Here is a 115,343-nt window from a genome sequence, read left to right as displayed (position 1 = left end):
ATCATTTTGCGCATTTGTTATTTGTGAGCTTGATGCATTACGATCAATAAAATAACCAAACAAACCTGTCCCTGCTAAACTACCTGACTGATAGTAGAATAAGCTAGGTTGAACGAATGATAATATAATCTTGTTAAAATTTGCGCCTTGATCTGTAATTTCATCTGCTAAAATTTGTAGCCTATCTAATGAAGCCCATTTAGAACCATTATCACTATCACCTAAATAATAAGCTGTCACTAATGGCTGTTTTGCCTCATTCAACTCAGCAGCAGTTACTGCATTTGCAGCACTTATCCCACCAAATAAAGTAGCAGCTAACGCGACACTAAGCTTTTTTAATTTCATAAAACCCTCTCTTTGTGATTTTGTATCTTAAACTAATTATAAGTATTTTATTTATTCCTATTTCTAGCTGAATTTTATATTAAATAATTAAATTTAAGTAGCAATTATACAGCAGAATATTAAATATTTATAAATATATATTAATTTAAAATTAAGCAAATTGTCAAGAGAATATTATTTATTATTTGGTTCCAAATATCTTATCGCCAGCGTCTCCTAATCCTGGAATAATATATTTCTTTTCATTTAAATGACTATCTATAGAAGCTGTATACAATTCAACATCTGGGTGAGCTCTTTCCAAGGCTTGTATCCCTTCTGGTGCCGAAACTAAAGTTATTATTTTTATGCTTCTTGAACCTGCTTTTTTAAGTAAATCTATTGTTGCAATCATAGATCCTCCTGTTGCTAGCATAGGATCAACTATCAAAGCCGTTCTTTGATCAAGCTTGTCACATAGTTTTGAAAAATATGGCACCGGCTCAGCTGTTTCTTCATTACGATACATACCTACCATACTTACTTTAGCTGCAGGGATATGCTCAAACACTCCATCCATCATACCCAACCCAGCTCTTAAAATAGGCACTACTGTAAGTTTTTTACCTTTGATCTGTTTTATCTTAATTTCATCACCATTCCAGCCAATAATTTTAGTATCCTCAAGCTCAAAACTTTCAGAAACCTCGTAGGTTAACAAACTAGCTATCTCTTGTGTAAGCCTTCTAAATTCTTGCGTGCTTATGTTTTTAGCTCGCATAAGTCCAATTTTATGCTGAACCATTGGATGCTTAACTTCTACAATTTTCATCTCAGATTTCTTCTTAAAAAATTTTTTTACTATAAGAATTTTAGCAAATCTATATATAAATCAGTAGATTATGCTATTAATCCTTTAGACAAATTGTTTTTTTCTCTTCATAATGTATTGTGAGAAATGAGAAAAAAATGAGAAATTATGAGAAGCCTAGCTAATATATCAGAGGCTAATATATATGACTCTGTAAATTATATATCCTCTACAACAGATCAAGATTCATCCGCTCTAATAGCATTAGAAGCTAATGACTATCTTATTAAGTCTAATAATAAAGATTTTAATTTGATCAAAACTCAACTTAAAAATACAAAGAGTTTATACCAGAATAACCTTATTTCTGATTTGGATTATAAAAAATACAAAAACTATTACGAAATAGTTAGGCTGAAAAAAAGAATTAATGATTATAATGAGTATTTTTCATCAAACTATAAAGATACGGAGAAAATATCTATTGCAATAGATGAAATAAAAAAATCTTGTCAGAATAAAACTATACTCAAACTGCCTTACAAATATCTTAAAAAAATCACAATTCTCATAAATACATTGCAAAATGTTATAGAAAGATCATCAGACATACAAAAATCTAAGCTTTTATATAAGCTTAACAAGCTTGTAAACAATCATCTTTCTAAAGCTATTGCTTACAATGATATTTTACAAAAGCAAAGTATAACAGTTAATATAAGTCCAATAAATTCTGATTTTACTTTAAAGAATATTGATTTTTCTTCCACTGAAAACAAAAAAATATTTAATGAAAAAAAACTAACTTTAAAAAATTTACATATTCAAAACTTAAAAATAAAAGAATCTTTATATGGACTGGAAGGAGCAATACATTTCCAACTAGTCTATCCAAATAATCACCCTGATTTTGAATTTCTATTGAATGCTAGCCAACCTATTTTATTAGATATAGAAATACAAGATACTTTTAATTTTCTAAAAAAAGGTTCTAAAACTGATCGACATGAAAGACTAACTCGTTTTGTTGTAATAGGAAATGTAACCGATCTTGTAGATATTAAAGAAAAATATGAATTTAGCATCTTTTCCTTCAACGGAGATAAGACAACAACAAATATTAAAGAATTTAAAATAGAGTTTAATGATCCTTTAAAATCATTATGGAGCCTACATAAACCTACATATGTGGATGTTAAAAAAACTCTAGATGATGTAATTAAAGATAATTTCTTTTTTGAAAAACTAATCACTTTAGATACAAATAAAAGTGAAAATTTAAAAAATAGATTACCGCAGATATTTGTATCTACAATAAATAGAAACTTTTATGACTTTTTTATCGAACAATTACAAATTAATAAATGTGCAATCAAATACTTCTGTGATAAAAAAACTGGAAAAATAACTTACTATATTGTTGATAAAATTGATGATTCACTTAAAAAAAGTATAGCTAACACAGATGAAGAGTTAGAGCAAAAACTCTCTTCTTATGATATAAATAGCTTCAAAAATCAAAAACTTCTTCAACAAGAACTTATTTTCTATATAAAACAAAATGGAATTACTCCTGATATTACTTTAAATGGCAATAGAAAAGTTACCAAATCTAATAATAACTCTTCCAAACCCTTTTCATCAGTATATGAAGATATTATAAATCCTACATTTTATCATCAACATGAAGAACCTGATGAAAATAAAGAACAAGATTATTCTTATGCTCTTAAACTTAGTACAAAGAACACCCTTCCTTTTATTGATAGCGATATTAGCTTATCTAGCCTTCAAGCTGACGATCATATGCTTGGATCAAAGAATCTTAAAAATTTTTATATAAGTGAACGAACTATTGAACTTAAGAGAAGCCAATACTCTACCCAAAAACTCTATGAAGATTTAAATGATTTTCACTATAAATCTGATTCAGATTCAGACACTTATGAGAAAATTATCTTTTGTAGCTATCCTAGCCTAACTCACCAAGAGTCTATAGCATATAACCTATTAGACTATAAGGAATTGAGAGCTGATTACCCTTATTTCAGACCTTTTGAATCACTAAATATAATTGGTAAAGTTACCATTGGTGATAATGTTAATAAAGATTCAAAAAAAGCTTATAAGTTTTTCAAAAACTTTAAATCTGAGGAAAGCTCTTTTTCAGAGTTTCAAGAAAATAGTGAAAAAGGCACACCAACGATATTTAATAGTAAACTTCAATTATTTTATGCAATAGAAATACCTAAAGAAATATTAGGTCCAAAATGCTCTGAAAAGCCTATTTTATATATGCCATCTAAAATAAATGTAAATTCAGCAAACAACCAATTTATGCCTTTACGGAATGACGATATAGTTATAACCCAACTTCAGTCAATAAGCTCCTGTGAAATTACTCAAATAATCTCTAATACTGCAATATCTACAGATAAAGCACAAAAACAACTATTGCAGAGGCAATTGCTAGGAGCAAAAGAAAATTGTGAGATCGCATACACACAAGCTAGTGATGATGAAACTTACTCTGTCACTCAATTAAATGAAAAAAATGAAAGTTCTTTTTTTATAAATAATAAAAATGGAATTTTCTTAAAATATAAAGCAAAAGGAAACTAATATGAACTTTATAATAGAATACCCATTAATTACTCTATTAATAATACTTATATTTGTAGTAGGACTGTTCTTTGCTATAGCCTTTTTAAAGAAGATAATGTCTCGTCCTAAAAAACAACAATCTATTTCTACCAACATAATAAAAACGGCTAGAAAACTTATAAAAAGAAATGGTATAAAAAATAAATTAAGTGGATTATACATATTTTATGGAGATTTTTCCTCAGCAAAAGATTATTTCAATAAACTTAACCCTAATGCAAAGATCTTAAACTATAACGATTTTACTTATATCGCTATTGATAGAACAAAAACCACTGTATTAGTAAATCATGACAATATATCTAATATAAGCAAACTAAAAAGTAAACTTAACCTTCAATACTTTAAACTTAATGTATGTTTCAATATATCAGGTCATAATTATTACGAAGAGAATCATCTAAAAGAGATTTGTAAGATATTCCCAAGACAAGAGTTTAAAACTTTAGTTATATCCTTTTATAGTAATGAATCATTAGAAAGTATTGACTCTTTTAATCAAGCCATAGGTAAAGATAACACCTTTAAACTAACTAAAGATCCTAATATAGATAATAAAGCTATTAAAAATCTTGCTTCAAGAGTTCTCAACAACAAAGATATAACTACTAAAAAATATTTCAATATAGTGACTCTTAATAATATTGGGAAAACTATCTCAAATATATATCCAGAACTAAAAGCTGTTGACAAAGAGGTTTATTTATATTTTGACTTAAATAAACCAAACAGTGTTGCTATTAAAACAAGCATCAGTATTATGAAATCTCCAAAATCTATAATTATAAACTTGATTTCATTAGCTTTTGCTTCTGTTTTTGTTATAAACATATTGCAAGAGTTCGATTTAAAACAAAGAACAACTTTTAAAGATTCTCAAGAAGCCTCGAACCAAGACCTAACCTCTCTATCAGAGAAATTTAAAGATAAAGTAGATGATAATATTTTATTAAGTAGTATTTATCCTAAAAATATAAAATATCACTACATTAATCAACAATATGCTGACATTGCTTTAACACGTATTATTACAAAGCATTTTAATGAAACCACTGATTTATCAACCATTACTGCTTACTTAATATTTTTTGAGTATATGGATAATAATTATATCAACTCTAATACTGAAAATATTATTAAAGTAATTAGCAGCATAACCTCAATGTCAAAAGAGCAGCTAATGGCTGTGATACAATATACTAGCCCGTCTGTTAAGCAAGAAGTAATAAATAATGTCTTACAAAGAGTTGACAAACTATATGATAGCGGGCAGATCCAAATAGATCCAAGATCAAAAGATTATTTAAGCACCAAAGGCTTTAATATAGAGTACTTAGGAATATCAGATACACAAAGAACAAAGTTTATAAATCAAATTTACACAAGATATTTATATAGATGTACAATTGACAGTATTATTCCAGAGATGTCAAAAAACTTTGTTCTCCCTACAGTGGTGAGTAATGTATTCTCCACTTATCAAGAGAATTACAATGTATCCTCAAAAAGCTTATGCAACTCCACATTCATTGATTCAATGACAAAAAACATATCAATTGTTTTTGAAGAAAGTGAATCTAGTGAAAAATTCACAAGCTTTAACTCCATGTTAAAAAGCATTATTCACATAGTATCATCACTAGAAAAAAATAGTGCTAACGTTAAATCTGAAAATAAGCAAGCCTCACATAAAATAACGGTATCACTAATAAATTATGTGTTAAATAACATAGTAAATTCAACCTATAACAACCAAGAAATTCCTTTGACTGATCCTGTCGAAAAAGAATTATATATGAGGTTTGCCCCTAACTTTTATAATAAAGAAATATCAATCTCACCTATTTATTCAAAAGAATATGTAAGAGATAATATTATTACTTTAAATAAAAAGTTTGATCAATTATTAACTGATTTAAAAGACAACTATAATATTAACCCAGATTTTATAGCTTCAATATATAAGAACTCTGTTCATCATTATGAAAAAAATTATATACAAGCTTACAATAATATAATTGACAATCTAAATGCTGATGATAATTCTGAGCAACAAGTAAATAATAAAGAAACTTTAAACCTTTATTTATCAGTTATGACATCAAAAGATTCTTCTTTTAATAATCTGATAAAGTTTTACCATGATAATACTGATTTAATACCAGACAAAGAAGATATTAAAGCTGGTAAAAGTAGTAAAAAAGACAAAGATGGTAAGGAAACAATATATAGTAAACTTACAGATTACTTTAAAGATAAAAATAAGGAAAATAAATTTCCTTTATATTCGAATATAGATAAATATTTTAAAAACAATAATACTTATCTTAATTCCAAAGCTTATGAAGACTATAAGCAAATATTTAGCCAACTTGGAGGCCTTATTAAAGAGCAAGGTTATACAAAAACTTATGAAGAAATAAATAAAGGTTATAAACCTCTTGAAAAAGTATACTCCGAGTTATCATCTATCAATAACACTGATAATAACAATCTGTATCGACTATTAAAGACTCATTTAGATGTTGCAGTTAAAGCGATAAAAAAAGTAACTATAAATGATGCTATTACTAATCTAGATAATACAATAAGCTTGGAATATGACTTCATAAATGATCAGTTTCCTTTAAATTATGGTAGTAACAAAATTATATCAAGTGAGACTCTAACTAAACAATTGGATAGTTATGGGTATATCTATACACAAATGAAAACTTATTTAGAACCTTTACTTACTTATAATAAAGATACTGATCAGTGGGATAGCATAGATTTAACCTCCCCTAAGCAAAGAGGCTATGTAGAAAAATTCAACAAAGTTTATAAATTAAATAAAATTTTATGGGATGAGAAAGGTAATCCAAAACCTATAGACTTCAAATTAACACCAATATCAAATGAAGCAAATGACTATACTTTCTTTAGTCTAATTTTAGATAAGGAAAGTTTTGTAAACTCATTAAATATAGACTATTCAAATGGTATAAAACTGCCATATAAATGGAACTCAAATGAACCTACAACATTGATTATAAAACTTAAAAATGGCAGTACCATTCAAAAGAGTTATACAGGAAATTGGTCAATACTCAAAGCTATAAAAGATGCTAAATGTAATGATCAAAATGTATGTACATGGACTCTCCAGCATAAAGGAACTAACTATTCTATAAGTTTCAAAATAGAGTCTGAACTTCTCAACGCACTAAACTGGCAAGAAAAGGAGATATCTTAGTATGAAATATCTATCAAAAATACTCTTAGTAATAATTACAATGACTGGATTAGGAGGCTGTGCAAGTAGTGGATTATATATTGATAACAATATTCCCAAATCTAAAATTGTATTAGAAGAACAACCTGATCAGAACACGTTCTATGCTGATACTTATGAATCAGTGAGCCAAAGAATATATGATACAAATGTAAAAGTTATAAATCTTCAAGAAGGAGAAAATGATTTTCCTCTAAATAAAGATTCTAAAGAATATGCTGTGTATTTTATATTACCAATAACTGACGCTACTAAACTAGAAAACTGGAAGTTCTTAATAGATCCTAATGATAGTAATGAATTTACTATAGATAATGGAAATGTAACTAAAGATTAATAAGGAGATGTTATGTCGAAAGCAGACCATCTTTTTAACCTAGAAGATAAAGGGTTATATATAGATATAAAAGACGAAGATAAAGGCTGCTCGACCAAACTAGAGTCAGACGGCAAAATGACTACAAAAGTTACTGACACTATCGAATCAACAGCAGATAAACAAATTCTAGCAAATGTTAAAGATTCTAAAATGTCTATAACAGAAAAAGAAATAGTCTTAGCAACTAAGAATGCTAGTATCATGCTAACAAATGACAAAATTATCCTAAAAATAGGCAACTCAACTATAACTATGCAAGACTCTAGCATTTCTATTGAATCCACAACTATAAATGTAAAAAGCTCTGCTGGAATCAATATAGAAGCTGGTCAAGATGTAGGAGTTAAGGGTTTAAATAATAATATTAAAGCTAGTGTAGCAACCAATGTAGAAGGTACAACAGTTAATATAAAGGGTAATGCTACAGCTAGTATTAAAGGAAGCGCAGCTACTATGGTGGGTTAATAATGTATAATAAATTACCAAAGAATCTAGAAAACTTATATATAAATATATCTCTTTATTATAAGCAAGAGTCTGGATTTGTATTGGGTAAATTAAATGACAATATTAATTATATAGATTCATTTTGTGCAAAAAAAATTACTAGAAAAATTGATATCTATAACCTTGTATTTATTATAGAAGAAATAAGGTATTCAACAAATTATCTATTATCTTCTGAAGCAATTGTATTTAACAAATTAATTGAAGATAGTTTAGCTAAAATTGAAGCTATTAAAAATTATGACGACCTATATGAATCTTTAAAAATCTTGAAAATTCAACTATCTAAATACAAAATCATTCTAGGCAATGACTTCTCTAAAAAACTTAACGACCTAGAAAATAAAAGTCCAAAAGAAATAATTTCTGACTTGAAATCACGTATTCCTCTTAATAAGACTCTTCAGCTAAAGAACGAAGATATATTAATTGATTTATATATAAAAGCTTTTAAACATCCTGAAAGCCAACAATTAATTCAGAAATATAAAGATTTTTTTTCTGAACTTAAGAGTTTTACTAAAACACAACAAAATGTGAGCAAGCTTATACCATTAAATAAAAATCCAATTTTAAGCTTATTACGACTTGCTTATTTTATTAAGAATGGTGCTAATATAAGCAAGCCAATTTCTAGTACTGACTCTTTATTACTAAAAGCTTTTTTATCCTATGAACAAGATTTATTAAATTTAGAGTTATTAAATAACTATTTAAATCTAACGACTTCAGATATATATCTTAAAGATCTTTTTAATGAAAATAATGATTTTATAAAAGAACTTAAGGATACTATAGATTTTGGCATATTCTCCTCCTCACAGTACTTTTCAGACTTTAAAATAAGTAATATATTTTTCCCTGAAAATAATATAGCTCAAAATGATAAATTGAATAACTTAGATGAGCTTATAAGTAGAACGCATGAGCTACCAAATTTACTTTTAGATATAGATACTCTTTACAAAAAATTAAATACTCAAAATGAAATATATCATAATTGCTTCATTGAGATAGAAAATGAAAGTAATATAGAGAAGCTACTTAAAAACTCTCCTGCAAAAATATTAAGTGATATTGCAAACAAATATTTTTCTCTTCTATTAGATATAGCAACAAGCATAAACATTGCTCTTGCTAAAAAGGACTTTAAATTACTCGAACCCTTTATTCGATTTGAAGATATTTTTAGAAATATATGCCAAGAAGTTTCTGTCAACTCATCTTTAAATAGCAATAATACCCTTAGATACTATATATCATCAATAAATAAGACTACCCCTCAAATTAATCAAAATCATAGTACATTATTAAGAAAAGAAGATAACTTAGTAGAGGAACTATCAAATAATATTATCTCTGATGATATATATAAAATGGAGCTCTTCTTAGCAAAAGCAAATAGCTTCCAAACCTATAAAAAAATAGCTACTAAAGAGCGACAATCTAATAAAGAAAAACTTGATATTGAAAAAAGTCTAAAAACTATAGATAAAGATATAAATAATAACAAAATAGAAAGCGCTAATACTACTGCAAAAAGGCTAACCAACTACCTATTAAAGAATGCTTATTATAATGTGCCTAAATTAATATCAATACGAAACTTACCACCCTCTTCAAATAAGGTTTTTTCAGTAATGCAGAATATATCTAACGATAATGCTGTAATTAGAAATCTTATAGATAAACAAGATTTATATTGGAGTACATAAATGCTAGACACAAACCTTTTAGAAAACTCATTACAAAAACTAAATGGATTACAACAAAATTGGGGGAGTATTAAGGGCTCTGTAGATAGCTTAATTTCTGAATTAAATAATATAAAAAGCTTTTTATCTCCAACTAAGCTTAACATTTCAAGTAGTGCATCTACATTAACTCCTAGCATGACAGCTATGATAAAATGCTCTTTTAGTCTAGCACCTGGAACTTATTTAAGTATTAGAGTTAAAACTCTAGCCGGGAACTTACCAGGATCAAATATAACAGACTCAAAACTTGGTGTTAATATACTGCCTTTTGCTGGTTGCTCAAACCCAGCAAATCCAACTATGAATCCTTTTATGTTTCCTTGGGTATGTATCCCTAACCTCACCCCTTTTATTCCTACAAACCCAACTACGCTATTAGAGAATGCGCCCATAACAACTATAAATAGTAAAGCAATGTGCACATTTGCACCTGGTGGCATAGTTAACTTTATAAATGGTGGACAAATAAATGCTAAAACATCATGAGAAAAATATGATCAATAACTCAGCTGAAAAAGATTTAACTACAACTGAGGCTATTATACTTAAAAAAGCTTTTGATAGAATTGGCGAGGAAATAAAAGAAGATTTTGATAATAGAATATCTGACTATAGTAATAGCTTACTCTTTAAATATTATAGTAGCTTTTACTACTTCCTGCCTAAACTATATTTATTAGAGATAAAAGACAAAGGACATAATGGATATTATATTTCGCCACAAGAGTATTTTTTTATAGAAGATAAAAGAAATGCTAAAACTCTAACTTATACTACAAAATCAGAAACAGTCATTGCTCCTATAAGCAAAATTAAAACTATAAAAAATAATGATATTATAAATGTTTCACTAACTTTTGAGAATCATTTCGAATATGACTATCTAACTCTCTGGCTAGATCCTAACTTATGTGATGAAAACCCTTTTTTTGCCGTATATTTATTCAATCAAATTCTACAAAGTAATAAAAATGATGCTTTTGCTAGAATACAATTTACAAATGATACTTATACAACTAAAGATATAACAATTGAAGCTGTAAACTTAGAATTAAAGCCTACTGAAAATATTATATTAAATTTACATGCTCCTAGCTGCATATATGGATTTAATGTAAAAATAAAAGATCTTTTTAAATATAAATCTAATACTGTAGAGAAGATAGATCTTAGTTTCAAGATCTTAACTGATAACTATAATCAAGAAAAAATTTCATCTTTATTCAAAGTGAACTTAATACCTATATTCAATAGCTTTTATGACTACTCTCATGCTACATTTGCTGCCATGAATTTATCTGAAAGCAAATTAAGACATCCCGAAATAGATGATGCTTATGCAACAGATGTAATATCAATATATGAAAACAATAAGCCTTGTGATTTCAATGGCTATTACTTTGGTGGACAAAATGAATATTATTTTAACTGTAATAAACAAGCTCTTAACTATAATATAGTCTTTCCTCAGCTTGATAGAAATCTTTATGAAACCAAGATTCATACTTACTCAGCATGGTCTCAATTGACTAAAGTTTCAGATCTTATAGAGATCAATTCAAACGCTATTACATCAATAAATTGTAAAATATCTCCTTTAATCATAAGAAATGAGATTCAGAATTATAATCAAAATGCTTATTCAATATATAATATGATAGATATGCTAGTATCTGGCAATATCTACACGAAAACAACTTTTGTAGCTATCGCAAGGCTTTTAAAAACTCATGATCATTATATATCATTATTAGTCGACTTATTACAAGACTTACACTTAGATACTCTAACCAATGAACTAATATTAACACCAAGTAAGAGGTATAACGATGAACATAAATACTTTCTACAATACTTTACTGAAATCATATGCAAATTCATTAATCAAAACACTTTTAGCTTTGTAAGAAAAGTTATATTAAACACAGCAGGTAGGTAATAAAAATGTCAGATTTAAAAGAAATAGAAATCATCCTAGAAATCATTAAGAAAACAGAAGGTGTTATTAATAGTGAGAGTTATGATAATGAGCAAATTGCTTATTATAGAAATGATGTAAGAAAGAATGTTTTTTTCTTACAAGAAGAACTAATGGAAAAATACAGCGATATTATATCCAAATATATAATATTTCCAGTTCTTGCCTATGTAGATGAGAAAATGATGTTAATCCGTGAAAAATCAAATAGAAATATCCAATGGGAACTTCTCCATTTGGAGTATTATGGAAGAAAAGACGGTGGAGAGTACGTTTTTGAAATAATAGATAATATTATCTCAGATAATATATATCCTGAAACATGTTACCAAGTTATGTCTTTAATACTACATAGCGAGTTTTATGGCCAGTATTATGACAATCCTTATAATCATGATTTTCTTTCATATAAGAAAGATGTGGATAAATTCTTAAAGGATTTTACAAATAATAATTCTCTTATTTTTATTGATAGCTCATCTAATAAAAATATACCAACACACAAAAGGAACAAAAATTTTCTAAAATATTTTTTAAGAATAGGAATCCCTTTAAGTTTATTTGGTATAAGTATGTTGGTATTTTTAAACTGATTATTTTTGGAGGCACTTTATGAGTGAACTTATAGATATCCTAAAAAATTCTTCTATAGATGCTGTAGAAAAAATAAATCCCGTGAGCAATCTACAGCTCTATGCTAAATATGAAAATGCTGAGTACCAGGCTTTCTTGACAAAATTAATTGAAAATGTTGAAGACTCAAACAATATAGATATCTATAGTTTGTTTATAGCATTAAACTCAGAAATATGTCTAAATCTAGATAATCTTAACTCTATCCCAGACATTATAAACAAATATCTTATTTTTCTAGAGAATAACTTTGAAAATATCTCCCCTAAAGATAGCTCTCAAAAAAATGAATTATCTGAAAAAGGGATTAATTTATTCATTTCAGTAATAAATAGTAACCTTTCTGAGATATCTAATAACTTAGAGGTATCAAACTCCTTTATAGAATTAGTTATCAAAGATATAGAAAGCCTAATAAGTTTTTTTGAAAGTAACTCGATTAAATACAATAAAACACTAAAGCAACAGCTTATTAGTACTTTAAAAAAAATTGAAGCTTCTATAGTAGCAGATACCTTTGAAGAGGATAACGATAAAACTATAGAGCTATCTAAACAGAAAAATCTGAGAAATAAAATGGATAGTAAGAGACAACTTAATTCGTCACAAAATCAAAACTTCCGTTCTCATAAATGGTTAACATTAATAGAAAAAATTGAGGTTTTAAAAGAACTAATAGAAAATGAGAGGATATTTGAGACATCTATAGTTTATGATGATATCCAAAATCTACTAGTAAATTTTGATCCAAAAGAGTATTTCCCAGAGATATTTTTTCCTCTTTATAAGAAGATAGCTCCTCATATTAAGGATATACACAAAAATATAGACCTTTACTCTAGTAGCATTCAATGGAGCATTGCTAAAAAAATGTACAATATTGATTATAATGAATTCTTAGAAAATTATGAAAAAATGCCTGAAAATAAACTTATCAATACTCCATCTGCAGAAAGTCATTTTTATGGTACATCATCAGAAGCACAAGATTACTCTAAAGAAGAAAATAGAATCTTAAGTGATGAGGAAGCCTATAAAAAAGATATTGGTATAAATAATAAACCTTCATCTGATAATAAAGAGCACTCGCTTAAACAATCTAATGAAAAATATCTAGATAATAATGAAAATAATATTGATGAAGATAGTTATTCTTACGACGATGAAGGTTATAATAGTGAGGAAGATTTAAACAAGTTATTTGATTTTTAGTAACGCATGTACAAAGAGCCTATAAATTTAGATCAACTAAAAAAAGTTATAGAAAAAATTTCTATAAATAACTTATTGCATATACTTATTTATCATAGAATTGATGTAAAAGATATAAAGCTGATTCCTATATTAAAAAATAGTGTACCAGATTCTACTATATTAGGGATCTCATCAAATCGTGAAAGAATATATATAAAAATAAATGTATTTAAAATAAATATATTTTCTCCATTGGAAAGTAAATATCAACAATATATAAAAAATGGAAATACACAAGCTATAAATACTTTAGAATATGGTATACAAGCTTTACTTTATAGGTATGTTTTTGGTACTAAAAGCTTTCAATATCTTTTACAACAAAATGTATACAAAAAGATACCTCCTCTCTCTACTGTAAATGGCATTATAAATAGTTTATATAAACTATTTGCTGAAGACTTCTGCACTATTATTAACTATGAAAAGAAATTTATTAATATTAAAAGAGAAGTTGCTACAGTAGGTCCAGGTAATATAGGTAGTATTTTCTTAGGTGGCTTCATACCCTCATTTATTTACTTGATAAAAGTGAATATTATTTTCCTTAATCAGAATAGTAAAAATAAAAATATTTTAAACCTAGAAGCAACGATAAAGAATTTTCATAAAAATATAAAGAATGATTTCATAGATATAATCCTTGTAGCTTCAATAGAGATGCCTAAAGAAGATATAATTTATCTTGGAGATTATAAGCTAACACTTTTTTAGGTGAATGCAATAAAGAACTCAAAATTTTGACTCTCAAGGAAGGCAGAGAATACGGCACTTCGGTCTGCTAAAACAAAATCCCACTCTGATCCTTTTTTAATCTCATATAGAGTATCTAAATTATTAAGACTTATAGCAAAGTTAGTCATAGAAGTATCCACTTCTTCAAGCTTAAGTCCTGATAGAGAAAGAGTAACAATACTCTTATTTCTACTAATACTTGTTATTCTAATAACATTTTTGTTATCAAATCTCGCATTATTAGGCGCATCATGTTTTCTCTTAATAACAAAATAATGTCTTTTTGCCACAAAAAATTCATCAGGAAAGTCTTCACAAATATACTTCTGACCTTGCAAATGAAACTGTACAAAATTACTAATCTTTTTATGTTTACATATGTCAAAAAGTTTTTCTATTAATAATCTAAACTTACTAATTGGTTTATAAAAATCATATATAATATGTTGAATATTCTCTGCTCCGTCATCAGTACTAACCTGCATCAAACTATAAATATCATGAATAATATTAAAAATATGTAAAGGATTTACATTTATCCTGTTTATTTCAGAAAAACGTAATTCCCTATCTAGCCTGGTTATTAGAAAACTTAAATATATCGAAGCATACGGTCTAGATATTGAAAAAACGAATTTATTAAAAGCTTTTAATTCAGCCACTAATCTATTCATATTTAAAAAAAGATCATCCATTAAATAATGATCTAATGATAATAATGGAAAATCATAATCTACAGCTTCTAATTGACCATTATTAGACTTAAACAATGCTATTTGAATACTATATTTTACATTATAATCACGTTCTACAGATAGAGACAAATGATTAATTATATATTTATTACCTTCTTTTTCCTTAACTTTTTCACTAATATTTAAAAAAAGAGGAATTGCGGCAGCTAGCTCCTCATCTTTAACTTGAACAGATAAAGGATATGTTTTATCAAATAAAACTAAGCTTTTATCCTCTATGTAAAGCTTTAGCTCCTTAACAAGAATTAGCCCTGAACTTAGGCTCTCCATATCTAAATCGAAGCTAACTATACCCTGCCGAAGATTAGATGGGAGAAAGTTTGCATATGCAGCCTTCTCAGCGAGTGTAGTATCAGATTTATCTAAAACTTTACTATCTAATCTTAGACCGTCTTCCCAATACAATCTTTCTAGGAACATTTTAGAATCCTTACTAACTAATAACTTAAGCAGATGCTGCAATATAACCTATTTTAGCTACACCTTTATCTGTACTAGCAGCGCTACATACAGGTAAACTTCCCTTATCAGTTGTAAGTCCATCAATAGATATAATATGATATCTCATACCATCTTTAGAAACACCCATAAGCTCTGTTGGCTCTATACTAATACTAAAAGCATCAGCACTTATTGGATATAATTCAAGGTTAGATAGATCTATCACAATGCCCCACTTTTCATCTGTTTTATACTCTTGCTTTTTGTTAGAGCTTCCCAACTTAATGTTCATATCAGTAGCTCCAGCTTTTAAAATATCAGAAACTTTTTCCTGTATTTTTACTCGCGTACTAGAGTTTATTAAAGTTCCTAAAACAATACTTATAGTTGGATTTATAGAACCCGGAGTAATAGTTAAAGATATTACACTAGCTGCGGCCGTAGCATCATCAGCTTTAGTAACATCATCACCACCCTCAATAGCTACTATTTTTTTATCTATTTTTTCTCCTGCAATCTCTAATGAGTCAACAAATATTCTAGGATCAGGATGCGAGCCTATGCAAGCTGTTGTCCCAGTTCTCACTGATATTGTTTGACCACTTGTTACAGTTTGTCTTGATATTATCTCACTCATGATTATCTCTCCTCATTTATTTACTATGATGCAGCTTGACCAAATAATTCTGGCTCAAGCCTTGTGTCTATAGTCATTGTAGTATCCATTCCTTCAAACTGAATATGAGGAATAACATTTACCTTACATGAATACCAACCTGGCTTACCAGGTATTGGTTTAACTTCTATAGACACATTTCTAAACGGATATCTAGACATCTCTAATGGAGTTGGTTGATATACCGTTGTTACGAACTCTGATATCCAATCAGAGAGTATCCCTTGAATTTCTTCTGCACCAACAACACTACCAATCTTATCCCTAATAACACATTTAATAAAATGTGAAATTCTTGATATACATAAGGTATAAGAAAGATTTGCTATTAACCTTGAATTTGCAGAATCAAAATCATCTACAAACTCTTCAACCTTCTTAGTTGAGTTTATGCTAAAAAAGCAGGCATTATTTGTCCCTTTTTCACCAACAAATGGAATAAGTCCTATATTTGCTAAAGAAAGCTCCATATAGTCTGCAAATAATACATTTAAAGGAGCTTTTGTTTCTAGAACACCTTTATTATCATAAACACAAGAAGTTAAGTTTCTGACATACCCTCCACTTTCAACTCCTCTTATAAACTGAAACCATCTTGTTTTATCATATGATCTCATCATATTTTTGACTGCGTGTATAGATGAAGGCCCCCATAAATAGCTATTGTTGTCTTTATAATCAACAAATTCATTAAAACCATTCATAAGCTTTGATTGTACTGGATTATTCTCAGGATTATATGGTTGACGAAGCATAAAATCACCGACTGTTAAACCTATATAGGCTGCCACATCTAAGTTTCTGGAGTCATTCCATTCTTTATATTTAGGGTGCTCTAGAAGAGTCTCGAAACTTTTTATTTGAGTTATCTCAGATATATCTTCAACTCCAAAGAAAGATTTATCAACAGATGCTATAAATGGTGCATGAGAATTTTTTGCTACCATTCCCATTCCTGTTAACCATGTAATATCATCTGTAGAGTTATTAAAATCATAAAGTCCTAATATGACTCCATATGGTTCTCCACCATATTGATCAAACTCAGAAACATAAACTTTTTTGAAAAAATCACTACTAGAAATATCATAAAGATTTCTCTCAAAATCATACTGGAGCTCTTCTTTCTTTACATCAAGGATACTGACTTCAACCATATCATAGTCACCCTGACACACTTCTTGAACTTGGAGCCATTCTTTCTCTAAGGCTTTAAACTCATCATTTGAAATTATAGCATTCACCTGTAAATCTATTAGTTTATCTATAATTGAAATAACTTTTTGTACATATTTTTGATTATAGTTATTAATATCTTGATTATTCGCTAATACTAGCGAAAGAGCCATTAAGTTTCTGGCATTGTAATTTTCTGATAACGAAAGCACCTTTGAAGCATCATCAGAAACATTAAAATCAATATTTTGGAGAACAGTACTAACCTCTCCAAAACTCCCAAAATTACTTAAAAGCTCTTCTGTAAGGCTTAAATTATTATCTGACATAGTATTCTCCTCTTATCTCTTACTTGTCCTACTTATATTATTCTTCTATATTTTCAGATACTTCAGTCTCCTCATCTTTAGAATCTTTTATAGCATAATTTGCTAATGCTGGAATTTTCTTTTTTAAAGCATCTAGCTCTTCTTTATTAGAAAAAACATTATCTATAACTCTTTTTAAATTTCTATTATTATCAATATCTTTAGCAAAAGAAGTTAAAATTTCTTTCATTTCTAGTAAAGCTTTAATTTCTGGAACTTTTCTTGCTACAGCATCTGGTTTAAAATCTTTAAGACCTTGTAACTTATAATTGACTTTTAAATTGCTAGGCTGCTTAGATACAAAATTAGGAACTTCAAAATCAAAAGAAACATTCATATCTGCGAGAGTTCTATCTACTCCATTCTTGACTCTTCTGACTTCTCTATCTGCCAATTCCTTTTTAGCATCATCAGATCTTCCTTTTGATAAGTCGCCAACTACCAATACTCTGTATGGAAGCTCTTTTTTCTTTAGAACTCCATCAACATTAGTTTCATAATTGATCATTAACCTAGAATTAGGGATTTTATTTTTAGCCATCTCTTTTCTCCTCTTATTATTTCTTATCTATATCTCATCTCTCAATAGTCAATTTAACTCAATAGTTAATACAAAACAATGCTATTTATAGCATTGTTTTGTATAACTTTAATTAAACCCAAATCATTGGTCTATATTTTTTATTCAAACCATCAATATCTATACTTTTAGCTGGTATAGTAGCTAAAATACTAAAACCTTGGGAGCTACGAATTTCTTCATGCTCAAAACCTAGGTTTAATGCCACCTTTGCTTCGACTATATTATTTATTTTCTTAATGTAATCATCTTTGCTTAAATTACTATAAGAATATAAATTTTCCTCATCTTTATTAATATCAACAGAAACATCATTACTTATAGGATCATAAGCTAAACCTATATTAAACCCAGTTTTATCTGTATTAGTAGAGTTCTCCTGTTTTAATATCCTGAAACCTTTAAACAGCCTGTCTAAATCCTGCTCATTCAAAGAAATTGTGTTGTTATAGATATTTTGTAAAACTTTTTCTGTATTAGCCTCCCTTTCTATACTTGATATCTCACTAACTTTACCATTACTATCTCTAATTTGTGATGTCTTTATTTGAAGTCGCATCTGCTGTTCAGACATATTAACAATATCTAGAGAGTAATCAAAAGTTGATTCAAAAACGATTCCTGTCACTCCACTTTTTTCAACGGTATAACATATGTCTTTCAACAAATCTTTATTATCGTTGACTAATGTAAAGAAGATATCTGAAGGAATACATATAGAAGAACAAAGTCTTTGAACTTCTACAAAACTATCCATAAAGTTCAACATATTCACTAAAGCAGAAAGAAGCTCTGGATTATCATCAATTTTAGAAACAAGCTTCGCATATGGATCAACTAAAGATCTTAAAATTAATTTCACCATGTTCAAGTGACTTTCAGAAACATCATGAGAACCTACCCTTCCATTTCTATCCTTTGCCATTCTTCGCAACAACCTATAAAAGCCTCTAATCAAATTATCTACAGATTTAATTATCTTAGATAATTTAGTGACTGTTTCCGATGCTGATGAATCATCTTCCATTGTAAAGTTTATTACTAGACCAGTAAAATAAGCATACTCCTGAGAAAGTTCATAATCAAAACCTGGCAATCTCTCTTTCAACCAGCCTGTGAAGTTGAAGCTACTGCCACTAGAAAACAATTTTTTAACAGAAGAGCTACTCTCCCACTTAGCTTCTTTATTCAATAAAACTAGATTATCTAATAATTTCTTCTGACACTCCATTATTGGAGCTATAAATGATTTTATAAAGTCCTCTTCGTTTTCAACTCCCATAATTTCAATATATTGCTGAATAGAAAGCTTAGTAAAATATTCTTCAAAAGTTATTTTGTATTTATTTTTTTGTTTTGAGAATTTTGCTAACTCTTCTAAAGGCGATACTCCTATTCTTGAAACTCGAGAATCAAAAGCATACATTCTATTAAAACCTGCCAAACTAACGGTTGAACCAAGAGATACTGAAGAAGCATTTTTATTTTCGACTAACATTTCTCCACCAGCTTTGTTACAAAGGATATTTATAGAGGTATAACTAATATTAGATTCAGGACTTATAACTGTTAGAGTATTTTCTAAATTTTCTATAATTGCTTTTGCTTTTCCAGCATTTTCTTCCTGATTCAAAAATTCTCTAGCATTATTCTTAGCTGATTCATCTGTCATCATCTTGCATAACTGAAATAATATTGGTAGATCGCCATCACTACCAAACTCTACTATTTGAGTGGCTGAAATTTGATTATTGAAATCTTCTTTTTTCAATGTTTGAGAATAGTTAATTAAGGTATCTTGAACATAAAAAGAGTCAGGATTACTATATTTTTCGATTTTATCAAAACTCGGATTATATTGCTCTCTACTTGTTGATAAAACAGCCTCAGATGCTTTTTTCTTAAGACTAGAGGTTGATGAAATAACATCCTTTAGTTTTGACCTAAGTTCATTTAAATCACCTTCTGTAGTTCCTCCTAGAGAAGCCAATGACGAATTCTGTGATAACAAATTAAGAATGTCATTTGAATCAACATTTGTAAGATTACTCCCTATGCCTTTAAGCTTATATGTTTCATTAAGCGCATTAACAACAGAATCAAACACACTATTTTTATCATATAAGCCTGACAATATATTTTGAGCTCCTCCAAATGCACTTGTTCCGCTAGATTTTGTTAACTCAAAGTCTTTTTGCGCAGCATTTGCGACGTTCTCCATCATTGATCCTGCTTTACCTTTAGCATATTTACCAAAATCAACGTAATCTTTTGTCAAATCTGTAAATGTTGAGCTAACATCATCTTTAAAATTTATATTTTCTCCTGTAAATGCTTTTTGTGCCGTCCTTTCTAAAAGACCTGATTTATATTTTATTGCACCCTTTAGCTCATCTCTTTTAGCCATAGAGTAGCCCATTCCAGACCCAATATCACGAGAAAAAGTTGTACGACTATCATCTAACATTTTTTTAGTCATCGGAATACAAATTCTCATTGTCCTTAGCTTTGAAGCAGATTGCTTAGAATATAAGCCAAATCTTGCTTTAATTTCCATATCACTAAATTCAGATAAATTAGGAATTTTAAAAGGAGATTTGAAGCTGTCTCCAACATTCTTCTTAACTATACTATCTACCTGATTTCTAAACTTATTTACAGCTCCCTTAGCATCTGAAAAACCAATGAGGTTTTCAGCTAATATTTTTCCTTTTATTTCGCCAGACAATAAATCAAAACTTGCTGTATTAGTTGAAGTTTTTATCTGAATTAAGGGATTCTCATAGTCTCTAGAACTTGGTGAAAGAGTCATTAAACCTTCACCATTCTTATCTATGCCAAGACTATGTTTTTTATAATTACTTTTAGAATAACCAGATAAAGCACTTCTACCAAAATATATTTGCTCTATCTCTGGATAAGTATATTCTCTAATAAGATCTAATCCATCACTAGTCATTGGCACTAAGTATCTATACGAACCATCAGGAGTATTAAGGACAAAACCTAGCTCATTCAATAGCTTATAATCTTCTTTAAATTTTGGTGTATATAAAAAACTTTTAGCTTCGCGAGAGCCTTTAGCTGTAACAATCTTAAGATTAACATTTCCTCTAAAATTATCTAAAAGCTCTAAAGATTTTGAATCCAAAAAATTAAGCTTATCTAGCTTTGCCCCAACATCGACATCATAGCTAAATAAAGCTGAAGAAGCTTTTCCACTCATTCTTAAATATAAAGGAATAAAAGCCGTTACATTTTTACTGCCTGCATCATATAAGGGCAAATTAGACCAAATATTTATACAAGAACTACCTAAAAAACTTTTTTCTCCTGCTGCTAATAATTTTGCTGAAACTGATGCATTTTCTGTATTAGCTGAAGCTGTTATTTTAGCATTAAACTTAAACTTAGGAAGAGAAGTCAGCTGAGCAATATTCCCGCCTCCCAACATTTGATTCACACTAGATTTTATAAAGAAATTATAAACTTCTGTATCTGTTATACTACTCCATAGCTTGACACGAGAAGGATCTTTATAAAAAGCAAAATCTCTATCCTTTATTCGAGTAAGAATACTTCTTTGCTTATGAGAATCTTTAAGAAATTTATCAAAATACCTCTTTCTTTCTATAGAGTATGTATTTGCCATAACATCTATAGTTTTGAGTTTTTGAGCAATGATAATTTCATCCTCAAAAAACATATGTCTTTCAACATCGTTATAAAACCATGCTTTTATAAAATCAAAAAAGCCTCCATCAACCTTTTCTTTTTTTAGATCATCAGTGTCATACAATAGATCATCTATATCTTGCCCCATATTTCTTACCTCATAATTTCTCTTCTCTCCCTTTTTACTATCACATATATTTTTTAGAATTCAACATATTCCACGATTTTTTTTTAAAAAAAAGCAACTTTTTCTACCTACAAAAAATAAATACCTGTTATTTAAAAATAGATAATTCGCAATATAAAGTATTTTTCAACACCTATAATTTGAATATACTGATAAGTGATAAGAAATGGAGGAAAACAATATGATAGATAATAAACAAGAGATATATGACATAATAAACTTTAGCTCAATAGACAGCGTAAAAGAGTCAATAGAAAAAGGAATTGATGATTTTCTAGACTTTTTTCAGATACAAAAAAATAAAAATGTAGCCAGCTTGAAAGCTAGTGGAGCTTTATTAAGAGCTAAAGCCTCACTTAGCTTTACACAAGAGCAAAGTGATGTACATACAAACTATCTAGGATCAGATGAATTTAATGAAGCTACTAAACTCAAAGCCCAACTAAAAAGGACGATAGCAGAGAAAGATCTTGAATCTGACAATACCAAAGCTATCCAAGCTATTGGACTTGAACACTTCTTAAGCGATCTAGGAAGAAATTTGGTAGATGTTGGCAACTCTCAAGGAATAGGAAAAAAAGAATCCATAGGTCGCCTTAATACTGTTTATGCTTCAATAACTCTTTCTATATTTCATAACTCGTGTGTAATAGTAAACCCAGCCCCTTTAAGCAATCAAGTAACAGGGCCAAGTCACTCAGAACCTAGAACTATTACTCTAAATAGAGATAATACTTTCTATAACCTACTAGACTTACTAGGGCTTTACTTTAAACCTAACACAAAAAATAGTGAAGTACTAAAAAAGCTATACTTAATAATAGGCTATGGATTAATGGAGATCAATAATTATAAAAAACCTGGAAGCTCAAAAGATATATTTTTAAAAGAAAATAACACTATAAATTTTAAAGAACTATCTACTACAGATAGGTTAGCAGCCCTTATATTTGAGAATGGACTATTAACAAACACTAATACTTTCGATAGTTTTTTCTCAAAAGAAGAAGTAGAAAATTTTAATAAAATTGCTGCGGCAGTTAAAGATATCAACACTCAAGAAAACGTGCAAAACAAACCACTTTCTCAAGAGGTTACTAAAAACATCGAGACTACCTATTCTGAACTTATCGACCTATATGATAAAATTGATAAAATAACAGATGCTGTCAATGCATATATATTAAAATATAAAGAAAATACTGAAAATCCTTCTGCATCTAAAAATGCTCGTGAATACGCTGGTGAAGTAGCTAAAGATTATGCTACAGGAGTTGCATCTACTGCCGCGACTAGTGCTCTCAAAGCTGCTATTACTACTTGCACGTTAGGTACGGTTACAGCCGCATTCCCTCCTGCAACTATTGCAAGTTTATCTATAGGTATAGCTAAAAAAGCTTTAGAAAAACTTACCGAAAGTAAATCATATGGTATTTTTAATAGACATGGGGTTACCGGTCAAACAAGAGCTTTCTTTATACAACATTACTTAGCTAACCTTATCCATTTTTTTAAAAACCAATATCGTTATATCTTTTATGAGCTTGAAAAAGAGATAGATGTAAATACAGGCATGAGTATAAAAGATCATCGAAATAGTACTCCAAATTTTAGTAAGCAGCCATCAGGGTTATTTTCAAGAAGGTCTCTAAATCCAGTATCTATAGAGAGGCGAATAGAAGAATTATGTAATTTTCTAAAAAGAACTAAAAAGGATTTTATTGATGGTTACCGAAATGCTAGTACTAGTTTTCTTCCAAAAAGAGATAAAGAAGCTGGGGAACTATATTTTTATCTAACAATGTATGCTGATCCAACAGATAAGGAACTTCGTCCGAATTACGAGTTTATTAATGAGTGGAAAAGTCAAAAATTGAGGAGAACTAAGAAGATAATATAAGTGCAGGCTATGGTTGATAACCATCTATACTCTACTCATATACAAAAAAGTATTCAGATCTATTTGATATAAAATCAACTTTTATATACCAATATATTTTCTAAAACTGCTATATAAATAATTCTATTACTTTTTCTCTAAAATATACTAAATAAGGTATGAGAAAAAATGGGGAAAATTAAAATGCCAAAAATATCTGAATATATCCGTTTTACGTCAACTGAAAATATAAAAGACGCTATTCTTAAAGGCATAAGCTCTTTTATAAGCTTGTATGAAATACAAAATAATAAAAATAGAGTTAGTTCTACTCTCGGAAATTCTGCTATAAACATTAAGACAGCTTTTAAAAAGATAGGTGGATCAACTAGAGAGCATGTTGAAATAAATGAAATATCAGATTCTGAAGTAGAAAAAGCAAACAGGATAAGAGCGAGCCTTAAAAGGTGTGTAGATGTCTCAAACTTAGAAGATGGAGTGGCTCCTGTGGGACCAAGTCTCGATAGTTTCCTCGCTGAGTTAGGTGAGAAAATTTTAGAAGTTGAAGGAAGAAAATATAACATAAAAGACTTTACTAAAAGTAAACTAAGCAGTGGATATATCACTTCTCCATATGCTTTTATAACCCTTTCTGTGTTTCATAATGCATGCATCGTCTTAGACTATAGTAATAATATAGAAATTAATAATATAAAAAGTAATAACCCTTCTCGTGAAATAATGCTTTATAAAATTGATGACCTACTTCAGTTTTATCTAACTCCAAATACTAAACATAAATCAGTTATGAATGATTTATATTTTTTAATTGGTAGTGCTTTAAGAGAAATACAAATAAACAAAGAAGGTATTCTTCTACCTCAAGATAATGAAATCGATAGCTTAGCACTAGAAAACCTTACTCCAGCAGATAAAGTCGCTGCTGTTATGTGCTCACATAATTTGTTTGCTAATGATAAAACTATAGCCAAACTATTTAGTAGTCAAGAGAGAAAAAAATATAACAAAATATACAACCTAATAGAAATACAAAAAGAAAAAGATTTTGAAGATCAGAAAATAAAAATCTCACCTGAAACTGCTAAAACAGTAGAAAGAACATATAAGACAACTAAAGTTTTTCTTGATAATGTAAAAGCTATTGCTGATGCAATTGAAGCCTATAATATTAAATATGATGAAAATACTAAGAATCCTCATGCTGGATGGGCCACAGCAACTATGGCTAGAGATCAATATTATCAATTTGATACAGGTATTGGTAGAACAATCTTAAATAATGACTTAACCAATGCAATGGGAGGTACCGCCGCAACTGGAACATTGGCTGCACTACAAGTTGCATTCCCACCATCTTTAGTAACTGCACTTTCTGCAAATATTGTTAATAAACTAATAGCAATCTCATTTCAAACAAATGGATATGGTGTCATACATCGCCATGGTGTTACAGGACAAATAAGGTCTTTTTTACTTAAGACCTATTTAACTTATGTTACTGTTTTTATTAAAAATCACTATAGTTATATTTTCAAAATTAAACTAGAGAAACATAGAGCGCTATACTCTTCAAAAGTTCTAGCTGATGAAGATGTAAAAAAACTTACTACAGAATTTGAAAAAGCTAATAACAGCTTTATTCATGCAGAATCTGATCTTTTAAAAGCTTATATGGGAAATAAAGCTGAATATAACGAGGAAGAGTATAAAAAACTAAAAAGATTTTTAGAAGAAAATCCTGATGCCATGAGGCACAAAGAAGAATTTCAAAAATATGCAAATAGTTTAAATAAAAAGAATGAACTAAGAAATGAACTATCTACAAAAGAAAAAGCTTCCCAAAGTGCTACAGCGACATTTAATAGCTCGGATGCAATAATTTCTAGTTTAAGTAACTTTATTATTAAAGTGGAAACTAATGTATTATCAAAATATGAGAAAGCTTTAAAGGTTCTTCCAAACAAGAAAGAAAAAGGAAGTCTATATTTTTATTTAAAAATGTTTGCTTGTGCTAGTGGACAATATGATAAAGGTAATGGTGCCATTTTAAAATACCAAAAAAATGTAAATGCCATGAATGATTGGAGCAAAAGTAAATTAAAAACCATAGTAAAACATTAATTGTAAGAATACCAATTATTAACTGTCATAAACATCTTTTTTAACAATAAGTCTTATTCTAATTTCTTATTGCCTCCCTACTCCAAGATGGTTGTTTTTTGAACTTTTAGTCAATAAAAGCAAAGTATTAAGATCAACCTTTTATTACCTAAAATATTAAAAAACAGGTATTCAAATATACGCCATATAAACATTCTTTCCTGATATCTAGCTTTTAGTATACTTCCAGTTGAGAGAAATAAGAAAAAAGGAGAAGAAATGCCAAATGAAAAATTAGCAAACTTAGTCTTTACATCTATAAGTGATATAAAAGATGCTATTGATGATGGGGTAGATTCTTTCTTAGAGCTATATAATATACAACATAATAAAAATATTGTAAGTGAAGCCCTAAGCAATAGAGTTATAGATGGCCATGTAAGAACAAACCATTTATCAAATAGGAAATTTAAATTGATCTGTAAGATAAAATCTTATACTAAAGTGCTTGATGAAAGTTTCGAAGATTATGATAAAAATAATAATGTTATGGAGGAACAGAATAAAGCTAGTTTTAGGAAATTTCTTAAAAAAAAACTAGGTCCCGCTATCTATTCTCTTAGTAGAAAAGAAAGTAAAGATGGATATATAACATCACCTCTTGCATTTATTGCTTTATCAATCTTTCACAATGCTTGTATCATAAAAAATTATGAAGACATAGATAAAGTTTACAATACCTTCTCATCAGGAACTAAAATTTCATTGAGAGATGGTTCTATTGGCTATGATATGAGTAAACTGCTTACATTTTATTTAACCCCAGATACTAGACAAATAGAAGTGCTTCAACCATTATATGAAAATGTTGGAAAAGCTCTGGCAGAGCTTTCTATTCAAGACAATGCTTCTCAACAAAATAATGTTCCTCGAAATGTTTTAAAAGAAGATGATAAGTTTCATAATTTTGAAATAGACATAGATAAGATAACTTCACAAGATAAAATGAATGCTTTTCTATATCAAAAACATAAAAAAGAACTAGATCACCAATATATATCCTTATTTAAAGATAGTGAAATTAAAAAATTTGAATCAACTCTTAATACTCTAAAGCTAGCTAAAGATTATGAGAATAAATCTAGCAAAATAGTAATAGACAGAATAAATACTAGCGATATTGGAATTTCCTATAACAATGTAACAATATTTTTAGAGAATTTAAAAAAAATAACTCAAGCTCTTGAAGCTTATATCCACAAATATGAAAAAAATACTGGCAATCTTCATGCTGGTAGAGCAATTAATAAATTTTCTAGGGAGCAAGTCTTCGGATTGGGTCTTGGCGCTCTAAAGATGGAATATGTAAATCCTCTTTTTGAAAATGTGATGGGTGGATCAAAGCCTAAAGACTTGACTTATCAGCAGTTGCAAGCAGCCTTTCCCCCAGCACTATTAGGAGGTATGGTCGCAAATATTGTTACTAAGTTAATTGAATTATCACTAGAATCCAAAGGTTATGGCGTAGTGAATCGACATGGAGTTACTGGACAAATAAGAGCATGCCTTTTAAAAAATTATTTAAAGCTCATATCTGTTTTTATACAAAATCACTACAACTATATTTTTAAACTAATTAGAGACGAAGGAGATGGTAACCAAAGAGTTAAAAAGCCTTACAAAAATATACAAGAAGATAGTAAAAAAAATATTTCAGCTAATAGAAAACTAAATGGTCTTAAAAATGAGGCTCAAACAAAAAACCTACCTGTATCACATGATCTTACTAACAATAAACAAGCTTTAATGAGTTTGGACAACCAAATAGCTTATCAAGAAATGCCAAATGCTAATACACTCTCATCAAGTGAGCTTGACACAAAACGTGAACAATACACCCTACTTAAAAATATAATTGCAGAGCAAGAAAAGATAGATGAATCATATTCAAACAGTATAAGACACACTAAAATAATAGCCTTTACTAATTTTATTAATAAAGTTGCGCAGACTGACTTTATGTCTGCTTATCGTTGTGGCTTTCACGCAATTCCTAAGGGAAGTAACTTTGGGCGTGACAAGAGTGGAAGTCTTAAAAATTATTTACAAATGTATGCTGACCCTAGGACAGGCTCTGATACTAGACTAAAAACCAATCATGATGAAATACTTAAATTAGGAGATAAAAAGTTAAAAAAAATGTGATATTATATTAAGTTTCTTTCTTATTTATAGCTAAAAATAATTAACCTGCCCTAAAATCACATTTTCTCTAGCTCCAGTTGCTGATGGAATATTATTATAAATTTTATGAAGCGTTTCATTACCTAGTACAGCAAAAGCTATAGCTTCTTTGGCATCACTACTTTCACCAATATCTTCAAATATTTTGACCTTTGCTGATGATTTATTTCTCATATGATTTATAAGAAACTTATTATAAGCCCCTCCTCCAGTAAATATTATCTCATCAAGTTTATATTTACCTTCAACAAAGTTTTTATATGCTTCTAGAATTGTTTCTGCTGTAAAGATAGTTAAAGTATGTACGATATCATATCTATCACTATTCTTATATTTCTCTAAAATAGAGTCTGTATATTCTACCCCAAAAAGCTCTCTACCTGTCGACTTTGGTGGTAATCTTTTAAAATATGAATTTACTAAAAGCTCTTCTAACATTGTTGAGATAATCTTACCTTTTGCTGCTATATTTCCATCTTCATCAAATGGTTTTCCGAATAAAACTTCTACAGCTCTATTTATCATCATATTACCAGGACCAGTATCAAACGCTATAATATCATTGACACCGCTACCTTTGGGAATAACTGTAGTATTAGCAATTCCACCTATATTATGTAAAGCTCTAGTCTTATTTTCATCTCTATATAGTAAGTAATCTACATAAGGCACTAATGGTGCGCCATCACCACCAGCAGCAATATCTCCACATCTAAAATTAGAAACTACTGTAGTTTTACATTCATAAGCGATGGTTGCCGCATCTCCTAACTGTAAAGAAGACTTAACAAAATTACCTTCATTTTTATTTTGATGATAAATAGTCTGTCCATGATTTGCTATAAAGCTAAGCTCATTTAATTTAACATTAGCCTCTTTACACATTTGCTTTACAGCACTAGCATATTCTTTACCAAGCTTAAAATTTAAACTACACAATAACTTTGAATTACTTTTTGAAATATCTAAAGCTTCTTTTATATCTTCTAATACACTTTCAGAATATTTATATGTCTTAAAACTTACTAATTTTACATTCGTATCTGTAGAAGATCCTTTTATTTTACATAGCGCAACATCTATACCATCTAAAGAAGTTCCAGACATTAATCCTATACAATATTTATAATCATTCATAAATAAAAGATATTTAGCAAAGTTAAGATAAGTATATCTCAAGAAAGGTAGAAGAACGAAGAAGTAGACACTTATTTTATACTAATATATACATCCGTAACTTTAGGATCTTCGATATTTTGATAAACTTCATAACTCGGACTTCCTTTATTATATTTATAAATGGCTGCTTTACCATAGCATCTAGCCATTCCATATTTCCAAGCATTTCCTAAAAATTTCCAATCCCCAATATGTCTAATTTTCAAAGCTTTTATAACAGGGCTTTCACCCTTATAAATATCTTCTACTACTTGTATACTCTCACAACCATTAAAACTAACTGCAGTTGTAAAGTTAAACTCCATAGTTTTCATACTCATCGAATGATAGATACTAAAAAATTTTGCATTCTCTAAATTCTTCTCTCCAACAAATTCTTTAAGTTTTTCAAAATTCCTAGTCATTTCACCGGGTAAATATTTAAGTAAACAATTTTCTGTTTTTATACCAATAAAACTTTGTCCACCAAATTCAGCCGTTCCTGAATTCTCTATTTGAGAGTTCACTTTACCAATCTCAATTAAGGCCTTTAACATTTTCAGTCCCCTATCAAGATCACTTATAATCATATTCATGAAGATTTTCTTAAAAAATATTAAGAAAATTGGCATTTCTGTTTTCATATGCCAAAAAACTCTTATTGCATTAGGTTCTGGATGAAACGTAATCCATGATTTTGCTCTAGATTTAAATGGTTTAAAAAACCTAAGATCATAATAAAAAGCATGATCAACTTTTTCAGTCAGCTCAATTTCTCCTTCACCTACATATTTACTAGACCAAGTCATCACACTACCTAGCTCTTTACCATCTTTACTAATATGATTCTCAGTATTTTCATCAAGTATCTTCCAAGGTGAAAATTCTTTCCATTTATTAAAGTCTCCTATAATCTTCTTAACATCTTCTAATTCAGCATTTATATCTATAGATGTATTCACATTAACTGTAAACTTTAAAAAACTCATATTGCGCTCCTATAGTGTTAAAAAAAATTAATAAAAATCAGTCCTGAAATTCCATTTTTTATTTAAAAAATAACCTCTTAATAAAAGGATTACACAAATAACACAAAACAATGTATAAAAATGTAAAAAAGTCGCATCTGATGGTATTATTTTTGCTTCATCCAAATTTATTGTAACTAATAATAAACTTCCTATTGCCAAAAATAAAAACGATACCCTATAAAGTAAGGCTGCTAAGACCAGTCCATACATACATACAATATCATTAGCTACAAATAAGCTAGATAATGTAGCATTAGCTTCAAAATTAGCTTTAGTAAAATCAAAGTCGACTAAGCCAAGAATACTATAAGCAATGAAAATAACTAACAATATAAAAACAGCATCTCTAAAATAAGCATATTTCCTATTTTCTGAACTATTAATAGTATCAACTGTCTTTTCGAACATTACATATCCAAAAATAGCTATACATAGATACAGTATATTTATAGTTATTGCATAAGTATTATACCCTTCTGGCACAACTGAAGATCCTATATTTATAACCTCTCTTATGAGAGGTGCCATATAAGCTATTACTAAGCATATCCATGCTATTTTCTTTCTATTTGTTAAAAGTAGAATAAAAAATAGTGTAAATAAATTCTCAATTATAAAAGGTAAATATATAAAAGATGTTCGTATCACTTTAATGCTCCAGAAACTTCTTCTCACTACTAATCATTAGTCATTTTTATATCTAAATGCTTAATATATGCACGTGTCATAATAAAAATAATAGCTATTGTGAAACACATACTTATAGCAGTAACTCCCATATACACGCCATTAAAGATCTTATGATTCACTAATGCACTATAATAAAAATCTGAGAAACATCCAAATGCAAATAATAAAAAGCCTTCTAGTCTCTTAAGCATGAAAAGTACTAAACTTGCCATATCTATTAAAACAAATATCACACCTAGCTTCATATTGCTCCACATAAAGCTTAAAGCCATTGGGTGCATCAAATAGTTATATAATAAAAATATAAAGGAAGAGGCAATAAATACACCTACTAGAAAAAGCCAACTGCTTTGTTTAGGTTTGTAATCAACTTTAACATAAAGAATAAAAGCTATTATATTTAAAACAAGGTAGAAACCTATATCGCTTACCACCCCAAAAATATTTACCATGCCGATTTGATTATATTGAAAAGCTGAAGCTACAATAATATATCTAATATTCCCTATTAAATAAAAAAACCAAGCGGATGCTCGAAAATTACTTATTTTTAAAGCAAATAGGACTAAAAAAAGTCCTGAAATTAAATTTGATATTAGAAATAGTTTATATGTAAGCATATGAATAAATTATTAAAAATCATTAAAGAAATATTAATTTATCTAAAAAATAAAGTATACCTTTATAGTATCTTTTCTTAAAAAATTTTATAAGGTTTCTATTTATTAGACTTTTTATTTATTAGACTTTTTAGCTCTTCATTATAATAAGTTCAAAATTTATAACTGAGTTCTTAAGGTGAGTACTTATAACAAAAGCACTTAAACTTATCTAAAATATTCTTAACAATCTGAGATTCCGCTAAATATAAAGCAAAGATTATTAATACCATCGCTACTAACTGTAATTTAGTTAAAAATTCTCCTAAGAATATCATTGAAAATATTAATGCAAAGACTGGCTCAGATAATTCCATCAGCTGAGCTTTATTTGATGATATATATTCTAATGCCTTAGTTGTAAAATAAAACCCTAAGATAGTAGGAAAGATTGCTAATATTAAGATATCTGCCAAACCACTACTACTTGGTATCATAGGATCTGAATAAAGTAAGAATGGTATCATCAGAAATAAAGAACCAAACAATAATAGTAGGCACAAGAATGGAACAGTTGCTTTCATTTTAAAGAATCTAGATAAAACTAAATATCCTCCATAACCAACTCCACTCATAAAAGCTATCATACAGCCTTGAATACTAACCTCTCCACCAATATCAGTTAGAAGAAATATTCCTATAAGAGCTAGAATAAGACCCCCTATGCTGGTAATGCCTAACTTATCTTTTAACAAAATTGCACTAAGAATTGCTGAAGTTATTACCGAACCTACCATCAATAAAAGAACCACTTCCGAAACCTTCATATATTGATAAGCGCAAGTCTCAAAGAAATATAATACAAACAAACCTAAAAAAGCGCATATTGCTATAGGTACTGGATTTCTAAGTAACTCTCTAAACTCTCTTCTCATTTTAGCATTTGACATACATATGAAATACAAAATGAAAAAAGCAACTACACATTTATAAAATGAAGCCTGATAATAATCAAAATCCATTTGAAACAAATTTTTTACAAAAACACCTACAGAACCATTAACTATTGAAGCTGAAATTGCAAAAAAGCTACCTATTATCGCCTTTCTGCCTCGCAAAATTCCTCCTATATTTACTCTAGAATTAGTGAACCATCCACTAATCTATAAATTTTATCCATTTTCTTAGCAAGATCTTCATCATGAGTAACTACTACAAAACTAGTCTTATACTCCTCACTTAATTCTTGCATTAATCTAAAAATATTTTCTGATCTTGTTGAGTCTAAATTACCAGTAGGCTCATCTGCCAATATACAATTTGGCTTTGTAACCAAAGCTCTAGCAATTGCCACTCTCTGCCTTTCACCACCAGAAAGTTCAGACGGCTTATGATTTTCTCTCTTCTCAAGACCCACTTTTTCTAAAATTTCTTTTGCTAATTTTAGCGCATCAGATTTTTTGTATCTTTTAGTTATTGCTAGTGGAATCATTACATTTTCTAAAGCCGTAAATTCAGGCAATAAATGATGTAACTGATAAATGAATCCTAAATGCTCATTTCTCATCTTTGCCCTTTTATTTGGAGATAGATTATCAAACCTTTTATCCATCAAAAAGACTTCTCCAGAAGTTGCCTTATCTAATCCACCAAGTACATTCAGTAAAGTAGTTTTACCAGACCCAGACAAACCTAAAATAGCAACCTTTTCACCTTCATTAATATCTAAATTAATATCTTTTAATATTGAGATATTATTTTTAAATTCAGAATAATCCTTACTAACGTTTTTACAACTAATAACCACTTTACTCATATCTTAAAGCCTCCACAGGTTGTACTCTAGAAGCACTCCACGCAGGATAAAGTGTCGCAAAGAAACTTAAAATAACAGATGCAATCATCACTTTTAAAACATCCGACCACATTAGAGTCGAAGGGATATAATCAATCATATAAACACTTGCACTAATTAATTGTTGTCCAAGCACTTTTTGAATAAAGTTAACGATCTCGGTCGCATAAGTAGCTAACCCAATGCCTAGAACAACGCCTATCAAAGTTCCAATAAGACCTATAATAAATCCTTGGTAAATAAATACAGCTAATATCTGTTTAGATGACATTCCCATAGTTCTTAAAATAGCTATATCACTTCTTTTATCTGTAACTACCATTACCAATGAAGACAATAAATTAAATACCGCCACCATAATGATTAAAAGTAAAATGAAAAACATCATAGTTTTTTCCATTTTTAAAGCATCAAAGAAAGATCTATTTTCATCTGTCCAATCTTTTGCCATATAATACGGTGAAAGTAAGCTAGTATTTAAAGCATATTTTAATGAAGGAGCATCATAAACATTCTTCATAGTTAACTGTAAACTAGTTACTTTATCTCCCATTTGGAAAAGTTTCTGAGCATTTTGAAGATTTATAAATGCATAATATGCATCGTACTGATAGCTAACTGAGAAAATACCTGTAACAGTAAACTGTTTTATCCGTGGCATCATCCCAGCTGGAGTTAGATTAACCTGTGGAACAATTAGAGTGACTTTATCACCCACTATTACACCCAAACTATCAGCTAAAGCTTTACCAAGGACAACGTTATAGCCTTCATTTTTATCTAATGAATCTAAACTGCCATGGATAATATTATCAGCTATTGGTAAAACTTTAGCTTCCTCCTTTGGTGATATCCCTTGGATCTGTACAAATGCTGTTGTACTCCCTCTTTCATTAGATGTTAAAAGACCTTGAGAACTAATAAGAGGCGCGGCTGCTGTAACCTGATCAGTTTTCTTTTCTATATCCTTAGCTAAGTTTTCCCAATTATTTAATTTTCCACCTACTTCATAAACTTTTACAGGAGGAACCATCATTAAAATTTTACTTTTAATTTGATCATCAAAACCATTCATAACTGACATAACAGTAATGAGAACAGCTACTCCCAGTGATATTCCTAAAAAGGAGATTGCAGAAATAATAGAGATAAATCTATTTCTCTTTTTTGCACGAATATATCGCAAACCTATAAATAAAGGTAAATTTCTAAACATTAGTTGAATATAAATCATAAAGATGACTAGTATGATAACATATGAAAAAATTAAAAACAGTTTAAAGACTTTTTAAACTTTGTTGAAAAGTGCTGACAATTACTTACTTTCACCTAGCGAATGCTAGACTATCATCAGCGTTAACCCGTTTCACTTCTGAGTTCGGAATGGGATCAGGTGGTTCCAGGTTGCTATTATTGTCAGCAGCTGTAATGATACTCTTATAAGAGAGGATGTCAACTGTTGTTTCTTTAAAAAGAAATTTTTATACCTTGTTCTATATTTTGACGAATATTGTTAACAAATTCATAGATAGAAAATTTTTGACCCAATGTATCAAAAGTTGCTTCAACATCATCACAATCAACTTTTATTTCTAAAAGCTTACTGCCACAGTTCTGATTTTTATTTATATTCACTTTCAATGTCTGTAAAGATTTCTGTAACTGATTGGTATCAACCTCAGAGCTTCTAATCTCCAACTTAACTTTAGAAAAGCTTTGATCAACATATTGTTTTATAGGCAAAACCTTATCAACGTTTAACTTATTTCTATCACGTTGAATATCACGACTAATTTTGCCCTCTACTACTACAATGTCATCAACATTTATATTATCTTTAACTGATGCAAAGATATCCTCACTAATCAGACAGTCCGCTCTATCAAACTCATCATCTATATTAAGAATATAAAGAATTCTACCCTGCTTAGTTTTTCTTCTAATAGCAGGAGTTATCATACTCGCAATGATCCTGACAGAGTTACCATCCATGCTTGGATGTTGGATTTTCTCAAGATTGCTAAAGCTCACATACTTACGCCAATGATTTTCCTCATCAATAATATGACCCGAAAAATACATCCCTAAAGCTTTTTTCTCATTGATTAAGAGTTCTTTCAGATCCCACTCTTGTTGTAGACACTCTTTTTCTAAATCTTTATCAGTATTATGCTCTTGCTCTGTGAACCCAAACAAATCATCCTGCCCAGCTTCTGTCATATCATTCACATAACTAGCATTTTTAATAGCCGTTTGGATTGAGTTAAAAGCTGTAGCCCTATTTGTAGATATTGATTTAACTGCTCCTGCGAAACATAATGCTTCTAGTGACTTTTTATTGACTTTTCTTATATCTACTCTACGACACAAATCAAAAATAGAACGGAATTTTCCATCTTTTTCACGCTCATTAAGAATACTTTTTATTGCTTCTGTACCAAGACCTTTTATCACACCAAGACCCAAGAGAATCCGACCCTGACCAACAGCTTTACAATCATAAGAGCTTCTATTTATATCTGGCGACTCTACAGCTATACCCATATCTTTACAGTCAAGAATAAACTTAACTATCTGATCAGTATTGCCCATATCCCCAGACATGAGTGATGCCATGTACTCATCAGGATAACGAGCTTTTAGCCATGCAGTTTGATAAGCAATCAGAGCATATGCCGCAGCATGAGATTTGTTAAAACCATACCCAGCAAACGCTTCCATCTGGTCAAATATTTCATCAGCAAGACCTGCTTCGATATTATGATACTTTTCAGCACCCTCTTTAAAGATCTTTCTTTGTTGCTCCATCTCTTCAGGTTTCTTTTTACCCATTGCTCGACGAAGCAAATCTGCTGCACCCAATGTGTAGCCAGCTAATATCTGAGCCATTTGCATTACCTGCTCTTGATAAACTGGTATACCGTAAGTTTCTTGTAAAACTTCTTCTAAAAGAGGATGTAAATATATTGTCTGCTTTCTACCATGCTTTCTATCTACGAAAGTAGGAATATTCTCCATAGGACCTGGTCGATACAAAGCAACTAAGGCGATAATTTCCTCAAAATTACTTGTTCTTAGATCTTTGACAATCTCTCTCATGCCTTGTGATTCAAGCTGAAATATTCCTGTAGTATTTCCTTTCTGTAAAAGCTCAAATGTCTTTTTATCATCTAGCGGAATATCTGAAATATCTAAAGGCTTCTCATCTTTAGACTTTTTAGCATTAATACTTTTTACAGTATTATTAATAACCGTTAAGTTTTTTAAGCCTAAAAAGTCAAACTTAACAAGACCAACATCTTCAACGTCGCCTTTGTCAAACTGAGTAACTATATCGCCATCTTTATCTTCACAATAAATTGGTGCAAAATCAGAAATAACTGTAGGTGATATCACGATACCTGCAGCATGTTTACCTAGGCTTCGTGGCAATCCTTCAAGTTTCTGAGCCTTTTCTACTACTTCAGCAACATCCTCATCTATTTGCATTTCCTCATACAAAGGCTCTCCTTCATGAAGAATCTTTTTAAATGTAGTACCAGGAGTTTCTGGAATGAGTTTAGCTATCCTATCTCCAAAACCAAAACTCTGTCCCAGAACACGCACTACATCTCGGACAACACCTTTTGCAGCCATTGTTCCATAAGTAATGATTTGTCCTACGCTTTCTTTACCGTATTTCTGCTCAACGTATTTAATAACCCGATCTCTTCCCTCTATACAGAAATCAATATCAAAATCTGGCATTGATACCCTTTCAGGATTCAGAAATCTCTCAAAAAGCAGCCCATAAGGTAGCGGATCTAAATCTGTAATAAGAAGTGAATATGCAACAAGTGAACCAGCACCAGAACCACGTCCTGGACCTACTGGAATATCATTTTCTTTTGCCCAACGTATAAAATCTTCAACTATCAAGAAATAGCCAGGAAAGCCCATATCACAAATTATATCGATCTCCATTTGCAATCTAACTTTATATTTCTCAATGGTTTTCTCTTTATTTTCTCCAGACAAGCCTTCCGTGATTTTCTCAAGTCTTTTCCCTAAACCTTTATAACTTATGTCTGAAAAATACTCTCTTTCAGTCATACCATCTGGTATACCAACAGTTGGTAGACAAGGTTTTCCTAATTCAAAAGTTACATTACATCTCCTAGCAATAGCCAAAGTATTTTCAACCACCACAGGTACAGCACTAAAATTTTTATGCATTTCTTCAGATGATTTTAGATACTGCTCTCTAGTAAACTTTGAAACTCTTCTTTCATCTAAGATAGTTGTTTTCTCGTTAATACAAGCTCTTATTTCATGGATATCATAATCTTCTTGCTCCATAAAAACCGTGCAGTTAGTTGCTACAACTATTAACTGATGTTTACTTGCAAGCTCTAAAATCCCTGAGTTATACAAAGACTCATTTTCAAAACCTAATTTATGAATTTCTAAAACAAAATTATCTTTGCCAAAAATATCTAAATAACTTTGTAAAACCTCTTCGATCTTAGATTCTTGTTGTTGCAAAATAGCTTTACCAAGCTCTCCACTTATCCCACCAGATAAACATATAATCTCCGATAAATTATGCTCACTTAACCACTCTTTAGGAATAACTGGAATACCAGATACCCCTCTTTCAGCTTTTTGATAAGCAGCTGAGATTAGCTTTACAATATTTTGATAACCGATATTTGTTTCTGCTAAAAGGACTAAGTCACTAACACCAAACTCGGTATCAACTTTTAGCTCGACACCAAATATAGGTTTAACCCCTGTTTTTAAAGCTTCTTTATAAAACTTAACAGCAGAAAAAAGATTACAAACATCTGTCAATGCTAATGCAACAATGTCTTTCTCTTTAGCAGCATTAAAAAGATCAGAAATTCTAACAGTACTATCGACTACAGAATAGCCTGTATGAACTCTAAGATGAGAAATCATAAATTAGAAATTTTTTAATTATAAAAATATTCTTAAATCTTACTATAATTTAGCTACAAAATCATATATCTAAAAATGATTAAAACAAGAAAAAACTCTTTTAAAGAATTACCGTCTTATTATTATGAACAAAGACTCTATCTTTTAATAATAGTTCTAAGGCATTTGCTAATACTATCTTTTCAACGTTTCTTCCAGCGTCTCTCATTTCTTTCCAGGAATAAGTATGATTTATACGTACAACATCTTGATAAATAATTGGCCCCTCATCCAAATCATTTGTAACCAAGTGACCTGTAGCACCTATTATTTTAACACCTCTCTCATAAGCCTGCTTATAAGGATTTGCACCAACAAAGGCAGGCAAAAATGAATGATGAATATTTAATATTTTATTAGTAAATTTTTCTATAAATGCTGGGCTTAACACTCTCATATATTTAGCTAAAACTATAATGTCAAAATCATATCTACTAATAGTCTCTAAAATAAGCTTTTCATGCTCACCTCTGTCAAGACCTTGATGGGAAATAAATTCAAATGGGATATTAAACTTAGTTACCAAATCACCCAAGCTATCATAATTAGATATAACAGCAGTAATATTTGCATTAAGTAACCCTTCAGCATTTCTTATTAACAAATCTCCTAAGCAATGTAATTCTATAGTAGCTAATATAATTATATTTTTTTTAGTACTTGGATTTATTTGTACAATTGATTCTTGTGGCAAAACCTCTTTAACGTCTGCTTTTAATTTTTGCTCATCAAATTCACCACTAAATGCTGTATACATAAAGAACTTTCGATGTTCTTTATCAACATATTCAGAGTTCATTTCAATATTTAGATTATGATCAAAAAGGATCTTAGAGACTTTGAAAACAAGACCCTTATGATCTGTAGTTTCTATTAAAATTCTGTAATATTGCATAATTAATCCTTATAACGTCATTAAAAAGTAATAAGGTATTATCTAAAATTTAGAATATTTTCTGCTTTAAAACAATTTTTTGAGGGATTTATTTTAGAAAAATATTTCATAAAGCTATTATTGTTTACCACTCCAAACAATATCAAGCTCTTTTGCAGCTTTAACATCATCTAGGCGACGAACTGGTAAATTATAAGGAGCATTTTTTAAATACTCTGGATCTTTTGCAGCAATATCTCTTATCTCAATCATTGCTTGTATAAATTTCTCCATACTATCTATATTTTCTGTCTCCGTTGGTTCAATCAGCAAACATTCTGGCACTAATAATGGGAAATACATAGTTGGTGCATGCACACCTCTATCTATTAAGCACTTAGCAAAATCAGTCGCTGTAACTCCATATTTTTGTAACTCTGGTTTTAGAGTAATTATAAACTCGTGAGAAGCTCTTCTTTCTGGATAAGCTAGAGTAAAGCCTTCTTCTCTAAGTCTAGCCATCATATAGTTTGCATTTAGAGTAGCCATTTCAGATGCTCTAGATAAGCCATCTCCACCTAGTAAAGCTGCATAAACATATGCTCTTATCAAAACCCCAACATTTCCACCAAATGCCGAAAGTTTTCCTATTGTTTCTGGGACATCTTTATCTTCTAGCCATACATATTTATTTTCTTTTTTTCCAACTACAGGAATTGGTAAAAACTTCTTAAGCTTGTCATTCACAGCAACTGGTCCAGCTCCTGGTCCACCGCCACCATGAGGTGTCGCAAAAGTTTTATGCAAATTCATGTGAAGGACATCAAACCCCATATCACCAGGTCTTACTTTACCCATAATCGCATTAAGATTCGCACCATCATAGTATAAAAGTCCACCAGCTTTATGAACCATATTAGCTATAGTTTTTATTTCTCTCTCAAAAACTCCAACTGTTGATGGATTAGTTAGCATAATACCTGCTGTCTTAGGACCAAGAACTTTCTCTAAAGCTTCTATATCAATGTCACCACATTTTTTTGTAGGTATTTCAATCACCTTAAGCCCACAAACTTTAGCAGTTGCTGGGTTTGTACCATGAGCAGCATCTGGAACTATAATCTCATCACGCTCATAGTCACCTCTAGAATGATGATACGCTTTAATCATAGCAACTCCAGCGAACTCTCCTTGAGCTCCAGCCATAGGTGCTAATGATACGCCAGTCATACCAGTTAAATTTTTGATAACCTCTTGCAAATCGTATAGACAAGCTAATACACCTTGAGAATTCTCAACACTTCCATATGGATGTTTATTTAAAAACTCTGATAAAGAAGCAAACTTATGCGCAGCTCTAGGGTTATACTTCATAGTACAAGAACCTAGAGGATAGAAATTTGTATCTATACAAAAATTTTTACGAGACAACTGTGTATAGTGTCTAACCACATCTAGCTCTGCTTGTTCTGGCAATAATGGAGCCTTGCTTCTCAACATATCCTTAGGAATATCTGAAACATCACCTCTTTTATTTGGCATTAACGGTTTGGAGTTTATTCCTATAATCCTTTCAAAAATAACCATTCTCAATCTCCTAAACCTTAGCTAAAACTTCTTTCGCTGCTTGTACATACGTATCATGATCACTTTCATCATGTATTTCCGTAGAGCAAATCATTATGGAATTTTTTAATTCTGGATCATATTCACTTAAATAGTAGCCAGCCTCTATATTTTTGTCTGCCATTTGCTTAACAAACTCTCGCGCGTCTATAGGCAAATCTAAAACCACTTCATTAAAAAAAGGATTATTAAATCTAATATTAATACCTTTTATCTCAGCTAACTTATGTGCAAGATTCTTAGTATTTTCATGAGATTTACTAGCTACTCTATATAAACCCTCAGGACCAAGCAAGCTCATATATATAGTCGCTGCTGTTACCATTAAACCTTGATTCGTACATATATTAGATGTAGCTTTTGCTCTTCTGATATGTTGCTCTCTTGCTTGTAATGTTAAGCAAAATCCCTCTTTACCATTCATATCTGTAGTTCGTCCAACGATTCTGCCAGGCATTTGTCTAACATGACTCATCTTACAAGCCATAAAACCAAAATATGGACCTCCTGAAGATAGAGGAATACCTAAAGGTTGACCCTCACCACATACGATATCTGCTCCATTATCACCCCATTCACCAGGTGATTTTAATATAGCTAAAGACATAGGATTTGTTACAGCTATCACTAAAGCATCTCTACTATGAGCCCAATTTGTTAGAGCATCAACATTTAGAATTTGTCCCAAGAAATTTGGACTTTGGATAACTATAGCAGCATAATTATCATTATATTTATCTAGGGTTTCTAAATCTGTCTTACCTTTTTCAGAATCTAGTTTTACAATATCTATTTCAACTTCCTGATGTTTTGTAACAGATTTTAAAACATCAACATAAGCTGGATGTAGAGCATCTACTACTAAAATTTTTAAAGATTTAGCTTTTTTATTAGACCTTATAGCCATCAAAACAGACTCAGCTAAAGCAGTCGCTCCATCATACATTGAAGCATTTGATGCCTCCATACCTGTCAAAGAAGCTATCATTGTCTGATATTCATATATCAATTGAAGATTTCCTTGAGATGCTTCGGCCTGATATGGTGTGTACGCTGTATAATACTCACCTCTACTAACAACATCCCATATAGCTGAAGGGATATAATGGTGATATGCTCCTGCTCCAATAAAGTTTATCATCTCTTTATTTTTAGAGGTTCTATCTTTCATTATTCTAGCAAGCTTAATCTCGCTAATTCCATCTGGAATATTTTTCAAAGAATCAATTCTTAATGCGTCTGGAATTTCATCAAAAAGAGCCTCAACTGAATTAACTCCAATGATATTAAGCATTTTATTTATTTGTTCATCTGTATGTGGAATAAATGACATAAGCTCTCCTAATTAAGGCTTAAATTATTTGGAATTTTAAAGATAAAATTTATTTATTATTCTTCAATACATGCTGAATATTCTTCAGCACTAAGTAAACCTTCAACTTCTGCTTGATCTGATATTTTTAGCTTAAATAACCAGCCACTTTCAAAAGGAGATTTATTAATTTGCTCTGGGCTATCAACCAAATCTTCATTAACTTCTAACACTTCTCCACCTACCGGAGCATAAACATCAGAAGCCGCTTTTACTGATTCAACAACACAAGCATCATCACCCATCTCTAAAGTATCGCCTACCTCAGGTAGTTCAACATACACCAAGTCACCTAAAAGAGATTGTGCATATTCTGTAATTCCAACAGTTGCTACATCACCCTCTACTTTTACCCACTCGTGTGTTTTTACGTACTTTAAATTATTAGGGATATTTTCCATAGTTTTAGTCTCCTAAATATACTTACTAAGTTAAATTAATGATTTTCCATTCTTTACGAATTTTGGTTTGACAATCTCTACAGGCAAGTGTTTGTCTCTTATAACAACCTGGGGATTACTAGCATCTTTCGGAACATACGCTAAAGCAATAGAGTACTTAAGTGTAGGGGAAAAGCTTCCACTTGTTATAAACCCAACTTCACCATTATCAAATACTATTTGCTGACCAGCTCTTAAAATACCTTTAGATTTAAGCACAATACCAACCCATTTAGTATCTACACCTTCTGCTTTTCTTTTAAGAACAGCTGATTTACCAATAAAATCTCTATTTTCATCTTTTAAATCAACACTCCAACCCAAACCTCTATCTAGTGGAGAGGTCGAAGTGTCCATATCTGAGCCATAAAGATGCATACCAGCCTCTAGCCTAAGGGTATCTCTAGCTCCTAATCCACAAGAGTTAGCTCCATTTGCAACTAAATCATTCCAAAATGATACAGCTTCATCTCGTGGCACAGCTATCTCAAAGCCATCTTCACCAGTATACCCGGTTCTTGCAAACATCCATTCATCATGGAATAAAAAGTTAAATGGATTTAGAGACAAAACTCTCTCTGATACAGCTTTATCTAAAGTTTTTGATAAAACTTCAGAAGCTTTTGGACCCTGTACTGCAATAATTGCTAAATTTTCTTTAGGTGTGATTTCAACATCATAGCCACTTGAATTTTGCTTAATCCACTCAAAATCACTAGCTCTATTACCTGCATTTATAACCAATCTAAAAAAATTATCATTAATTTTATAAACTATAAGATCATCAACAATACCGCCATCTGCATTTAGCATACAGCCATATTGAGCTTCATTAGCTTGTACTTTATTTATATCATTTGCTAATAGGTATCTTAAAAAATCAGAGGTATCATTTCCCATAATATCTAAAGCGAGCATATGTGATACATCAAATATCCCACAAGCTTCTCTTACTGAGTTATGTTCTGCTATTTGTGATCCGTAGCTAATTGGCATTTCCCAACCTGAGAAATCGACCATTTTAGCACCACTTGAAACATGAGTATCATGAAGAACAGTTTTAAGCATAGTTTAGAAAAAAGTAAAGTGCTTATATGAAAGAATTTATATAATAGAGACTTAATTTGCAATCGCTTTTTTAGCGCAACTGCGAATTAAAAGGATTAACCATATAAACTGATTTTTTCCATTTTTTGATCAATGTTTGTCTCAGAATCTCTTAAAGAAACAAAGAGTCTTAAGTAAATAACAGATAGTATAACTACAAAAAGATGATCATATGGGAAAGGAACAATACTAGCCTTAGCCGCGTATGAGATTAATGATAATAATCCTAAATAGCTAATAAATATAAAGGCATCTATTTTTGCTCTCCCATATTCTTTAACCATTGAGAACTGATAAATTATCAATAAAATCAAAGATAGTACAAATAAACCTACTAAATTAGTTAGTCCTGACCAGTAAACAAATAATGTACATCCAATAAATCCTAAATACCCAAATAGTGAATATGCTTTCAATCTAAATTTTCTTTCATCATTAGGTTTATTTATTCTAAAAATCATTAATGTCACAGGGCCAGCCATACACGTAATCATCAAAAGACTAGATAAAAAGTTTACAAGCTCTGCCCAAGTAGGAGTTGGAACTAAGAATAATAAGGCTACAAAGAAATTAATCCATAAAGCAACTATTGGAACATCATTCTTATTTAACTTCTGTAGCTTTTTCCAAGAAAATACCAAACCTACAGTTTGCAATATTCTTGCTGTTACAGCTGTGAAAACATTAGCTGTACCAAGTGGAGAAATAACAGCATCTATAAAAAGAATCATAAATAAATAGTTTAAACCTAGCATACTTAATATACCAAGTAACGGAGCTGTTGCGTCAAATACAGCTCTATAATCTCCAGACATACAAAACATATATATCATTGTTAATAATAAATACATTGTTAAGCCCACTAAAACAGGTACTATTACGGACAATGGTAATGCAATATGTGGCTTTTTAGCCTCTGCTGCCAAAATTAAACCATTCTGAAATCCCGAAAAAGCAAATGCCATACCTGTAGAAGTAATAACAAACAAGATATTACTCATATTAAAAGGTGTACTGTTATAATTTGCAGTTAAATTATCAACCTTTCCATAAAGAGCTATTACAAATATTGCTATAGATAGTGGTAGTATGATTTTTATAATACTAACACCAACATTAGCATTAGCTACTCTTTTTACATGAGATGCATTAAACATCGTTAGAAATACCATTATCAAAAATGATAATACTAGTCCATGTAAAGAAAGTGTCACTTCACCAGCATTATTATTTACTAAGCTAGGAAACCAGAATGCTATATATTGAGTTGCTCCCTGTGCTTCAATCGGTAAGTAAACCACATAACTTAACCAACCTAACATCAACATTACAAATCCTAAACTCTTAGAATGAGTAATATCAAAGAATCTCATAAATCCGCCTCTGATAGGCAAAAATGTAACAATCTCAGCAAAAGTAAAAGCCACAAAAAGAATTAGTACTGCTGCAATAACCCAAGAAAGAATCGCCCAAACACCAGCTCCTTGAAATGCATAATAGGGAGAAAATAGCCAACCAGTTCCAACCATTCCTCCTGTAGACATTAATACTAAGTGAAATGGTGATAGAGATTTTTTCGTTGTTTGCTCCTTCATAATATCCTCTTAAAATTATCAAAACTATTTATATATAACCACATATCAAATAGAAATACTAATCTTATAGTATTATATTAATTCAATATTTTTCATAAGTTCTTTATAGTTTTATTGATACTATACAAAAAGTTTAATACAAGTTAATATGCTTATAAGCCCATTCAAGTTTAATGAAATTTCATGCTTCTAATTGCAATATGCTTTATATTAACAGGGATACTTGTAGGGTTATTATCTGGACTCTTTGGACTTGGTGGAGGACTAACAGTAGTTCCTGTTATGATGATTTTTTTAGCTATCTATGAGCCAACATATTCAGCTAATTTTATGCACATAGCTATAGCAACCTCTCTTTTTGTAATGATTTTCACATCTATAATTAGTACATATTCACACCATAAAGCTAAAAACATAGTCTGGAAAATTGTTTTACCATTAAAGGTTGGTGTTATAATTGGAACAATATTCGGCGCAATTGCTGCAACTTTCTTATCTAGTAAAATCTTAAAAATATTTTTTATATTTTTTCTTATATTCACTATACTCAAATGGGCATATAAACTTTTCACTCACAAAAACACTAGTAATATAATAGAATTTGAAGAGCCTAAGAAAATATTAGCTGGAATATATGGATTTATAACAGGCAGTATTGCTGTTCTTCTTGGTATTGGCTCTAGCGTTATGATTGTACCTTTTCTTAAACATCGTAATTTTACAATATCACAAGCTGCAGCAATCGCATCAGCCATAACACCATTCATAGCTCTTTTTGGAGCAATCACTTATATTATTACAGGATATAACAATGTAAATATTCCTTCATATTGTTTTGGTTTCGTATATATGCCAGCCGCTATAGGATTAATATTAGGAGCTTTTATTGGAGCGCCTCTAGGAACATTACTATCAACAAAAATGCCGCACAAGATACAAAATGTAATTTATCTTGGATTCTTAGTTTTAATCTTATTGATAATGATCTCTTAAAAGAAAAGTATTTCAAACAATTCAAAAACTTAAATATATGATATAATCAGCATTCTATTTTGCTCTTGCTAAAGTTCCTAATATGCTACACAAGCTAAAACTTTCAAGTATATTTTTACTTCTAAGCTTACCTTTAGCAACATATAGTTTTGATACAATTACAGGTAATTATTTAAATATAAATAATTTAGATGATGTAACTAAAAACACATTTAAACCTACTCCATATATAAATATAAATGGTGGATGGGGGCAACAAACTAATATGCCTAATGGTGGTGGAACTTTCCTTGCTAATATTGGTTACAGATTTGTTGAATCTTTTGCATTAGAGTTTGGCTACCAAACCTTTATTATTGATGCATATAACACAACTCAAGTTAATAATTACTTCTCAGGAGCAGGAAAATTTTATTATAAAATCAATAATTATGTAACAGCTGCTGTGGCTACAAGTGTTGGTATAAGTTACACAAATGTTAACAACATTAGCAACCAACAAAACGCCCCTGCAAGCTACTTAAGCACAAATAATCAAATAGGTGGTTTTGTAGCTTTTCCAGTGGGATTAATGTTCCCAATAAAATATGTCGATAATTTAAGTTTAAAAGTAGATTATATATATGCTTTATCTTTTAGTGGCGCATCACAAAACTTTGTTACTTCTGGACTACAATATGCATTTTAACTATTAGCTATTTTCTAAAACTTTGTTCTTTAGATAGCTCAACATCTAAGAAATCACTAAGCTTATATTTATCATTCTTAAATACAAAATTATTATAAGTAATCATATATACCAATATTTTACGAATATAGTAGCGTGTTTCTTTATAAGGGACATTCTCTATCCACTGAGGTGCAGGTAGCTTCTTATCAGTTAACCATTTAGCTACATTACCAGGGCCTGCATTATACGCAGCTAGACCTAAAATCACATTCTTATCAAACAATGTATCTAAGAAATATAAATTAGCAGCTCCTAAATTAATATTATTATATGGGTTAAATATTAATTCATCCATTCCTGCATTTTTATCACCTTTCAATTTGACTCTATATTTTTTAGTGATAAATTCAGCTGTTGGAATAGTCAACTGCATTAAGCCTTTAGCACCTGCCCAAGATCCTGCATCAACGTCAAATAAAGACTCTTTTCTCATTACAGAATATATTAGAGCCTTATCAACCCCATATTTTTTAGATGCTGCATTAACATCTGATTCAAAAGCTGCTGGAAAAAGCAAAGGAATATTAGAGTAATCACCCAATACTGCCATATTGAATATTGCCGCATAATACATTTTATTAGACTCCGCCACTTGAGCTAAGTCTTCGATTTTTGATCTTTCTCCTGCCTTAAGCTTATTTCTAATAGACGACTTCCATACATTAGAAGAATCTTTATATTGATCTATTTGGAAAAGATCTATCGATTGTTGAATTGCGTCTTCTTTTGCCAACTCTTTCAAGTCTTGTTTAGAAAGCTTCTTAGGTTGAACATGACCAAAATTATAAGGTTTACCTAACTCATCTGAGGCTAAGAATGAATAATAATCTAACTTCTCTTTTGTAAGATCTTCAAAAATTGGTTTAGCTTTAGACTCCTGCCCAGTTTTTTTATAACTATATGCCAACCAATATTTCCAAGCCTCATCAGATTTTAAGTTATCTGGAAGCTCTGCGTATGTTTTAATGAACCCTGAATAATTATCATTATATAATTCGATTCTTAAGATCCATTCCCAAGCAACATCATTCAAATATTTAGGATCAACTCTTTTTAGCCACTGTTTAGCTGCTGGTGATTGAGAGTGAGCAAAGCTAACAGCTATCATTGAAATGCTTTCATGCTTAACTTTTGTATTAAGTAATTGCTTATTATTCAAACTATCCCAAAGCTTTGCATATTCCTCATCATCTTTTTTAACCAAGCCCTTAGATATATCTAAGAAAACATCATTAAAACGTCTATATTTATGATACTTAGCTATGAAATTATCTAAGGTTGAAGGTTTTTTAGAAGCCTCTTGCCATGCTGAAATATAGTTAACATAATCGTCATTATTTTTTACATATTGTTTTAATAGCCATAGGGCATCACTAAATTTACCAGCAAACGCCAAAGTATAAGCTTTTGTAACTACATAATCCTTATTCTTATCAGCTGAATCATCCCAATATTTTTGTATAACATTACATGCTTTAGGTAAATAAATTCTATCCTGCCATAATTTACCAAAATCATTTAGTGCCGTTTCTTTGTTCCCTAATTCATACTCAGATTGATACTTCCAACACTTACCAGAAACGCCTAGATTTCCATCATAATATTTATTAAATAAATCCCATTGATTGCTCTCTGCATAATATTCAGCTAGTTTTTCTGATAATGGAGATATCCAATATTGATCTTTATATTTAGTATAAAAGTCTTGTATCGTATCTTGACTAAATAGTTTAGGATCACTAGCAATTTCTTTATATTTTAAATATGGATAAAGATCAGTATTTTTAAGTCTAGCTTTTATTGGATAATACGCATCATAATTCTTTTCATCTAGCAGTTTCAAAGCTTTTTTATATAATTCTGCTTGATTATCCGTAAGCGCATTAGCAAAACTTAAACTCGAAACAACAAATGCTCCAACTAATAGTACTCTTTTAAAAAACATAATCTTAAAAATAAAGTATTTTGATAAAATCTTAACATATAGGCGAACTTCTTTACTATTTTTTTATAGATAAAAAGACCCCTCTACTTTAGAATAAGAACAAAAGAAACTTTAAGAGTTTACTTATAATTCATGAAAAAACATGTAATCATAATCTTTAGCATTTGCTACATCAGCATACTTTTATCTTATTCTATATTTAAGAAAAATCGAAACGATCAGTTTGAAATTAATCAAAATCTACCAAAAATAACTAAAGAGATACAAATTAATGAAGTTGCCACACTGAGCAAATACCAATATAATCACGCTTCTTCAATCGCAACACTAGACAATAAACTTTTTGTAACTTGGTATAGTGGTTCTAAAGAGACTGCACCCGATACAGATATAGTCTTAGCCACAGCGAAGAAAGTAAATAGCAAATGGCAGTTTTCTAAGCCTAAAATAATAATGGATAGAGAGTCCTATCAGTCTATTTCAAAAAAATATATTCATCATTTAGGGAATCCTAGCATACTATCTCAAGGAAATAGATTATGGCTTTTTTTCACAACGTCTACTGGAGGTTGGGTAACTTCTTCTTTAAATGTAATTTATTCAGATAATGATGGAAAAACATGGAGCAAGCCTAAAATCGTTCTAACCTCGCCGGTTTTTAACTATAGTACTCTTACTCGTGGAGCTAGTATAAACTTAAATAATGGCAACTTCGGATTACCTGTTTATAAAGAGTTTAATAATCTTACTGGTAGATGGCTAATTTTTGATAAAAATGGGCAGCTTATAGACATTTCTGAAATGACTACTAATGGAGTAACTCTACAGCCCACAGTCGTTCCCATATCAAATACTCATGCTCTTGCTTTTTATAGAGAAATGAGGAGCAACAAAAAGAAAATTTATTTTAATGAAAGTTTTGATGGTGGAGCAAACTGGTCAGAAGGAAGCTTCACAGAACTTAACAATCCAGATGCTGGTATTGCGGCTATAAAAATAAATAATGGAATATTATTGGCATATAATGACTCTACTGAGAATAGGCAAAACCTTAGTCTTGCATATAAAAGTAATGATTCTGAAAAGTGGGAAAATATATATACATTCGAAAATAAAGAAAAATATGATCTTTCATATCCGTTTCTAATCACTAATAACAATAATATATTCATGACATTCTCTACAGGAGCTCCTGGAAAACTCAAAATCAAGGTGGTTGAAATCAAAGGAGAAAACATAAATGCTTAATTATTACGGCCTTTTAGCTACAAACTTATTCATAATTTATTTGATCACACGAACTTTAGGCTTCTTACCTAAAAAAGTTTTAACTATTTCAATTTTTATTTTATTTTTACTATTTAATACTATAAATGTTGAAAGTAATGTTGATATTGCTGAAATTGTTTTCGGTTTCATTGGATACCTTAGTATATCTTCCAGTTTATTATTGTTTATACTAATTTTTAACAAACTTCATAATACTAACAAAACGACTTTTACCTACACAAGTATCGCTTTCTTAATCATATTAATTATGTTTTATGTATCCTTCTTTATAAACTCATATACTTTATATGATATTGGTTTCACCCCACATATTATTCTATTTTTTATATTTGCATATGGTTTAATTTTATTAAAAGTATCTAAAAACTTTATATTGTTTAATTGTATTATTTTAATGGCTTGTGTAATCAGCTTTACAGAACTACTTCAATTAAACATTTGGAACTATTTAGTTGATCCATGTCTTCTTATAATTTGTATTATAGAGTTAGTTAGAAGTTTAGTAATAAGATTTAGAAATAGACAAAATAATTCAATAATTAAAACTTTTTAATCATCGACATAACAAAATTAGCTGATTTATCTGCTGCTTCTTTTGCAAAAATATCAAAGTTTTCTGGAGCTGTTCCATCTGCCGTATCAGAAATACTTCTTAATATTAAGCAGGGAACTCCAAACTCATTACATACTTGATTAACGCTACCACCTTCCATCTCTAAAGCTTTTGCTCCAAACTCTTTAGTAATAAATGTCTTTCTTTCAGCACTATGTATAAACTGATCTCCAGTTGCAATAATGCCTGTATGAAAATTAATATCTCGTTCTTGGGCTATTTCCTGAGCTTTAGCTAATAAATCTTTTGAAGTATGAATAGTAACATCTGCACCTGGAATCTTTCCATATGGATAACCAAAAGCTGTAATATCAACATCATGTTGGACAGTAGCCGTTGCAGCAATCACATCTCCAATTTCCAGATCACCTAATCCTCCAGCAACTCCTGTAAATAATAAAACTTCTGCGTTAAACTTCTCTATCATTACAGTTGCTGTGAGCGCAGAAAAAACCTTACCTATTTTACTATGTGCAATAACTAAATCATGGCCTTTATATTCAGCCAAATAGTATTTATTATTTGCATATTCTACAACTTCATATTCATCAAAATATTTAAGTAATGGTTTTATTTCTATTTCCATTGCTCCAAGTACTGCTATTCTCATTGCTTCTCCTCAACAACTACTTTATTTATATTTCTAAAACCTTTAGGAAGAAGTAATCCTCCTCCACTAGTTTTATCAGTAAAATACTCTTCAAAATTTTTATTATTAATTCTCATAAACCTTTTTCCAGAATTAAGTACGACTTCTTCTTTATCAGAATCAAATAAACAAACAAATTTAACTTTTTCTTTCTTATCTACTTTAATTACGCTTTTACCTTTTCCTTTTTTCATTATGGCAAAGCTAGCATAATCTCTTACAGCAACACGTCCTTCACTTGTTACAAAAACAGCTTTTTGGTTTATATCGCTATAATTTACTAAACTAAACGAATCATCTACATCAAATATATTTTTTCCTGTACTCTTCGTTGATATTAAGTCATCTCCAGGAACAATAAATCCTTTACCACTTAAACTTGTTAAAAGAAATTGTGATTTAGATGATGCAAAACCAATCCCTACTATCTCATCTGCTTTATCCAATGGAATATATGTAGTTATATGCTCACCATAACCCCTTGCTGATGGAAATTTATCAACATACATTGAATATGATTTACCAAATTTAGTGAAAAATACAGCTTTTACGTTGCTATAACCTGTAGCTGAAAGCTTAAATGAATCTTCTGGCTTATAGCTTAAGCTTGAGACATCTAAATTATCTCCTTTAGCACATCTTACCCAACCAGCTTTTGATAAAACAACTGTGATTTTTTCAGAAGGCATAATATCTTTTTCTTCTAAGGCTTCTGACTTTTCAACTTCTATTATCTTAGATCTTCTAGAATCTCCAAATTCTTGGAGGATTTCTTTAAGTTCTTTTTTCATCAAATTTCTAAATTTAATATCACTATTTAGATATCCTTCGAGTGTTTCTTTTTCCTTTTCTAACTCTTTTTGCTCTTTATTTATTTCAATTTCTTCTATTTTAGCAAGCTTTCTTAACCTGATATTTAAAATTGCTTCTGCTTGGATTTCTGATAATTTAAATCTATTTTGAAGCTCTATACTTGGCTCATCAAAGTTTCTAATAATGGATATAACTTCATCAATATTAAGGAAAGCTATCAATAAACCCTCCAAAATATGAAGTCTATCATCAACTTTAGATAAACTTTCTTCTAATCTTCTTCTAAGAGTAATTCTTCTATACTCTAACCATTCTTGTAATATTTCTAACAAATTTTTAACTCTAGGTCTATTATCTAAACCAATCATATTCATATTAACTCTAAAGCTTTTCTCAAGATCTGTAGTCGCCAAAAGGTGCCCAATAAGTTTTTGCATATTCTTCTTTACAGTTCCAGAATATAAAACTATCTTTACGGGTTCTTTATCATCTGATTCATCTTGGATATTCTTTATCCATGTGATTTTTTGCGCCTTTAACTGATTCGCTATTTGCTCCATTACACTAGAGCTTGAAACCTGATGTGGTAACTTAGTTATTATAATATTTCCATGATTATCAAAATGATATACCGCTTGTTGCTTAATTGAGCCACTTCCTGTTGCATATATCTCTTTAATCTCTTCTCTTGAGTTTATAATATTTGCCCCACCTGGATAATCTGGAGCTTCAACCAATTCTAAAACATCCTCCAAATTTGCTTTGGGATTCGATATTACATATAAACAAGCATTTAAAATTTCAGATATATTATGAGGAGGAATATAAGTAGACATCCCAACTGCAATACCCATAGCTCCATTTAGCAAAATATTTGGTACCTGTGCTGGTAAAAGCTTAGGCTCTTCTAATGTTCCATCAAAATTTTTAACCCAATCTACCGTACCCTTCTTAAGCTCGTCTAATAGCAATATTGCATATTTAGAAAGCCTAGATTCCGTGTATCTCATTGCAGCAAATGACTTAGGATCATCTATAGAGCCCCAGTTACCTTGACCATCAATAAATGGATATCTATATGAAAAATCTTGTGCCATTAAAACCATCGCTTCATAACAAGCACTATCTCCATGAGGATGATATTTACCCAAAACATCACCGACTGTACGAGCTGACTTTTTATATTTTGATAAATGGCTAAGTCCAATTTCTGACATTGCAAAAATTATCCGTCTCTGAACTGGTTTCAAACCATCAGATATATGTGGTAATGCCCTGTCTAAGATTACATACATTGAATAATTCAAATAGGCCTGTTCAGAGAATTCTCCAACCGTTTGTTGTTCTTCCAAACTAGATAATAGATCCATGAAAGTATTTTATAATGATAGATATATTTAGGCTAAATTATAACTTAACTGAATTAATGATTCTATAAACTTATTGAGAGCTATTTTGTAGTTGGTGATATTCCATAGTTTCAAGTTCTTTAGAAAGCACAAATTTATTTCGTTTTAGAAAATTTAATGTTTTAAATATATTTGCAAACCCTGATAAAACCCATGTTTTTGTTGCATAGTCATAAGTAGTTTTAGCCTGTAGATATTTACTAGTCCCTCTTCTACATTCTTGAGTTAAATAATCAGTAGCTGGAAACTTTATTATAATATGTCCCCTTTTATCATATACAGCGACTTTTGCATAATTTGATAGAGACATCAATTGCTCTCTTGGAGATTTAAAATCATCCCATGACAATACATTTTTACCAATAGAATCTTTTTCAAAACTTTTTACTGATTTAGCCTGAAAATCTTGCTTAAGTTGATAGCTCTCATCTTTAAGTCCATTAAACTTTTCTAAAAGCTCATTATATCTTTTATTTAAAGTCAATATTGAGACTTCTAAACTATCATTTTTACTCAATAACGCTGCAGTCTTATCTTTATATTTTCTTGTAGCTTTATTTATCTCTTCTTGTATAAGGTCATTTAAGTCATTTCTTAAGGAAAATATAAAACTACTATCTTTGATTTGATATTTTTCTAACTTTTCACTCAAAAGTGCTAAGATCTCATCTTTAACTGGTTTAACTACTGATAACTCATTCTCTTCTAAAGCTTTCTGCTTAGCTAAGCCTTGACTCTCTTTGAATAAAGATATTTTTTCAACTAAATCAATAATTGAAACTTCTTTACCAATTAGCTTTCTAACTTTATCAACTGTAATCTCTTCTCTTTGTGATTTTAATAATTCACACTTTTCATTAACAATTGATTGAGCTATCTTTTCAGCCATACTAAACCTTTTCTTCTTCTCTTAACGTAAGAACCTCATAACCATCTTTAGTTACTAGGATAGTATGCTCCCATTGAGCAGATAAAGATCTATCTTTCGTTACAGCTGTCCATCCATCTTTTAAAATAGATACAGCTTTCTTTCCTGTATTTATCATAGGTTCAATTGTAAAAATCATACCTTCTTTTATTTCCGCACCAGTACCAGCTTCTCCCGAATGCATCACATGAGGAGCTTCATGAAAATCTTTACCTATACCGTGCCCACAAAAAGCTTCAACAATAGAGTAACCAAATTGTTTAGCATATTTTTCTATAACTGCACCAATATCTCCAAAATGAGCACCTGGTTTCACGACTTCTATACCTTTCCACAAACACTCATGTGTAACTTTAACAAGCTTCTCTGCCATTATTGATGTTTCACCAATAATAAACATTTTACTTGTATCGCCATGATAACCATCTTTTTTAACTGTGACATCTATATTTAAAATATCGCCTTTCTTTAATTTTTTTTCTGAAGGTATTCCATGACAAACCACGTGGTTAATAGATGTACAAATAGATTTTGGAAAACCATGATAATTTAATGGTGCTGGATAAGCATCTTGTTTAGTTACAATATAATCATGACAAATATTATCAAGCTCTTCTGTAGTCACACCTTCTTTAACATATGGTGTTATCATCTCTAAAACTTCAGCAGCTAGCTTTCCTGCAATACGCATTTTTTCAATTTCTTCAGGAGTCTTTATGATTATTTCACTCATTATAATTAATCCAAAAATTATTCTTCTAAAATTACTTAGGACACATTATAAACCATAGCTTATTCAATAGATAGTTGTTGTAAAAAGCTACTATAATATTAAAATTTTTAGCAACACCAAGAAAGAAAATACTTTAATGAAAATAAAACAAGCTCAAATAGAAGTTAAAAATATTTTAGGAGAAATAGAACATCCTCGATTAGCTAGTTTCATTGCTCTAACTGAAGAGGTTGGTGAAGTTGCGAATGAAATAATGAAAAAAGAAATTTATGAAGAAAAGACTGACATAACTGATCTTAAAAATGAAATCACTGATGTTTTTCTATGTCTGTTAAAATGGTAATACTAACCAGCTTACAACTACGACGAATACTTAGTTTCTTATTCTTAACAATGCTTTTTGCCATCTGTTTTCTATCGGATGGCTTTAACACTTTTTTGTCATCAATCCCTTGAGAATGTCATGATCTAGTTGTAGATCAGCATACCTACGCTTCAGACGATTATTTTCAGCTTCTAGTTCTTTAACTTTAGTAAGCATTGATACATCCATGCCACCATATTTTGAACGCCACTTGTAAAATGTACCGTTGCTAATTCCATACTCTCGACAGATATCAACAACTGGCACTCCTTGTTCTGATGACTTTAATATCTTAACTATTTGTGATTCTGTAAATCTGCTTCTTTTCATAAAATAATGCTCCTTTATGTGTAGTCTAATATCTCTACTTTTAAATAACACTATTTTTAGGGGGCATTACCGAATTAGCTAATGTTTATGATATAGATCTTGAACAAGAATTTACAAATAAGCTTAAAAATATAGAGGCTAGAGCTAAAGAATGGAAAAGCATTAAAGAATTGCTACAAACTAAAAGAGATAAATTAAATTAATTTATAGATAAATATCTATCTTTTTATTTCTTTTTTGATTATCATCTACTGCGTGAGGATTTGAAAATAACGAAAGTTAAATTTCTTAATGTCTTTAGAAAGCAATTTCAGCTTTAGTCTTTAAGCAAATCATTCCTATCCTACCGGACAATCGAATTGTTGTCTGAATAAAGTTAAATAAATAAATAGTGAGTAAATAATAATGAGTAAATTACAAGGAACAGTAAAATTCTTCAATAATCAAAAAGGATTTGGATTTATCAGCCCTAGCAATGGTGGCAAAGATGTATTTATACATATATCAAAATTAGACAAAGTTGGCGGTACTTTAAGTGAAGGTCAAAAAGTGTCTTTTGAAACTAAAGAAGGCATGAAAGGTCCTGAAGCTATTAATGTTGAGGCTTTATAATGCCTAGTATTAGAGTTGATGATCGCAAACCTTTTGATTTAACTTTAAGAAAGTTTAAACATGCTTGTGAAAAAGCAGGTATAAGACAAGAGTTAAGAGAAAGACAGCATTACGTCAAACCTACAGAAAAGAGAAAAATTGCTAAAAGGCTTGCTGTAAAAAGAGCAAAAATTGCTACTAGAAATGCTTTCTTATCTAAATACTAATAGTTAAATTTTCTTATAATCTTTATTCCTAAAAATAACTCTGAATATTATTTAGAATTGTTTCTATCTATAAATCAATACAAATTATGAAATTAGCTATCTGATTTAGCTAAGTCTTTGATTTATTATTTTAACCATTTATCTCTATCTAATTGATAAAGAAATTTTCCTTTTTCATTAGATTCTACTTTTATAGCGCCTAGCTTTTCAACTGCCTTTTGAGATCTATAATTATACTCCCAAACATCAAAATACACTCTCTCTAAATACTCAAAAGCATAATCGAGCATAAGCTTTTTTATTATTCTATTAATCTTAGAGCCCCAATATTCTGTCGAAATAAAAGTATAACCTATCTTCACAGATTGATCTTTTGGATCATATCTATAGAATCTTGTTGATCCTATTATTTGATTCTTTTTAAGGTCAATTATTACGAAGCACCCTTCTTTATTTGCTAATCCAATATCAAAATATTTCTGGAACACATCAAGCTTCCACCTCTCATCAAAATGTTGCTCCCAAATTTTTGGATCAGAAGCTACTTTATATAAATCTTCAAAATGCTTCTCTTCCATTTGAATAAGCTGAATTGTTTCATTCTTTAGAGTTACTTTAAAGTCCATATTTACTCTACTGTAACAGATTTAGCTAAGTTCCTAGGCTGATCTACATCAGTACCTTTAATTATCGCCACATGATAGGAAAGAAGCTGCAAAGGAATAGTAAACACTATTGGAGCATTAAAGTCAGCACCACCATCTAAATCAAGCATTATACTATTTTCAAAATTTACTTTACTTTTTATTGCCTTATCAACAAATAAAATAAGCTTTCCACCCCTAGCATAAACCTCTTGAAGATTTGACAAGGTTTTATCTAGAAGCTCATCATTTGGAACTACCGCAACTATCGGCATATTTTTGTCAACTAATGCTAATGGTCCATGCTTCAACTCTCCGGAAGGATATGCCTCTGCATGAATATATGATATTTCTTTAAGTTTTAATGCACCTTCTACAGCTATAGGGAACTGAAGACCTCTACCCAAGAATATTGTATGTTCCTTATCAGAAAAATACTCACTTATTGCATCAATCTCAGCATCTAATTTTAGAGCCCCTAAAGTAAGAGCTCTTGTTTTTTTAATTTGATCAAGATAATCATTTATTTGAGTATCTGATAAAGCTTTTTTAGTCTTAGCAAGTACAAGGGTAAACAATGCTAAAGCGACTAACTGAGTAGTAAAGGCTTTCGTAGATGCCACTCCTATCTCAACACCAGCCTTTGTCATAAAAGCAATATCTGACTCTCTAACTAAAGAGCTATTTGGTACATTACAAATACACATACTACCCAAATAATTTTGCTTCTTACTTTTTCTTAAAGACTCTAAAGTATCAGCTGTTTCACCAGATTGAGATATACTCAGAAACAAAGATCCATCAACTACGACATTATCTCTATACCTAATCTCACTTGCTATCTCAACACTACAAGAAACTTTAGCATACTTCTCTAGCCAATATTTAGCTGTCATACCTGCGTTATAACTAGTTCCACACGCAACTATACAAATATGCTTTGCTTTCTCTAAAAGTTCTAAAGTTCTGTCATTAAAGTTTTCTAAATATAGCTCTCCATTTTGATCAAGGTTTGCATTTATTGTGTTTGATACTGCTTCTGGCTGTTCATATATTTCTTTAAGCATATAATGCTTATATCCATCCTTTGAAGTACTTGAAGAAGCATAGTTATACTCTTCTATTTCAATACTCTTCCTTGAACCTTTTTTATCATAAACTTCAAAGATATCTTTAGAAACTATAACCATATCACCTTCATCAAGATACGCAAATTTATTTGTTACAGGAAGTAACGATAAAGCATCTGAAGATACGAAATTTTCATCAATACCAACACCTATGACCAAAGGAGAACCTGATCTAACTGCCACCAGCTTATCCTGAAACTTTTCAGAGATAATAGCTAATGCATAAGCTCCTTTTAACATAGATGTTATTTGTCTAATATTTTCTACTATAGTTTTATTATCATTCCACTCTCTATCCAGAAGATGTGCTACCACTTCTGTATCCGTATCAGATTTAAAGGCATACCCATCTTTTATTAAAGATTTTTTTAGCTCTTCAAAATTTTCTATCACACCATTATGAACAATACAAAATTTATCAGATGCATGAGGGTGAGAATTTTCTTTTGATGGTTTTCCATGAGTTGCCCATCTTGTATGAGCTATGCCTATAGTACCTCCAAAGTCAGAAAGGCTCTCTACAGATTTCTCTAACTCAACAACCTTACCAACTTCTTTACAAATATCTATTTTAAGACCATTCATAACAGCTAGGCCTGCTGAATCATAGCCTCTATATTCTAATTTTTTCAGTCCTTCAATTAATATTTTTGTAACATTTCTTGTAGAATTAGCACCAACGATACCACACATATCTAAACTCTCTTATTTTTCAATCTTTTTAACAGGTCTAACCCAACTATCTATAAGTTTCTGTTTAGCTCTAGATATAGCCAACTGATCATCTGCAACATCCTTAACAATTGTGGATCCTGCTCCAACAGTAGCACCCTGTCCAACCGTGACTGGAGCAACAAGTTGAGAATCTGAACCAATAAATGCATGAGATTTAATAATTGTTTTATGCTTATTAGCACCATCATAGTTACATGTAATTACACCCGCGCCTATATTACATTTTTCACCAATTTCACTATCTCCAAGATATGTTAGGTGTGATGCTTTTGACCCTTTACCTAAATAAGTATTTTTGGTTTCAACAAAGTTTCCTATAACAGCTTCTGACTGAATATCACAACCTGGTCTTACCCTTGCAAAAGGGCCTACTATAGCATTCTCTCTTATAATAGAACCATCAACCATAGTATTAGCTTTAATTTTTGCCCCACTCTCTATAGTGCAGTTCTTCAGTATGCAATTTGCACCAACTACAACATTATTACCAACTACAACTTTACCTTTGATAATTACATTTATATCAAACCAACAGTCTTTACCAACTGTCAATTCACCTCTAATATCAAATCGTGCAGGATCAGCGATACTGACACCTTGAGACATTATCAGATGAGCTTGATTCTGTTGCCAGACTCTTTCTAAACTCGCTAATTGTGCCCTATCATTTACACCTAGAATCTCAAATTCTTCAATGGGATGACTTACATGTATAGCGACATCATCCCTTTTAGCAAACTTTACAATATCCGTTAAATAATATTCTTTTTGAGCATTTTCAGCTTTTACTTGAGGTAGCCATTGAGATAAGAATTTCTCATTCACACAATATATACCAGTATTAATTTCTTTAATTTGTTTTTGTATTTCCAAAGCATCTTTTTCTTCGACAATTTCTGAAACTTTACCAAACTTATCGCGAATGATCCTTCCTAAACCAGTTGGATCTTTTACAAAAGCAGTTAATACACCAAGATCTGTTGCATGCGTTTTTAATAAATCATTCAACACTTCAACTGATATTAATGGTACATCTCCATATAAAATTAAAACCTTATCATTTTTATTTATATGTGGTAAACATTGCAATACCGCATGACCTGTACCAAGCTGCTCTTTTTGATATACAAAAGTAACTTTTTTATCTTCTAAGCATTGTTCCAATTGCTCACGCAAGTGTCCAGTTACAACAATTATGTTATCTGCTTTTAGCTCTTCTACTGTATCTACAACATGTCTAATAAGTGGTTTACCAGCTAACGTTTGTAAAACTTTTGGTTTATTAGAGTTCATTCTAGAACCCTTTCCAGCTGCTAAAATTATTACAGATAAACTCATAAAATCTCCTTAACTCTACTTTGTTAGCTTTTCAGATAAAACTGTAATTATTTGATAATGGTCTTCTAGCATTCTATCACACATGCTATTTAAAATAATATCTAAAGGAACCCATTTTAATGCCTTTGCATCATCTTGAGCTTTTGTTGCTGGTAAATCCGATAAACCTTGAAAAATAAATAAACTTACATGAGTAATAGTTCTTCCTCTTACCGAACGAGCTGGATAATCAAAAACATAAGTACCTTGTCTTGCTAAAGCTAGTTGATCTATTGTTAAATCTATAGTTGTTTCTTCATAGAGCTCTCTTATCACTCCCGTTTCTATAAATTCATCATTATCTAGAAACCCTCCAGGCAATGCCCATAAATCTTTACCAGGATGATTTTTTCTCTGAACAAGAAGTACATTATTATTTATAATAACTAATGCATCTGTAGTAACTAAGACAGGTTTATATGGCGCTGTAGACCATAATTTTTTATATGCCTCAACATATTCATATTCTTCTTTTAAAAAGGTATATTGTTCAGTTTTTAAAAAATCTCTCAAAAAACCATATGTTCCTTCATATAAGGAGCTGCTTATTATGTAATCTTTTAATATTTTGCCTTTATAAAAACTTTCTCTAAAATCTGTAGCATTATAATTTTTATAATTATCAACAGATATATATTCCCACTCTGGAAAACTTTTCAAATAATAACTTGTATCATCTTTTTTATGTCCAACTATAGCTACAGTGCTATTTAAATCAGTATATTTATTAACATTATCTCTTAGGTGCTGTTCCCACTTCTCTTCTTGGTAAAAATAGTCAGCCAAAGGCTCTATATTAACTCTTGATATATCTATATTTGCTACTTCTAAATCAGATATTATCATTTGTTTTCGTTGACCAAATGAAAAAGGATTTTTTATATTTGGAGCACTAAATGAGCTTCCAACATTTATAATTATTTTATTACTATGAACTAAAGCTTTTTTTATATTATGCAAGTGTCCCACATGGAACGGCTGAAACCTTCCAATAAAAACTGAAAAATCATATTTTTTCATAATGTTTTCTAATTAATTTCATCAACTTTAGCATCACTATTATAAATTTCATTATTATCTGGTGATGTTGGCTGTATATTATTTATTTCTGAAGCAGAAGGTTTTGAAGCATCTGTACTACCACTATTATCAATTGATTTATTATATGAATCTAGTTGGAAAGAATGTAACTTATCCTTCTTACCTAATCCAAGACCTCCAGATAATCCACCTAAACCAGATTTACTAGATTTATCATTTATTTGAGATGTTTGGACTTCATCAGCCTCAGCTTGTAAATCAAAATTACTCTCATCAAGCTCTTTATTATTTAATGCTTTCCTTATTTCTGACAGAAGCCTTGAACTTTCAGTGATATTATCATCTGCTATAGTCTCACCATCACCGCTTAAGACAACACTCATAGTAACAAGACTCGATAAATTATCAACTTTTCTAGCTTTAATTATATATATAACATCTTTTTTTAGAGCTTTTACTTTAATCAAATAACCTGAAAGTAATTGTTTTTCAGTAGTCATTACTTCGTACTCATCAGGCTGGGCATGAAAATAATCATCTAATAGTTTAAGAGTCACACTTAATGGTTCTCTAAATACCAATTTCATATTATTTTTATCATCATAGACGACACTAATTGCCACTTTATACGTCTGGGCTCTAATAATTTTAGCCATATTATATGTGGTTGCAAAACTAGGTGGGAGCATATCCCTTTCTGCCTCAGCAACTTGTGATGCAGGAAACTCATTTTCCCCATCAGGCATAGTAAATCTAGGTTTAATATCATCGCCATTTAATCCGGCAGGAACTTTTAATGGCGGACTTTCTATAACTTTTCTACGCGCATAATCATATTTTCTATTTCTAAAAGGAGCCCCCTCTATAGTATCTGTCAAATTTTCATAACTAAAATCTGATTCAACACCATCTCCCGCACAACCTTGAAGTGCCATCAAAGGCAATAATAAGAGTAAATATTTTTTTATTTTCTTCATCTATTTACTAAACATAAATTACTTAGGCAACATTATAACATAGTGATATACTAATATCTTAAGCTACATAATATATATTTAAATTTTCTACTTAGGAGGCTTTTATGAAAGAAAACCTTTTTATATTATTACAACAATTATTACCTCAAGCAATTCTATCTAGAATTGTTGGAAAAATAGCTGATTGTAGAAATAAATTATTAAAAAATTATTTAATAAATTTGGCTATCAAAAAATTCAAAATTAACTTAGATGAAGCAAAAGATAATGATATAGATAACTATAAATCTTTTAATGAATTTTTTATTAGAGAACTAAAAGAAGGTATTAGACCATTAAATAATGATTCTAAAATTATTTCATCTCCTGCAGATGGTTGCTTAACCCAATTTGGTCAGATAGTTGATAACACAATTATTCAAGCAAAAAATAAAAACTTCTCTTTAAAAGCTCTTATCGCTAATAGCTCAGAAACTGATTTTAAACAGTTTGCAACAATTTATCTCTCACCTAGAGACTACCACAGAGTTCATATGCCTATAGATGGCACCTTGACTAAAATGGTTTACGTTCCTGGAAAGTTATTTTCAGTAAATGAAACCACCACTAATAACATAGATGGTCTTTTTGCAAAAAATGAAAGATTAGTTTGCTATTTTGATACCAAAATAGGTGAAGTAGCAGTCATCTTTGTTGGAGCTTTATTAGTAGCCGGTATCGAAACTGTATGGCATGGAAAAGTCGCACCAAATTATTACTCAACTACTCAAACATGGATATATGATAAAGAAAAATACAATTTAGCTTTCAAAAAAGGAGAACCGTTAGGTTGGTTTAATTTCGGTTCAACTGTAATTATTTTATTACCACAAGATAGTTTAAAACTTTCTTTCAATTTCTCAGAAGAAAGCTCTATTATGGTTAATCAAGATTTAGCTTTACTAGACTTATAAAATTTTAAATTATTTATCCAACTTCTACTAAAAATATTATTCTTTGTTATATCTCTTTTTTTACATTGTTTGATATAATCTTGTTCTTTTTTCGTCGAAAGAATATCTTCTTTCCTCTTAATTCTTGGAATTAATTTAATATCAAATCTTTTTGCCCATTTTCTTATAGTCACATGCTTAAAACCAAGAAACTTCTCAGCATCATAGTAACTAAAACCTTTCTTCTTACAAACTAGAAGAATATCTTTTGCAGAACATTTAAATCTATTTCTTATTATCTGTTCAAAATTTCCTGAGTATTGATTTGCCATCCTGGCACCTCCTATACAACGGTTAAATTAACCACTCAAAAATCTCTGTCGTTCAAGTATTACCGTAAAAAAAATTTTTATCAAGCTTTTATACAGCAACACTGCCAAGTTCACACCAAACCTACTATGATTTGATATAACTTCATTATATAAGACTTAACTTTTACAATCTTTATTCTTTTTTAAATACCTGCTATTCATTATTTTCAATTTACATCCAATCTTGTTGATTAACAATAACGATTAGAGAGTGTGACTTTTTTTTGTTATATTTTATAAACAAACATTATTCAAAACTTTCTATGTATGCTAAAAGATATATTAAAACCAAGAAAAAAGAATATTGGAAATCTCCCTATTAATAGATTACTTCCATCAGCAAAGCAAAAAATGGTTGGACCATGGATATTTTTTGATCATTTTGGTCCAATAGAACTTTCAGAAAATAAAGGTCTAGATATTCTTCCTCATCCACATATTAATCTTGCCACAGTAACATATCTATTTGATGGAGAGATTATTCATAGAGATTCTATTGGAAGTTTTCAAACTATAAAACCTGGTGACCTTAATTTAATGCTTGCAGGAAAAGGAATAGTACACTCAGAAAGAGAGCCAGAAAATATACGTAAAAATAAAAGGCTAATACATGGCTTACAATTTTGGCTAGCTCTACCAAGTGAAGTTGAAGAGACTGAGCCAGCTTTCTTTCATTATTCAAAAGAGAATCTACCAACCTTTGAAGTCAATGATACTCAAATAAAATTAATTATAGGAACAGCATGGAACAAGTCATCTCCTGTCAAAACCTACTGTGATACTCTATTTGCAAAGATAAATATATTAAAAGGTAATAGTCTAACATTACCAAATAAAGAAGAAATAGGAATATATGTTCTTTCAGGAGAGATAACAGTTGGCCAGGAGAAAATAACTCAATACGCCTTAGGTATTCCAGATAAAGAAAGTACACACATATTAGCAAACACTAATAGTGAGTTTATTATTCTTGGTGGAGTATCTCTTGGCAGGAGATTTATCGAATGGAATTTTGTTTCATCTCATGCTGATCGAATTTCTCAAGCAAAAGAAGATTGGCTTGCCCAACGTTTTGATAAAGTAGTTGATGATGAAAATGAATTTATTCCTTTACCACATAAATTCACTATATAATCTTCATCTTTTGTTAAGTAATTACTATAATCTATACTCAAACAATTCTTATTAATTTAAATATGGATCTAAACCAATTATTGCTAACTATTTTAATGGCTGGCATCCCTTTGATATTTGCTATTACTCTACACGAAGCTGCTCATGCATATATTGCTAAATTTCGTGGAGATAAAACTGCATATAATCTTGGGAGAGTGACTTTAAACCCCGTCCCACATATAGATTTAATTGGAACAATTATTGTTCCAGGACTACTTCTATTATCATCAATGACTGTTGGATTTCCTTTTATTTTTGGATGGGCAAAACCTGTTCCTATAAATTATAACAACCTTAAAAATCCTAGATCTGACATGGCCATGGTGGCTTTAGCTGGACCTCTAGCTAATTTTATTATGGCTGTAGTATGGGCACTTTTATATAAACATATAACCTTACATCCATATATACAACAAATGGCTCTTTATGGAATGATTATTAATGTTGTTCTTATGGTGCTAAATCTACTGCCCATTCCTCCACTTGATGGCAGCAGAATAGTTTCAGCTATCTTACCTCCTAAAGTAGCTTACAAATACAATAGTATTGAAAGATATGGTTTTTTTATTTTATTAGCTTTAATAATAATTCCTTTTCAAGGAGGTAACTTATTATTTTTCATTTTAAACCCTTTTATTAGTTTTACTCTACAAATTATCCAAGCTATTACTTTCTAGAATTTAGTATTTACTATACTGCTATATTTAATGATATTCTTCTAATTAGTTAGTCCTATTTTAGATAAAGTATGATTAAAACTTTAAGTCAGCAGCCAAAAGGCCTTTGGATTCTTTGTGGGGTGGAAATCTGGGAAAGATTTAGTTATTACGGCATGCGCGCCTTATTAATCCTTTATCTCACTAGTGAATTTTGGGGTATGAGTGATACTCAAGCATACTTAACCTATGGAAGCTATGTTGCTTTTGTATATATGACTCCCTTAATTGGTGGCTATATCTCTGATACCTTCCTAGGACATACTACTAGCGTAAAATATGGATGTATATTTATCATGATTGGTCATATTTTACTATCAACTCAGCAATCATTTTTCTGGGGGCTTGCCTTTGTTGTCGTTGGAACAGGTTTTTTTAAATCTTCTATGGCTACGAATATAGGCCGAAATTATAATAACTCAAATGACCATTTAAGAGATAGTGGATACACATTATTTTATATGGCTGTAAATCTAGGTAGTGGCTTAGCTCTAATAGCTGTACCACTTATTGCAAAATACTTTAGTTGGCATGCTGGTTTTGCAACAGCTGCTTTTGGAATGGGACTAGGATTATTAGTTCTATTTATCGGAGAAATTAAAAAAATAATCCCAAAAGATCATATCCTAGTATCTAAAAAAACTCATATAATAACTATTATTTCTGCATTAATAGCTGTTTGTATATTTCAATACTTAATATTTCATGCAAAAAATACTGCAAATGTTTTATATATAATGACTATCATTGTTTTTATTTATTTAATTTACAAAACCATAAAAGGTGGCAAGGAATATACTATTCCTATTCTAGCTGTATTAAAAGTTTCAATTATCGTTATGTTTTTTTGGATACTTTTTGAGCAAACAGCAACTAGTGTTTTACTATTTACAGAAAGATTTGTTAATTTAAATATTTTCGGCTTTTCTATATCTGCTGCCAACACACATGTTTTCAATAGCTTATTTATTATAATTTTAGCTCCTTTCTTCGCTATTATATGGGGAAAGTGGAATATTAGTATTTTTAGAAAAATGGGAGCTGGGCTAATAATAACTGGATTGGCAATGGGTGCTTTTGCTATTAGTGCAAATTTGGCTATTAAAGGATTTTCTCCATCTCTTCTTTGGATAGTTTTAGGATATATGCTTATTACTATGGGAGAGCTATGTTGCAGCCCAACAGGGTTAGCAGCCATAAGCAAAGTAGCTCCCGCTGATATAGTTGCTTTACTATTTGGAGTATGGGGAATTAAATCCTCTCTTAGTAATTATTTTGCTAGCTATATTGCTACTTTCACAGATGTCGGTGATATCAAAGATACTTCTTCAATAATTCAAGCTAAAGCTTATTATCATTTATTCTTTAACTTAACAATTACAGCTATAATAATAGGATTAATTATTCTCATAATATCTAAACAATTAAAAAGACTATATAACATTTAAGAGAATATTAATTAAAGCTTTGCATACTATATTTAGGCTCTAAAAATTCATAAATACCATCATCAGAACCCTCTCTACCTAAGCCTGACTCTTTAACCCCTCCAAAAGGCGCTGACTCAGTTGAAAGCACACCAAAATTAATTCCAATCATTCCTGCTTCTATAGCATTTCTAACTCTTTCTATTTGTTTAACATCATTACTGAAAAAATAACTTGCTAACCCATAAGGAGTATTATTTGCTCGAGTAATTGCTTCTTCTTCAGTTTTGAATGTATAAATGTTTACTACAGGTCCAAAAACCTCTTCACAACTTGTTTGCATATTATCAGTCATTCCATCAATAACCGTAGGCTCAAAGAAAGTACCACCTAACTCATGACTCTTTCCACCTAAAATTACTTTAGCTCCATTATCTACAGCATTTTTTATATGAGTCTTAACCTTGGTAATTGCCTGATCACTTATTAATGGACCAACTATAACACCCTCTTCTAGACCATTACCAACCTTTAACTTAGACACTTCACTAATAAGGATCTTTATAAATTTAGGTTTTATATTTTCTTGAACAAATATTCTATTAGGGGCAATACATACTTGCCCAGCGTTTCTAAATTTAGAAACTAATAAAGCTTTAACAGCAACATCAATGTCAGCTGTATCAAAAACTATAAAAGGTGCATTTCCACCAAGTTCTAATGAAATTTTTTTAACATTTTGAGAAGATTGAGACATTAAAAGCTTTCCTATACGAGTTGATCCTGTAAAAGTAATCTTTCTCACATCAATATTAGATGTCATTTCTTTACCTATTTCTTTAGAATCACCACAAACTACTTGAAATAAATTTTTAGGAATACCTGCTTCTTCAGCAAGTATTTTAGCAGCTAACGCTGATAAAGGAGTAAGTTCAGAAGGTTTAACAACCACCGCGCACCCTGCTGCAAATGCAGGAGCTATCTTTCTAGTAATCATAGCCAATGGAAAGTTCCATGGAGCTATCGCTGCTACAACACCAACAGGTTCATAAGTAACTTTTATTTCTGTATTTGGAAAAGGGCTACTAATTAATTTACCATCTATACGTTTAGCTTTTTCTGCATACCATTCAATAAAACCTGCACTATAATTAACCTCTGCTCTTGCTTCTAGCAAAGGTTTACCACTTTCAAGAGTAATAATTTGAGCTAAATCATCGATATTTTGAATCAAAAGCTCATACCATTTTCTTAGAATTTTTGATTTCTCTTTTTGTAAAAATCGATTCCATTCCTTCTGTGTATTTTTAGCTTTTCTTATTGATTCTTTTATTTCTATATTGGTATTGTTAGCTATAGTTGCTAATTTATCTTTATTAACTGGATTTATAACTTCAAAACCTTCCTTAACATTAAATTTTTTAACAACTTTAGTTAATAAGATATTCATTTTTATATTCTCATTAATTATCTCAATATTTAAATTATACGCTTATATCCAAAGAAACAAATTTATTTATAGAAAAAGCAAACACAAACAATAATTTAAGAGTCTTTTAGAACGAAGAAAGCCCCGCTAAGGATTACTTAGAGGGGCTTTAAATGGAAAAAGATGGCGACTACCTACTTTCACCTAGCGAATGCTAGACTATCATCGGCGTGTTATAGTTTCACTTCTGAGTTCGGAATGGGATCAGGTGGTTCCTACAAGCTATCATCGCCAAAACTGTGTTTTGGGTTATATATCTTTTATAAAAATATTTAACAATTTAGCATAGAAATAGACTTAAGTCTCTCGGATCATTAGTACTGGTAAGCTACACGCATTACTGCGCTTCCACATCCAGCCTATCAACGTCGTAGTCTCCAACGTTCCTTACTAGCTCAAAGCTAGAGAGATCTAATCTTGAAGGAGGCTTCCCGCTTAGATGCTTTCAGCGGTTATCCCTTCCGAACGTAGCTACCCGGCAATGCTTCTGGCGAAACAACCGGAACACCAGTGGTTCGTTCACTCCGGTCCTCTCGTACTAGGAGCAACTCTTCTCAAATCTCTAACGCCCACGGCAGATAGGGACCGAACTGTCTCACGACGTTCTGAACCCAGCTCGCGTACCACTTTAAATGGCGAACAGCCATACCCTTGGGACCTGCTTCAGCCCCAGGATGTGATGAGCCGACATCGAGGTGCCAAACTCCCCCGTCGATATGAACTCTTGGGAGGAATCAGCCTGTTATCCCCGGAGTACCTTTTATCCGTTGAGCGATGGCCCTTCCATACGGGACCACCGGATCACTAAGACCTACTTTCGTACCTGCTCGAGCCGTCACTCTCGCAGTCAAGCGCACTTTTGCCTTTATACTCTTGGCACGATTTCCGACCGTGCCGAGTGCACCTTCGTACTCCTCCGTTACTCTTTAGGAGGAGACCGCCCCAGTCAAACTACCCACCATACACTGTCCTCGCCTTCCGGCTGAGTTAGAACTTCAAACATTCAAGGGTGGTATTTCAAGGTCGACTCCACATGATCTAGCGACCATGCTTCAAAGTCTCCCACCTATCCTACACATAAATATTCAAAGTCCAGTGCAAAGCTATAGTAAAGGTTCACGGGGTCTTTCCGTCTAACCGCGGGTACGCTGCATCTTCACAGCGATTTCAATTTCACTGAGTCTCTGGTGGAGACAGTGTGGCCATCGTTACGCCATTCGTGCAGGTCGGAACTTACCCGACAAGGAATTTCGCTACCTTAGGACCGTTATAGTTACGGCCGCCGTTTACTGGGGCTTCGATCCAGAGCTTCGCTTGCGCTAACCCCTTCAATTAACCTTCCAGCACCGGGCAGGCGTCACACCCTATACTTCCTCTTTCGAGTTCGCAGAGTGCTGTGTTTTTGATAAACAGTCGCAGCCACCTGGTATCTGCAACCCTCAACAGCTTACGTAGCAAGTACTTCACCATCAAGGGCACACCTTCTTCCAAAGTTACGGTGTCATTTTGCCTAGTTCCTTCACCAGAGTTATCTCATAGCCTTAGTATTCTCTACCTACCCACCAGTGTCGGTTTACAGTACGGTCACTTATACAATATACTTAGAAGCTTTTCCTGGAAGCTTGGCATCAATAGCTTTGTCAAATAAATTTGACTTCGTCTCGTATCTCAGATTAACAAATTACCGGATTTACCTAATAACTCTACCTACATACTTTCACCCGGACAACCATTCGCCGGGCCTACCTAGCCTTCTCCGTCCCTCCTTCGTTTATATAAGCGGCACAGGAATATTAACCTGTTTCCCATCGACTTCACTCTTCAGCTACGCCTTAGGGGCCGGCTTACCCTACGTTGATTAACATTGCGTAGGAATCCTTGGGTTTTCGGCCAATAAGAATCTCACTTATTTTACGTTACTCATGTCAGCATTCGCACTTCTGATACCTCCAGCATGCTTCTCAACACACCTTCATCGGCTTACAGAACGCTCCCCTACCAATATACTATATATATTCCGCAACTTCGGTGCATAGCTTAGCCCCGTTAAATCTTACGTGCAGGCCGACTCGACCAGTGAGCTATTACGCTTTCTTTAAAGGGTGGCTGCTTCTAAGCCAACCTCCTGGCTGTCTGGGCCTTCCCACTTCGTTTCCCACTTAGCTATGACTTGGGGACCTTAGTTGGCGGTCTGGGCTGTTTCCCTCTCCACTACGGACCTTAGCACCCGCAGTGTGTCTCCTGTGCTCGAACTTCATCGTATTCTGAGTTTGCATCGAGTCGGTAAGCTCGTAAAAGCCCCCTAGTCGAAACAGTGCTTTACCCCAATGAGTTATACACAAGGCACTACCTAAATAGTTTTCGGGGAGAACCAGCTATCTCCGTGCTTGATTAGCCTTTCACTCCTATCCACACCTCATCCCATACTTTTGCAACAGTATTGGGTTCGGTCCTCCAGTTGGTATTACCCAACCTTCAACCTGGACATGGATAGATCGCGCCGGTTTCGGGTCTACTCCTAGCGACTTATCGCCCTATTAAGACTCGCTTTCGCTACGGATCCCTTATTCAGTTATCCTCGCCACTAAAAGTAACTCGCTGACCCATTATACAAAAGGTACGCAGTCACATGACTAAATCATGCTCCTACTGCTTGTATGCAAGCGGTTTCAGATTCTATTTCACTCCCTTTATAAGGGTTCTTTTCACCTTTCCCTCACGGTACTAGTTCACTATCGGTCATTCAGTAGTATTTAGCCTTGGAGGATGGTCCCCCCATGTTCAGACAAGGTTCCACGTGCCCCGTCCTACTTGTTCGTATGCTTAGTTCCACATGATGTATTTCGTATACGGGACTATCACCCTCTATCGTCAAGCTTCCCAACTTGTTCTACTATATATCATGCTAAATCATACCAGGCTCTTCCCACTTCGCTCGCCACTACTATGGGAATCTCAATTGATTTCTCTTCCTAAGGGTACTTAGATGTTTCAGTTCCCCTCGTTCGCTCCTAACTCTATATCGAGCAGGTAACTAGACTACTCTAGCTGGGTTCCCCCATTCGGACATCTGCGGATCAATGTTTGTTTGTCAACTACCCGCAGCTTTTCGCAGACTACCACGTCCTTCATCGCCTCTGAATGCCAAGGCATCCACCGCTTGCACTTATTCTCTTAAGTCTATCTCTATACTAAATTGTTAAATATCTCTATTCGCATAAATAAAATATTGGTGGAGCCAAGCGGGATCGAACCGCTGACCCCCTGCGTGCAAAGCAGGTGCTCTCCCAGCTGAGCTATGGCCCCAAAAAAATGGTGGGTCTGAGTAGACTTGAACTACCGACCTCACCCTTATCAGGGGTGCGCTCTAACCAACTGAGCTACAGACCCGTATCTTATTTACACTAAAATATATTAGCTACAAACACTCAAAAACAAACTTAAAATCAGTAATTAGATAATTTTTTATTTTCGTATTTCCTTTAAGGAGGTGATCCAGCCGCAGGTTCCCCTACGGCTACCTTGTTACGACTTCACCCCAGTCATGAATCACACCGTGGTAATCGGCCTCCTTGCGGTTAGCCTAACTACTTCTGGTGCAACCCACTCCCATGGTGTGACGGGCGGTGTGTACAAGACCCGGGAACGTATTCACCGCGACATTCTGATTCGCGATTACTAGCGATTCCGACTTCATGCAGTCGAGTTGCAGACTGCAATCCGGACTAAGAGTACCTTTGTGAGTTTCGCTCCAGGTCGCCCCTTCGCAGCCCTCTGTAATACCCATTGTAGCACGTGTGTAGCCCTGGTCGTAAGGGCCATGATGACTTGACGTCGTCCCCACCTTCCTCCGCCTTGTCAGCGGCAGTCTCAATAGAGTACCCAACTTAATGATGGTAACTATCAATAGGGGTTGCGCTCGTTGCGGGACTTAACCCAACATTTCACAACACGAGCTGACGACAGCCGTGCAGCACCTGTCACTGCGTTCCCGAAGGCACCAATCTATCTCTAGAAAGTTCGCAGGATGTCAAGACCAGGTAAGGTTCTTCGCGTTGCATCGAATTAAACCACATGCTCCACCGCTTGTGCGGGTCCCCGTCAATTCCTTTGAGTTTTAGCCTTGCGGCCGTAGTCCCCAGGCGGAGTACTTAACGCGTTAGCTGCGCCACTAGGCCCTTTACACCGAACCCAACAGCTAGTACTCATCGTTTACAGCGTGGACTACCAGGGTATCTAATCCTGTTTGATCCCCACGCTTTCGTCCCTCAGTGTCAGTATCGGTCCAGAATGTTGCCTTCGCCATTGGTGTTCCTTCTGATCTCTACGCATTTCACCGCTACACCAGAAATTCCCCATTCCTCTACCGTACTCTAGTTTGCCAGTATCAAATGCAGTTCCAAGGTTGAGCCCTGGGCTTTCACATCTGACTTAACATACCACCTACAGACCCTTTACGCCCAGTAATTCCGATTAACGCTTGCACCCCCCGTATTACCGCGGCTGCTGGCACGGAGTTAGCCGGTGCTTATTCTTTGGGTAACGTCAATTCAAAATGCTATTAACATATTGACCTTCCTCCCCAACTAAAGTGCTTTACAACCCTAGAGCCTTCTTCACACACATGGCATTGCTGGATCAGGGTTTCCCCCATTGTCCAATATTCCCCACTGCTGCCTCCCGTAGGAGTTTGGGCCGTGTCTCAGTCCCAATGTGGCTGATCATCCTCTCAAATCAGCTATGGATCGTAGCCTTGGTGGGCCCTTACCCCGCCAACTAGCTAATCCAACGCAGGCTCATCCATGAGCGGCAGCCCGAAAGCCACCTTTAACCCTTAGGTATTATGCGGTATTAACAACCGTTTCCAGTTGGTATCCCCCTCCCATAGGTAGATTCCTACGCGTTACTCACCCGTCCGCCACTCGTCAGCAACTAGCAAGCTAGTCCTGTTACCGTTCGACTTGCATGTGTTAAGCATGCCACCAGCGTTCAATCTGAGCCAGGATCAAACTCTTCAGTTTTAATCTATTCTGACTCTAACTACTGATATTTACTCAAATTTATTAAAGAGTGTTTGTATATAATATATCTCTTAAATATCTAGCCCCTCAGGACCTCCCAACTAACATCATCCGTCAGCCGGTGAAAACATATAATACGCCCTCAATTAACCTTTTGCAATACCTTTTTTTAGTTTTTTTAGGTTTTTTTTGTATTTTATTATCAGAGTAAAAAAATTAACTCTTAGAAAAACTATCAGTAGCTTTTACTAAAGCTTCAACAATTCCTAGCTCACTAATAGAATGACCCGCATCTGGTATAATTTCTAATTTTGCTGTTGGCCATGCTTTGTGCAAATCCCAAGCACTTGCTGCTGGACAAACCATATCATAACGCCCTTGTACAATTACGCCAGGGACATTCTTAATCTTATAAGCATATTTAAGTAGCTGAGCTTCTTCAATAAATAACCCATTTTTAAAGAAATGACACTCAATTCGCGCAAAAGCTAAGCTAAACTTATTTTCTCCATATCTGTCTATCGATTTTCTATCTATAAACAACTTACTAGTTGATGCTTCCCAAACACTCCAAGCTATAGCAGCTTCCTGCTTCAATTTTTCATCACCGCCTGTTAATATGCTGTGATAGGCAGATATAAAATCTTTTCTTTGCTCTACTGGTATTGGTTTTATATACTTTTCCCACATATCTGGAAAAACCTCACTTGCGCCGTGCTGATATAGCCAATTGATTTCTTTTTTACGCCCTAAGAATATCCCTCTAAGAACGAGTTCCGTAACAAATTCTGGATAAGTCTGAGCATAAGCTAATCCTAAAGTACTTCCCCAAGAGCCACCAAAAATCATCCATTTATCAATTTTTAGCTTTTTACGAATCATTTCAAAATCTTCAATCAAGTGCTGAGTTGTATTTTCTTTTAATTCAGCAAAAGGAGTGCTTTTACCACACCCTCTCTGATCAACCAAAATGATACGATACTTTTTTGGATTAAAATATTGCCTATAGCTAGGCTGAATGCCACCACCTGGACCACCATGTATAAACAAAGCAGGTTTTCCATTTGGATTACCACACTCCTCAAAATAAATTGTGTGAATATCTGAAACTTTTAAAAACTGACTATTATAAGGTTCAATCTGAGGATACAAAGGCATAGAATTTTCCCATAACTGATTTTATGAAATATTAACCCAAAATAATAGTTATTTAAAATAGATAACTCACCAAAGATAGAAATAAATGGTGGGTGCTGAGGGGTTCGAACCCCCGACCCTCGCCTTGTAAGGGCGATGCTCTCCCAGCTGAGCTAAGCACCCGACTTTTGAAATCGAAAATGGCGGAGAGGACGGGATTCGAACCCGTGATAGGGTTTAAAGCCTATACTCCCTTAGCAGGGGAGCGCCTTCAGCCTCTCGGCCACCTCTCCTTCACCATGTGAAACACAATTATATATAAATAATCTAATGTGTCAAGAGATTAACTTTAGGATTGCCCTATATTTAATTACTCAACTTAGAAGAAAATATTTCCGTTAATTCTTTGGATCTTCTAATATTTGCCTGCATTGCTTTTGCAACAAGATCCTTGATACCGCCATCATCAAAAATCTTTAATGATTCTGCTGTTGTGCCACCCTTTGAAGTAATTTTATTTCTCAAAACTTCTATGTCATCATCACTTCGCATAGCCATTTTAGCAGCCCCTAAAGCTGTTTGTGTTACCAAAAGTTTTGCCTGTTCAGATGAGAGCCCCATTCTTCTAGCTTCATCAATAACACACTCCATAAATAATAAAAAATAAGCAGGGGCTGATCCCGCGCATGCAGTAACCACATCTATTTTATACTCTTCATCGACAATAATGATTACACCCATAGTTCTCATCATATACTCAACTATCTCTTTCTCTCTATCAGAAACATTTGGATTTAAAAATATTCCACTAGCTCCACACCTAATACTAGCTGGAGTATTTGGCATAACCCTAGCGAGAGATACATCAAAACCAAACAAAGATTTATAAACTGACGAACTAATGCCTGCTGCTACAGTAATAATAAAATTACTATTTTCTCTAACAACTTCTTTAATTTGTGAAACAACATCTTCCATTTGTTGTGGCTTAACTGCTAAAACAACTACATGATTATTACTTACCATTTCTTTTAAGTTCTGACTAAAACTTACACCATATACTTCTGCAAGTTTTTTAAGTTTATCTAGGTTTCTATCAAAAACAGTTATATTACTAGGATAAAACCCATCTTCAACAAGCCCAGAAATCATACTTCCTGCCATATTCCCGCCACCCACAAAACAAACTTTAAAATCCATGATTATTTACATTTCTGTTTTATTACACATGAATAAATTTTAACATCCATACTAGCTTATTGCTAAAGTATTAAGTAACTTTTATACTACTTAAAACCCAAAGTTATCTTTTACTTAAAAGCTTATGAGAGAAATAGTTTTAGCCTCAAGCAATAAAGGGAAAATTAGAGAGTTTTCAGAAATTTTTAACAGAATCAATATTTCTATAGTCCCTCAAACCAAATTCAATGTACCTGATGCAGATGAAACTGGTCTTAGTTTTATTGAAAATGCAATAATAAAAGCTAGGCACTGTTCAAAATATACCAATTTACCTGCTATGGCAGACGATTCTGGGCTATGCGTAGAAGTTCTAAATGGAAATCCCGGAATTTATTCTGCCAGATACTCTGGTATACACGGAGATGATAAAGCAAATATCCAAAAACTTCTTTCCGAACTTAAACAAGACAATAACAGAAAAGCGGAGTTCATATGTGCCATAGCATATGTAAAAAACTATCTAGATCCTACTCCACTAATATCAGTCGGAAAATTAGAAGGCATCATAGCCTTCGATGAACAAGGAGAAAATGGATTTGGATATGACCCCATCTTTCAAATCCCTGAAGAAAATAAAACCTTAGCTCAAATATCTCAAGAATTCAAAAACAAAATAAGTCATAGAGCTAAAGCTTTAGAAAAAATGATTAAACAACTATAAAAAATAAATCTTTATATGCTAAAATGTCTCGAAGCTATAAGTTATTTTTAGAACTGTAAAAAAGGTAGTTAGATCTTGAGTAAACTTTCAAAAATATTTTACAACATATTTATTTATATATACTCTGGGCTATTTACTGCTTATATTCCTATAGTTTATATAAAAAAACTAAAAAGAAGTTTAAAAAATAAACTTTATCGAAAGAGATGGTCAGAAAGATTTGGTAACACAAAATTAAGATTAAAAAACTCTATCTGGATACACTCCGTGTCAGTTGGCGAATCCTTATCTGCTGAGCCCCTAGTTAAAAAGCTTTTAGAAAAAAATCCTAGTAGACACTTTGTTATTACTACAACAACACCTACTGGTAGCGATATAGTAAAAGAACTATACAAAGATTATAAAAATGTGTACCACACATATATTCCATATGACACTAAAAGTTTTGTAGCTCAATTCATGGCTAGAGTAAATCCTAAAATATTTATAATTATAGAAACAGAAATATGGCCAAGTATATTAAATAAATGCTTCAAGGAAGAAATTCCTGTGATTATATCAAATGCAAGACTATCTTACAGATCATTTAGAAGATATATGAAAATTCCTTTCGCAAGCGACAATCTTTTTAATAGGATATCTCATATCAGCGCTCAAACTCATAAAGACGCAAAAAGGTTTGCAACATTAGGAGTCAATAAAAATAATATAACTGTAACAGGTAACCTAAAATATAGCTTAAAGATACCAGCCAATATAGAGAAAGAAACTAAAGAGATAAAAGAAAGCATTAATAATAGACCCACTTGGATAGCAGCTAGCACTCATAGAGGAGAAGAAGAGATTATCTTAAAAGCTCATGAACTTATTTTAAACATAATACCAACCTGCCTATTAATCTTAGTTCCTAGACATAAAGAAAGATTTAATGAAGTATCAGGAATGATAAATAATTACAGCCTAACCCAACAAAGAAGAACCAAGTCAAAATCATACATATCAAATGAAACACAGGTTTATCTTGGTGATACAATGGGCGAGCTTTTAAATTTATACTTTCTTGCAGATGTGGCTTTTGTAGGAGGAAGCCTAGTCAACAATGGTGGACATAACTTTTTAGAGCCTGCAGCTTTATCTAAAGCAATAGTAACAGGACCAAGCCTATTCAACTTTCGCGCTATTGCTGAATCTTTTAAAAAATTTCATGCTCTAAATATTATAAATACAGATCAAGAACTGTTTAAAATAATCACTAGTTTATTAAACGATAGAGATCTTTTAGAAAAAAACTCTACTGCTGCTTACAAAGCATTTAAGCAAAATAATAATGTAGTAGATAAACAATTTAAAGAAATACAAAAGTTTTTATAATGGCTAATATTTCTCAAACATCAATAATAAAAGACTTTGAACAATTCTCAGATTCATACCTAAATAGCATACAGTCCCCCTCCAATAAATTAATTGAAGCAGTTAAATACTCTTTATTAAATGGTGGTAAAAGAATCAGGGCTCAATTTGTATATACAATAGGAGAGATGTTTAAAATTAATTATTTTGAATGTCACAAGCTTGCTTTTGCTATAGAGTCTATACATGCTTATTCTCTGATACACGATGATCTACCAGCTATGGATAATGATTCTTTACGGAGAGGTAAACCAACTTCACATATTAAGTTTGGAGAAGCTACAGCCATATTAGCAGGAGATGCTTTACAAACACTAGCCTTTGAAATTCTACAGAATTTAGAAACAAGCGACATTAAAAATTTTAAAAAAATAAATAAGTATTTAGCTAATTGCTCTGGAATTCAAGGAATGGTATCTGGCCAACAACTAGATATAGAAGGAGAAGATAAACCACTTGCTCTAAATGAACTAAATACCATACATACAAATAAAACAGCAAAAATGTTTTGTGCAAGTTTTATATTACCATTTTTATTAAGCTCAAAAAAGAATGATGCAGATATTGAAATAATTCTTAGTTCATTAGCTATCTCTATAGGATTATGTTTCCAAATAAAAGACGATATCCTTGATGTAACCGAAAATTCTAAAACATTAGGAAAAACAGCAAATAAAGATGCTTCTTCACAAAAATCAACTTATGTTTCGATACTTGGACTTAATGGTGCCAGAGAAGCGCTAATAAAAGAATTAGAAAGTATAAATAAATATACATCCATGCTAAAAGAATTAGGCTTTAATTGTTTAAATTTAGAGAAATTAATAAAAATAGTCATTGATAGAAACTATTGATTATTTCTGATAAAATCATCTGATTAAAAAATGTTCAAATAACTTTTTATATATGATATTAAAAAAAATATACGCCTGGTCAATACATTTATTCACAGCTTTAGGAGCTGTTTTAGGTGTATTAGCAATTATTTACTCCATTCAAGCTGCTCAAGCTAATATATTAGATAATTCAATTAATTATTCTTACTATCTCAAACTATCTTTATATTGCGTTATCATAGCTATAATTATAGATGCTGTAGATGGAACACTAGCTAGAACCGTAGATATAAAAAAGCTTGCACCTTTTGATGGCGCTTTATTAGATAATATAATAGACTTCACAACTTACTCTATAGTTCCCTGCATATGGATTTATGTATCAGGGATTGTTTCAGAGAACTGGTTAATACCAAGCATAATCTTAATAACTATTTCATCAGCTTATCAATTTTGCCAGCCAAATGCTAAAACTGACGATAATTTTTTTGTTGGATTCCCTAGTTATTGGAATATAATAGTTATGTTGATGCTATGTTTTCAAACAAATCAAGTGATAAATCAAGCAATAATCTTAATATTATCTATTTTTTCTTTTATCCCTATAAAATACATATACTTATCAAGATTAGATAATATTAGTAAGAGTAAAGTAGTTAAGTTTATAACATTAACTTACTCTATTATTGCCAGCTCAATCACTGTAATTGCTGTTTATCTTTTTCCAGAAAAAACTCCTGACGAATTTCTTTTTATAATAATTACTTTTATTATTTTCTATATTATATTCAGCTTTAAACTTAATATAAAACCAATAAAATAACATCACACAAATTAATATTTATGCTAATATAAAATCATAGTTTTATTCTTAGAATAAATAATTTTTTAAAATATGGAAATTCTGAACAGTCAAGAAAGGCAGAAACTTTTTGTTGAAAATATCTATCCCTATAAACATAAAATTCCTAGAAAAATATATGATAAGCAAAAATATCATCTACAAATTGAGTTACTGAAGCTACAAAAATGGATAAAGGAAAACAATAGAAGACTGCTAATAATCTTTGAAGGTCGTGATGCTGCAGGAAAAGGTGGAACTATAAAAAGAATGATGGAACATCTCAATCCAAGGGGTGCTCATGTAGTTGCACTAGAGAAACCTACTGAGATAGAAAGAAGTCAATGGTACTTTCAAAGGTATATAGAACATTTACCTTCTGGTGGAGAAATTATTTTATTTGACCGTTCTTGGTACAATAGAGCAGGAGTTGAAAGAGTAATGGGTTTTTGTACTGAAAAAGAATATTTCTCTTTCTTAGAGCAAGTGCCTTTACTAGAGAAAATGCTATATGATAGCGGAACAATAATTATAAAATTTTGGTTTTCAGTCAGTAAAGAAGAACAAAGAAGAAGGTTTTTAGCAAGAGAAAATGATCCACTCAAACAATGGAAACTAAGCCCTATAGATAAAGCTTCTTTGAATAAGTGGGATGAATATACTGAGGCAAAAGAAAGAATGTTTATTTATACAGATAAACCATATTCACCTTGGGTTATAATAAAATCAGACGATAAAAAAAGAGCTAGGCTAAATGCCATAAGGTACATCCTAAATAAACTTCCATATGATAATAAATGTCCAGATACTGCAATAGAGCCCGATCCGCTAATTGTAGGATCATCATCAAAAATATATAAATAAATTTGCTTTTTGATATTGACTAAGAATAAGTTATAACCTATAATTCTTTTTGTCTTTAGGGGCCTATAGCTCAGTTGGTTAGAGCGCCGGACTCATAATCCGTAGGTCGTAGGTTCGAGTCCTACTGGGCCCACCACTTTTTCGATATCTTTGATTAAAAAATTTTAATAATAAATTAAGAGACCACTGCCTCTAAATACTTTTGCTTATCTCTATTAGTTAATCTAACTTTGTTCTCGCTCATCAATACACCTGAAAATGCTTTAACAAGAGAGTCTAGCATATCAATCATAGACTCATAACAAACTTTTACATCATAGCCTTCAGAAGCTACTTTCCTATAATTCATAACCACTATTATAGACTTTACTTTAGTAATTCCTTCAAAGGTTTGAGATTCATTATCAGGCAAAATACTATATATAACATCTTTATAACTAACTTTTTGAAATATTCCTTCTGCAAACTTAATCCCATATCCTTTAAAAAAGGAATTGAGATCTTTAAGATCCATCTCTTGAAAGCTTTCAAAATAAAATAAAGAAAAACCTTGTTTCAAATATTCATATTCATTTTTATGCTCAACAATTTCAGCAGTATCAGAATCTATATTTCCTGTTTCTATAGAAAGATTAATTAATTGGCTATTTATAGCCTCTAATTTATTTAATTGCTTTTGTCTAAGTCCTTTTCTATAAAAATCTATGACAATAAGTACAACTAAAAGTAATGATAAACTTAAAATTAAAAACATAAGATAACCCTAACTTAAATTTAGTTAATAATTATATCTCTTTTACTAAAAAAAATTAACAAGTAGATGATAAAAGTTTTTGAACCTCTTCTACTATTTTAATATCGGTATCTACTATCATTTTTTTATGTATCTCATGAAACTCTGATACTATTCTCTTATTTCTAGCATCATCATCAAACAATCTCTTCAATTGAAATAAAACCTTTTCAACAGTGAAGTCTTCTTGTATTAGCTCTGAAATAATCTCTTTACCTGATAAAATATTTGGAAAAGCAAAATAACTATGCTTACCTTTTACAAGAAGCCTTGCTAGAAAGGCTGAAACTTTTGAAAGCTTATATCCAACAACCATAGGCAGTTTACAAAGCATTGTTTCTAAAGTTGCCGTACCTGAAGATAGTAGACAGAAATCAGAAGCTTTTAATATTTCATGAGAATGCCCTTCATATATTATTATTGGAAGGATATTTATTTTTTCTTTATATTCTTCAAATATTGATCTTAATGATGGTTTAGCTATAGGAATAACAGCTTTATACTTATATCCATCTTTCTTCAGCTTATCTAATGCATCTAAAAACACAGGTAAAAGCTTTGTTACTTCACTTTTTCTACTTCCTGGAAGTACTGCCAATATAGTATCTTCTAAACTTAAACCAAGCTCTTTTCTATATTTCTGTTTATCTATTTCTAATGGTATCGCCTTTGCTAGAGGATGACCTACAAAAACGGCTTTAAAGTTATGTCTTGTTCTATAATACTCTTCTTCAAAAGGTAGTATAGCTAATATAGTATCTGTTGCTTCTTTTATTTTTTTTATTCTATACTCTCTCCAAGCCCAAATCTTAGGACTTACATAATGTACCGTTCTTATTCTAGCCTGTCGTAGTTTTTTCTCAACAGTCAAATTAAAATCAGGTGCATCTATACCTATAAAAATATCAGGTTTATTTTCTTTAAAGTGATTAATCACTTTTCTCCTAATATTTAATATCTGAATACCTTTAGACAGAACTTCAAAAAAACCTATAACTGAAAGAGCTTCCATTGGATATAAAGTATTAAAACCATTTGCTACCATTTTTGGACCACCAATCCCTTCTATGATAGCATCAGGATAAGTTTTCTTAAGCTCTTTTACTAGACTTGCTCCAAGCTGATCTCCAGATAACTCCCCAGCAACTATTCCTATTCTCACTACTTGAGTATTCCTCTATCTGTTGATTCTATAACATCCACAAATGGTTTAATATAAGCATGCTCTTCAGCCATATCTTTTATTAAAGGATATGCTTCTTTAAGAGTTAATCCTTGTCTATATAACAAACGATAAACTTCTTTTATTTTACGCATTTGCTCTGTATCAAAACCTCTTCTCTTAAGCCCTTCAGAGTTTATTCCACAAGGGCTTGCATGAGCACCTCTACCAGTAACCATAATATAAGGGGGGACATCTTTACCTATCAAAGCTGCATGAGCAATAAATGAATGAGCTCCAATTCTACAAAACTGATGCACTCCTACATTAGCGCTTATTATTGCAAAATCATCTACTCTCACATGCCCAGCGAGACCAACATTATTAACTAAAGATACATAATTTCCTATTTTACAATCATGTCCTATATGAACATAACACATTATAAGATTATTATTTCCTACTCTAGTAATCTGTTCTTCTTTAGAGGTGCCTCCATGAATAGTGGCACACTCTCTTATAATATTATTATCACCTATAATAACCTGAGAAAACTCTCCTTTATAGGTGTAATCAATAGGATCATACCCTATTGAAGCAAATTGGAATATTTTATTATTCTTACCAAGAATCGCATCACTTCCAATAGTTACATGGCTTAGTAGTTCTGTACCTTCCCCAATAACTGCATTTTCACCTACCACACAGAAAGGACCAATTTTAGCACTCTCAGCTATTTTAGCACTTTCATGAACTACTGCTGAACTATGTATCACGATTAATAATCCTTATAAGCCGCCATTAACTCTGCTGAACAAACGATTTGATCATTTACTTTTGCTACTGATTGAGCTGTACAAATAATATTCTTTTGTTTTACCATTCTAGATTCAATAATTAAAACATCACCTGGCATAACCGGTCTTTTAACACGAACTTTATCTATCCCAGCTAACATAAAAGTTCTTCTTCCACCGCCATGCTTTGCAACTACTTCAGCAAATAGCTTCTCAGCCATTAATTCTCCTAGTATTGCTGTAGCTTGAGCCATTGCCTCAACGATAAGAACACCTGGCATAACTGGAAATTCAGGAAAATGTCCATTAAAAAATTCTTCATTAACTGTCACATTTTTTTGAGCAATAATTGATCTTTCTTCAATATCCCAATCAAGAATTTTGTCTAAAAGTGCAAAAGGATATCTATGTGGTAAAATTTTCTTTATACCCATAATATCTATCTGTCTACTATTTTCATTAAACTGACTCATAACAACCCTTCATTATTTATTAAACTTCTTTTCCAATTCTTTAACTCTAGCCATTAACTTATCTATCTTAGATAATCTTGCGACAAACCTACCCCATTCAATCCTAGGCTTAGCTTCAAATGCTGCATAATACATGCCTGGTTTAGTCACAGATTTCCCTATATTAGATGCACCACCTATCACTGTATTATCACAGATACTAATATGTCCCGTAATAGCAGATTGACCTCCTATCAGGCAATTATTACCTATCTTGGTGCTACCCGCAACAGCTGTTAATCCAGCAAGGGCAGTATTCTCACCAATAATTACATTATGAGCTATCTGTACTAAATTATCAATACGTGCCCCTTTTTTAATAATAGTGTCATCTATAGCCCCTCTATCAACGGTTGTACCTGCACCAATCTCAACGTCATCTTCAACTATAACTCTTCCAAGCTGAGGTATTTTTGTCCAAGATCCATCTTCATTACGTGCATTACCAAAACCATCACAGCCTATAGCAGTATTTTGATGAATTATACATTCAGCACCTATTTCAACATCATGTGCTATTGAAACATTACTTTTAATTACTGTTGCTCTGCCTATCTTTGTATTATTATCTATTGTACAGCAAGCACCTACGACAACATCATCCCCCAAAATAACATCCTCACCAACAACAGCATTTGCATCAATAGTAACATTATTACCAATAATAGCACTTGCTGCTATAACAGCTTTACTATGAATTTTACCACTAGGCTTGGGACTTTTATCAAAAAGCTCCATAACTTTAGCTAAAGCCATATAAGGATTAGATAATACAACTGCATTTGTATTACAATAAGGAAGTGCCTCCTCAGTGATTAATACTGCAGAAGCTTTAGTTTCTTTTAAATCCTTCAAATATTTTGGATTTGTACAAAAAGAAATATCACCAATTTTAGCTTGAGATAGCGTCGCTATTTTTGCTATCTCTACACTTTCATCCCCATGTACTACACCATCAAGCTTTTCAGCCAATAATTTTAATGAAAACATCAATTCTCCAACCAATATAAATCTTATTTTCTATTTATTCATTAAAGCAACTACATCGCTCGATATATCATCAATACCATTTGAATAAGCTAATGATTGAGTTGTAACAACCATATTATATCCTTTCTGTTTAGCAACACTGCTAACTGCAGCATCAAAAGATGCTTGGAACTTATTAGAAAGCTCTTCTTTTTTAGTATATTCTTTTTTCTGCAAAGCTTGAGCTTTTTCTGTGAATAACTGATACTCTTTTTGAATCTCTTCTTGTTTACTAGTCAATGCTGCCTTAGTCATAGTAGCAGAACCTTTCTGCAAATCTTGCATTTGTTGACTTATTTTATCCTGCTCCTGCTTAAGTTTATTTGCTTCTGGTTTAATTTCATTCTCAATCTGCTTAACACTAAGCGACCCTAAATTAGCATCATTAAAGATTTGAACAGGATTTACAACCGCTATTTTTGTCTCCGCATAAGATGCTGTAGCACCCATCATAATTACAGATGCCGCTAATAATATTTTCTTTTTCATTACTGTCTCCTTTAGTTACTAAAAATTTTGTCCTAGTGATAGCTGGAAATTTTGCACTATATCACCAGGTTTAACATTAAATGGTTGAGCTATAGATACTGCTAATGGGCCTACTGGAGAAGCCCATCTAAACTCTAAGCCAACAGAATACTTTAAGTTTGCGAATGATGGCACCGTATCCTGCGCTGGAGTCGGTGCAATAACCCCCGGTGGCAATTGATAGGTAGTATAAGTATTTCCTAAATCAAAAAAAGCACCAACTCTCATATTTGAACTATCTTTAATAAATGGTACTGGAAATAATAAATCATAGTTATTATAAATATTCAAGTTCCCACCAATAGCATTACCTATTGTTTTTGTTTTATAATCAATATCTCTTGGACCAAAAGAACCCTGTGAGAAGCCCCTAACACTTCCCCAACCACCTCCGTAGAAGTTTTCATAGAATGGCAAATTTGCTGTATCTCCATAACCACCACCATAGTCAACACCCCCTCTTATTGTGAGAGCTGAAAATTCCGTGTTTGGTACAGCAATATTATAAGTTCCACTAGCTTGTATTTTATAAGCCTGTATTCCACTAAGATATGGAAGGTTAACAGACCCATTTAAATTAAATGTCCCTCCAGCAGTTGGAAACATGTATTTATTTGAGGAATCATAATTCCAACCTGCAGTAATTGCCGGCTCATTAAATTGATGTTTACCACCATTTTGAGCTATAAAATAATCAACAATTGATGAGTTAAAACCAGTAGATTGCTTTACATTATTATTTGCATAAGTTATACCCCAAGTTACATTATTAAATGCCGAAAGAGGTACTCCATACATTAATCTTGCGCCAAATGTATCTAACTGATAAGCTGCTATCGCATCTGTTTTTGCAAAGTTAGACCTATTAACATAAGCTGAAATACTTTGACTTATTCCAGATGTAGTTAAGTAAGGGTCTATATAACTGATTGATAAATTTTGGAATGGTATGGATAACTGTGCATCAATATTAAATGTATTACCCGTACCAAAAACGTTAGGCATATTTAGCTTACCGCCAATCATAAATCCATAAAGATCTGAATAACCTAAACTACCACTAATAGAGTTAGCGTTTCTTTCTTTTATATTATAATTAACATCAACTAAGTCATCGCTCCCTTCAACTGGAACCAATTCCATATCTGCCGAAGCAACATATGGTAACTGAGAAAGTCTCCTTTGAGATTTATCCATTGCCTCTTTATCGTATTGACTTTGCTCATAGTATTGCAGTTGCCTACGGAAAACATAATCATTCGTAACGTTATTACCATTAATATTAATTCTATTTACATAAACTTTTTTACCAGCATCAATTACGATTTTAAAAGCAACTGTTTTTTTATCCTTATTAATCTTTGGAATTGGATTAACTATTGCAAATGCATAACCCTTACTACCAAGTAAAGTTTTAATAGCCTCAACAGTATCAACCAAATTCTTTTTAGAAAAAACTTGTCCTTTATGTATTTTTATAAGAGCTTCTATCTCAGATTCTGGAACTATATATTTCCCTTCAAAAGTAACATCTGAAATTTTATAAACATCTCCCTCAGACACATCAAAAGCCACATAAGAATGCTCTCTATCTTTTGACATCGAAGCTTGTTTTGATGTTACCTTAAAATCTAAATAACCTCTGTCAAGGTAATAATTAGTTATACCTTCTATAGACTGATCCATCCCAGCTGGTGAATAACTATCAAACGGTGCTAAGAACCCCCAAAGGTTCCAAATTGAAGGTACTTGTAATGCAACATTATCTTTAATATCAGAATCTGGAAAACTTTTATTACCAATGATATTTACGGCACCAATGGTAGCAGGCTTACCTTCTGCTATATCTATAGAAATATCAACTCTATTATTTGGCAGTTCTCTAACGTTCTCATCTACTGTCGCACTATATAAACCCATCATAGAATATTGCGTCAAAAGAGACTGCCTTATAAGAAACATAGTGTCTGGACTATATATATTACCGACATATACCCCAGCATCAGTAAATAATTTATCGAGCTCTTCTTTTGTTATTTTTTTATTTCCATTAAAAGAAAAACCTGCAATGATAGGTCTTTCTTTAACATTAATAAATAAGTCTCTGCCTTTGCGAGAAAGATCTATGCTATCAAAAAAGCCAGTTCCATATAAGTTATTTATAATTTGATTAGTGTCTTCAGGAGTAATATAACTTCCTTTTTCATAACGAAGTCTACTTTTAACAACATCTTTACTAATGCCTTCTAAGCCATTTATAGATACATCTCCTAATATGAAGCTATCTGTAGCAGCCTCAGATATAGAAATTATTCCTATAACTAAAAATATTGTTAAAATTATCTTTCTGATAAAAAAAGACACCTAATTCTCCCCAAGCAAAGCCCTACTATATTCACGGGCTTTTTGATCTATAACAAAAACTTCTTGTAAATCACTAGGATTTTTAAATCTCAGCTTTTCTAAAATGGCTTTATTATATTCAATTATATCTAAATATTTAATTTTATTATTTAAAAAGGCCTCTACAAAAACCTCATTAGCAGCATTAAATATAATATTTGCTGCATAATCTTTTTTTCTCAAATTCTTAAAAACTATTTTTAAAGCCTCAAACCTATCAAAACATGCTTTTTCAAAAGTTAATTTCAAATTTATAAAATCCAAAGGAGACACATTAACATTTTCTCTATTTGGATAATACATAGCATTTGCTATAGGAATTCTCATATCTTGAGATCCTAATTGAGCAATATAACTACCATCTATATACATAACCATAGAGTGTATAACACTCTGTGGATGAATAAGGACTCTTATTTTATCAGCAGGAACATCAAAAAGCCAGTAGGCCTCGATAACCTCTAAAGCTTTATTTACCATAGTTGAGGAATCTATAGATATCTTTCTACCCATACTCCAATTAGGATGCTTACAAGCCTGTTCTGGAGTTATTTCAGTTAGCTCATCTAAGGACTTATTCCTAAAGGGCCCACCTGAAGCAGTTAGAATTATTTCTTTTACACTTCTAGAAAACTTTGTTGTCTCTAAACATTGAAAAATAGCATTATGCTCACTATCGACAGGAATCAATCTAGCAGAATTATTATTAACCTCATTTATCAATAAATGCCCCGCTGTAATTAAAGCTTCCTTATTTGCTAAAAGAATAGTCTTACCAGATGTGGCTGCGGCAAAAGTTGGCTTTAACCCAGCTATGCCAACTATTGCTGACATTACAACATCGACATCAATATCACTAGATACTTTTTCTAAAGCTTCTTCTCCAAAAAGAATTTCAACCTCAACATTTAAAATCAAATTATTTAATTGATCTTTAGCCTCTAAAGTTGGAACTACTGCATATTTAGGAGAAAACTCCATACACAGTTTTGCTAGCTTAGAAATATTGCTAAAAGCAGTTAGAGCATAAACATCAAAGTCCTGCCTTTCTCTAACTATTGCAAGTGTACTATCACCTATAGAGCCAGTAGCTCCGAGGATAGTTATTTTCCTTTTAGAAACCATAAACTTCTATTACTCAAGAACTTCTTCTATCTCTTCATCCACAGACTCTTCACAGTCCTCATCCATAGATTGTTTTACTACTTTTAAACTAATGAGTTTTTCAGAATTTCTTAAGTTAATTAGCCTTACGCCTTGAGCAGAGCGACCACACTCTCTAACTTCAGATGATGATGTTCTAACCAAAGTACCATTATTAGTGATTAACACTATATCTTCATCTTCCTCAACCAATACAGCCACAACAACTTGACCATTTCTTTCTGAAGTAGAAATTGCTATAACGCCCTGGCTAGCTCGTTTAGTTTTTCTATACTCTGATACTGAAGTTCTTTTGCCATAACCATTTTCTGTTGCAGCAAGAACAACTCCCTCATCTGGGTTAGTAACAAGCATTGAAACTATACTTTGCCCTTTTTGTAAACGCATGCCTGTCACACCTTGTGCAGAACGACCCATAGCTCTTACATCAGACTCATCGAATCTAATAGCTTTACCAGCATTTGAGAACATCATTATTTGCTTATTACCATCAGTTAAAGCAACATATGAAAGCTCATCTTTTTCAACTAGCCCAATAGCTATTTTGCCAGTTGATCTAGGGCGGGCGAACTCCGATAAATCAACTTTTTTAACTCTACCAAGCTTTGTAGCCATAAAAATAAAGTATCCAGGAGTAAACTCAGAAACTGGCATTAAAGCAGTAATTTTTTCATCTCTTTCTAAAGGAAGTATATTATTTATTGGTCTTCCTTTTGATATCCTTCCCGCAACAGGGAAGTCATAAACCTTAGTCCAATAAACTCTACCCAAGCTTGAGAAACAAAGCATAGTATCATGAGTCGAAGCCAACATTAACTTAAAGATACTATCTTCCTCTTTAGTTTTTGTTGCTGATTTACCTACACCACCTCGTTTTTGAGCATTATATAAACTCAATGGCTGACTCTTAACATATCCATCCATAGATAATGTTACAACCATATCTTCTTCAGCAATCAGATCCTCTCTTGTCAAATCTAACCTAGATTCTATAATCTCTGATTTTCTTGCATCTCCAAAGTTTTCTCTTATCTCAACAAGCTCTTCTTTTACAACCCTAATAAGTTCTTCAACATTACTTAAAATACCTATTAAATATTTAATTCTATCAATTAATTCTTTAAATTCTGACACAATCTTATCTTGCTCAAGACCAGTTAATCTATGCAATCTTAAAGCTAATATTGCTTCTGCTTGCTCTTCTGTTAAGTTATATAAAGCATTTTCTTGAATACCATAGTGTAATGACAATGTCTCTTTTCTATACATTTTAACATCAACACCTTCTAACATACTCTTAACTATCGCACCATTCCAAGATCTAGCAAGCATTGATTCTTTTGCATCTGCTGGACTTGGTGAAGCTTTAATAAGCTCTATCATCTCATCAATATTAGATAAAGATAGCAGCAAACCTTCTAAAATATGCGCTCTTTCTTTTGACTTCCTTAATTCAAAAACAGTTCTTCTAGTTACAACTTCTTTTCTGTGCTTTATAAACTGCTCTAGAATTTCTTTAAGACCTAAGAGTTTTGGCCTATTGTCACTAAGAGCAACCATGTTTATACCAAAGCTACATTGTAGTTGTGTTTGTGCATAAAGACTGTTTAAAAGAACTTCAGGAGACTCATCTCTCTTAACATCTATAACAACCCTTATACCATCTTTATCAGACTCATCTCTTAACTCAGAAATACCGCTAATTTTTTTATCTTTAACAAGCTCAGCTATTTTTTCTACTAATTTAGCTTTATTTACTTGATATGGTATTTCTGTAACTATAATCTGAGATCTGCCACTAGCTTCATCTTCCTCTATAGTCGCTCTAGAGCGCATAATTACACGACCACGACCAGTCTTATAAGCCTCTAAAATACCATCTGTACCATTAATTAAAGCTCCTGTAGGAAAATCAGGGGCAGGAATATACTTTATTAAATCTTCAGTTTCTAAACTTGGTTCATCTATTAATGCCATAACTCCATTAATAACTTCTGACATATTATGTGGCGGAATATTTGTTGCCATACCAACCGCAATACCTGAAGAACCATTAACTAAAAGGTTAGGAACTCTAGTTGGTAAAACGTCAGGAACCAATTCTGTATTATCGTAGTTTGGAGAAAAATCTACAGTTTCTTTATCTATATCGACTAAAAGCTCATGCGTAAGCTTTTCCATTCTAATTTCTGTATAACGCATCGCAGCTGGAGCATCACCATCAACAGAACCAAAGTTACCTTGACCATCAACAAGTGTATAACGAAGAGAGAACGGTTGAGCCATTCTAACTATAGTGTCATAAACAGCTGTGTCTCCATGAGGGTGATATTTACCTATAACATCACCGACAACCCTAGCAGACTTTTTATAAGGTCTATTATAGTAGTTAGATAGTTCATTCATCGCAAATAATACACGACGATGAACTGGTTTTAAACCATCCCTAACATCAGGAAGAGCTCTCCCAACTATTACACTCATCGCATAATCTAAATATGATTGCTTAAGCTCTTTTTCTATATTTACAGAAGAAACTTCTTTACCAAAAGCTGACATTTACCACTTTCTCAAAAACTAGAGTCACATGGCAAATATTATAACATACACTATCTCAAAATACATCCTTTGAGCCAACAGGAAGCCTAGCTAAGCTTATAAAGCCCAATTTATTGGATCCAATCCTTTTTTAATTAAAAAATCATTACATTTAATAAAATGATCACATCCTAAAAAACCTCGATGTGCAGATAATGGTGATGGGTGCGTTGACTCTAAAATTAGATGCTTAGAATTATCAATTAGATCTTTTTTCTTACGAGCATGACTACCCCAAAGCATAAATACGACATTTTCTTTATTATCTGATATTTTTTTTATAACTGTATCAGTAAAGACGCCCCAACCTATATCTTTATGAGAATTTGCTTTATGGGCCTCCACTGTAAGGGTTGTGTTAAGCAAAAAAACACCTTGCTCTGCCCAACTCGTAAGACATCCATGACTTGGTTCACTAAAACCAGTCACACTTCTAGCAAGTTCCTTATACATATTTTTAAGAGATGGGGGAACATCAACTCCTTCTTGAACGGAGAATGCTAACCCATGCGCTTGATTAAAGTTATGGTAAGGGTCCTGCCCAAGTATAACAACCTTTAGATTCTCAAACCCTGTATATTTAAAAGCATTAAAAATATTTTCTTTAATAGGAAATATTATTTTACCTTGCCTAATTTCATTTGCTAAAAAGTTTAATATCTCATTAAAATAAGGCTTCTGCTTTTCTTCCGATAAAATATCTGACCAAATCATATCTTAACTCCAAAACTTTGAAACACTAGGAGTTTTAATACCAACTCCTTCAGAAGTAACAAAAATCATATTATCGCCACATTTCATTACAATCTGCTTCTTATTCTGTACAATCATACAATCTTTACTAGTATCAATATACTGCTGAGCTTCCTCTGCTGTTGGATTTTGTGAGAGCTCATTATTTTGCTCAGTTGCAGCAACCAAGACACTTGGAGCCAATACCACTAGTAAAAAACTTCTTCTAAAGAATTTCATAGAAAATTTAAAGAATTTTATTTACTTATAAGTATAACAAAATAGGATAAATAAAAAGATAGAAAGCTTTAGATTAAAAAAACTTAGAGAGTAATTATTTTTTCTTTTTTTGAGGAGGAAGATCTGTTGCAGTACCTTCAAATACTTCTGTAGCCATCATTAAACTTTCAGATAAAGTTGGATGTGGGTGAACTGTTAATGCGATATCTTCAGCATCACAGCCCATTTCAATAGCTAAAGCAGCTTCTGAAATAAGCTCACCAGCATTAGTACCAACAATAGACGCACCAATAATTTTGTGATCTTCATCAAATAATACTTTAGTCATACCCTCGGATCTTCCAATACTTAAAGATCTACCACTTGCTGCCCAAGGGAACACACCCTTTTCATACTTAATACCTTTAGTTTTAGCAGAAGTTTCAGTCTCACCAACCCAAGCAACTTCAGGATCAGTATAAGCAACAGAAGGAATCACCAAAGGATCAAAACTATGGTTTAAACCAGAAATAACTTCAGCAGCTGTTCTTCCTTCTGGCACAGCCTTATGTGCAAGCATTGGTTGACCAACAACATCACCTATTGCAAAAATATGAGGAACATTAGTACGACATTGTTTATCTACCGGAATAAAACCTCTCTCATCGACTTTAACCCCAGCTTTCTCAGCATCAATAAGCTTACCATTTGGTTTACGTCCAATAGCCATCAACACTCTATCATATCTTTCTTCTTTAGCTGAATGTTGACCTTCCATAGTAACATAGATACCATCTTTACGAGCATCCATAGCTGTAACACCTGTCTTTAAACGGATGTCATAACGAGAATTCATTTTCTCATAAGCTTTTACCATATCTTTATCAACGCCATTCATAAGCTGATCAGCAAATTCAACAACAGTAATCTTAGTTCCTAACTCAGAGTAAACTTGAGCCATCTCAAGACCAATAATACCACCACCAACTACAAGCATAGTATCTGGGATATCTTTCATTTCAAGAGCACCAGTAGAATCAATAATACGATCATCTTTTGGCACAAAAGGTAAATTAATTACACTAGATCCAGCAGCAATAATACAGTTTTCAAAAGCTACTTTTTTAACCGATCCATCTGGAGTTTCTACAGCAATTTCTTTATCAGAAGTGAATTTACCATAACCTTGTACAATCTCAACTCCTCTTTGCTTAGCCATTCCTTTTAGACCAACAGTTAATTTCTTAACAACATTAGCCTTATACTCGACAACCTTATCTTTATTAATTTTAAGATCGCCCATTTCAATAATACCATCAGCTGCTAAATGTCTAGCTTCATTAATAACTTTAGCAACATGTAAAAGTGCTTTTGAAGGAATACAACCAACATTTAAACAAACACCACCAATATCAGCATATTTTTCAATCAATACAACTTTTTTACCTAAATCAGCAGCCCTAAAAGCAGCACTATAACCGCCAGGCCCACTACCTAAAACGACAACTTCAGTTTTAATATCACTCATTTTATTATAAACCCCGTTACATTATAATTTCACGCAAATCAGAAAGAATCTGACAATATCTTGTTAAGAATTTAGCCGCATAAGCACCATCTATTACTCTATGATCTGTAGATAACGATAGAGGAAGCATAGATTTAGTAACAAACTCCTTACCATTCCATACAGGTTTAATAGCTGTTTTTGAAACACCCATAATAGCCACTTCTGGCATATTAATGATAGGAGTAAATGAAGTTGTACCCAACACGCCTATACTTGAAATAGTAAATGTAGCACCAGTCATATCTTTACTACCTAACTTACCATCGCGAGCTTTACCTGCCAAATCCATAATATCTTTAGAAATTTCAATAATTCCTTTTTTATCAGCATCTTTAACAACTGGAACCATAAGACCAGCTGGAGTATCTGCAGCAAAACCAATATTATAATATTTCTTAATAATCAGATTTTCACCATCAGCAGACAAAGAGCTATTAAATTTAGGAAACTCTTTTAATGCAACAGCAGCAGCCTTTATCAAGAAAGATAAAGGAGTTATTTTTATTCCAGTTTTATCAGAAAATGCTTTCTTAGATTTTCTAAATTCTTCTAAATCAGTAACATCAGCATCATCATAGAATGTAACATGAGGAATCTTAACCCAGTTTCTGTGAAGATTTTTTGCACTAATTTTATTAATACGAGTTAAAGGTTGAGTCTCTATCTCTCCGAACTTAGAGAAATCCACAACTGGATCAGGCAATAAATCCAAGCCAGCACCAGAATTAGAAGATGATGCAACTTTACCACTTTGCACCTGTGTAACAGCAGTTTTAATATAGTTATAACAATCTTCTTTTGAAACTCTTCCTTTACGACCAGTAGCTTTTACTTTTGAAAGATCTACATTTAAAATTCTAGCTAATTTTCTCACAGATGGAGATGCGTGAGCATTAGAATTATCAACAATCTCACTAGAAGCCACAGGAGCTGCATCTACAGACTTAGGCGCTTCTTGTTTAGCTGGTGCAGATTTTGATTCTTGAGATTGTGTAGCAGTAGATGATACTGAACCCGCCGTTTTGATTTTCAAAATCAATGAGCCCTGAGAAACTTTATCTCCAACTTTTGCAATGACTTCTACAACCTCACCAGATGCTGGAGATGGAACTTCCATACTAGCCTTATCTGTTTCTAGCGTGATTAAAGAATCTTCTTTCTCAACTTTATCACCAGCTTTTACAGATACCTCTATAACATCTACTGAGTCATAGTCACCTATATCAGGAACTTCCACATCAACTACTTCAGAAGAAGCTGCTTTAGAAGAACTATCACTAGCTGATTCTTGTTTAGCTGGAGCTGAAGAGGCAGAATCACCAGATTCAATTTTTAAAATAATGCTTCCTTGGGAAACTTTATCACCAACTTTTGCTATAACTTCTACGACTTTACCAGATACTGGAGATGGTACTTCCATACTAGCTTTATCTGTTTCTAACGTTATTAAAGAATCTTCTTTCTCAACTATATCGCCAACTTTCACAGATACTTCTATAATATCAACCGAATCATAGTCACCTATATCAGGAACTTCTACTTCAACTATTTTTGATGCCGCAGTACTTGAAGAATCAGCCGCTTTTGGAACTGCATTATTTTCTTCAGCTTTACTTTCTTCTGCTGAAGCAGCACCTTCAACTTCTACTTCCATAATAGCAGCACCTTCAGAAACCTTATCTCCAACTTTAACAGTTATTTTAGATATTTTTCCTGCCACTGGAGATGGAACTTCCATGCTAGCTTTATCTGTTTCTAACGTTATTAAAGAATCCTCAACAGAAACAACATCTCCCACAGAAACGTTTACTTCAATAACATCAACTGAATCATAGTCACCTATATCCGGCACCTTAACTATTTCTAAAGACATTAATATCTCCTTTAATTAGCTATACAGAGGAGCTACACGCTCTGCATCAATTCCGTATTTTTCAATAGCATCTTTAACAACAGAAGCTTGAACTTTACCATCTTTAACTAAAGCGCCCAATGCAGCTACTACAACATGATATCTATCGACTTCAAAGAAGCTACGTAAAGCTGCTCTAGTATCAGATCTACCAAAACCATCGGTACCTAAGTTTACATAATTCTCAGGCATAAACTCTCTTAACTGATCAGTGTAAAGCTTAATATAGTCAGTAGACACAACAACAGGACCTTTATTATCTTTGAAGCACTTCTCTATATAGCTCTCTCTCTTAGATTCTGTAGGGTGCAACATATTCCATCTAGCTACATCTTTAGCTTCTCTATAAAGCTCATTAGCACTTGTCATGCTCCAAATATTAGAAGTAATACCATATTCATCTTTTAACATCTTAGCAGCAGCTTCAACTTCTTTAAGAATTGAACCTGAACCTAAAAGTTGAACATGTTTATCAGCTGGTTTATTATCTTCAATCTTATATAGACCTTTAATAATTCCTTCTTCAGAACCTTCTGGCATTGCTCTATGAGAATAGTTTTCATTCATGATAGTTAAGTAGTAATAAACCTTATCACCATCAATATACATGCGCTTCATACCATGCCATAAAATCACCGCCAGTTCATAAGCATACGTAGGGTCATAAGAAACACAGTTAGGAATTAAGCCCGCTTGAATATGGCTATGGCCATCTTCATGTTGAAGACCTTCACCATTAAGAGTTGTACGACCTGATGTACCACCCATAACAAAACCTTTTGCCATAGAGTCGCCAGCAGCCCAAGCAAGATCACCAAATCTTTGGAAACCAAACATTGAATAATAAATCATGAAAGGAATCATAGGTACTCTATGCACAGAATAAGATGTCGCAGCAGCTAACCATGAACTGAATCCACCCTGCTCATTTATCCCTTCTTGTAAGATTTGACCATCTGTAGATTCTTTATAAAACATTAACTGACCTTTATCTTCAGGAGTATATTGTTGACCTTTAGGATTATAAATACCCAACTGTCTAAACAAACCTTCCATACCAAAAGTACGAGACTCATCAACCGTAATAGGAACTAAGTGCTTACCTAACTGCTTGTCTTTTGCCAAATTAGTCAACATACGAACAAAAGCTGTCGTTGTAGAAAAATCTCTATCTCCGCTTGACTCCAACAATGCTTTTGCAAAGTCTGTATAATGCGGAATAGGTAAAGCATCATTATTTTCAAATCTTGCTGGAATATATCCACCTAAAGACTCTCTTTTAGCTCTTAAATACTTCATTTCTGGAGAATCTTCAGCTAAAGAAAGTAGTCTATAATTTTCAACTTGTTCATCTGTAGCTGGAATATTAAATCTATCTCTAAGATATCTTAAAGCTTCTTTATCTAATTTCTTAACGTTATGAGCAATATTTTTAGATTCGCCATACTCTCCCAAACCAAAACCTTTTACTGTCATTGGTAGAATTAAAGTTGGCTTACCATTTGGCGTAACTGCTTTTTTATAAGCAGCATAAATTTTCACAGGATCATGACCACCACGACGAAGTGCTTTCAAATCATCATCTGTCATGCCTTTTGCAAGATTCTCTAAATCTTCATCTCCACTAAATACAACTTGACGACACTCTCCGCCACCATGAGCTTTAATTGTATGGAACTGGCCGTCATTTAATGAACTTAATCTATCTTGTAATTTTCTACCTGCAACAGGATCTTTAAGCAATTTATCCCAATCACTTCCCCATAGAACTTTGATAACATTCCAGCCAGCACCAGTAAACACCCCTGCCAACTCTTCAACAATATTACCATTACCATTTACAAGGCCATCCAATCTTTGAAGGTTACAGTTAACAACAAAAATAAGATTATCTAAACCTTCTCTTCCCGCTCTAGTAATAGAACCGATAGATTCTGGCTCATCCATCTCACCATCACCACAGAATGCCCAAACTTTACGTCCATCTGTTTTAGCAAGACCACGAGCCTCTAAATACTTCATAAATCTAGCTTGATAAATAGCTTGTAATGGACCAAGACCCATAGATACTGTAGGAAACTGCCAATATGTTGGCTGCAAATATGGATGTGGATAAGAAGATACTGCATTCTTAGGATCAAATGCTTGTTTTCTAAAATTCTCTAATTGCGCCTTAGTAAATCTTCCTTCTAGATATGACCTAGCATAAACAATAGGAGATGCATGTCCTTGATAAAAAATTAAATCTCCCGCTTGAGTTTCATTAGGCGCTTGGAAAAAATGATTATATCCAACCTCATATAAAGTTAAAGCACCAGCACCAGTACCAATATGACCACCAATACTACTATCAATATTATTTGCTTCGGCAACTATAACAACAGAGTTCCAACGAGTAATAGACTCTATTCTCTCTTCTAAAGAAAGGTTTCCAGGATAATCAGGTTGATCACTGACATCTATAGTATTTATATACTTTCTTGTCTGTGTATTAGCATACGTATTTTGTATTCCTAACTCAGCTCCTCTATCTAATAATTTTTCAAAAAGAAATCTTGCTCTTTCAACACCTTCTCTTTGAACTACATCTTCAAAAGCTTCAAGCCATTCTTGAGTCTCTAAAGCATCTATATCATTAATCAAATCTGACATCCTTTATCCTCCGAAATAATCGAGATTATCAAAGTTTAGTAAAATCACTATTTGTTGATTATAAAATAACATCTTTACAACATCAACAAATAGCTACTATGAAAGCTATCTATTATTTTTAACTATAACAAGTAATCTAAATTATCATCATTATCAAAAACTTCTAGTATTTCATCAACACCTCTAGAAAAGCAAAACACCTTAAATGTTTCAGCTAATTTGTCTCCCAATAATAATTCTTTTAAATCCTGGGAGTATTTGGCTAAATATTTTTGATCGAGTCGCTTTCTAATTTCTAAAAAGATTTCAGAAACATTTGCTCTTTTAAGAAAATTCGCTTGCGTCATATAGCCTTCAATTTCAAATTCACAATCATTAACAGCTTCTGCCACCGATGTAAAATCAACATGTGCTGTTATATCCTGCTCACCAATATTTAGAAATGGATCATAATTAACTTTATGCCTATAATAACAAGCTAAAGTACCCATATTTCTTTCAGGCAAATAGTATAGGCTCCTGTGATAACCATAGTCACATAGAAAAACTACCCCTTGTTTTAAAGCTTCTGAAATAGACTTAATCCAAGGTTTAATCCAAGTATTTAACTCACTAGTGTAGTCTTCGGAAAAAGTTATCCCATCAGCCAAAACTTTATCAATTTCAGAACTAAATCTTTTATCATTTATTGGTAAATCAATCAGCTTCAACTCTCCTTCTGAAATACTTACTCCTTGTTGAAATATTTTCGTATCACTTTTTCTAAAGATATCTACAGGCATCGCATCCAAAACCTCATTTGCAAATATAACTCCTTTAATCTGCTCTTTCGGTAATTCTGTTAGCCAAATAAATTTATCTTGTAAATTTTCAGGCACATGTTCCTTAATATATGCTTGCTGTCTAAACTTAAGATCATTACTTAACTCAATTATAAAATATTTTTGTGGAAGCACATTAAGCCTATTCAATTCATTCATACAGTCGACTGCAAACTTCCCAGTTCCAGCACCAAACTCAACAATGTTAGAATCTTTACCGAGCTTTTTTAAAACATCTGCAAACTGATTAGCAAAAACAGTGGCAAAAATAGAAGTTTGAGAAGTTGCCGTTATAAAATCACCATATTCGGAAACTTTATCTTTTGATGAGGTATAATATCCTAGACTAGGATAATATAAAGCCATATTCATAAAATCTCTAAATGAAATAAATTTTTCATCAGACTTATGAATTTCTTTTTTAATGATATCTAATAAAGAGATTTCTCTCATTAATTTACTTATGAAATATATTATTTAATATAGCAATTTTAAGCTTAAGTAATTTTTTTATCAAAAAATATGTGACTTTCAATGAAAATAATATTAGAATTTTGTTTTTGATATGAATATGAAATTTGTCAAGATTAAATGTCAATAACCAACACTTATCCTATAGGTATCACAGGCGGCATAGCAAGTGGTAAGTCAACAGCTTCTGCTATACTTAAAGAAAAACTCAACTTAACTGTTGTTTGTGCAGATCAAATAAGTAGAGATATTACTAAGAAACCTACAGTAATAAAAAAAATTGCTGAACAGTTTGGTGAATCTGTAATAATCAATAAACAGGTAAATAGAGCTAAGCTTAGAGAAATTATCACAAACTCAAAAGAAGCTAAAAAATGGTTAGAAGATTATCTACATCCTGTTATTAATAGAGAACTAAGAAAGCAAGTTAGAGAATCTGAAACTGAATTAACTATTGTTGACATTCCTCTTCTAAGCCCCTACAACATAAAGCATTATGACTACTTAAAAAAAGTCATCGTTGTAAAATCTGAGCTAGAAACGAGAATCAAAAGGTTAATGGATAGAGATGGTAAAAATAGACAACAAGCCGTTGCATTCATAAAACTTCAAATATCTGATGAGCAGAGAGATAAAATAGCAAGCTTCACTATTGATAATACAAACTTATCTGAAGAAGAGCTAGAAACAAAATTAAAACACGTAATAAAAGAAATCGAAGGCTTGACTAAACAGGCTTAAATAAACTATAATAAAATCTCAATTTAAGCACCCATAGCTCAACTGGATAGAGTACTCGGCTACGAACCGAGCGGTTGGAGGTTCGAGTCCTTCTGGGTGCGCCATATTAACTCTTACTTCTCCATAAAAATGCTTTTAATTTTCAGTATGAAAAATCATACAAAATGTCTTGACACCATAGTGACAAAATAATAAAAAGCACACACGCCAATACTAATTGTTATAAATGTTGATAAAACTGATACTAACATCATTGTTTTTTGTGGCTTCCTACAATCTTTATCATCAAACATCTCTGGAATTAAGAAATAAAGCCTACTATAAATAAAAGTTATTCTAAAAAACTTTGTTGCAAAGCCTGAAACAAACTTGTTTTTTTCTTTTATAACTAACGATACAAAAAATATGTAAAAACAATCGTAAAAAGAATTAAAAATAAGTAGATTAAAATACTTTACTAAAATCGGATTCTTACTTATTTTTATTTTAAATGACTCTATTAATCTTTGTTCAACTGTATATTCTGGAGTATCTCTTAAATATAAAAATACCTTATCAAAATTCTTATCATCAAACTTTTTAAGATAAATATTATTAAAAAAGTACATCATATAAACAAAACCAGAACTCAATAATATGAATGGTACAATGGCTTCTTGATAACTGACAATTTTACCTCCCAAAATAAGAGTTATAGGAAAGTATATAAATACGAATGAAACACCAATAAAAACAGCTATAAGAATATATCTTAATCCTAAACCCATATAATTAAAATGATTAAACTTTGAAATATTATTTCTGTACTCTTAAAAGACGATAAACTCAATAAGCTACCAAAAATACCTAGAATGAGAGCTAGAATATAGAAAGCTTAGCCATCTATAAGCATCTTTTCTATTTTCTTCCGTAGCATATCTTAAAAAATATTTATCTTTTCTAAAGATCCAAATTTTTGTCCAAAGCTTTTTATATTCTTGGCCATTCAAATCAATTGTATTCATTGAGCGCTTTTAATTTGTAAAAATAATCTTATGTATATGTTAAAATTTTAAAATTAATTTTTATATTATTTTTTATAACTATAGGTAAATTCAAAAGATGTCTAAAAAAATTGTTCTTACAGGGATAACCCCTTCTGGCACTCCTCATTTAGGAAATTATGTTGGCGCTATTAAACCTGCAATTGAAATGTCTAAAAGTGAAGATTTTGACTGCTTATATTTTATAGCTGACTATCACTCACTTATAAAACTATGGGACAAAAAATTAAGGCAACAATATACTCATGAGATAGCTTCAACATGGTTAGCTCTAGGATTAGATCCAAATAAGACTACATTTTATAAACAATCTGATATTCCTGAAATCATGGAGCTTAACTGGATATTGTCAACAGTTGCTTCAAAAGGTTTATTAAATAGAGCACATGCTTATAAAGCTCTAGTTGATCAAAATTTAGCTGAGCAAACAACTATGGGACTTTTTAATTACCCGATATTAATGGCTGCCGATATTCTGATGTTCGATGCAGACTTAGTTCCTGTTGGAAAAGATCAATTACAACACATAGAAATAGCTAGAGATATTTGTAATCGCTTTAACCACATTTACAAAACATCTACTTTAAAAACTCCTACAGGGTTAACTGATGAAGAGGGTCAAACTATATTAGGTCTAGATGGGCGTAAAATGTCAAAGAGCTATGACAATACCATACCAATATTTTCAGCTGAGAAAAAACTTAGAAAACAAGTAATGAAAATAATCACCAACTCTCAATTGCCTGAAGAAAAAAAAGACCCAAGCAAATGTACAGTTTTTGCAATATACAAAAGTATTGCTAATCAAAGTGAAATAGCTAGTTTAGAGCAAAAATATCTAGAAGGTGGTATGGGCTGGGGCGATGCTAAACAAATCCTTTTTGAGAAAATTAATGAATACCTTAAAGATGCTAGAGATAAGTACGACTTTTATTTTAACAATCCTAAAGAAGTAGATGACATTCTTAAACAAGGGGCTGAGAAAGCTAGAATTATTGCTAAAGCAAACTTACTGAAAGTAAAAGAAGTCGTTGGCATATAAATGAAAAATATTATCATTGCAAATTTTAGTATAAATAGTATAGCTCTTATAGAGTGGGCTAGAAATAACCTAAAAGAAGACTTTTGTGTTCTTTCAGTAAATACTGGTTTTCAAGCTGATAATTGGGATAAATACCTTACGGAAGTTTTCAATTGGTTGGAAAAAAGAAAAATTAAACACTTTCATCTAACTGCAGAAAATGACTTCTCAACACTTGTGAGAGCCAGAAAACAATTTCCCTCTCAACAGTTTAGCTGGTGTGCAGGATTCTTAAAAGGTATCACCCTACTTAATAAAATTGATGAGCTAGATCCAGACTGTGAAGCTACGATTCTATTACCTCATAGAAAGAATTTATCAAAAGCTTCAGCTTTATTAAAAGAGCATATAGAAGAAGAGGAAAAATATGATTATAGAAGCGTATGGTATCCTCTTATTAATCTTTCCAAAAAGGAGATTGAAAATATTACCAAAGACTTACTTTTCTGCCAGTCGGTTGAGAGAAGCTTAGAGTGTCAACCATGCATTCACATAACAGAAAATGAAGCTAATAAAATAGCTATCAAAGATATAAAAAAAGTAATAGAATTAGAGGATGAAATTAAATCCTATATGTTTGGTGATCAGACACTAGATACCATTTTAAAGTCTGATTTTTTTAAGAAAAATAATAATATACTAGAAGAACTCTCAAAAGCTTGTAGCTGGGAGTATTCTTGCGGTCTGTAAGGAATAAAATAAAAAATGGATGCATACTTTCTCTTCAGTTTATTAACTGTAATTACTGCTTTATTAAGCTATATAAATACTAAATTTTTAAAGCTTCCAAAAGCTATTGGGCTAACAATACTATCAATAACCTTTTCATTATTGTGCGTATCTCTTCTTAGCGAAACAAATATGTTTGTTGTAGCAATATCAAGCTTTGATTTCCAATCCACTGTTTTACAAGGAATGATATCATTTTTGCTTTTTGCTAATGCTCTTCATTTTAACATAATTGACCTAAAAAAAGAGGTAAAAGCTATCTTTGCTCTAGCAAGCATTGGCCTAATTCTTTCAACATTCTTTACTGGCACATTGATCTATCTTGTATGTTTATTGCTTAGCGTAAAATTAAGCTTTGGCTATTGCTTAGTATTTGGTGCATTAATTTCCCCAACAGATCCAATAGCTGTAATTAGTACATTAGCAAATAACAAATCCATACCTTCAAACATTAGAACCAGAGTAGTAGGAGAAGCCCTTTTTAATGATGCTACCGGTATCGTACTATTTGTTGTTTTATCAAATATTGTATTCTTTAGCCAAGCCACTACCGTTCTTGAATATCATGGCGCTGAATATATATGGATAGTTACAAAACAAATTTTAATTGAAGCTGGTGGTGGTATTGTCCTAGGATACATATTTGCACAAGTAGCATTAATATTTTTAAGAACTAGCAATGATACAGAAGTAGCAATATTTATTACTTTAGCTGTGGCTAGTATGGGTTATTTAATAGCCCATGTTTTAAATGTATCAGGTCCAATTGCCATGGTTATTGCGGGACTCTTTATTGGTAATCAATTGGTTGAATCTAAAAAATCATGCCCTGACCAAGTGAAAAAGCTTGATCGGTTTTGGCTATTAATAGATAACATGCTAAACTCATTCCTTTTTATCTTAATTGGTTTAGAGTTAACTAGCATAAACTTCTCTGACAGTGCAATTATTGTAGGAATCATAGGAATATTTATTGTAACTTTTGCTAGATTTATAAGTGTTTCAATTCCAATTACAGTAGTTGATAAAAGACTTTCTAAGATTTCAGCAAAAGATAATTTACTTATAAGCTGGTCTGGAATAAAAGGTGGGGTATCTTTAGCTCTAGCTTTAGCTCTACCTGATGAAGGACACGTTATAGTAAGCATTACTTACATCGTAGTAGTTCTATCTATATTATTACAGGGATCTACACTTAAAATTGTTTTAAACAAAATCTATCCACCAAAAGTTATCAAAGCAGCTAACGATGAGATAGAAATAAAGAAACTATAATTTTCTACTCATACGAGTGGTTATAGTAATTACTAAAATGAGGAGCTAATAACTTATCTACTTGAATAGCTCCTGGAGTAGAGTCAGTAGGTCTTCTTGGATGCACCCTGTCATTTATCCAGTTTTCATTCCAAAGACCAGTTGTCTTAATACACTGCTCTGCGTAATCTTTTATTAAATAGCGATCCTGAATCTCCAAACACCCATTCATAAACAGATCAACATACGATTGAATAATTGGATATTCTTTTGTTGCTTCATGTATTTCTTTAGGGTCTGTAGCATAAATCCAATATTGTCCTTTAGGTAAATTTTTCAACCCTAGTGACTTAACATCTTTTTGTTCAAGTTTATATCTACAATAATCATGCTCTCTCTCATCTGCTGCTAAAACACCATCTGCATCTACAGGATAGTACACAGCATTAAAGCTACTTCCCTCTGAAGGAATTGCTAACAAGAATGTCCCTCTAAAACTTCCTCCAGATCCTAATCCCCAAACTCGTTTAAAATTCTTAACTTCTACAGGATATACGTTTTTTGCTTCCGGATTAGTTCTCTGTCTAGACTTATCATTTATCAGACTACCATAACCCACTATAAAATTAGCCTGACTTTCGTCAATCTTCGGATGACACTCATCTGCTACTGCAAAACCAATACCCAAAACCCCAATCATTGAACCTAAAAATAGTTTTTTCATATTAAATCAACCTCACTTTCTATATTCTTGTATAATAACAAACATATTCTACTCAATAAAAGATGATATGGTAAAAAATGTTTTTTTTGACCTTGATGGCACTCTCATAAGTTCATCTAGAGATATCACCTTAGCTATAAATAAAATGTTAGAAACATTCTCTTTACCAGCTGTAGATATAGAAACTATAGAAAATATCATCGGCAAAGGTTATCCAACAACAGTTAGAAAAGTTTTATCGCTTTTTATAGAAGATTTTGGACATATCGAGACAATAGCTCCAAAAGCTATAGAAATAGTTTCAAAAACATATAAACAACTAGATGGCGCTAATACAATATTATTTCCGAATGTATTAGAGATATTGGAATATTTTCAATCTAAAAATATAAAAATGGCATTGGTAACTAATAAAGATGAAAAAGCAGCTATTAAAATTATTTCAAATTTAAAACTTTCAGATTTCTTTGAAATCACTATAGGTGGAGATTCTACTAAATACTATAAGCCTCATCCATTACCATTATTACATGCCATGAAAGAATTAAATGCAAAAGCAGAAGAAAGTATTATGGTAGGCGACTCAATTAATGATTACTTATGTGCTAATGAAGCTGGAGTTAAAACAATTCTAATATCACATGGATATAACAATGGAGTCAACCTAAAAGATCTAAAACCATTTGCTTTCATAGATAATCTTATTGAACTTAAAGACTTAATATGATGTTCCCATTAGCTTATCATTATTTCTAGCATTATAGTTCATAATACCCATTTGCATATTAGAAGACATCAAGTGGTTATAACCAAAGTTTCTACCATAGAAATCAAAATAGTTATCTGTAAATCCAGCAGGGAATTCACCCTGTAGAGTATATGGATTACCATTTGAAACATAACCCTCTGCACTATGTTTAATGTCATCCAGCATTTGCTTATTTACATTAACTGTATCAATTTTTGTAACTGGCTGATCATCTACATTTACACTTGTCACATTAGTAGTTTTTTTACTATCTGGTTGTTTATTTGAAAAAGTAGGTGTTCCTTTATCATTCCACTCATAGACAGTATCTGCAAAAGAAGTTGAAAAACCTATAAACATTATTAAAAAAAATACTTTTTTCATATTTCACTTCTTAACTATAAAATTATTATTCTTACTTAATATTGCCAAAGCTTGAGCATAATCACAATCATTTAAAATCATTACTATAGCAGTTTTTACAGACTTTCCAGCTTTTTCATAAGCTTGCTCTGCAGTACTATAACTCACACCTGTAGCTTCAATTATTATTCTTTTTGCTCTCTCTACAAGCTTATTATTACTTGGTTTCACATCTACCATCAGATTCTGATAAACCTTACCTATAGAAACCATAGATAATGTAGAAATCATATTTAATATTAATTTTTGTGTTGTTCCAGCTTTCAATCTAGTAGATCCCGTTAAAACCTCTGGGCCAGAAATAGCTTCTATAGCTAAACTTGCTTCTTTTGAGATTTCAGCATTCCCACTACAACTTATTGCAATAGTATCTGCTCCAATACTGTTAGCATATCTAAGCCCTCCTATAACATAAGGAGTTCTACCACTTGCCGCTAATCCTATTACAACATCCTTACTATTCACATTTATATCTTTTAAATCTTTTTCTGCAGCTTCAGCAATATCCTCAACACCTTCTTGAGCTTTTATAAATGCTTCTTCACCACCAGCAATTAATCCAATCACAGTATTATAATCCACACCAAAGGTTGGTGGACATTCAACAGCATCTAATATCCCCAATCGTCCACTAGTACCTGCACCAATATAAATAATTCTTCCACCATTTCTAAGTGCGTTTGTTGTTTTCTCAATAGCCTTTGAAATATTAACTTGCTGACTTTCTAAAGCTTTTATAACATTAACTTCTTCATCTATCATAAGTTTTACTGCTTCAAGCACACTCATTGAGTCTAAGTTCATGCTACGAATATTTCTTTTTTCTGTATTTATTTTTTCTAACATTTTAAACCTTAATTAGAGAATATTCGCACTACACCCAAAGGATATAAGTCACGAATATCTAAATATATATTTCCAAAAGAGCCATCTTTTTTGTCTTCTTTTTTATTCTCTGAGGCTTTATCATCTCCATCACTTGGCTGCTCTTCAAGAGTAGCTGCTGCTTTTTGTTTAAGTCCATTAGGTGAAATATAAACTTTGCCATAATTAGCAGAATCACCCTTATCCAACCCCATAAGAAATTGTGGAGCTGATACATCACCTTCTACATCAATTGCTCTTATTTCATTTAACTTAAAATCATTTTGATGTATTTTCTTATTTGTAAAGACGAAGTTATATCCAAATTTTGGAACCACCATTGATATTTTCTCACCAAAATAAGTTTTATCTTTCTTATCTTTTAGATTTGCTACTCCTGTTGTATATTCATACTGATGGACTGTATCTTTGTCATATACTGTAATATAACCCTGATTTGCTTGATTTTTTGAAACCATGGATGGTTTACCAAATTCTTTTGCAGCTATATATGTAGAAAGACCTCTACCTATTTTGTAATCTCCGCTATAGTTAAAATCACTTACACTAGTTAATTCAGGACTAGTATCATAAGGGTAAAACAATATGACTGTACTAGCATTTAAATTTGCTTGAAGGTCAGGAACAAGCATATAAGTACTTTCTTCTTTTATTTCTCTATTTCTAAAACTTAAAGAATCTGAAAAATTTGCCTCATACTTTTGTTTACGAGTATCATATTTAACATTATAAAACTCAAGCTCACTAACACTTTTACTTTTCTTTGAGCTTCCCATTTTAGTTTTTTCATTTTTTCTAGAAACTAAAAGACTAGGGGCTTCATCAGGTTGATCATAATACCATACTGCTTGTAGAATATTATCTTTTAAAATTCTATTTTTTACTTTCTCAAAACCATCAGGATCACTTATTACTTGCTCCCACTTCTCTAGATCAGTAGTTGTTTCTAATGGATCATCCATAAGATTTCTCAATGAAGTTGAAGTTATAAATATTTTCTCAGAATCATAAAGTGCAATAAAAATATACCATCTCCCATCCTCCAAATTCCAACCCAATAGAACTTTATACTTCTCACTTAAATCTTTTGGAACAATTATATCGTTAGAACCGGAGCTAGTATTAAAGCTTAAAGTATCCTTGTTTTTCTTTATATATCCTATATAGCCCTTTTCTTCATCATCTATTTTTTTATCATCATTGAGCCTATATTTAATTTCATTAGGATCAGTTATATTTGCCAAGCTAAGAAGAGGAACATTTATTGGGGTATATTCCTCATCATATTTAAGGTAGGAATTAGCCACTAATTTATTAAAAATAATTTTCCTTGAAAATTCTAATTCATCTTTAAGATCATACCCTTTAAATAAAGATAGATAACTATAATATTCTTCGCTCTGATATAGTTCAGCATTATTATTTTCATGAAAAAAAGATTCCGTTTTAGATTCATCTACTTCAACTTTGTATATGTGTCCAACCACACTATGTTCATTTGTTGTTGTAAAATCAATATTATTAATATTTTGATTCAAATATGTCTCGCCAAAAAACTCCTTAGTTTCTTGCTTTACAATACTTCTAGTCGTTAATAATCCTATCTTAGCTGAATACAAAAGTGCTGCAATAGTCGCCATTACAATAAATGAGAAGATCAAAGCCATGACTAAAACAGATCCCTTTTGATCTTTATATAATCTCATTTACTACACCTTATCCAATAACACTATTTGCTCAAAATTTCTGTCTTTTATTTTAAAAGAAAATTTTAAGGCTGCTATATTTTTAGAATCGATATCTACATAAGCTTCCTTAACTTTTTCCCAAGTAACTCGCTGACCATTTTTCAAAAACTTCCTAGAAACGTATTCTATAGTGAAATCACTAATTCCACTAACAAGCTCATAAGAAGTCCCCTCATCAGATCCTTGTTTTATATATACATAAAGTGAATATATTGGCTCATTATTCTCATCAGTTTTCCCCGAATCTGCCACATAGTAAATATCTAAGGAATATTTACCAATGTAATCTCCAGCTTTGAAATTTCCAGTAAGTGGTGCTGTTAGAGCCACCTCCCCTTCATTTTCAGTTGAAAATACTTTTGCCAAATCACACTCTGCTTCATTACATATCAATAGATAATTATCTTGTGTTATTTGTAACGCTTGCTTAACTTCTTCACTTACTTTTAGAATATTTGCTTCAGGAGCCCCAGAAAGTGTAGCATCTCCATCATCTCTTTGAAGCATTAAATAATCTGTACCTGGCTGAAAACATTTTTCTTGCTCATACCTACATGCGCCAGATTGAAGCGACTCTGGAAGGCTTGATGATGGAACAGGAAGTTGTCCTATCGTAATAGCTCCATACTTACCAAAGACATCAAGATAATCTCCCGTTTTGTCTACAAAGTGGTGAGATAAATAGCCAAACCTTAAATTGAAACCACCATTTTTTATAGTGTTATATAATGCTTGTTTAACAACTAATTGAGTAGAGTTCTCTTCTTGAATCTTATTAATCTTTTTATATTCTTTTTTTATAGAAATGTATATTCCTATAGCCATGCTCATAACTATAGCTGCCACAACCATAGCAACCATAAGCTCAACAAGAGAAAAACCATTTAATCTACGATTTAATTTCATTTTTATTATTATTTTTTGGCTGCTCAACTACTGTAATAGATTCTTTAATACCCGATGCCTCATCTAAAGCATAGAATCTAACTATTCGGTAGTTTTGTTTATTTGTAACTTTAATATCTTTAAGTTGTTCCGCCTTTTTTATTTCTTGATCAGTAACATCTTTCTGTATAAAAATGACTTCTCCATCTTTATTAAGATCAAAAATACCTGACAATCTATACTCATTCACTCTTTTATCTAATTCTCCAGCTATCTGATCACGTTTATTTTCAATACTCATACTAGCTAAAATACTACCAACAATCATAATCGCAGCAGAAAAGGCAAATAATAAAATCAATGAAGCAATCAAAGCTTCAATTAAAGCCATACCTCTATTTTTGTTTATAACTGATAGCTTCATGAATTAATTTAACATAAAGAAAACTATCATATATATTAAACTTTTAGCTTAAGTATTTCTAGAAAGTAAACAACGAAATATAAGAATAAATAATTAGGAAATTAAGCTTCAACAAATTGTCCGAAAGACATTAACTTTTTATATCTAATTGAGTTTCTTTGATCTACTGACAGACCACATAAATTATTTAACTCTTTAGATAAAGCTTTTTTGATATTTTCAGCTGTAGCATTAAAATCTCTATGTGCTCCACCTAATGGCTCAGAAATAACATCATCAACAATACCCAACTCTTTCAGTCTACCTGATGTAATATTCATCATCTTAGTTACTTCAGAAGCTTTTTCTGCTGTTTTATGTAATATTGTTGCACACCCTTCTGGAGAAATTGTTGCAAAATAACTATACTGCAACATCAGAAGTTTATCACCAACACCTATTCCCAATGCACCACCTGAACAACCTTCTCCAATGACTAGACAAATTACAGGAACTTTAAGTGCACTCATTTCGAAAAGATTTCTAGCAATAGCTTCACTCTGACCTCTTTCTTCAGCTTTAATTCCAGGATAAGCACCAGGAGTATCAATAAATGTAACTATAGGCATATTAAATTTCTCAGCCAGTTTCATTAATCTAAGAGCTTTTCTATATCCTTCTGGATGCATCATCCCAAAATTATGCTTAATTTTACTCTTTGTATCTCTACCTTTTTCCTGACCGATTACCATAACAGGCTTATTATTTAATTTTGCTATGCCTCCTATTACCGCAAGGTCATCACCAAAAGCCCTATCACCATGAAGCTCTTGAAAATCAGTAAATACTAAAGGTAATAAATCCTTAAAATAAGGTCTATCTGGATGGCGAGATAATTGAACTACTTGCCAATCTGTAAGCTTTGAATAAACTGATTCCATAAGCTCCAATCTTTTTTTATTAAGCTTTTTTAACTCTGCTTCTGCTTTTTCATCCTCAAACATATGAGACAGTGAAGTGATTTTCTCTTCCACTTCTTTTATTTTAGATTCAAAGTCTAAATAATTCATCGTAATACCCCAACTATCAAAATAAGTTATAAAAATAAAATTCTTCTAACGATTTTAAAGTATTTTTAGCTATACCGTCAAGGTTATTTAAATAAAAGTAGATATAAAAGATTATGCAGCCTTTATTAAAAATTAGTTTTTGCTGTAAAACCAATCTGATAATTGAAACTAACTAATGCTAAAATTAATTAAAACTTAAATATTTTAACTAACATATTGTATACGACTAATTCAAATATTAACTTTTTGTATTTCAATTCTCTGGCTACCGTCGCTATATGCCAATACAATCAAAAGCAATGATCTTATTTATCATACATCATTCCCTATAAAAGATAATGATTTAAGCATCGATCACTTTACTACAGATACAGACTTTGCCAATACGATTATTATGTCAAACATCATAGCTGGTGTGATGTATGGAAAAAGTATCCAGATATTAAAAACTTTAGCTGAAAGTATTAAAAGAAAAAACTCTTTCTCCAATGATTATATCTCTAATAAAAATCAAGGAGGTACCTCAAAAGCTTTTAGAGTTATAAATAAACTCATAAGTATATTTATAGAACAACTTAGAGATAAATATTATTAAACAAATTATTCTTCAGATTAAATACTTTAATAATTATTTTAAATCTATTTCTAAAGTTTTTGTTTGATTATTAATTATCAAAAAACCTAACTCGGTCCACCTCTTGAGGTAACCGACGGTGAGGCTTCGGTAGGGTAGCTAAAACCTTTTCCGTCCACTTGAGGGTCACTTAACCTTTTAACTTCTAAATCTTCCGTCCTCCAAACTTTTAACATAATAACAACCACCAACAACGTTAAATAATTATAAAAAAACAATCGTCCAAATTCTTTATTAACTACATTAACACAAATGAGAGTAATTTTTCTATGGAAAAGTTTATATAGTATTCATTAAGAGAGAAAAACAAGATATTTCCCATCAATTTCAGATAATAAGATTGATAAACCATCAGGAGCTAAAAAGTCCATAAAAGAGATAGAAACTTCATATCCTGATAAACTCGGAACTTATGAAATTGGAACAACTGTTTCTTATAATAGCTCTATATATACTTACAAGATCGTTAGCTGGTGTAATCAGTCGGCTTTACACCAGACAGTGAATATAGCAAATTTGTTTGGCAAGAAACTATTTAGCATTCCAAATCATTTGCAACAAGGAGTAAATGATCTTAGGAAAAATACTAAAGAAAAGTTTATAAGTAAAATCTGCCAACTTTATGAGTACTTACTAAATGTTATGAAAACAACCAAATACGTAAGGACAGATGCTAACTTAGAGATAAATATTATTAAACAAATTATTCTTCAAATTAAATACTTTAATAATTATTTTATTACAGTCTCTAAGCTGTTTGTTTAACAGCCACTGAACCGCCTTCCTCTAACTGGCCCCAGTCGTGACGGGCCCTGTGCTAGTCCCTGTTTCGGTATTTTTATAAAAGTTTTTCCCTGTAACCTCTATCTTGTCTTCTATACACAATTTTAAGGTTAATTCATCTTTATTCCAATTTTTCTTCATTTAGAACTCCATTTCTTTTTGAACTATGAAAACTATCCGAGACAATAACCGTACTCTTTACACCCTCCTCTTCACCTTACTTATCTGGCATCTAAAAAAGCCTATTTCATCTTTACTTTTTTATTCTAACTTAAAACTATACTATAATCATGGATAATACATTTGTGAAAATCTTAAAGTCTAAAATGCAAAATATAGAATCGCACACCCCAATGATACAACAATATTTAAAAATAAAATCTCAGCATCCTGATATTTTATTATTTTATAGAATGGGTGATTTTTATGAACTCTTCTTTGATGATGCTAAAAAAGCTGCTAATTTATTAGACATAACTTTAACAGCACGTGGTAAATCAAATGATGAACCTATTCCAATGGCTGGAGTCCCTTACCATGCTGCAGAAGGTTATATCGCAAAAGTAATCAAGAAAGGATTAAGTATCGCTATCTGTGAACAGATTGGTGACCCTGCAACATCAAAAGGCCCTGTTGAAAGAGCTGTCACGAGAATAATAACACCAGCAACAGTTTCTGAGGAGATGTTCTTAGATACTAATGAAGACAGTTTTTTATTTACTATATTTAAAAAAGGAAATAAATTTCATATTGGTTATGCCAACTATACTCAGGGTAAAATATTTATATTAAAGCCAGTAAACAGCTTAGCTGCACTTACAAACGAAATATTAAGATTGAATCCTAAAGAAATAATAACCAACGATATCAGCATATTCGAAGAAAACCCTACTACCATACCATTTAAAGCACTAGAGGAATGGGAATACAAAACTAATAATTGCAAAACTAAAATTAAAGACTCTCTTCCGACATCAATTACTAATAAGTTTCTAGAAAATGCATCTAATGAAAAGATTATTGTTGTTGGGTCTTTACTTTCATATTTAAACAATAATGTTAAGAACTCTCCAAGTCACATACATACCATATCTGAAGCTGACTCATCCAATATTCTTAATATTGATTACAATAGTAGAATCAACTTAGAAATTGACAATCCAAACAATAAAAATACTCTTTTACACATAATAGATAAATGCAAAACGAATCTTGGAAGTCGTTTATTAAAAAATTTTTTTAAAAATCCTACAAAAAATTTAGAAGAGATTGCTATAAGACACTCTATTATTAATACTTTCTTGAAAGAACAAAAATATTCAAAAATACAGAATATACTTCAGTACACTTCTGATATTGAAAGAATCATTTCCAGAATCGCTTTAGGGACAGTTAAACCTAAAGATCTTATTTCTTTAAAAGAAACTTTAGAGGTTTTA

96 protein-coding genes, 6 tRNA genes and 4 rRNA genes (2 of these 106 cut by a window edge) are annotated in these 115,343 nt (G+C 31.7%); 37 read left to right on the top strand and 69 right to left on the bottom strand.

What is annotated here, in order from left to right:
• Positions 1-348, bottom strand: partial view of a carbohydrate-binding protein gene (locus tag KX01_RS09540; protein ID WP_071663804.1) — the beginning only. 1,920 nt of this gene lie to the left of the window's left edge; only the first 348 of its 2,268 coding nucleotides appear in the window; it begins with the start codon at positions 346-348; the stop codon falls past the left edge of the window.
• 181 nt (positions 349-529) lie between these two features.
• The gene (gene upp / locus KX01_RS04250; protein WP_071663803.1) at positions 530-1,159 is read right to left on the bottom strand and encodes a uracil phosphoribosyltransferase; all 630 of its coding nucleotides are present in this window, start codon (positions 1,157-1,159) and stop codon (positions 530-532) included.
• A 147-nt stretch (positions 1,160-1,306) separates the two neighbouring features.
• Between upp and KX01_RS04245 the strand changes: the two genes are divergently transcribed.
• The 10 genes from KX01_RS04245 to iglJ are packed head-to-tail and all read left to right on the top strand — an operon-like array spanning position 1,307 to position 14,298.
• Positions 1,307-3,760: a pathogenicity determinant protein PdpA1 gene (locus tag KX01_RS04245; RefSeq protein WP_071663802.1), complete on the top strand. Its 2,454-nt coding sequence runs from the start codon at positions 1,307-1,309 to the stop codon at positions 3,758-3,760.
• Position 3,761: 1 nt separating this feature from the next.
• Positions 3,762-7,037 carry a hypothetical protein gene (locus KX01_RS04240; protein ID WP_071663801.1) on the top strand — a complete coding sequence of 1,092 codons (3,276 nt, stop codon included), beginning with the start codon at positions 3,762-3,764 and terminating at the stop codon, positions 7,035-7,037.
• A gap of 1 nt (position 7,038) precedes the next feature.
• Positions 7,039-7,413 carry a type VI secretion system lipoprotein IglE gene (iglE, locus tag KX01_RS04235; protein ID WP_071663800.1) on the top strand — a complete coding sequence of 125 codons (375 nt, stop codon included), beginning with the start codon at positions 7,039-7,041 and terminating at the stop codon, positions 7,411-7,413.
• Positions 7,414-7,425: 12 nt separating this feature from the next.
• The gene (gene tssI / locus KX01_RS04230; protein ID WP_071663799.1) at positions 7,426-7,920 is read left to right on the top strand and encodes a type VI secretion system tip protein TssI/VgrG; all 495 of its coding nucleotides are present in this window, start codon (positions 7,426-7,428) and stop codon (positions 7,918-7,920) included.
• 2 nt (positions 7,921-7,922) lie between these two features.
• A complete protein-coding gene (locus KX01_RS04225) occupies positions 7,923-9,677 on the top strand; it encodes a hypothetical protein (RefSeq protein WP_071663798.1) in 1,755 nt (584 codons plus the stop codon).
• Positions 9,678-10,205, top strand: a complete 528-nt coding sequence (iglG, locus tag KX01_RS04220) for a type VI secretion system PAAR-like protein IglG (RefSeq protein ID WP_071663797.1) — start codon at positions 9,678-9,680, stop codon at positions 10,203-10,205. It abuts the gene before it with no gap.
• Positions 10,189-11,658 (top strand): type VI secretion system baseplate subunit TssF/IglH, encoded by a 1,470-nt coding sequence (iglH, locus tag KX01_RS04215; protein ID WP_232223354.1) that lies wholly within the window; start codon positions 10,189-10,191, stop codon positions 11,656-11,658. The genes iglG and iglH overlap by 17 nt, the downstream gene beginning before the upstream one ends.
• Before the next feature lie 5 nt (positions 11,659-11,663).
• Positions 11,664-12,290 (top strand): DotU family type IV/VI secretion system protein, encoded by a 627-nt coding sequence (locus KX01_RS04210; protein ID WP_071663796.1) that lies wholly within the window; start codon positions 11,664-11,666, stop codon positions 12,288-12,290.
• A 19-nt stretch (positions 12,291-12,309) separates the two neighbouring features.
• The gene (locus KX01_RS04205; RefSeq protein WP_071663795.1) at positions 12,310-13,542 is read left to right on the top strand and encodes a type VI secretion system protein IglI family protein; all 1,233 of its coding nucleotides are present in this window, start codon (positions 12,310-12,312) and stop codon (positions 13,540-13,542) included.
• Between the two features lie 6 nt (positions 13,543-13,548).
• Positions 13,549-14,298: a type VI secretion system baseplate protein IglJ gene (iglJ, locus tag KX01_RS04200; RefSeq protein WP_083578897.1), complete on the top strand. Its 750-nt coding sequence runs from the start codon at positions 13,549-13,551 to the stop codon at positions 14,296-14,298.
• Here the strand turns inward: iglJ and tssK are convergent.
• The 5 genes from tssK to KX01_RS04175 all read right to left on the bottom strand — a co-directional run bounded on the left by tssK (position 14,295) and on the right by KX01_RS04175 (position 22,138).
• On the bottom strand, positions 14,295-15,494 hold the full coding sequence (gene tssK, locus KX01_RS04195) for a type VI secretion system baseplate subunit TssK (protein WP_071663794.1): 1,200 nt from the start codon (positions 15,492-15,494) through the stop codon (positions 14,295-14,297). The genes iglJ and tssK overlap by 4 nt on opposite strands.
• Before the next feature lie 25 nt (positions 15,495-15,519).
• The gene (iglC, locus tag KX01_RS04190; RefSeq protein ID WP_071663793.1) at positions 15,520-16,152 is read right to left on the bottom strand and encodes a type VI secretion system tube protein IglC; all 633 of its coding nucleotides are present in this window, start codon (positions 16,150-16,152) and stop codon (positions 15,520-15,522) included.
• A gap of 23 nt (positions 16,153-16,175) precedes the next feature.
• A complete protein-coding gene (gene tssC / locus KX01_RS04185) occupies positions 16,176-17,696 on the bottom strand; it encodes a type VI secretion system contractile sheath large subunit (RefSeq protein WP_071663792.1) in 1,521 nt (506 codons plus the stop codon).
• Positions 17,697-17,733: 37 nt separating this feature from the next.
• Entirely contained in the window at positions 17,734-18,276 is a 543-nt protein-coding gene (gene tssB / locus KX01_RS04180; protein ID WP_071663791.1) for a type VI secretion system contractile sheath small subunit, read from the bottom strand.
• A gap of 112 nt (positions 18,277-18,388) precedes the next feature.
• Complete coding sequence (locus tag KX01_RS04175; protein ID WP_071663790.1) at positions 18,389-22,138, bottom strand: Pathogenicity determinant protein D; 3,750 nt, start codon at positions 22,136-22,138, stop codon at positions 18,389-18,391.
• A gap of 220 nt (positions 22,139-22,358) precedes the next feature.
• Here KX01_RS04175 and KX01_RS04170 point away from each other — a divergent pair, with 220 nt between their 5' ends.
• The 3 genes from KX01_RS04170 to KX01_RS04160 all read left to right on the top strand — a co-directional run bounded on the left by KX01_RS04170 (position 22,359) and on the right by KX01_RS04160 (position 28,382).
• Positions 22,359-24,077 carry a hypothetical protein gene (locus tag KX01_RS04170; RefSeq protein ID WP_156860373.1) on the top strand — a complete coding sequence of 573 codons (1,719 nt, stop codon included), beginning with the start codon at positions 22,359-22,361 and terminating at the stop codon, positions 24,075-24,077.
• A gap of 168 nt (positions 24,078-24,245) precedes the next feature.
• The gene (locus KX01_RS04165; protein ID WP_071663788.1) at positions 24,246-26,198 is read left to right on the top strand and encodes a hypothetical protein; all 1,953 of its coding nucleotides are present in this window, start codon (positions 24,246-24,248) and stop codon (positions 26,196-26,198) included.
• Positions 26,199-26,456: 258 nt separating this feature from the next.
• Positions 26,457-28,382, top strand: a complete 1,926-nt coding sequence (locus tag KX01_RS04160; RefSeq protein ID WP_071663787.1) for a hypothetical protein — start codon at positions 26,457-26,459, stop codon at positions 28,380-28,382.
• Positions 28,383-28,412: 30 nt separating this feature from the next.
• Here the strand turns inward: KX01_RS04160 and anmK are convergent, their stop codons facing one another.
• The 15 genes from anmK to KX01_RS04085 form a co-directional block, all read right to left on the bottom strand.
• Complete coding sequence (gene anmK, locus KX01_RS04155; protein WP_071664747.1) at positions 28,413-29,558, bottom strand: anhydro-N-acetylmuramic acid kinase AnmK; 1,146 nt, start codon at positions 29,556-29,558, stop codon at positions 28,413-28,415.
• A 71-nt stretch (positions 29,559-29,629) separates the two neighbouring features.
• Positions 29,630-30,568 (bottom strand): SRPBCC family protein, encoded by a 939-nt coding sequence (locus tag KX01_RS04150; protein ID WP_071663786.1) that lies wholly within the window; start codon positions 30,566-30,568, stop codon positions 29,630-29,632.
• Between the two features lie 27 nt (positions 30,569-30,595).
• Entirely contained in the window at positions 30,596-31,258 is a 663-nt protein-coding gene (locus tag KX01_RS04145) for a hypothetical protein (RefSeq protein WP_156860372.1), read from the bottom strand.
• A gap of 29 nt (positions 31,259-31,287) precedes the next feature.
• A complete protein-coding gene (locus KX01_RS04140; protein ID WP_156860371.1) occupies positions 31,288-31,752 on the bottom strand; it encodes a hypothetical protein in 465 nt (154 codons plus the stop codon).
• A gap of 341 nt (positions 31,753-32,093) precedes the next feature.
• The gene (locus KX01_RS04135) at positions 32,094-33,017 is read right to left on the bottom strand and encodes a DMT family transporter (RefSeq protein WP_071663783.1); all 924 of its coding nucleotides are present in this window, start codon (positions 33,015-33,017) and stop codon (positions 32,094-32,096) included.
• A gap of 14 nt (positions 33,018-33,031) precedes the next feature.
• The gene (lolD, locus tag KX01_RS04130; RefSeq protein WP_071663782.1) at positions 33,032-33,715 is read right to left on the bottom strand and encodes a lipoprotein-releasing ABC transporter ATP-binding protein LolD; all 684 of its coding nucleotides are present in this window, start codon (positions 33,713-33,715) and stop codon (positions 33,032-33,034) included.
• Complete coding sequence (locus tag KX01_RS04125) at positions 33,708-34,970, bottom strand: lipoprotein-releasing ABC transporter permease subunit (protein WP_071664746.1); 1,263 nt, start codon at positions 34,968-34,970, stop codon at positions 33,708-33,710. The genes lolD and KX01_RS04125 overlap by 8 nt, the downstream gene beginning before the upstream one ends.
• A 90-nt stretch (positions 34,971-35,060) precedes the next feature.
• A 5S ribosomal RNA gene (gene rrf / locus KX01_RS04120) occupies positions 35,061-35,175 on the bottom strand.
• 46 nt (positions 35,176-35,221) lie between these two features.
• The gene (gene dnaE / locus KX01_RS04115) at positions 35,222-38,695 is read right to left on the bottom strand and encodes a DNA polymerase III subunit alpha (protein ID WP_071663781.1); all 3,474 of its coding nucleotides are present in this window, start codon (positions 38,693-38,695) and stop codon (positions 35,222-35,224) included.
• A gap of 100 nt (positions 38,696-38,795) precedes the next feature.
• Positions 38,796-39,629 carry a formyltetrahydrofolate deformylase gene (gene purU / locus KX01_RS04110; protein ID WP_071663780.1) on the bottom strand — a complete coding sequence of 278 codons (834 nt, stop codon included), beginning with the start codon at positions 39,627-39,629 and terminating at the stop codon, positions 38,796-38,798.
• Positions 39,630-39,746: 117 nt separating this feature from the next.
• Positions 39,747-41,195, bottom strand: a complete 1,449-nt coding sequence (gcvPB, locus tag KX01_RS04105; protein WP_071663779.1) for an aminomethyl-transferring glycine dehydrogenase subunit GcvPB — start codon at positions 41,193-41,195, stop codon at positions 39,747-39,749.
• A gap of 10 nt (positions 41,196-41,205) precedes the next feature.
• The gene (gene gcvPA / locus KX01_RS04100) at positions 41,206-42,567 is read right to left on the bottom strand and encodes an aminomethyl-transferring glycine dehydrogenase subunit GcvPA (protein WP_071663778.1); all 1,362 of its coding nucleotides are present in this window, start codon (positions 42,565-42,567) and stop codon (positions 41,206-41,208) included.
• A 56-nt stretch (positions 42,568-42,623) separates the two neighbouring features.
• Positions 42,624-43,007, bottom strand: a complete 384-nt coding sequence (gene gcvH / locus KX01_RS04095; RefSeq protein WP_071663777.1) for a glycine cleavage system protein GcvH — start codon at positions 43,005-43,007, stop codon at positions 42,624-42,626.
• A gap of 30 nt (positions 43,008-43,037) precedes the next feature.
• Positions 43,038-44,114 carry a glycine cleavage system aminomethyltransferase GcvT gene (gcvT, locus tag KX01_RS04090; RefSeq protein ID WP_071663776.1) on the bottom strand — a complete coding sequence of 359 codons (1,077 nt, stop codon included), beginning with the start codon at positions 44,112-44,114 and terminating at the stop codon, positions 43,038-43,040.
• 95 nt (positions 44,115-44,209) lie between these two features.
• Positions 44,210-45,748, bottom strand: coding sequence for an APC family permease (locus KX01_RS04085; RefSeq protein WP_071663775.1), 1,539 nt, complete (start codon positions 45,746-45,748; stop codon positions 44,210-44,212).
• Between the two features lie 183 nt (positions 45,749-45,931).
• On the opposite strand from KX01_RS04085, the gene KX01_RS04080 reads away from it, so the two are divergent.
• Both KX01_RS04080 and KX01_RS04075 read left to right on the top strand, forming a co-directional pair.
• A complete protein-coding gene (locus KX01_RS04080) occupies positions 45,932-46,741 on the top strand; it encodes a sulfite exporter TauE/SafE family protein (protein WP_071663774.1) in 810 nt (269 codons plus the stop codon).
• 82 nt (positions 46,742-46,823) lie between these two features.
• Positions 46,824-47,429, top strand: coding sequence for a hypothetical protein (locus KX01_RS04075; RefSeq protein WP_232223353.1), 606 nt, complete (start codon positions 46,824-46,826; stop codon positions 47,427-47,429).
• Positions 47,430-47,436: 7 nt separating this feature from the next.
• Here KX01_RS04075 and KX01_RS04070 read toward each other — a convergent pair whose 3' ends face one another.
• Positions 47,437-49,416 carry a lytic transglycosylase domain-containing protein gene (locus tag KX01_RS04070; RefSeq protein WP_071663773.1) on the bottom strand — a complete coding sequence of 660 codons (1,980 nt, stop codon included), beginning with the start codon at positions 49,414-49,416 and terminating at the stop codon, positions 47,437-47,439.
• A 132-nt stretch (positions 49,417-49,548) separates the two neighbouring features.
• Between KX01_RS04070 and KX01_RS04065 the strand changes: the two genes are divergently transcribed.
• Positions 49,549-50,664 carry an exo-alpha-sialidase gene (locus KX01_RS04065; protein WP_071663772.1) on the top strand — a complete coding sequence of 372 codons (1,116 nt, stop codon included), beginning with the start codon at positions 49,549-49,551 and terminating at the stop codon, positions 50,662-50,664.
• A gap of 36 nt (positions 50,665-50,700) precedes the next feature.
• Here KX01_RS04065 and KX01_RS09575 read toward each other — a convergent pair whose 3' ends face one another.
• From KX01_RS09575 to map, 5 genes are all read right to left on the bottom strand, one after another.
• Entirely contained in the window at positions 50,701-50,835 is a 135-nt protein-coding gene (locus tag KX01_RS09575) for a hypothetical protein (protein ID WP_269556827.1), read from the bottom strand.
• Positions 50,836-51,245: 410 nt separating this feature from the next.
• On the bottom strand, positions 51,246-51,929 hold the full coding sequence (locus tag KX01_RS04055; protein WP_071663770.1) for a 5'-methylthioadenosine/adenosylhomocysteine nucleosidase: 684 nt from the start codon (positions 51,927-51,929) through the stop codon (positions 51,246-51,248).
• The gene (gene parC, locus KX01_RS04050) at positions 51,926-54,151 is read right to left on the bottom strand and encodes a DNA topoisomerase IV subunit A (RefSeq protein WP_071663769.1); all 2,226 of its coding nucleotides are present in this window, start codon (positions 54,149-54,151) and stop codon (positions 51,926-51,928) included. The genes KX01_RS04055 and parC overlap by 4 nt, the downstream gene beginning before the upstream one ends.
• A gap of 70 nt (positions 54,152-54,221) precedes the next feature.
• Positions 54,222-55,079 carry a hypothetical protein gene (locus KX01_RS04045; RefSeq protein WP_071663768.1) on the bottom strand — a complete coding sequence of 286 codons (858 nt, stop codon included), beginning with the start codon at positions 55,077-55,079 and terminating at the stop codon, positions 54,222-54,224.
• Position 55,080: 1 nt separating this feature from the next.
• Complete coding sequence (map, locus tag KX01_RS04040; protein WP_071663767.1) at positions 55,081-55,851, bottom strand: type I methionyl aminopeptidase; 771 nt, start codon at positions 55,849-55,851, stop codon at positions 55,081-55,083.
• Between the two features lie 136 nt (positions 55,852-55,987).
• Between map and KX01_RS04035 the strand changes: the two genes are divergently transcribed.
• Positions 55,988-56,194 carry a MazG-like family protein gene (locus KX01_RS04035; protein ID WP_071663766.1) on the top strand — a complete coding sequence of 69 codons (207 nt, stop codon included), beginning with the start codon at positions 55,988-55,990 and terminating at the stop codon, positions 56,192-56,194.
• Positions 56,195-56,278: 84 nt separating this feature from the next.
• Here KX01_RS04035 and KX01_RS04030 read toward each other — a convergent pair whose 3' ends face one another.
• The gene (locus KX01_RS04030) at positions 56,279-56,545 is read right to left on the bottom strand and encodes a transposase (RefSeq protein ID WP_071663765.1); all 267 of its coding nucleotides are present in this window, start codon (positions 56,543-56,545) and stop codon (positions 56,279-56,281) included.
• A gap of 402 nt (positions 56,546-56,947) precedes the next feature.
• Here KX01_RS04030 and KX01_RS04025 point away from each other — a divergent pair, with 402 nt between their 5' ends.
• Positions 56,948-57,157, top strand: a complete 210-nt coding sequence (locus KX01_RS04025; RefSeq protein ID WP_083578896.1) for a cold-shock protein — start codon at positions 56,948-56,950, stop codon at positions 57,155-57,157.
• Positions 57,157-57,363, top strand: coding sequence for a 30S ribosomal protein S21 (gene rpsU, locus KX01_RS04020; protein WP_071663763.1), 207 nt, complete (start codon positions 57,157-57,159; stop codon positions 57,361-57,363). Before KX01_RS04025 ends, rpsU begins: the two co-directional genes overlap by 1 nt.
• 125 nt (positions 57,364-57,488) lie before the next feature.
• Here the strand turns inward: rpsU and KX01_RS04015 are convergent, their stop codons facing one another.
• Genes KX01_RS04015 through KX01_RS03995 form a run of 5 tightly spaced genes read right to left on the bottom strand, consistent with a single transcriptional unit; the run spans position 57,489 to position 63,267 of the window.
• A complete protein-coding gene (locus KX01_RS04015; protein ID WP_071663762.1) occupies positions 57,489-57,989 on the bottom strand; it encodes a GNAT family N-acetyltransferase in 501 nt (166 codons plus the stop codon).
• A gap of 2 nt (positions 57,990-57,991) precedes the next feature.
• Positions 57,992-59,830 (bottom strand): glutamine--fructose-6-phosphate transaminase (isomerizing), encoded by a 1,839-nt coding sequence (gene glmS, locus KX01_RS04010; protein WP_071663761.1) that lies wholly within the window; start codon positions 59,828-59,830, stop codon positions 57,992-57,994.
• Between the two features lie 12 nt (positions 59,831-59,842).
• On the bottom strand, positions 59,843-61,210 hold the full coding sequence (gene glmU / locus KX01_RS04005) for a bifunctional UDP-N-acetylglucosamine diphosphorylase/glucosamine-1-phosphate N-acetyltransferase GlmU (RefSeq protein ID WP_071663760.1): 1,368 nt from the start codon (positions 61,208-61,210) through the stop codon (positions 59,843-59,845).
• A gap of 15 nt (positions 61,211-61,225) precedes the next feature.
• Positions 61,226-62,269: a bifunctional nicotinamide-nucleotide adenylyltransferase/Nudix hydroxylase gene (locus KX01_RS04000; protein ID WP_071663759.1), complete on the bottom strand. Its 1,044-nt coding sequence runs from the start codon at positions 62,267-62,269 to the stop codon at positions 61,226-61,228.
• 8 nt (positions 62,270-62,277) lie between these two features.
• Positions 62,278-63,267, bottom strand: a complete 990-nt coding sequence (locus KX01_RS03995) for a hypothetical protein (protein WP_071663758.1) — start codon at positions 63,265-63,267, stop codon at positions 62,278-62,280.
• Between the two features lie 104 nt (positions 63,268-63,371).
• Here KX01_RS03995 and asd point away from each other — a divergent pair, with 104 nt between their 5' ends.
• Positions 63,372-64,220, top strand: a complete 849-nt coding sequence (gene asd / locus KX01_RS03990) for an archaetidylserine decarboxylase (protein WP_071663757.1) — start codon at positions 63,372-63,374, stop codon at positions 64,218-64,220.
• Here the strand turns inward: asd and fevR are convergent.
• Positions 64,193-64,531 (bottom strand): transcriptional regulator FevR, encoded by a 339-nt coding sequence (gene fevR / locus KX01_RS03985; RefSeq protein ID WP_071663756.1) that lies wholly within the window; start codon positions 64,529-64,531, stop codon positions 64,193-64,195. The two genes, asd and fevR, sit on opposite strands and share 28 nt — an antisense overlap.
• A gap of 306 nt (positions 64,532-64,837) precedes the next feature.
• Between fevR and KX01_RS03980 the strand changes: the two genes are divergently transcribed.
• The 3 genes from KX01_RS03980 to KX01_RS03970 all read left to right on the top strand — a co-directional run bounded on the left by KX01_RS03980 (position 64,838) and on the right by KX01_RS03970 (position 67,910).
• Positions 64,838-65,704 carry a pirin family protein gene (locus KX01_RS03980; RefSeq protein ID WP_071663755.1) on the top strand — a complete coding sequence of 289 codons (867 nt, stop codon included), beginning with the start codon at positions 64,838-64,840 and terminating at the stop codon, positions 65,702-65,704.
• A 62-nt stretch (positions 65,705-65,766) separates the two neighbouring features.
• A complete protein-coding gene (locus tag KX01_RS03975) occupies positions 65,767-66,423 on the top strand; it encodes a site-2 protease family protein (RefSeq protein WP_071663754.1) in 657 nt (218 codons plus the stop codon).
• Positions 66,424-66,494: 71 nt separating this feature from the next.
• On the top strand, positions 66,495-67,910 hold the full coding sequence (locus tag KX01_RS03970; RefSeq protein WP_071663753.1) for a peptide MFS transporter: 1,416 nt from the start codon (positions 66,495-66,497) through the stop codon (positions 67,908-67,910).
• 7 nt (positions 67,911-67,917) lie between these two features.
• On the opposite strand, the gene KX01_RS03965 is transcribed toward KX01_RS03970, so the two are convergent.
• The 10 genes from KX01_RS03965 to proC form a co-directional block, all read right to left on the bottom strand.
• Positions 67,918-69,339 carry an NAD-dependent succinate-semialdehyde dehydrogenase gene (locus KX01_RS03965; protein WP_071663752.1) on the bottom strand — a complete coding sequence of 474 codons (1,422 nt, stop codon included), beginning with the start codon at positions 69,337-69,339 and terminating at the stop codon, positions 67,918-67,920.
• Between the two features lie 160 nt (positions 69,340-69,499).
• Positions 69,500-69,614, bottom strand: a 5S ribosomal RNA gene (gene rrf / locus KX01_RS03960).
• Between the two features lie 57 nt (positions 69,615-69,671).
• Positions 69,672-72,558: ribosomal RNA gene (locus tag KX01_RS03955) — 23S ribosomal RNA — on the bottom strand.
• 50 nt (positions 72,559-72,608) lie between these two features.
• A tRNA-Ala gene (locus KX01_RS03950) sits at positions 72,609-72,684 on the bottom strand.
• 7 nt (positions 72,685-72,691) lie between these two features.
• A tRNA-Ile gene (locus KX01_RS03945) sits at positions 72,692-72,768 on the bottom strand.
• Between the two features lie 93 nt (positions 72,769-72,861).
• Positions 72,862-74,399: ribosomal RNA gene (locus KX01_RS03940) — 16S ribosomal RNA — on the bottom strand.
• Together the 16S, 23S and 5S rRNA genes with 2 tRNA genes alongside form the textbook arrangement of a ribosomal RNA operon.
• A 216-nt stretch (positions 74,400-74,615) precedes the next feature.
• A complete protein-coding gene (gene pip, locus KX01_RS03935) occupies positions 74,616-75,557 on the bottom strand; it encodes a prolyl aminopeptidase (protein WP_071663751.1) in 942 nt (313 codons plus the stop codon).
• 86 nt (positions 75,558-75,643) lie between these two features.
• A tRNA-Val gene (locus KX01_RS03930) sits at positions 75,644-75,719 on the bottom strand.
• An 18-nt stretch (positions 75,720-75,737) separates the two neighbouring features.
• Positions 75,738-75,829, bottom strand: a tRNA-Ser gene (locus KX01_RS03925).
• Between the two features lie 73 nt (positions 75,830-75,902).
• On the bottom strand, positions 75,903-76,736 hold the full coding sequence (gene proC, locus KX01_RS03920; RefSeq protein ID WP_071663750.1) for a pyrroline-5-carboxylate reductase: 834 nt from the start codon (positions 76,734-76,736) through the stop codon (positions 75,903-75,905).
• Between the two features lie 124 nt (positions 76,737-76,860).
• Between proC and rdgB the strand changes: the two genes are divergently transcribed.
• From rdgB to KX01_RS03890, 6 genes are all read left to right on the top strand, one after another.
• Positions 76,861-77,439, top strand: coding sequence for an RdgB/HAM1 family non-canonical purine NTP pyrophosphatase (rdgB, locus tag KX01_RS03915; protein ID WP_071663749.1), 579 nt, complete (start codon positions 76,861-76,863; stop codon positions 77,437-77,439).
• 75 nt (positions 77,440-77,514) lie between these two features.
• Positions 77,515-78,810, top strand: a complete 1,296-nt coding sequence (gene waaA, locus KX01_RS03910) for a lipid IV(A) 3-deoxy-D-manno-octulosonic acid transferase (protein ID WP_071663748.1) — start codon at positions 77,515-77,517, stop codon at positions 78,808-78,810.
• 8 nt (positions 78,811-78,818) lie between these two features.
• Positions 78,819-79,703: a polyprenyl synthetase family protein gene (locus tag KX01_RS03905; RefSeq protein ID WP_071664744.1), complete on the top strand. Its 885-nt coding sequence runs from the start codon at positions 78,819-78,821 to the stop codon at positions 79,701-79,703.
• A gap of 52 nt (positions 79,704-79,755) precedes the next feature.
• Positions 79,756-80,508 carry a CDP-alcohol phosphatidyltransferase family protein gene (locus KX01_RS03900; RefSeq protein ID WP_071663747.1) on the top strand — a complete coding sequence of 251 codons (753 nt, stop codon included), beginning with the start codon at positions 79,756-79,758 and terminating at the stop codon, positions 80,506-80,508.
• 72 nt (positions 80,509-80,580) lie between these two features.
• A complete protein-coding gene (gene ppk2 / locus KX01_RS03895; protein WP_071663746.1) occupies positions 80,581-81,390 on the top strand; it encodes a polyphosphate kinase 2 in 810 nt (269 codons plus the stop codon).
• Between the two features lie 59 nt (positions 81,391-81,449).
• Positions 81,450-81,526: transfer RNA gene (locus KX01_RS03890), tRNA-Ile, on the top strand.
• A gap of 39 nt (positions 81,527-81,565) precedes the next feature.
• On the opposite strand, the gene KX01_RS03885 is transcribed toward KX01_RS03890, so the two are convergent.
• From KX01_RS03885 to KX01_RS03815, 15 genes are all read right to left on the bottom strand, one after another.
• Complete coding sequence (locus KX01_RS03885; protein WP_071663745.1) at positions 81,566-82,144, bottom strand: hypothetical protein; 579 nt, start codon at positions 82,142-82,144, stop codon at positions 81,566-81,568.
• A 55-nt stretch (positions 82,145-82,199) separates the two neighbouring features.
• Positions 82,200-83,345, bottom strand: a complete 1,146-nt coding sequence (gene lpxB / locus KX01_RS03880) for a lipid-A-disaccharide synthase (protein ID WP_071663744.1) — start codon at positions 83,343-83,345, stop codon at positions 82,200-82,202.
• Entirely contained in the window at positions 83,345-84,121 is a 777-nt protein-coding gene (lpxA, locus tag KX01_RS03875; protein WP_071663743.1) for an acyl-ACP--UDP-N-acetylglucosamine O-acyltransferase, read from the bottom strand. The genes lpxB and lpxA overlap by 1 nt, the downstream gene beginning before the upstream one ends.
• A gap of 2 nt (positions 84,122-84,123) precedes the next feature.
• On the bottom strand, positions 84,124-84,615 hold the full coding sequence (gene fabZ, locus KX01_RS03870; protein WP_071663742.1) for a 3-hydroxyacyl-ACP dehydratase FabZ: 492 nt from the start codon (positions 84,613-84,615) through the stop codon (positions 84,124-84,126).
• Between the two features lie 12 nt (positions 84,616-84,627).
• Positions 84,628-85,644, bottom strand: coding sequence for a UDP-3-O-(3-hydroxymyristoyl)glucosamine N-acyltransferase (gene lpxD / locus KX01_RS03865; protein WP_071663741.1), 1,017 nt, complete (start codon positions 85,642-85,644; stop codon positions 84,628-84,630).
• A gap of 30 nt (positions 85,645-85,674) precedes the next feature.
• Entirely contained in the window at positions 85,675-86,172 is a 498-nt protein-coding gene (locus KX01_RS03860) for an OmpH family outer membrane protein (RefSeq protein WP_071663740.1), read from the bottom strand.
• Between the two features lie 18 nt (positions 86,173-86,190).
• The gene (gene bamA, locus KX01_RS03855; protein ID WP_071663739.1) at positions 86,191-88,575 is read right to left on the bottom strand and encodes an outer membrane protein assembly factor BamA; all 2,385 of its coding nucleotides are present in this window, start codon (positions 88,573-88,575) and stop codon (positions 86,191-86,193) included.
• Positions 88,576-89,739 carry a 1-deoxy-D-xylulose-5-phosphate reductoisomerase gene (gene dxr / locus KX01_RS03850; protein WP_071663738.1) on the bottom strand — a complete coding sequence of 388 codons (1,164 nt, stop codon included), beginning with the start codon at positions 89,737-89,739 and terminating at the stop codon, positions 88,576-88,578.
• Between the two features lie 9 nt (positions 89,740-89,748).
• Positions 89,749-92,337, bottom strand: a complete 2,589-nt coding sequence (gene gyrA / locus KX01_RS03845) for a DNA gyrase subunit A (RefSeq protein WP_071663737.1) — start codon at positions 92,335-92,337, stop codon at positions 89,749-89,751.
• Positions 92,338-92,433: 96 nt separating this feature from the next.
• Positions 92,434-93,090, bottom strand: a complete 657-nt coding sequence (gene ung, locus KX01_RS03840) for a uracil-DNA glycosylase (RefSeq protein WP_071663736.1) — start codon at positions 93,088-93,090, stop codon at positions 92,434-92,436.
• A 3-nt stretch (positions 93,091-93,093) separates the two neighbouring features.
• Positions 93,094-93,348, bottom strand: a complete 255-nt coding sequence (locus KX01_RS03835) for a hypothetical protein (RefSeq protein ID WP_071663735.1) — start codon at positions 93,346-93,348, stop codon at positions 93,094-93,096.
• A gap of 94 nt (positions 93,349-93,442) precedes the next feature.
• Positions 93,443-94,855 carry a dihydrolipoyl dehydrogenase gene (gene lpdA, locus KX01_RS03830; RefSeq protein WP_071663734.1) on the bottom strand — a complete coding sequence of 471 codons (1,413 nt, stop codon included), beginning with the start codon at positions 94,853-94,855 and terminating at the stop codon, positions 93,443-93,445.
• A gap of 16 nt (positions 94,856-94,871) precedes the next feature.
• Entirely contained in the window at positions 94,872-96,770 is a 1,899-nt protein-coding gene (aceF, locus tag KX01_RS03825) for a pyruvate dehydrogenase complex dihydrolipoyllysine-residue acetyltransferase (RefSeq protein WP_071663733.1), read from the bottom strand.
• Positions 96,771-96,785: 15 nt separating this feature from the next.
• The gene (gene aceE / locus KX01_RS03820) at positions 96,786-99,461 is read right to left on the bottom strand and encodes a pyruvate dehydrogenase (acetyl-transferring), homodimeric type (RefSeq protein ID WP_071663732.1); all 2,676 of its coding nucleotides are present in this window, start codon (positions 99,459-99,461) and stop codon (positions 96,786-96,788) included.
• A gap of 122 nt (positions 99,462-99,583) precedes the next feature.
• Positions 99,584-100,726, bottom strand: a complete 1,143-nt coding sequence (locus KX01_RS03815; RefSeq protein WP_071664743.1) for a class I SAM-dependent methyltransferase — start codon at positions 100,724-100,726, stop codon at positions 99,584-99,586.
• Between the two features lie 147 nt (positions 100,727-100,873).
• Here KX01_RS03815 and coaE point away from each other — a divergent pair, with 147 nt between their 5' ends.
• Positions 100,874-101,494, top strand: a complete 621-nt coding sequence (gene coaE, locus KX01_RS03810; RefSeq protein ID WP_071663731.1) for a dephospho-CoA kinase — start codon at positions 100,874-100,876, stop codon at positions 101,492-101,494.
• 27 nt (positions 101,495-101,521) lie between these two features.
• Positions 101,522-101,598: transfer RNA gene (locus KX01_RS03805), tRNA-Arg, on the top strand.
• A gap of 51 nt (positions 101,599-101,649) precedes the next feature.
• Here the strand turns inward: KX01_RS03805 and KX01_RS03800 are convergent.
• Together KX01_RS03800 and KX01_RS09360 are read right to left on the bottom strand one after the other, a co-directional pair.
• Positions 101,650-102,261: a hypothetical protein gene (locus KX01_RS03800; RefSeq protein ID WP_071663730.1), complete on the bottom strand. Its 612-nt coding sequence runs from the start codon at positions 102,259-102,261 to the stop codon at positions 101,650-101,652.
• 66 nt (positions 102,262-102,327) lie between these two features.
• Complete coding sequence (locus KX01_RS09360; protein WP_156860370.1) at positions 102,328-102,498, bottom strand: hypothetical protein; 171 nt, start codon at positions 102,496-102,498, stop codon at positions 102,328-102,330.
• Positions 102,499-102,595: 97 nt separating this feature from the next.
• Between KX01_RS09360 and trpS the strand changes: the two genes are divergently transcribed.
• The 3 genes from trpS to KX01_RS03785 are packed head-to-tail and all read left to right on the top strand — an operon-like array spanning position 102,596 to position 105,622.
• Positions 102,596-103,579, top strand: a complete 984-nt coding sequence (trpS, locus tag KX01_RS03795) for a tryptophan--tRNA ligase (RefSeq protein ID WP_071663729.1) — start codon at positions 102,596-102,598, stop codon at positions 103,577-103,579.
• The gene (locus KX01_RS03790; RefSeq protein WP_071663728.1) at positions 103,580-104,308 is read left to right on the top strand and encodes a hypothetical protein; all 729 of its coding nucleotides are present in this window, start codon (positions 103,580-103,582) and stop codon (positions 104,306-104,308) included.
• A 15-nt stretch (positions 104,309-104,323) separates the two neighbouring features.
• Positions 104,324-105,622 (top strand): cation:proton antiporter, encoded by a 1,299-nt coding sequence (locus tag KX01_RS03785; protein ID WP_071663727.1) that lies wholly within the window; start codon positions 104,324-104,326, stop codon positions 105,620-105,622.
• Between the two features lie 4 nt (positions 105,623-105,626).
• On the opposite strand, the gene KX01_RS03780 is transcribed toward KX01_RS03785, so the two are convergent.
• Positions 105,627-106,325, bottom strand: a complete 699-nt coding sequence (locus tag KX01_RS03780; protein ID WP_071663726.1) for a gamma-glutamylcyclotransferase family protein — start codon at positions 106,323-106,325, stop codon at positions 105,627-105,629.
• A 67-nt stretch (positions 106,326-106,392) separates the two neighbouring features.
• On the opposite strand from KX01_RS03780, the gene KX01_RS03775 reads away from it, so the two are divergent.
• Positions 106,393-107,052, top strand: a complete 660-nt coding sequence (locus KX01_RS03775; protein WP_071663725.1) for an HAD-IA family hydrolase — start codon at positions 106,393-106,395, stop codon at positions 107,050-107,052.
• Here KX01_RS03775 and KX01_RS03770 read toward each other — a convergent pair.
• The 6 genes from KX01_RS03770 to KX01_RS03745 form a co-directional block, all read right to left on the bottom strand.
• On the bottom strand, positions 107,044-107,457 hold the full coding sequence (locus tag KX01_RS03770) for a hypothetical protein (protein WP_083578895.1): 414 nt from the start codon (positions 107,455-107,457) through the stop codon (positions 107,044-107,046). The two genes, KX01_RS03775 and KX01_RS03770, sit on opposite strands and share 9 nt — an antisense overlap.
• 3 nt (positions 107,458-107,460) lie before the next feature.
• Positions 107,461-108,342 (bottom strand): N-acetylmuramic acid 6-phosphate etherase, encoded by an 882-nt coding sequence (murQ, locus tag KX01_RS03765; protein ID WP_071663724.1) that lies wholly within the window; start codon positions 108,340-108,342, stop codon positions 107,461-107,463.
• Between the two features lie 8 nt (positions 108,343-108,350).
• Positions 108,351-110,087 (bottom strand): hypothetical protein, encoded by a 1,737-nt coding sequence (locus KX01_RS03760; protein ID WP_071663723.1) that lies wholly within the window; start codon positions 110,085-110,087, stop codon positions 108,351-108,353.
• A gap of 3 nt (positions 110,088-110,090) precedes the next feature.
• Complete coding sequence (locus KX01_RS03755) at positions 110,091-111,035, bottom strand: PilW family protein (protein WP_083578894.1); 945 nt, start codon at positions 111,033-111,035, stop codon at positions 110,091-110,093.
• Positions 111,019-111,438, bottom strand: coding sequence for a hypothetical protein (locus KX01_RS03750; RefSeq protein WP_071663722.1), 420 nt, complete (start codon positions 111,436-111,438; stop codon positions 111,019-111,021). Before KX01_RS03750 ends, KX01_RS03755 begins: the two co-directional genes overlap by 17 nt.
• Positions 111,439-111,539: 101 nt before the next feature.
• Complete coding sequence (locus tag KX01_RS03745) at positions 111,540-112,487, bottom strand: acetyl-CoA carboxylase carboxyltransferase subunit alpha (RefSeq protein WP_071663721.1); 948 nt, start codon at positions 112,485-112,487, stop codon at positions 111,540-111,542.
• 394 nt (positions 112,488-112,881) lie between these two features.
• Between KX01_RS03745 and KX01_RS09355 the strand changes: the two genes are divergently transcribed.
• Positions 112,882-113,082: a hypothetical protein gene (locus KX01_RS09355; protein WP_156860369.1), complete on the top strand. Its 201-nt coding sequence runs from the start codon at positions 112,882-112,884 to the stop codon at positions 113,080-113,082.
• 1,148 nt (positions 113,083-114,230) lie between these two features.
• A protein-coding gene (gene mutS / locus KX01_RS03735) for a DNA mismatch repair protein MutS (protein ID WP_071664740.1) crosses the window boundary here: on the top strand, positions 114,231-115,343 show its beginning. 1,437 nt of this gene lie beyond the right edge of the window; 1,113 of the gene's 2,550 nt are visible here — the first part of the coding sequence; it begins with the start codon at positions 114,231-114,233; its stop codon lies off the right edge, out of view.

This window comes from Francisella frigiditurris, assembly GCF_001880225.1.
Taxonomy (GTDB): Bacteria; Pseudomonadota; Gammaproteobacteria; order Francisellales; family Francisellaceae; genus Francisella; species Francisella frigiditurris.
This window is presented reverse-complemented; position numbering and strand designations above follow the sequence as displayed.

Bases quoted from the DNA above. Each gene is read 5' to 3' on its own strand.
- ung (WP_071663736.1), bottom strand. From the start codon at position 93,090: ATGATTTGGTCAGATATTTTATCGGAAGAAAAGCAGAAGCCTTATTTT.
- KX01_RS04245 (WP_071663802.1), top strand. From the start codon at position 1,307: ATGAGAAGCCTAGCTAATATATCAGAGGCTAATATATATGACTCTGTA.
- KX01_RS04085 (WP_071663775.1), bottom strand. From the start codon at position 45,748: ATGAAGGAGCAAACAACGAAAAAATCTCTATCACCATTTCACTTAGTA.
- aceE (WP_071663732.1), bottom strand. From the start codon at position 99,461: ATGTCAGATTTGATTAATGATATAGATGCTTTAGAGACTCAAGAATGG.
- KX01_RS03755 (WP_083578894.1), bottom strand. From the start codon at position 111,035: ATGAAATTAAATCGTAGATTAAATGGTTTTTCTCTTGTTGAGCTTATG.
- lpdA (WP_071663734.1), bottom strand. From the start codon at position 94,855: ATGAGTGATATTAAAACTGAAGTTGTCGTTTTAGGTAGTGGGCCTGGC.
- KX01_RS04075 (WP_232223353.1), top strand. From the start codon at position 46,824: ATGCTACACAAGCTAAAACTTTCAAGTATATTTTTACTTCTAAGCTTA.
- KX01_RS04015 (WP_071663762.1), bottom strand. From the start codon at position 57,989: ATGGACTTTAAAGTAACTCTAAAGAATGAAACAATTCAGCTTATTCAA.
- KX01_RS04035 (WP_071663766.1), top strand. From the start codon at position 55,988: ATGAAAATAAAACAAGCTCAAATAGAAGTTAAAAATATTTTAGGAGAA.
- KX01_RS03965 (WP_071663752.1), bottom strand. From the start codon at position 69,339: ATGAATATCTTATTAACTAAAGTTGTTAAAAAATTTAATGTTAAGGAA.
- KX01_RS09575 (WP_269556827.1), bottom strand. From the start codon at position 50,835: ATGAAACCGAAAACAATTTCAGCAATATCAACATTACTTTCAACATTT.
- dnaE (WP_071663781.1), bottom strand. From the start codon at position 38,695: ATGATTTCTCATCTTAGAGTTCATACAGGCTATTCTGTAGTCGATAGT.
- KX01_RS03800 (WP_071663730.1), bottom strand. From the start codon at position 102,261: ATGGGTTTAGGATTAAGATATATTCTTATAGCTGTTTTTATTGGTGTT.
- glmU (WP_071663760.1), bottom strand. From the start codon at position 61,210: ATGAGTTTATCTGTAATAATTTTAGCAGCTGGAAAGGGTTCTAGAATG.
- KX01_RS04205 (WP_071663795.1), top strand. From the start codon at position 12,310: ATGAGTGAACTTATAGATATCCTAAAAAATTCTTCTATAGATGCTGTA.
- tssI (WP_071663799.1), top strand. From the start codon at position 7,426: ATGTCGAAAGCAGACCATCTTTTTAACCTAGAAGATAAAGGGTTATAT.
- gcvH (WP_071663777.1), bottom strand. From the start codon at position 43,007: ATGGAAAATATCCCTAATAATTTAAAGTACGTAAAAACACACGAGTGG.
- KX01_RS03750 (WP_071663722.1), bottom strand. From the start codon at position 111,438: ATGAAGCTATCAGTTATAAACAAAAATAGAGGTATGGCTTTAATTGAA.
- gyrA (WP_071663737.1), bottom strand. From the start codon at position 92,337: ATGTCAGCTTTTGGTAAAGAAGTTTCTTCTGTAAATATAGAAAAAGAG.
- dxr (WP_071663738.1), bottom strand. From the start codon at position 89,739: ATGGTTTCTAAAAGGAAAATAACTATCCTCGGAGCTACTGGCTCTATA.
- KX01_RS04160 (WP_071663787.1), top strand. From the start codon at position 26,457: ATGCCAAATGAAAAATTAGCAAACTTAGTCTTTACATCTATAAGTGAT.
- glmS (WP_071663761.1), bottom strand. From the start codon at position 59,830: ATGTGTGGTATCGTTGGTGCTAATTCTACAAGAAATGTTACAAAAATA.
- gcvT (WP_071663776.1), bottom strand. From the start codon at position 44,114: ATGCTTAAAACTGTTCTTCATGATACTCATGTTTCAAGTGGTGCTAAA.
- KX01_RS03785 (WP_071663727.1), top strand. From the start codon at position 104,324: ATGGATGCATACTTTCTCTTCAGTTTATTAACTGTAATTACTGCTTTA.
- KX01_RS04170 (WP_156860373.1), top strand. From the start codon at position 22,359: ATGATAGATAATAAACAAGAGATATATGACATAATAAACTTTAGCTCA.
- KX01_RS04175 (WP_071663790.1), bottom strand. From the start codon at position 22,138: ATGGGGCAAGATATAGATGATCTATTGTATGACACTGATGATCTAAAA.
- KX01_RS04080 (WP_071663774.1), top strand. From the start codon at position 45,932: ATGCTTCTAATTGCAATATGCTTTATATTAACAGGGATACTTGTAGGG.
- KX01_RS04065 (WP_071663772.1), top strand. From the start codon at position 49,549: ATGAAAAAACATGTAATCATAATCTTTAGCATTTGCTACATCAGCATA.
- anmK (WP_071664747.1), bottom strand. From the start codon at position 29,558: ATGAATGATTATAAATATTGTATAGGATTAATGTCTGGAACTTCTTTA.
- iglE (WP_071663800.1), top strand. From the start codon at position 7,039: ATGAAATATCTATCAAAAATACTCTTAGTAATAATTACAATGACTGGA.
- pip (WP_071663751.1), bottom strand. From the start codon at position 75,557: ATGCCTTTGTATCCTCAGATTGAACCTTATAATAGTCAGTTTTTAAAA.
- lpxD (WP_071663741.1), bottom strand. From the start codon at position 85,644: ATGTTTTCATTAAAATTATTGGCTGAAAAGCTTGATGGTGTAGTACAT.
- parC (WP_071663769.1), bottom strand. From the start codon at position 54,151: ATGGATCTATTATCTAGTTTGGAAGAACAACAAACGGTTGGAGAATTC.
- KX01_RS09360 (WP_156860370.1), bottom strand. From the start codon at position 102,498: ATGAATACAATTGATTTGAATGGCCAAGAATATAAAAAGCTTTGGACA.
- fevR (WP_071663756.1), bottom strand. From the start codon at position 64,531: ATGGCAAATCAATACTCAGGAAATTTTGAACAGATAATAAGAAATAGA.
- map (WP_071663767.1), bottom strand. From the start codon at position 55,851: ATGAGTGAAATAATCATAAAGACTCCTGAAGAAATTGAAAAAATGCGT.
- tssB (WP_071663791.1), bottom strand. From the start codon at position 18,276: ATGGCTAAAAATAAAATCCCTAATTCTAGGTTAATGATCAATTATGAA.
- KX01_RS03780 (WP_071663726.1), bottom strand. From the start codon at position 106,325: ATGAAAAAACTATTTTTAGGTTCAATGATTGGGGTTTTGGGTATTGGT.
- aceF (WP_071663733.1), bottom strand. From the start codon at position 96,770: ATGTCTTTAGAAATAGTTAAGGTGCCGGATATAGGTGACTATGATTCA.
- coaE (WP_071663731.1), top strand. From the start codon at position 100,874: ATGTCAATAACCAACACTTATCCTATAGGTATCACAGGCGGCATAGCA.
- KX01_RS03885 (WP_071663745.1), bottom strand. From the start codon at position 82,144: ATGTTTTTAATTTTAAGTTTATCATTACTTTTAGTTGTACTTATTGTC.
- KX01_RS03975 (WP_071663754.1), top strand. From the start codon at position 65,767: ATGGATCTAAACCAATTATTGCTAACTATTTTAATGGCTGGCATCCCT.
- tssC (WP_071663792.1), bottom strand. From the start codon at position 17,696: ATGTCAGATAATAATTTAAGCCTTACAGAAGAGCTTTTAAGTAATTTT.
- KX01_RS03900 (WP_071663747.1), top strand. From the start codon at position 79,756: ATGATATTAAAAAAAATATACGCCTGGTCAATACATTTATTCACAGCT.
- proC (WP_071663750.1), bottom strand. From the start codon at position 76,736: ATGGATTTTAAAGTTTGTTTTGTGGGTGGCGGGAATATGGCAGGAAGT.
- KX01_RS04045 (WP_071663768.1), bottom strand. From the start codon at position 55,079: ATGGCTGAAAAGATAGCTCAATCAATTGTTAATGAAAAGTGTGAATTA.
- ppk2 (WP_071663746.1), top strand. From the start codon at position 80,581: ATGGAAATTCTGAACAGTCAAGAAAGGCAGAAACTTTTTGTTGAAAAT.
- KX01_RS03995 (WP_071663758.1), bottom strand. From the start codon at position 63,267: ATGAAGAAAATAAAAAAATATTTACTCTTATTATTGCCTTTGATGGCA.
- KX01_RS03980 (WP_071663755.1), top strand. From the start codon at position 64,838: ATGCTAAAAGATATATTAAAACCAAGAAAAAAGAATATTGGAAATCTC.
- iglG (WP_071663797.1), top strand. From the start codon at position 9,678: ATGCTAGACACAAACCTTTTAGAAAACTCATTACAAAAACTAAATGGA.
- KX01_RS04210 (WP_071663796.1), top strand. From the start codon at position 11,664: ATGTCAGATTTAAAAGAAATAGAAATCATCCTAGAAATCATTAAGAAA.
- KX01_RS04140 (WP_156860371.1), bottom strand. From the start codon at position 31,752: ATGGTAAATATTTTTGGGGTGGTAAGCGATATAGGTTTCTACCTTGTT.
- KX01_RS04055 (WP_071663770.1), bottom strand. From the start codon at position 51,929: ATGAGAATAGCAGTACTTGGAGCAATGGAAATAGAAATAAAACCATTA.
- KX01_RS04030 (WP_071663765.1), bottom strand. From the start codon at position 56,545: ATGAAAAGAAGCAGATTTACAGAATCACAAATAGTTAAGATATTAAAG.
- KX01_RS03745 (WP_071663721.1), bottom strand. From the start codon at position 112,487: ATGAATTATTTAGACTTTGAATCTAAAATAAAAGAAGTGGAAGAGAAA.
- iglJ (WP_083578897.1), top strand. From the start codon at position 13,549: ATGTACAAAGAGCCTATAAATTTAGATCAACTAAAAAAAGTTATAGAA.
- upp (WP_071663803.1), bottom strand. From the start codon at position 1,159: ATGAAAATTGTAGAAGTTAAGCATCCAATGGTTCAGCATAAAATTGGA.
- asd (WP_071663757.1), top strand. From the start codon at position 63,372: ATGAAAGAAAACCTTTTTATATTATTACAACAATTATTACCTCAAGCA.
- lolD (WP_071663782.1), bottom strand. From the start codon at position 33,715: ATGAGTAAAGTGGTTATTAGTTGTAAAAACGTTAGTAAGGATTATTCT.
- KX01_RS04125 (WP_071664746.1), bottom strand. From the start codon at position 34,970: ATGTTTAGAAATTTACCTTTATTTATAGGTTTGCGATATATTCGTGCA.
- KX01_RS04000 (WP_071663759.1), bottom strand. From the start codon at position 62,269: ATGAAAAAATATGATTTTTCAGTTTTTATTGGAAGGTTTCAGCCGTTC.
- KX01_RS03760 (WP_071663723.1), bottom strand. From the start codon at position 110,087: ATGAGATTATATAAAGATCAAAAGGGATCTGTTTTAGTCATGGCTTTG.
- KX01_RS03775 (WP_071663725.1), top strand. From the start codon at position 106,393: ATGGTAAAAAATGTTTTTTTTGACCTTGATGGCACTCTCATAAGTTCA.
- KX01_RS04070 (WP_071663773.1), bottom strand. From the start codon at position 49,416: ATGTTTTTTAAAAGAGTACTATTAGTTGGAGCATTTGTTGTTTCGAGT.
- KX01_RS03770 (WP_083578895.1), bottom strand. From the start codon at position 107,457: ATGAAAAAAGTATTTTTTTTAATAATGTTTATAGGTTTTTCAACTTCT.
- iglC (WP_071663793.1), bottom strand. From the start codon at position 16,152: ATGAGTGAGATAATATCAAGACAAACTGTAACAAGTGGTCAAACAATA.
- KX01_RS03790 (WP_071663728.1), top strand. From the start codon at position 103,580: ATGAAAAATATTATCATTGCAAATTTTAGTATAAATAGTATAGCTCTT.
- rdgB (WP_071663749.1), top strand. From the start codon at position 76,861: ATGAGAGAAATAGTTTTAGCCTCAAGCAATAAAGGGAAAATTAGAGAG.
- gcvPA (WP_071663778.1), bottom strand. From the start codon at position 42,567: ATGTCATTTATTCCACATACAGATGAACAAATAAATAAAATGCTTAAT.
- KX01_RS09355 (WP_156860369.1), top strand. From the start codon at position 112,882: ATGTCAAACATCATAGCTGGTGTGATGTATGGAAAAAGTATCCAGATA.
- trpS (WP_071663729.1), top strand. From the start codon at position 102,596: ATGTCTAAAAAAATTGTTCTTACAGGGATAACCCCTTCTGGCACTCCT.
- KX01_RS03970 (WP_071663753.1), top strand. From the start codon at position 66,495: ATGATTAAAACTTTAAGTCAGCAGCCAAAAGGCCTTTGGATTCTTTGT.
- KX01_RS04165 (WP_071663788.1), top strand. From the start codon at position 24,246: ATGGGGAAAATTAAAATGCCAAAAATATCTGAATATATCCGTTTTACG.
- purU (WP_071663780.1), bottom strand. From the start codon at position 39,629: ATGCAATATTACAGAATTTTAATAGAAACTACAGATCATAAGGGTCTT.
- murQ (WP_071663724.1), bottom strand. From the start codon at position 108,342: ATGTTAGAAAAAATAAATACAGAAAAAAGAAATATTCGTAGCATGAAC.
- gcvPB (WP_071663779.1), bottom strand. From the start codon at position 41,195: ATGGTTATTTTTGAAAGGATTATAGGAATAAACTCCAAACCGTTAATG.
- KX01_RS03835 (WP_071663735.1), bottom strand. From the start codon at position 93,348: ATGAAATTCTTTAGAAGAAGTTTTTTACTAGTGGTATTGGCTCCAAGT.
- KX01_RS03860 (WP_071663740.1), bottom strand. From the start codon at position 86,172: ATGAAAAAGAAAATATTATTAGCGGCATCTGTAATTATGATGGGTGCT.
- iglH (WP_232223354.1), top strand. From the start codon at position 10,189: ATGCTAAAACATCATGAGAAAAATATGATCAATAACTCAGCTGAAAAA.
- KX01_RS04240 (WP_071663801.1), top strand. From the start codon at position 3,762: ATGAACTTTATAATAGAATACCCATTAATTACTCTATTAATAATACTT.
- fabZ (WP_071663742.1), bottom strand. From the start codon at position 84,615: ATGAGTCAGTTTAATGAAAATAGTAGACAGATAGATATTATGGGTATA.
- tssK (WP_071663794.1), bottom strand. From the start codon at position 15,494: ATGTTCCTAGAAAGATTGTATTGGGAAGACGGTCTAAGATTAGATAGT.
- KX01_RS04150 (WP_071663786.1), bottom strand. From the start codon at position 30,568: ATGAGTTTTTTAAAGTTTACAGTTAATGTGAATACATCTATAGATATA.
- rpsU (WP_071663763.1), top strand. From the start codon at position 57,157: ATGCCTAGTATTAGAGTTGATGATCGCAAACCTTTTGATTTAACTTTA.
- KX01_RS04225 (WP_071663798.1), top strand. From the start codon at position 7,923: ATGTATAATAAATTACCAAAGAATCTAGAAAACTTATATATAAATATA.